The following is a 111838-nucleotide window of genomic DNA, read 5'->3' as shown; positions in this document are numbered from 1 at the left end:
ACGATGAGGAGCACGACGAGCAGCAGCGCGAGTCGCCGGCGACGGTAGACCGCGGGCGAATGACGGCGTCGGGGCGGCGTGTCGGTCATGAAGCCAGGGTAGGGCGCGGGCCGGATGCCGCCGGGGCGGCACGCCTAGAGGTGCTTCAGCATCCGGGTGTTGCCCAGGGTGTTGGGCTTGACGTGCGCGAGGTCGAGGAACTCGGCGATGCCCTCGTCGGGGCTTCGCAGCAGCTGCGAGTAGACGTCGGCGTCGACGACCTGCTCGCCGATCGCCTCGAACCCGCGGCGCGCGAAGAAGTCGACCTCGAAGGTGAGGCAGAACAGCCGCGAGAGGCCGAGCTCCCGGGCGTTCTGCTCGAGCCGGTCGACGATCGCGCCGCCCACTCCGCGGTGGAGCCACTCGTCGACGACGATGAGGGTGCGCACCTCTCCGAGGTCCTCCCACATGACGTGGAGGGCGCCGCATCCGACCAGCCGGCCGTCGGCCTCGGCGACGACGAACTCCTGGACCGACTCGAAGAGCACGACGAGGTCTTTGCCGAGCAGGATTCGTCGCTGCACCCAGGGGTCGAGCATCTCGCGGATGCCGCGGACATCGCTCGCCCTCGCGGGGCGGACGACGAAGGCCGGGTCGTCGGAGCTCACACCTCAACGATAGTCCGCGCCGGTAAGGTTGCCTCAGCCCGAGATCCCTCCCGCTTTGGAGTGCCGACGTGAGCGTGCTCCGTGACTACGCAGCCGCAGTGTCCCAGCCGACACTGCCTCTGTCGTCGCTCCCCCACGGCCCCGCCGACCTTTCGCGCTACGACGAGGTGGTCGATGCCGACGGCAGCCTCCGCCCCGCCTGGCAGTCACTCGCCGGCCTCGCGCTGGCCTTGACCCCGCCCGAGCTGGCCCGCGTCGAGGGCGAGATCACCCGCTTCCTCGCTGACGACGGTGTGACCTACGTCCGCCCCGACAGCGGCGCCCAGCCGTGGCAGCTCGACCCGGTCCCTTTGGTCGTCGACGCGGCCGCCTGGGCGCGGCTCGAGACGGGCCTCGCGCAGCGCGCCGAGCTGCTGAACGCTGTCCTCACCGACCTCTACGGACGGCAGAGCCTGCTCTCATCGGGAACCATCCCGGCCGCGGCCGTGCTGGGCCACTCGGGATTCCTCCGCCCTCTCGCGCGGTCGACGGCGGCCGACCGGCATCCGCTGCTGCTGTCGGGAACCGACCTCGGACGCGACGCCGACGGCGAATGGCGGGTGCTCGCCGACCGCGTGCAGGCGCCGTCGGGCCTGGGGTTCGCGATGGAGAACCGGCGCGTCATCTCGCAGGTGCTGCCCGACCTGTACCAGCAGAGCGACCCGCACCGCATGGAGCCGTACTTCTCGGCCCTGCACGCGACGCTCGCCGCGTCAGCGCCCGAGGGTGTCGCCGAGCCGCGCGTGGTCGTCCTGACCCCCGGCCCGCACTCCGAGACGGCGTTCGATCAGGCTTTCCTCGCGCGAGGCCTGGGCCTGTCGCTCGTGCAGGGCAGCGACCTCGTCGTGCGTGGCGGCCGGGTGTGGATGAAGCCCACCGGATGGCCGCGCAGAGAACCGACCGAGCAGGTCGACGTCATCCTGCGCCGCGTCGACGCGGAGTGGTGCGATCCGCTCGAGCTGCGCTCCGACTCGCGTCTGGGCGTCGCCGGCCTCACCGAGGCGGTGCGCCGCGGGACGGTGCGGCTCGTGAACGGACTCGGCGCCGGCGTCTTGGAGAACCCCGCCCTGCTGCCCTATCTGCCCGCGGCTTGCGAAGCCCTGCTCGGCGAGCAGCTGCGCCTGCCAGCCGTGCCGACGTGGTGGTGCGGCGACGACGAGGCGCGCGCGGTCGTTCTCGATCGCGTCCGGTCGGAGGATCCCTCCCTCTTCGTGCGGACCCTCGACGGATCACGCCGCGATCTGACAGGACTGGATGCCGCGGCCGTCGCCGCTCGCATCGAGGCCGCACCGCACCGCTACGTCGGGCAGGAGCTGCTGCCCCTCTCGCAGGCCCCCGTGTGGGCCGGCGACGGTGCACGCGCGCGCGCTCTGATCTTCCGGGCCTTCACGCTGCGTCACGGCTCGGCGTACCGCCCCCTCCTCGGCGGACTCGCCACCGTGCGCGAGAGCCCCGATGCGGCGCCGACCACGAAGGACGTCTGGGTGCTGAAGGCCGCTGAGGGCGACGCCGATCAGGGCCTCAACGAGATCGGTCCGCTCCCCGGTGGCCGCAGCGCCCCGAGCATCGCGCCGCGCGCCCTCGACGACATGTTCTGGTCGGGGCGGTACGCCGAGCGGGCGGAGGACCTGCTGCGGCTGGTGCTCACGGCGCAGCAGCAGCTCGACCTGGCCGGCGCCGGTCGCGCCAGCCACACGAGCGCCCGCGTGCTGCGCGACGCCATCAAGCGGCTCGCCGGTCCGGGGCCGGATGCCGCCGACGCCGACTTCCGGTCGCTGCTGCTCGACGCCGCACGGGTGGGCTCGACCGCCCACGCGCTCAGCCGGCTGCGCGACGCGCTCGACGGCGTGCGCGACCAGCTGTCGGGCGACACGTGGCGCGTCTTCGCCGGCATCGAACGGGCCTCCCGCGCCCTGCGGGCATCGCCGCACGCGCACCGCACGGCCGAGTCGGCGGGGCGCATGCTCACCGTCGTCCTGTCGCTGCAGGGCGTGTCGGCCAACATGATGCGCGACACCGGATGGCACTTCATCGAGGCGGGGCGTTTCCTCGAGCGCGCGCTGCAGGTCTGCCACATCCTGCGCGTCGTCGTCGACCGCCGCGACGCGCGGACCGAACGGGCCGTGCTCGAGGCGCTTCTCACCGCATCGGAGAGCATCGTCACCCACCGACGGCGGTTCCGTGGCGCGGTGCGCCTGGGCGACGTGCTCGACCTGCTGCTACGCGACCCCGACAACCCCCGGTCGCTGGCGTTCTGCCTCGCCGAGCTGCGGACCCATCTCGCGTCGGCGCCCGCATCGACGGGGTCGACACGGCCCGAGCGTCTGGTCGACGACCTCGAGACCCTCGTCAGCGCGATCGACACCGATGCGCTGGGGGATGCCGTCGACGGCATCCGCTCTCCGCTCGCCGCCCTGCTCGACGACCTCACGGCCCAGCTCGAGCAGCTCGGCGACGCGATCGACGAGCTGCACTTCGAGAGCGGCCCGCCCCCGGTCGCGCTGTCGTCGCTGGCCCTCATCGAGGAACTGATGGAGGCCCGCGCGTGAAGCAGTACCGCGTCTGGCATCGCACCGCGTACACCTACAGCGCTCCCGTCGAAGACAGCGTCGGGCAGTTCCACCTGATACCGCGCGAACTGCCCGGGCAGCGGGTGCGCGAGGCGGATGTCGTCGTCTCGCCCGCCCCGGGCGACATGCGGCGCGACTCCGACTACTTCGGCAATTGGTCGACGTACTTCCATGTCACCGCCGCGCACGAGGCGCTGTCGATCGAGGCCTCCAGCCAGGTCATCGTCACCGCTCCAGAGTACGACCCGGCGGCACTCGCCCTGCCCTGGGAGGCGGCCCGGCCGCTGCGGCATCCCGACCAGGAGGGGGCGTGGCGCGCCGCCGAGTTCGCTCTCCCCTCGCCGCGCGTCGCGCAGTCCGAGGCCACCGCCGCCTACGGCGCGGTCTCGCTCACCCCGGGACGCCCGATCGGCGAAGCCGCGAGCGACTTGATGCACCGGATCTACACCGACTTCGACTACGACAGCACGGCGACGACGGTCACGAGCACCGTCGCCGACGCGCTGGAGAAGCGGGCCGGCGTCTGCCAGGATTTCGCCCACGTCGCCCTCGCGTGCCTGCGCTCGCACGGTGTCGCGGCGCGCTACGTGTCGGGGTACCTCGCGACGCAGCCGCCGCCCGGCAAGGAGCGCGTCTTCGGCGCCGACGCCTCGCACGCCTGGCTCGCGGTGTGGCTGCCGGGCACCGACCAATGGCTCGCGATCGATCCGACGAACGACCAGTGGGCGAACGACCGGTACGTCACCGTCGCATGGGGCAGGGACTACGGCGACGTCTCGCCCGTGAAGGGCATCATCTTCACCGAGGCGAAGACCTCGACCCTGCGCGTCTCGGTCGACGTCGCCCCTCTCGAACCCTGACCCCGACGGCATCCGGCATGCCTCTGCGAGCGCGGATGCAAGAGATCCGAGTCGACACCCCGGGCCGAGGCATCCGGGGTCGGGGTGTCGGCCACGAACGCTTGCATTCGCGCACGGCCAGCGCAACAAGGACGAGCCAGTGATGCCGGGGGGGGTCAGCGACCCGCGGCGTACTCTGTCGCCGCGGCGACCAGGCCGAGGAACAGCCGGCGGTCGGCGGCGTCCTCCTCGGGGTGCCACTGCACCGCGACGAGGAAGTCGGAGCCGGGCGACTCGATCGCCTGCGGCAGACCTTCGCCGCTGCGGGCCGACACGACGAGGTCCTCGCCGAGCCGGTCGATGCCCTGGTGGTGGTAGCTGCTCACGGTGAGCGAGCCTGTCCCCACGAGCTCCGACAACATCGTCCCGGCTGAGACCGCGACATCGTTCCGCGCGAAGACGCCGCTCCCGAGCTGGTATCGGTCGGTGCCCAGCACGTCCGGAAGGTGCTGGTGGAGGGTGCCGCCCGCATCGACGTTGATGAGCTGCAGACCGCGGCAGATGCCCAGAACCGGGATGCCACGCTCACGGGCACCGCGCAGCAGGGCGAGCTCCCAGTCGTCGCGATCCGGCCGGGCCGGATCCGTCAGCGGATGCCGCTCGGCCCCGTACAGCTCGGGCTGCACATCGAGGCCGCCCGTGAGCACGAGCCCGTCGATCCGGTCGAGCACGACATCGGCGGCAGGCACGGGTGCCGGCTGCGGCGGAAGCAGGATGGCGGCACCGCCCGAGGCCGTCACGCCGTCGAAGTACTGCTGCGGCAGGAAGCTCGCCCGCACGTCCCACACCCCCTGACGGGCGCGCTCGAGGTAGGTCGTCAAGCCGATGACGGGCCGGGGCGCCGTCGTGGCGTTTTCGCTGCTCACGCGCCGATCGTAGAGCCGCTGTGTTTCGCGCCGGTCACACACCGACGCCGCGCTCGGCGCAGCCTTGCGCAGCCGGGCGCCGCCGGGCGCCGCCGGGCGCGGGGATCTCGGCACGACGCGTCCCGTCGACAGGCTGGGCCCGCCCGAAGCGACGATCGCGGCGGTGCCGGCCATGCTCAGCCTGTTGGCGGCACGCCGCACCCGCGATCGGTAGACGTCCCCACGCAGAACCGTGCCCCAGTAGGCCCAGAACCGGGCCTGGGCCAAGGTTCACGCCCCCGGGCACAGCCACAGCCCCAGCCCCAGTCCCAGCCACAGCCACAGCCACAGCCACAGCCACAGCCACAGCCACAGCCACAGTCACAGCCACAGCCCGAGTCCGAGTCCGAGTCCGAGTCCGAGTCCGAGTCCGAGTCCGAGTCCGAGTCCGACTCTGGCCCCGAGTCCGTCCCCGGTCAGTCGCGTTGAACCCGCGCGACGCGTCCCGTCCGCAGGCTGAGCACATACACATCGGCTGGAAGAGCGACCCCTACCGCGCTCAGCCTGTCGACGGCACGCAGACCGGGCACGAAGGCAAGGAGGGGTTGACGCACCGACGCGGAAAGATCAGTCCAGGGCTCGGCGCAGGCAGACCAGCCGCTCGCGCGATTCCCACGAAGGCTCGACGGTGAACCCCCGCGACCGATAGAGGGCGAGCGCGTCGGAGCGCCAGTCCCAGACCGACAGCCGCAGCCCGTCGGCTTCCGCTCGCTCGGCATGCTCACTCGCGTATGTCACGAGAGCCGCCGCGACTCCCCGTCGACGTCCGGCGGGCGCGACCCACAGCCGCTTCAGCTCTACGTCGCGGCCCGAGGGCTGAAGCACCACCACGCCGACCGCCCCGACGTCGTCCTCGGCGACGGCGACAGCAGCCCCCGCGAACGCCTCGGCAGGGTCGTCGACCTCGACCCGATACCTCGCGGGCAGCGCGGCACCCGCCACCCCACCCGCTGTCACTCCACCCGCCGTGACCCCACCCGCCGTGACCCCGTGCAGTGCCTTCTCGTGTTCCGTCTGCAGGTGGTAGTCGCGAAGCAGCCCGGAGACGGCCACCCAAACGGGATCCATCCTGTCGACGGCACGGACAGCGACGGCAAACGGCTGCATCCCACCATTCTCCGCCGCCAGCCGGGGCAGCTCCCGCCCCGAAAACGCCGGAGGGGCGGATGCCGCAGCATCCGCCCCTCCGTGCGATTCGTCGCTCGCGCGACCTCGGTCAGTCGCCGCTGGCGGCGATGTCGGGAGTCGCAGCGATCTCGCCGGCAGCGCCGACGCCGATCGCCACCTTGTCCTCACGCGGAGCTGTCTCGAAGACGAACTTCGTGCCCTCGGTGTCGACCTTCACGTGGTCGCCAGGGTTGAGCTCGCCGTGCAGGATCTTCTCGCTGAGCTGGTCCTCGACCTCGCGCTGCATCGCACGACGCAGCGGACGAGCACCGAGCGTCGGGTCGAAACCGATCTCGATGAGGCGGTCCTTCGCGGCGTCGGAGAGCTCCACCGTCATGTCGCGGTCGAGCAGGCGCTCGCTCAGACGCTTGGTGAACAGGCCGACGATCTGGCGCAGCTCGGCCTTGTTCAGCTGCGGGAAGACGATGACATCGTCGACGCGGTTGAGGAACTCGGGCTTGAAGTGCCGCTTGAGCTCTTCGTCGACCTTGCCCTTCATCCGCTCGTAGCTGGTCTGCGCGTTGCCCTCGACCTGGAACCCGACCGGTCCACCGGCGATCGCCGACGAGCCGAGGTTCGTCGTCATGATGATCACGGTGTTCTTGAAGTCGACCACGCGACCCTGACCGTCCGTCAGGCGACCCTCTTCGAGGATCTGCAGCAGCGAGTTGAAGATGTCGGGGTGGGCCTTCTCGATCTCGTCGAACAGCACGACGGAGAACGGCTTGCGACGAACCTTCTCGGTGAGCTGACCGCCCTCTTCGAATCCGACGAATCCGGGAGGGGCACCGAACAGACGCGAGACGGTGTGCTTCTCGCCGTACTCCGACATGTCGAGCGAGATCAGCGCGCCCTCGTCATCGAACAAGAACTCGGCGAGCGCCTTGGCGAGCTCCGTCTTTCCGACGCCGGTGGGGCCGGCGAAGATGAACGAGCCCGAGGGGCGCTTCGGGTCCTTCAGGCCGGCACGCTGACGACGGATCGTGCGGGAGAGGGCCGCGATGGCCTCTTCCTGCCCGACGACGCGCTGGTGCAGCGCCTTCTCCATGAAGACGAGACGGCTGGTCTCCTCCTCGGTGAGCTTGAACACCGGGATGCCGGTGGCCTGGGCGAGCACTTCGGCGATGAGCCCCTCGTCGACGACGGCGTGGCTGGCCACGTCGCCCGAGCGCCACTGCTTCTCGAGGCGCAGGCGCTCGGCGAGCAGCGACTTCTCCTCGTCACGCAGCGATGCGGCCTTCTCGAAGTCCTGCTCCTCGCTCGCGCGCTCCTTGTCCTCGCGGACCTTGGCGATCTTCTCGTCGAATTCGCGCAGCTCGGGCGGCGACGACAGGATCGACAGGCGCAGGCGGGCGCCGGCCTCGTCGATCAGGTCGATGGCCTTGTCGGGCAGGAAGCGGTCGCTGACGTACCGGTCGGCCAGGTTCGCCGCGGCGACGAGCGCGCCATCGGTGATCTGCACCTTGTGGTGCGCCTCGTAGCGGTCGCGCAGCCCCTTCAGGATGTTGATCGCGTGAGGGATGCTGGGCTCGCCGACCTGGATCGGCTGGAACCGGCGCTCGAGCGCGGCATCCTTCTCGAAGTGCTTGCGGTACTCGTCGAGCGTCGTGGCACCGATCGTCTGGAGCTCGCCGCGGGCGAGCAGCGGCTTGAGGATCGACGCGGCGTCGATCGCGCCCTCTGCCGCACCGGCACCGACGAGCGAGTGGATCTCGTCGATGAAGACGATGATGTCGCCGCGGGTGCGGATCTCCTTGGTGACCTTCTTCAGACGTTCCTCGAAGTCACCGCGGTAGCGGGAACCGGCGATGAGCGAGCCGAGGTCGAGCGAGTAGACCTGCTTGTCCTTGAGCGTCTCGGGCACATCGCCCTTGACGATGGCCTGCGCCAGGCCTTCCACGACGGCGGTCTTGCCGACGCCGGGCTCGCCGATCAGCACCGGGTTGTTCTTGGAGCGACGCGAGAGGATCTGCATGACCCGCTCGATCTCCTTCTCGCGACCGATCACGGGGTCGAGCTTGTTGTCGCGCGCGGCCTGGGTGAGGTTGCGCCCGAACTGGTCGAGCACAGCCGAGCCGCCCTGCGGCGCCTGGGTCTGCTCGCCCGCGCCGACGGTCGCGCCGGCGGGCTCCTTGCCCTGGTAGCCGCTGAGCAGCTGGATGACCTGCTGACGCACCTTGTTCAGGTCGGCGCCGAGCTTGACGAGCACCTGAGCGGCCACTCCCTCGCCCTCACGGATGAGGCCGAGGAGGATGTGCTCGGTGCCGATGTAGTTGTGTCCGAGCTGCAGCGCTTCGCGCAGCGACAGCTCGAGGACCTTCTTGGCACGCGGCGTGAACGGGATGTGACCGGTCGGCTGCTGCTGGCCCTGACCGATGATGTCCTGTACCTGCTCGCGCACGGCGTCGAGGGAGATGCCCAGGCTCTCGAGGGCCTTGGCCGCGACGCCTTCACCCTCGTGGATCAGACCCAGGAGGATGTGCTCGGTCCCGATGTAGTTGTGGTTGAGCATCTTCGCCTCTTCTTGGGCGAGCACGACCACGCGACGGGCACGATCCGTGAATCTCTCGAACATCGTCAGCCTCCTCTGAGCGCCGGGACTCCGGGCGCTTACGAAAGAGATTAACCAGGCAGGGATACGGGTATGCCCGTGTTCGCCGTCGGCATAGCGTTACGCGGGGTTGCGCTCGGTCGCCTCGGACCATATCGTTTCTCGATAACAACGACTATCGATATGGAGCGTCGAGAGCATGCTGGTCTTGTGGAACATCGGCCCGATCGTGGCGATCGCGGTGGTGATCGTCGTGGCAGCCACCGTGTTCGGTGTCGCCGCGGCCCGCGCCCGTCGCCGTGGCGACCCTTCTCCCGTCGTGAGCCTTGCGCTCACCCTGTCTGCCGCCTGGGCGGCATTCGGTCTACTCGGGGCGGTCATCTCGGTGATTCAGAACCTCGCGGCAGACGCGCCTCGCATGAGCGTCCCGGTGGCGCAGTTCTGGCCCGACCTGCTCCCGGGCGTCGTGATCGACGCGGGCCCAACGGCCGAGGTCGCCGGCGGCGGCTTCATGGTCGCCGAGGTCGACGTCGCGGGGATCAGCCCGCTCGCACGCGGGCTCTGGACCGCTGGGCAGGCGTTGTGGACGCTCATCCCCACCGCGATCGCGGCACTCATCGCCGTCGCGTGCTTCCAGCTGCTCGCCGGGCGCGCCTTCGATCGCATCATCGTGCGCGTGACCATGGCGACCGCCGTCATCGTCGCCGCCGGCGGGACGGCCGCGCAGCTGCTCTCCGACATCGCCGGCAGCATGGCGTCGCAGGAACTGTTCGCCCGGGGAAGCGCGCAGTGGACCGAGATCCCCGGAATCGATGATCCGTTCGCGTGGTGGCCGGAAGCGACACTCAACGTCACCCTCCCGTTCTGGCCCATCGCCGCAGGCCTCGGCCTCGCCGCCCTCGCGGCAGTGTTCCGGTACGGCTCACGACTCCAACGCGACACGGAAGGACTGGTGTGATGACCCTCACCCGCGGACCCCGCTCGGATGCCGCCGACGCGATCACGGTCCTCCTGCTCGGCATCGGCGCCGCGATCACCGTCGTCCTCTCGGTCGTCGCACGGTTCCTCGACGTCTTCCGCGACGCGGGCGTCGCATGGCGGATCGACATCGACGACGAGCCGTTCTCCGCCTCCGTCGGGTCGGGCACGGGGTACGTCGACGGCGTCGTGCAGAACGCACTCGTCATCGCGCCCGAGGTCGACGGCGGCACGGCGGCCGCGCTCGCGGGCTCGATCGTGGTGTGGGGCATCACGTGCCTCGCCGTGATCCTCGCGGTGATGTACGTCGCACGCAGCTTCCTGCGCGGCCGGTTCTTCGTCCCGGCGACCGCTCGGGCCTTCGACGTCATCGGGTGGGCGCTCGTCGGAGGAGGATTCGTCGTGCTCATCCTCGAGAACATCGGGCGTAACGGCGTCCTCAGCGCTCTGGGCGTCGGCGAGGGCGAGCCGCTGCACTTCCTCGACTTCTGGGGATGGGCACCGGTGTGGGCGGTCGGCGTGACGGTCGGCCTCATCGCGGTCGCATTCCGACGCGGCGTGCGTCTGCAGCGCGACACGGACGGCCTGGTGTGAGCCCCGCAGACGAGGAAGGTCCGAGCGGCGTCCATTGCCGCCTCGACGAGCTGCTCGCCGAGCGCGGGATGACCCTCACGCGCCTGTCCGAGATCGTCGGCGTCTCCGTGGTGAATCTCTCGGTACTCAAGAACGACCGAGCCCGCGCCATCCGCTATTCGACGCTCTCTGCGATCTGCCGGGCGCTGGATTGCGAGATCGGCGACCTGCTCGTGCGGGCCGACTGACGACGGAAGGGTCGGGGTGCGGCGAACGACACCCCGACCCGAACGCGCCCCGGACTACTACCGCGCGCCGCTGAGGTCGTGGATGAGCTCCCGCTCGTCCTTCTCCGAGAGCGAAGTCTGCACGACGGTGCCGTTGTACCCGGCGAGGGCGGACGCGAACTTGTCCGTCGTGATCTTGGTCGCGTAGAGCACGACGGCCGATTTTCCGGCGGAGACCGCCGATTTCACACGGTCGCGGAATTCGGCATCCAGATTCGTCTTGTCGAGGCCGGCGAAGAGGGCCCCGAACAATCCTCCGAAGACGAGCCCGGCGATCGGCACGAAGAAGAGGATGCCGATCAGGGCGCCGAACAGCGCCCCGCCCGCGGCACCCGCACCGACCTTGCCGACGACGCCCGGATACTCGACCTTCGTCTTGCCCTCGTCGTCGACCTTGACCAGTGCCAGCCCGGCGAGCTCGACCACGAGGTCGTTCTGGAGGACTTGGATTTCGTTGTACGCGGCCTCGGCGTCCGCTTCGCTGTCGAATGCAATCACGATCAAATCGGCCATGAAACCCCTCATTTCGTGTCGTATGTCTCGTCGAGGCCGACGGTATCCCGGCATGTGATGAGCGACAAGGGGGGCCGACGACGCCCGCCTCCCGCTGGACCGCCGGTCAGCTGAGGCTGAAACCGCCGTCGCTCGTGAGCACCTGACCGACGAGCCACGACCCCGACGGGCTACAGAGCCATCCGATCAGCTCAGCGGGGTCCTGGGGCCGCCCGACCCGACCGAACGCCGTCGTCGCCAACCAGTCGTCGAGATCGTCGAGCGAGCGGTCGGTCGTGTCGGGGTCGAGGTAGCCGGTGTTCACCGGTCCGGGATTCACGGTGTTGAGGATGACGCCGAGCTCGAGCAGCTCCGCGGCCACCGTTCTCGTGACACCGGCGAGCGCGGCCTTGCTCGTCGCGTAGGCCACTTCGCCGACCATGGGTCCGTGGATCTGCCCGGACGTCATCCACACGACGTGCCCCTGCGGCGCGTCGTAGGGCTTCGCGCCGGCGATCCGGTCGCCCGGCCGGCGAGGCGTCTCGGAAGCAGGAGGCTCGGCGAAGCGCCGGGCGAATGCCGCGGTGAGAAGGAGCGTCGCCCGGGTGTTGACGTCCCAGAACGCGTCGAGGCGCTCGGGCGTCATATCGAGGATGCTGCCGTCGTCGCCGCTCTTGGCGTGGTTGCAGACGAGGATGTCGAGCCCGCCGGTGAGCGCCGCGGCCTCGTCGATCAGGTCGTCCGCCGCCATCGCCGCGCTCAGATCCCGGGCGATGTCGGCGAAGCCCGCATCGCCCACGAGGTGGGAGCGGATGCCGGCTCGCACGGCGTCGAGGTCGTCGCCGCCCCACGGCAGGTCGAGATCATGGGGCCGGTGGTGGTGGACGACGACGCTCGCGCCGAGTCCGGCGAGTGTCGTCGCGACGGCGAAGCCGATGCCGCGGCGGCGCGAGACGCCCGTGACGAGGGCGGTCTTACCGCTCAGCGGAAGGGCAGAGGGAGAGGAAGCGTGCATGGGTGCGCCTTTCGATCGCGTCGTCGTCGACGCGCGGATGGGGATCGGAGGCGGTTCACCGGCATTGCATGCGACACAGCCTAACGAGCGGTCGCTCCGCCGTCACCCCGCCCCGTCACCCGGCACGGAGCAACGGCACGCCGCGGCGTTCGAGGGCGTCCAGGCTGTTGGCCGGAGCCGCGGGGTCGACGATGACCCCCGTGACCGCGTCGAACGGCAGCACCGCGAAGGGCGAGACGGCGCCGATCTTCTCCTCGCTGCCCAAGACGTAGGTCTCGGCAGACCGCTCGGCGAGCGCGCGCTTCATCGCCGCCTCGTCGGCATCGCCGGTGGTCAAACCCGCGTCGGCGTGGATGCCGGTGACCCCGAGGAGGAACCGGTCGGCTCGCACCATGCGGGCGGCCTCGACCGCGGCCGCACCGCTCGCGACCGCCGAGTGCTTGAAGAGCCGGCCGCCGATAATGATGACGTCGGCGGCGTGATCGAGAAGAGCTGCCGCCACGGTCGGGCTGTGGGTCACGATCGTGCAGTCCAGCGTGGGATCGAGCGCCCGCACCGTCGCGAGGGCGGTCGTCCCGCCGTCGATGATGACGGTGCTGCCCGGTTCGATGAGGCTCGCGGCGAATCGCGCGATGCGCTGCTTGCTCTCGGTGGCGACCGTCTGGCGAGACGCGTAGTCGGCGATGGCGGGCGAGGCGGGAACCGCTCCCCCGTAGACGCGCACCGCGAGGCCGGCGGCATCCAGCTCGCGCAGATCGCGGCGGATGCTGTCTTCGGAGACGCCCAGCTCAGCGGCCAGCTCCTTGGCGACGATGCGGCCGTCGGCGCGAAGCCGGGCGAGCAGCAGATCTTTCCTCGATGCGGCGAGCATTCCGACTCCTTCACGTTCTTGCACGTTTATGCATATTATTCGACCCATGACCGAATCCGCCACCGCGGCACCCCTCATGATCCTCATCGCCGGACCCTATGCCTCGGGCACCGGCGGCGACCCCGCGCTGATGCGGCGCAATCTGGACCGCTTGGAGGAGGCTGCCTGGCCCCTCTTCGCTGCGGGACATATCCCGATGATCGGGGAATGGGTCGCCCTCCCCGTACTCGTGAGCGCGGGAGCCGCCGGCCCCTCCGACCCGCTCGCCGAGAAGGTGATGTATCCGGTTGCGCACCGCTTGCTGCAGCGTTGCGATGCCGTCCTGCGCTTACCGGGAGAGTCGCGTGGCGCGGATCAGGACGTCGCGATCGCACGAGAGCGGGGCATCCCCGTCTACACCGCGCTCGATGAGGTTCCGGGCGTCGCGTGAAGCGTTTCAGGCGGCGGGGCGATGAACACTCAGCAAAATCATCAGCATTTCCCAGAATCTGCCGAATTTGGCTAGAGTCGTTCGACGTGAACACTGCTCGTCGACTCCTCGCCCTGCCCGCCGCCGCACTGACCGTCGCCCTGCTCGCGACCGGTTGCTCCGCACTCAACGCCTTCACCGGTGGCGGAGCCGCCGCCCCCGTCCGCGACGAGTCCGGCGCGATCGCCGAGTCGAACGAGAGCACCGACGTCTTCGCGATCCGCGTGGGCGACTGCATGCTCGACTCGGGCACCGCCGACACCGAGGTCACCGAGGCCCCGACCGTGCCCTGCAGCGACCCGCACGACCTCGAGGCCTTCCACGCCCAGAACATCGAGGGTGACGAGTTCCCCGGTGTCGAGGCGGCCCAGGCCGAGGCCGAGCAGGTCTGCTACGACGCGTTCACCCCCTTCGTCGGCATCTCGTACGAAGAGTCGGTGCTCGGTTTCAACTACTACGTCCCGACCGCGGGCAGCTGGGACGCGGGCGACCGCGAGATCCTCTGCCTGATCGGCGACCCGCAGGGTCAGGTCACCGGCACCCTCGCCGGCGCCGCGCGCTGACGCTTCCCGGCACCGCCCTCCGGCGGCCGATGCGACTGCCCGTGGTGGACATCCGTCCGCTGCGGGCAGTCGTCGTCTCGGCGACGCCGGCGACAGCGGCGCGGCACGGTCAGACCAGCTCGTCGACCAGTTGCTGGATGCGCTCGCGGATGTCGTCTCGAATCGGGCGCACCGCGTCGATGCCCTGCCCGGCCGGGTCGTCGAGCTTCCAGTCCTCGTAGCGCTTGCCGGGGAAGAACGGGCAGGCGTCGCCGCATCCCATCGTGATGACGACGTCGGATGCCTGCACGGCTTCGGTCGCGAGGACCTTCGGCTGCTCGCCGGTGATGTCGATGCCCACCTCGGCCATCGCCGCGACCGCGACCGGATTGATCTGGTCGGCGGGCATCGAACCGGCGGAGCGGACCTCGACACGGTCACCGGCGATGTCGCGGAGGAAGCCGGCGGCCATCTGCGACCGGCCGGCGTTGTGCACGCAGACGAAGAGGACGGAGGGCTTGTTGTCGGTCATGATGCCTACTCTCGCGCATCATCGGGGCGATGAGCGCTTTGCGAGGATGGGGTCATGGACGACGCCATCCCCATCGACCTCGACACCTGGCCCCGACGGCGGCACTTCGAGCACTATCTCCGCACCGTTCGCTGCACGTACGCGATGACGGTCGAGATCGACGTGACCGCGTTCGTCGCGGCGATTCGCGCCTCCGGACGACGCACCTACATCGCCCAGATCTGGGCGATCGCGTCGGTCGTCAACCGCCACACCGAGTTCCGCATGGCCCTGACCGGCGACGACGCTCCGGCGGTGTGGCCGGTGGTGCACCCGTCCTTCACGGTGTTCCATCCCGACACCGAGACGTTCTCGAGCGTCTCGGTGGGGTTCGACCCCGACTTCGCGTCTTTCCATGACGCCGCAGCCCGGGTGATCGCCGACCACGCCGGCAGCGCCGAGCTCTTCCCGCAGGGTCCGCCGCCTCCGAACAGCTTCGACGTCTCGAGCCTGCCGTGGACCGATTTCACGGGATTCAATCTGAACGTCGACGGCGGCGGCGGCCACCTCGCACCGATCTTCACGCTCGGGCGCTACCGCGAGCGAGATGGACGGATGCTGCTGCCCGTCGCCGTGCAGGTGCATCACGCCGCCGCCGACGGCTTCCACACCGCTCGACTCGTCAATGAGCTGCGCGACCTCTTCGCCGACACCAGCTGGCTCGCGGCATGAGTGCGCTGCGCGACTGGCTTCGCTCGCCACCCTCGCTGACCGGCACGCCTCCGGCCCTCGACACCGAGCGGCTCCCCGCGTCGCCGGTGACGCTGTTCGAGGAATGGATCCATCAGGCAGCCGCCGCGGGCGTCGCCGAACCGCACGCAGCGACCCTGGCGACGGTCGACTCCGACGGCGTCCCCGACGCGCGCACGCTGATCGTCAAGAACGTCGACGACCGCGGCTGGGCGTTCGCGAGCACACGTTCGTCCGCCAAAGGCGGGCAGCTCGCCGTCCACCCCGTGGCCGCGCTGGCGTTCTGGTGGCAGCCGGTCATGCGAGCCGTTCGCGTGCGCGGGTCGGTGCACGCGGCCAGCGCTGACGACACCGCGGCAGACCTCGCGGCGCGGTCGGAGGCGGCACGCCGGGACGTCGCAGACGGCGACTGGGCGCTCTGGCGCATCGAGGCGACCCGCGTGGAGTTCTGGCAGGGCTCGATCGACCGTCGTCACACGCGCGTCGTCTACGAGCGCGAGGGCGGTCCCTTCGCCGCCCCGTCGTACCGAATCGACCGCATGCGTGCATGACGTCCGGGGCCCTCGCACGCGGCATCCCGACTGGCCATACTGACGGGCATGGACGCCGTAAACGACTGGCTGCTCACGTGGGGTGACCATCTGTGGACCTGGATCATCCTCCCGGTGGTCGTCGCCCTGGGGCTCTACTTCACGGTCCGCTCCGGCGTCGTGCAGTTCCGCCTCATCCCCGAGATGTTCCGGACGCTGACCGACAAGACCCCGCAGACCGCCGACGGGAAGCCGCAGTCGGTCTCGGCGTTCCAGGCCTTCACCATCTCGGCGGCCTCGCGGGTGGGGGTCGGCAACATCGCGGGTGTCGGCACCGCCATCGCGGTCGGCGGCCCCGGCGCGGTCTTCTGGATGTGGGTGATGGGCTTCGTAGGCGGCGCGTCGAGCTTCATCGAGTCGTCGCTGGCTCAGCTGTTCAAGACCCGCGACCGCGGGAGCTTCCGCGGCGGACCGGCGTACTACATGCAGCGTGGGCTGGGCGCCCGCTGGCTCGGCATCCTGTTCGCCGTCATCCTGATCGCCTGCTTCCCATTCGCCTTCAGCTCGTTGCAGGCCAACACGATCGTGGCCACGATCAGCGCCACGGTCGGCTCGAGCGCCGGCGACCTGCCCTGGCTGACATGGGTCATCGGCGTCGGCCTCGCCGGGCTGACGGGTCTCGTCGTGTTCGGCGGGGTCCGGCGCATCGCATCGGTGACGCAGCTGCTCGTGCCGATCATGGCCGTCGGGTACCTCGTGATCGGCGTGATCGTCGTGGTGCTGCACCTCGATCGCATCGGCCCGGTGTTCGCCGAGATCTTCACCTCGGCCTGGGGTTTCAACGAGGTCGTCGGTGCGACGTTCGGCTACATCGTGCTCACCGGCGTGAAGCGCGGCATGTTCTCGAATGAAGCGGGGCTCGGCTCAGCCCCCAACGCGGGCGCGAGCGCCGCTGTCACCCATCCGGTCAAGCAGGGCCTCGTGCAGACCCTCGGTGTCTACTTCGACACCTTCCTCGTCTGCACGGTGACGGCGTTCATCATCCTGGTGTCCGTCCCCGACCTGGCCGGGGCCTCACGCGGCATCGACCTGACGCAAGGAGCGCTCGTCGACACGCTCGGCGGCTGGTCGAGCATCGCCCTGAGCGTCATCATCTTCCTGCTCGCGTTCTCGTCGATCCTCGGCAACTACTACTACGGCGAGTCGAACATCGAGTTCATCTCCGCCGACCGCGGCCTGCTGACGGCGTACCGGGCGCTCGTCGTCGTCGCGGTGCTGGCGGGATCCGTCTCCAGCGCCGATGTCGTGTGGAACTTCGCCGATGGGGTTATGGGCGTGATGGCGCTGACGAACCTCGTCGCGATCGCGCTGCTGTCGGGCATCGCGTTCCGCCTGCTCCGGGATTACACCGAGCAGAGGCGGGCGGGCCTCGACCCCGTGTTCACGCGGGGACGACTGCCCGACATCCGCGGCATCGAATGCTGGGAGGACGAGCTCACCGTGACGGGACCCGTCGCGGTGCGGGTGCGCGCACGGCAGGCGGCCAAGCACCGCGACCACCTGCGCGAAGGCCGATGACAGGTCGCTGCGACCTTTCGCGCCCCACCGATCGCGACCGACACGCTTCGCATTTCCGCGCGAGCCCCCGCGCGACGGGGCGGTTACCGACAGGATGAGGGGATGCCGCGCGTGACCCAGACGCCCCGAACCGCCACCGCCCGAGGCCCGTACGCCAAGAGCGCGCGCACCCGCACGCTGATCCTCGATGCGGCGTTCGCCGTGTTCGCGAGCGCGGGCTACCGCAAGGGGTCGCTCCGTGAGATCGCCGAACGCGTCGACATGAGCGAGGCCGGTCTCCTGCACCACTTCCGCAACAAGGCCGAGCTGCTCCTCGCCGTGCTCGACCACCGTGACGAGCTCGCGCGCAGCAGGTTCGCGTTCGAGCAGCACGCGGGGCGCGGTGCGCTCGACGACCTCATCGCCCTCGCCGACTACAACTCCACGATCCCGGGCGTCATCGAGCTGTTCTGCACCCTGTCGGCCGAAGCGACCTCGCCCGACCACCCGGCTCATGACTTCTTCCGCAAGCGCTACGAGAACAGCCGACAGATCGTGGTCGATGCGCTCAGCGTCATCCGGGCCGAGGGCGGTCTGCGCGACGGCGTCGACATCCCCAGTGCCGCGGCCCGGTCGATCGCGGTGTGGGACGGGCTCCAGATCCAATGGCTGCTCGACCGCACCGCGCTCGACATGGCCGATGAGCTGCGCGCCTGCTTCGACGAGTTCCTGATCGAGGACCTGGCCCCGCCGCGGCGCGCCCTGCCGGGCCCTGTCGAGTCGCCAGGAACGGCGGACGCGGGGGGCACCGCACCCGCGGATTCTGGCGAGTCGACGAGCGAGCTCAGGATGCCGGAGAGAACCCGATCAGCCAGGTGAGACCGTAGCGGTCTCTGACCTGGCCGTCGTGGTCGCCCCATGCCCGGCGCTGCAGGGGATCGATCACCGCTCCGCCGTCAGCCAATGCGTCGAACCATCGACGCGACGCCCCCTCGTCGCCGGCTCCGAGGAGCGCGAGCATGACCCCCGCCATCGTCGGCGGTGCGGCATCCGTCGGATCATCGGCACCGAAGAGGTCGACCGGTCCGCGCAGCTCGCCGTGCGCGATGAGTTCGGGCGCACCGTCATCCCGACCGAAGTCGGCGTACGTGTGGAGCTGGAGCTCGCCCCCGAACGCCGACCGGTAGAAGCGGAGCGCGTCGGCGGCGTCGCCGGCGAAATGGATGTACGGCACCGGAGCGGGCATGCCCGAACGGTACGCCCCAACCGCGGTCCGCGCCACCGTCGACTCGCCAGAAAACGTGGATGCCGGGCACGCCCGACCCGCAGAACCTGGCGACTCGACGTCAGGAGGACGGGGCGGGAGCCGCGGTCGATTCGCGCCAGACCACATGCTGCAGCGGATCGGTGGCGGCCGGCGGGTCCTCACCCCGCATGAGAGCGATGAGGCGGTCGGCGGTCCGGCGCCCGAGCTCGACGTAGTCCATCGAGACGCTCGTGAGGGAGGGCATCTGGAAGGCGCTGGTCGGCGAGTCGTCCCACCCCGTCACACTGACGTCGCCCGGGACCGCCCACCCTCGTTCGAGCGCTCCGCGGATGACGCCGGTGGCGATGAAGTCGTTCGCGGCGATGACGGCGAGCGGAAGCGAGGCCTCGCCGAGCGAACGGATCGCGTCGAGCCCCGACTGCGCACTCCAATCACCCTCGACGACGCCGACGGACTCCACTCCCAGCCGGGCGACCGTCGCTTCGTAGGCCCGACGCCGCGCGTCCGCCGAGGGGTAACTCCGCGCACCCGTGATGTGCAGGAACCGCTGGTGCCCGAGCTCGGCGAGCCGCTCCACCATGCTCTCGAGCGGGTGGACGTCGAGCATCTCCCCCGAGACGCGCATGTCGTCGTCGAACTCCTCGAGCGTCAGCACCGGCACGTTCGGGTCGACACGCGCCAGATCGTCACCGGGGACGGGCGCATAGCAGAGGATGCCCTCGAACTGACGGGAGTCGATCATCTCCAGCAGTCGCGGTCGACGCTGATCCGGCGCGTTGGGGATGCTCTGAACCTCCACCTCGTACCCGGCGGCTCGAGCGCGTTCGATCGTGCCGGCGATGAGCGGGGCCGAGTGGAACGCGGTGATCGGCAGCACCGCTGCGAGCCGGCCCGTCCGCGTCGTGCGCATCGAGCGAGCGGCGAGGTTCGGCCGGTAGTCGATCTCGCGAGCCGCCTCGAGCACGCGTTCACGTGTGGCGGCAGAGATGCCCGCGCGTCCCGTGAACACCTGCGAGACCGTGGACTGCGAGACTCCCGCGCGGGCGGCGACGTCGCGGCTCGTGGGCCGTTTCCCCATGACTGCCTTTCTTGGCATGGACTCTATCGACGTTCGTCGGCATCATCCTACTACCGACAACTACTACGTATTAGTCAATATGGCAGGACCTACCGGCGCGACCAGAGCGACGACGATCCTGCGCACCGCCATCAGAGAGGATGCGTGGCCGATGAGCATCGCCGAACTGCGACGCATAGCCCGAACGACCGGCAGCGCTGACAGAGAGCGACGGCGGATCCCACTCCCCGACAACAAAGCGGCTGTGCTGTTCCTCGCACCATTCGCCATTGGCGCGGTTGCATTGACGCTCGGGCCGATCATCATGTCGCTCTACCTGTCGTTCACCGACTACAACCTGCTGCAAGACCCCGGATGGGTCGGGCTCGCCAACTACGAGCGCATGCTGACGGACACGCGGCTGCACACCTCCCTCGCCGTCACCTTCACGTACGTCGTCGTGGGGGTGCCCCTGCAACTGGCGATCGCGCTCCTCCTCGCGGTGGTGCTCGACAAGGGGATGCGGGCGCTTCCGTTCTACCGCTCCGCGTTCTACCTCCCGAGCCTGCTGGGGACGTCCGTCGCGATCGCCATGCTCTGGCGATTGATCTTCGGCGCAGACGGACTCTTCAACTCCCTGCTCGGCTTCGTGGGAATCGAGTCGCACACCAGTTGGATCGGCAGCCCCGACACCTCCCTGAGCACCATCATCCTGTTGCACGTCTGGACGTTCGGCTCACCGATGGTGATCTTCCTCGCGGGCCTGCGGCAGATCCCGGGCGAGCTCTACGAAGCCGCTGCCGTCGATGGCGCCCATGCCTGGTCGCGGTTCCGCGCGATCACGCTTCCGCTCCTGACTCCGATCATCTTCTTCAACCTCGTCCTCGCCGTCATCAACTCCTTCTCGGCGTTCACGCAGGCCTTCGTCGTGTCGGGCGGGTCAGGCGGACCCGCGGACTCGCTGCTGTTCTACACGCTCTACCTCTACCAGGAAGGATTCGGGGCCTTCCGCATGGGCTACGCCTCGGCTCTCGCCTGGCTTCTCCTGCTCATCATCGGCGCCGTCACGGCGATCAACTTCTGGCTCTCGAAGTACTGGGTGCACTATGACGACTGAAACCCTCATCACCGGCCGACCGGCCCGCACGCGGGGAGAGCGAGCTGCCCGCCCCGGCGGCGCCTCGCGCGCACGGCTGCGCGGCATCCTGCGCCACGCTCTCATGCTCGCGGTGGTCGTGGTCTCGCTCTACCCCGTCCTCTGGATGGTGGTGAGCTCGCTACGGCCCGACGGCAGCATCTTCGGCAACCCCTCGCCCATCCCGACCGACTTCGTCTGGGAGAACTACGCCTACGGCTGGACCGCTCTCGGCGCTCCGTTCGGACAGTACATCGCCAATTCGCTCCTGGTCGTCGTGGGCTCGATCATCGGCAACCTGTTCAGCTGCTCGCTCGCCGCGTACGCCTTCGCCCGATTGCGGTTCCGTTTCCAGCGGACGGCCTTCGTGTACATGCTGGCAACGCTGATGCTCCCGATCCACGTCGTGATCGTGCCGCAGTACATCCTGTGGGCGCAGGTCGGTCTCACGGACTCGTTCTGGCCGCTGATCGTGCCGAAGTTCCTCGCAACCGACGCGTTCTTCATCTTCCTCATGGTGCAGTTCATCCGCGGACTGCCGCGCAAACTGGATGAAGCGGCGCGGATCGACGGCGCCGGGCATGCCCGCATCTTCTTCCAGATCATCCTGCCGCTCATGGTTCCGGCGCTGGCGACGACGACGATCTTCACGTTCATCTGGGTGTGGAACGACTTCTTCTCGCAGCTGATCTTCCTCACGAGCCCCGACAACTACACGGTGCCGATCGCGCTGCGGTCGTTCATCGACGCGCAATCGTCATCGTCGTTCGGCGCGATGTTCGCGATGAGCGTCGTCTCGATCGTCCCGCTGATCATCGTCTTCGCCTTCGGCCAGCGGTTCCTCATCCGCGGCATCGCCACAAGCGGGCTGAAGTGACCCGCGCATCCCGCAGAACAACCCGAAACAGGAGTGTCATCATGCACGTACCGAAGCGTCTGATCGCCGGCATCGCCGCCGGCGCCGCTGCCCTGGTGGCCCTCTCCGGATGCGGCGTCGGCAACCGAGCCGCCTCGACCGAGCTCAGCGACGGCCCGGTCACCCTACGCATGGCGTGGTGGGGCGGCGACAGTCGCCATGAGCGCACGCAGCAGGTCATCGATCTCTTCGAGGCGAAATACCCGAACATCACCATCGTCCCCGAGTTCTCCGACTGGAGCGGCTACTGGGAGAAGCTCGCAACCGCAACGGCGGGCAAGAACGCCGCGGACGTCATCCAGATGGACGAGCTCTATCTCTCGTCCTACGCCGCGCGAGGAGCGCTCAGCGATCTCGACGCTCTGCGCATCGACACCGCCGGCCTCGACGACTCGGTCCTCCGGATGGGGCGCTACGACGAGCGCCTGTACGCGATCCCGATCTCGACATCGAGCACGGCGCTCCTGGTCAACACGGATCTGCTCGACAGCATCGGCGTGCCTCTGCCCGACCACACGCAGTCGTGGACGTGGGACGAGTTCGATACCTGGGCCCAGACCGTCACGGATGCCGCACCGGCCGGGGTCTACGGCACGAGCGTCCTCTCCGGCAGCTGGCAGCTGCAGCTGTTCGCGCGTCAGGTCGGCGAGCGGCTGTACGACGGTGACGAGGTCGCGGTCTCGGCCGAGACGGTCGCCGACTTCTTCCGGACGAGCCTCGACCTGACACGAAGCGGGGCGTCGGCTCCGGCGTCGGTGTGGTCGGAGACCAGCTCGCTTCCGCTCGACCAGTTGCCGTTCTCGGTCGGGACGGCAGCGTCGTTCTTCGCGCCGGCGACCCTGATCTCGGCCTACGCGAAGGCATCGGGCGCGAACATCGAGCTCGTACCGATGCCGAACCACGACGACGGCGAACCCACGTTCGACTACTTCAAGCCGGGAATGTACTGGTCGATCTCGTCGCAGTCGCGGCATCCCGCCGAGGCCGCCGCGCTGGTGGACTTCCTGCTGAACGACCCCGAGGCGACGAAGATCATCGGCAGCGAGCGAGGCCTGCCCGCGAGCACGAGGAACCTCGATCTGATCAAGCCCGGCCTCACCTCCGAAGAGGCTGAAGCCGTGGCCTACTCGGAGTCGCGGGTTCCCGTGCTCGGCGCCGCCCCCGCGCCGCCGCCACTGGGCACATCCGATGTCGACGCGATCTTCTTGCGATATCTCCAGGAGGTGATGTTCGAGCGCACGACACCGGAGACCGCCGCGACGGGGTTCATCGCCGACGTCCAGGCGTCGATCGACGCCGCGAACTGAAACTCCCGGCGCGCGCTCGTCGACTCGCCAGGATGCGCGGATGCGGCGGGCAGGAGTCGGGGGTCATCGGGTCAGGGCGCGGGTCCAGGTCGGGCGGTGGCGGTCGACGAAGTCGCGGACGGCGGCCCAGTGCTCGCCGTGCCCCTCGACGTACATCGTGGCCCACGGTTCGCGGCCCGACCGGTGCGAGCTCTCGAGAAGGGCGTGCATCGCCGCGACGCGCGCGCTCATCGTCTCGGGCAGCTGCGCGCGGAGCGCGGCCGGGGCCTCGTAGCCGTCGACGAACGAGCGCAGCCGCTCGGCGGCCACCGCGGGATCCTCCCCGGGGTCGCCGAGGGCGAAGGACTGGGCCGCGTAGGCGAGATCCCACGAGCGTGTGCTGGGGGCCGCGGCATCCCAGTCGATGAAGACCCAGCGCTCGCCCAGCACCAGATTCCACGGCGCGAGGTCGTTGTGACAGATGAGTTCGTCACCCGGAGCGGTGATCGCCGTCTCCCAGATCGCGTCGGCGGGAGCGACGAACACCGCCGCGGCGTCGTGGATGCGGCGCACGAGCGCGCCCACGCGATGCAGCTGAGCGAGGCCCATCGGGCCGGCGTCGATCGCGAGCACGCCGTCGACGAACTCGGTCACCTGCCGACCGGCCTCGTCGCGCCCGCGGGGCTCGGGAGCGTCGACGCCCTGCGCGCGGAGCGCCTCGACGAAGGCGATGACGCTGGGGGTCGACGCCGTCCATGTCTTGCGCACGGTGTCGCCGACCCGCACCACGCTGCCGCTCGCATTGCCGCCTTCCAGCGGCTCTTCGCCATCCCCGTTCAGCACGCCCCCGAGCGTATGTCTCCGCCCAGAGAACCGTCGAGTCGCCGGAGAGTGCGGATGCGGGCACCCCGGGATCCACAGTTCGTGGCGAGTCGATGGGAGGAGGGCCGGGTCAGGCGGCGAAAGGGATCAGGCGGACGGTCTGGCCGGGACGCAGGTCGTCGACGATCCCGCGGTACGGCGCGGCGACCTCGCCGATGCGCGCCTGGCCCGCGTCGAGCGGACGATCGGTGCGCATGAGATGGACCTCGCCCCGGTACCGCCCATAGGCGTCGAGGTCGACCTGCAGGCTGCCGCGCTCACGCGAGTCCGCGTTGCGGGTGCGGGACGGACGTATGCCGCCGCGTGTCTCGTCCAGCCGGAACGCCGCCGCCGCATCCTCGACCCGCAACCGCCAGGGCCGCTCCAGCAGGACGGATGCCGCGGCGTCCAGCCCCACGACCGGGAGCGTCACCGTGCCCGTCGCCTCGAACTGCGCGATCCAGTCCGCGTGGTCATCGGCGACCACGCCCTCGGCGCAGACGACGACCGCCTCGGGAACGAGCCGCCGCAGCTGCACGTACGAACGCCACGCGTTGCGGTGCCGCTGCTCCTCGAGCGTCGGCAGCCCGAGGTGCAACGGCGCCCGCAGCTCGCCCTCGCCGGGGATGAACGCGAGAACCGGCATCCCCCGGTCGAGGAACAGCCGCGACTGCGTCACGAGGAACGACGCGGTCAGCCCGGTCTCGGGTCGCGGATAGAAGTTGTGCCATCCCCAGACGGGCAGTCCCGCCAACTCGTCGAGGAAGGCCGCGTCGACCGTGCTCGCGTTGACGGCGATCCGGCATCCCGACGCCTCGGCGACCCGACGGATCTCGTCGGCTCCGAAGCCGTAGTCGAGCCGCAGCGCCGTGATGCCCCGGCGTGACAGCCACCCCCATCCCTCGTCACCGGCGACGACGTGCTCGAGCGCGACGGGCGAGACGTCGGCGCAGAAGGTCACGCCATCGTCGTCGTGCGCCGCACGCAGCACCTCGCCGAAGGCGGCGAGTTCACCCGTGTCGACCATGTGCAGCGAGGTGAACAGCATCCGCTCGTCGCCGGAGCCGGCCGGCGCCGGGCGCGGTGCCGTCGCGAGCACCTGGTCGATGACGGCCCGCCGAGTGGCGGCGGCATCCGTGGGGTAGATCGAGAACAGCATGCGGACGCTCCTGTCTCAGCCGAGCCGCTCGACCATGTGCTCTTTGAACCCGAAGAACCAGGTCAAGACGAAGCCCATGATGTACGAGATCACGAGGCCGCCGACGTACCAGAGCCACGCGCCGTTGGTGATGACCGCAGTCATGAGCACGCCCGAGAGGCCCAGCGCCCCGGCACCGAATCCGCCGGAGGCCTGGATGCCGAAGGCGACGAAGGCGCCACCGAAGCCACCGCCGAGGCACGCGGTGATGAGCGGGTAGAACAGCGGCAGCGAGACGCCGTAGATGAGGGGTTCGCCGACGCCGAGCACACCGATCGGCAGGGCGGCGCGGATGATGTTCTTCAACCGGGTGCTCTTGGTCTTGAGGAAGATCGCGATCGCCATGCCGACCTCGCCGGCGCCGGCCATCGCGAGCACCGGAAGCAGCTCGGTGAAGCCGTGGTCGGTGATGAGCTGCGCGTGGATCGGCGTCAGGCCCTGATGGATGCCGAGCATGACGAGCGGCAGGAACAGCGACGACAGCAGGTATCCGCCGATGACGCCGCCGCGCTCGAGCGCGAAGTCGATGAGCAGCCAGTTGATGCCCTGCATGAGCAGACCCGAGATCGGCATGATCACGAAGATGCAGATGACGGCTCCGACGAGGAGCGTGACGACCGGGACGACGAAGAGGTCGGCCCAGGCCGGGACGCGCTTGCGGATCCACTTCTCGATCACGGTGAACAGCCACGCCGTCACCATGACGCCGATGATGCCACCGAGCGCCGGCTTCAGCTCGCCGAACAGCGGGAGCACGAGCGGCTGGGCAGGAGTGACCGTGCCGTCGGCGGCGGTCGTCGCGGCGATGCCGGCGAGCGCCGGGAGGTACGAGATGGCGCCGGCGATGAGGCCGAGCACCGGAGTGCCGCCGAACTCCTTCGCCGTGTTCAGTCCCACGATCAGGTTGAGCGAGGCGACGACGATCGTGCCGAGCGCAGCGAACACCAGGAACCACGGGTTGGCGGCGACGCCGGGGTCGATGAGCTTCCAGATGTTGCCGATCGCCACGACGAGTCCGCACGCGATGAACCCGGGGATGATGGGCACGAAGATGTTCGCGATGTGACGGAAGAGCCCGTGCACCCGCGAGGTATGCCGCGACTTCACCTTCTGCGTGTTCTCCTGCTGGAGCGTGCGCAGGTCGGTCACCGCGTCGACGGGCTCACCGCCGCCGGATGCCCGCGCGCCTGTGGCCCGGCTCCCCGCCGCGGCCGCCGCGATGTCGGCCACCTCGTCGTCGGGATCGTCGACGGGGGCCTCGGCGGGGGCATCGACGACCTCGGCGAAAGCGTCGCGCAGACGCTGCGCGTGACCGGGACCGACGACGACCTGCAGCTGCGGGCCGTCGACGACGCCCATCACGCCGGTCAGACGCCGGAGCGCCGCGACATCCGCCTTCGAGGGGTCGTGCAGGTTCAGCCGCAGGCGCGTCATGCAGTTGGTGTACGAGGCGATGTTTCGCGAGCCGCCGACGAGCGGCAGGATCTCCTCGCTGAGTTCGGGGTAATCCACGGTGATTCCTTCCGGCGGACGGGGTTCGGGTGTCGGGTGCTGGGGTATGTGCTGGTGGGGGCGCTGGGGTCAGTCTCGGCTGCGCACGGCCTCGCGCACGAAGCCCGCGCCCGCGCTGAGCCTCTCGCGCGCGGTCGCCGCGTCGACGTCGCAGAGGATGGCGACGATCGCCGTCTTGGCGTGGCCGTCGGCCTCGTCGAGGGCGCGGCGAGCAGTCGCTGCGTCGCATTCGGTCGCGGCCTGGACGATGCGGACGGCGCGGGCGACGAGCTTCTCGTTGCTCGGGCGCACGTCGACCATGAGGTTGCCGTAGACCTTGCCGAGACGCACCATCGTCGCCGTCGAGATCATGTTGAGCACGAGCTTCTGACTCGTGCCCGCCTTGAGCCGCGTCGAGCCCGTGAGCACCTCGGGGCCGTTGTCGATCTCGATCGCGACGTCGGCGTGGGCGCTGATCTCGGCGCTCGGGCTGCACGAGATCGCGACCGTCGCGGCGCCGACGCGGCGGGCCTCGTCGAGTCCGCCGAGCACGTACGGCGTGCGACCGGATGCCGCGATGCCGACGACGACGTCGCGCTCGGTGAGCCCGATGCCGGCCAGGTCGTCTGCGCCGAGCTCGCGGGAGTCCTCGGCGCCCTCGATCGCGCGGAACATCGCCTCGTGACCACCGGCGAGGAGGCCCACCACCTGCGCGGGGTCGGTACCGAACGTCGGCGGGCACTCGGCGGCATCCAGCACCCCGAGGCGGCCGCTCGTGCCGGCCCCCTGGTAGACGAGGCGTCCGCCGGACGAGAGCGCGGCGACCGCGAGGTCGACGGCTCGGGCGATCTCGGGAATGGCCGCCGAGACCGCGCCGGCCACGCCGGCATCCTCGTCGTTCATCACACGGAGGATCTCGTCGACGGACATCGCGTCGAGCTCGCCGGTGAGCGGGTTGGGCGTCTCGGTGGCGGGGGTGGGGTGCGCGGTGGTCACGGATGCTCCTCGTCGATGCGCGGCGGCGTGCGCGAGCGTGGCACGTTGTTTCACACAGAGTGCTCTTGGCGGCATCTTTTGTCAACATCTGTGGAAGACTGAACCGACTTCCCGAGGAGGCACATGGACGGCGACGTCCTCGAAGCGACCCGCGCGATCATCCCCCGTCTGCGCCCGGCCGAGGTGCAGGTGGCTCGCGCGGTTCTCGACGACCCCTCGTTCGCCGTGTCGGCGACCGTCACGACCCTCGCCGAACGCGCGTCGGTGTCACAGGCATCGGTCGTGCGCTTCGCGAAGAGCCTCGGCTTCGCCGGGTACCCCTCGTTCCGGGTCGAGCTCGCGCAAGAGGTGTCGCGCCGCGCGATGGAGCTCGAGCGCTCGAACATCGCCGAGGGCGAGCTGAACCCGTCGGACTCACCCGCCGAGATGGTCGCGAAGGTCGCATTCCACGAGGCGCGCACGATCGAGCAGACCGGGCGGATGCTCGACCTCGACGCCCTCGAGCGCATCGCCCACGCCATCGCCGGCAGCGAGCGGGTCGTCACCTTCGGCGTCGGCGCATCGGGCCTCGCCGCCGCCGACCTCGCCCAGAAGCTGCAGCGCATCGGCATCATGTGCCTGAGCTCCCACGACACGCACGTCCAGCTCGTGCACGCCGCCCTCGCAGACGCGCGCACCACGGCGATCGCGTTCTCGTTCAGCGGCGGCACGATCGACGTGCTGCGAGCCGTCGAGATCGCCTCCGACGCCGGAGCCTTCACGGTCGCGATCACCAACGACACCGAGTCGCCGCTCGCCGCCGCGGCATCCGCCACCCTGCGCACCCCGGCACGCGAGGCGACGCTGCGCGCCGCGGCACTCGCGAGCCGGATGGCGCAGCTCGCGGTCGCCGACTTCGTCTTCATCCGCGTCGCCCAGCTGCGCTACCCCGACCTCGATGCGGCGCTCAGCGCGACCCGCGCCGCCGTCGGCGCCCAGCACCTGAGGTGACCCACCCCGGTCGACTCGCCAGAAGGCGTGGGTCCAGGGGCACCGGCATCCACATCTTCTGGCGACTCGACGTATGAGCTGAGCAGGGACCGGGGTCAGGGGTGGAGGACGCCGTCGACGCGGCGGGGGATGTCGAGCGGGTTGGCCTCCTGAAGCGCGGCGGGCAGCAGCGCATCGGGCACGTTCTGGTACGCCACCGGCCGCAGGAACCGGGTGATCGCGGCGGTCCCGACCGACGTCGTCCCGACCGCGGTCGTCGCGGGGTACGGGCCTCCGTGCTGCTGCGCCCACGTCACCGAGACACCGGTCGGCCACTGGTTCCACAGCACCCGGCCGGCCTTCGTCGCGAGCACCGGAAGCAGCTCGCGGGCCACCGCATCGCCCTCTTCGGCGACGATCGTCGCCGTCAGCTGCCCCTCGAGCAGCTTCGCGACGGCCACGAGCTGGGCGTCGTCGTCGTACTCGGCGACGAGCGCCGCCGGGCCGAACATCTCCGACACCAGGGCATCGGGGTCTGCGATGACGGCCGCCGCGGTCGTCCGCAGCAGCGCCGGCGCCGGAGCGAGGTCGGCGTCGTCGCCCGATGCGGGCGTTCGGGTGAGCACCTCGACCCCGTCGTGCCCCGCGGCGGCATCCAGTGCCCGGCGGAAACCCGCGGCGATCGAGTCGTTCAGCAGCGGCGCGGGCTCGGGCAGCACGACCGAGGCGAGCGCGTCGATCACCCCTGAACCCGCGGGCACGAGCAGCAGCCCGGGCTTCGTGCACAGCTGCCCCGCGCTGCCGACGACGGAGGCGACGAACTGCTCGGCGATCTCCGCCGCCCGCGACTCGGCGGCTCCGCGCGAGACGAACGCGGGGTTCACGCTGCCGAGCTCGCCGTAGAACGGGATCGGCTCGGGCCGCGCCATCGCGATGTCGAACAGCGCACGCCCGCCGGCGATCGACCCGGTGAACGCGGCGGCGCGGACGTCGGGATGCCGCAGGGCATGCACCCCGGCATCCGTCCCGTGGATGACCGTGAAAACGCCCGCGGGCGCTCCCGCCGCCGCGAGGGCCGCGGTGACGATCTCGCCCGTCAGCTGCGACAGGTGCGGATGGCCCGGGTGGGCCTTCAGCACGACGGCGTTCCCCGCAGCGAGCGCGCTCGCGGTGTCGCCGCCGGCGACCGAGAACGCGAACGGGAAGTTGCTCGCGGCGAAGACGAGAACCGTGCCGATGCCCTCGAGCTGGCGACGGATGTCAGGGCGCGGCGCCCCCATCGGATAGTCGGCGACCGCGTGATCGATGCGCGCATCGAGCCAGGAACCCTCGGCGAGCACCTCGGCGAACAGGCGCAGCTGGAACGTCGTGCGCTTCAGCTCGCCCCGCAGCCGCGCCTCGGCGAGGTGCGTCTCGCGACCGGCGAGCAGCACCAGGTCGTCGGCGCGCGCGTCGAGCCTCTCGGCGACCGCCCGCAGCGCCTCGCCCCGGACGGCGATCGAGGCCGCACGCCAGGCCGATGACGCGTCGGCGGCGAGCCCGACGAACGCGTCGACCTCGGCGATCGGGGTATCGGCGACGGGCGTCGCGGTGGCGGGGGATGCTGCGGTGGTCATGAGCTTTCCTTCCGGGGAGACAGGTCTGCGGGGTCGGGGAGGTCTGCGAGCGCGGCGAGGTCTGCGACGCGGATGGGCGTGCCGATGGGCCGGCGGACGAGGGGCTCGACGTCGCCGGGCCGCCGGGGCCGGCCGGTCTCCTGCTCGACGAGGCACGAGAGCGCGAAGCCGCACACCCGCCCCTGGCACATGCCCATGCCCGGACGTGCGGTCACGCGCACATCCCGCGCGTCGTCGGCGGCGAGGTCGGTCACCGTGGCCCGCACGGCCGACAGCGGCACCTCCTCGCACCGGCAGACGAGGGTGTCGTCGCGCAGCCAGGTCGCCCACTCCTCGGGCACGGGGCTCGCCCGGTGCATCCCGACGGCGAAGCTCCGACCGCGCGCGATCCGGCGGCGCAGGCGTCGCGCCGTCGCGGTCGGCACCGCGAGCCCGGCGTCGACGGCGGCCGCGAGCCCGGCCAGCTCGCCCTCGGCGCACGACTGCACGGCGCCGCCGATGCCGGTCGCCTCGCCGGCGACGTACAAGCCGGGCACGCTCGTGCGCTGGTCGACGTCGACGACCGCGACGAGCGATCCGTCGACGTCGATGCGGGTCTCGGCCCCGGCGCCGACGACGAGCTCGATCTGCGGGGTGAAGCCCCAGCCGAAGGCGACGAGGTCGACGTCGAGGGTGCGCTGCGTGCCCGGTCGCACCCGCCCGGCGGCATCCACGCGCGCGATCGTCGCACCGGTCACGCGCCCCTCCCCCGTGACCTCCGTGACGACGGTGCGCGTGCGGAGCGGGATGCGTTCGCGCACGAAGGTCGTCGCGTAGCCGACGCCCTCGACGAGCTTGCCCGGTTCCTGCAGCGCTCGGAGCGGCGTGGCGGCCCAGCGCGAGAGCGCATTGGCCTCGCAGACGGCGACGACCTCGACTCCCGCCCGCGCGAGTCCCGCGGCGACGGAGAGCAGGAACGGCCCCGTGCCCGCGACGACGGCGCGGCGCCCGGCCGCCACCTGATTGGCCTTGAGCATCGCCTGCACGCCGCCCGCGGCCATGACGCCGGGCAGCGTCCACCCGGGCACCGGCAGCTGACGGTCGTAGGCGCCGGGTGCGAGGACCACCCGCTCGGCGCGGACCGTGCGGTCGGCCGCCGCCACCGCGTCCGCGCCGGCGACGGCCGTCGTCCGCAGCGAGAACCCGGAACCCGCCTCGCGGTCGATCCGCCACACCTGTCGCCCGGCCCGGTGGACGATGCCTCCGGAGCGGAGCTGACGGTGAAGCCGGTCGCGCAGTCCCCGGTAGTGCTCCCAATGATGGTGACCGGTGTGCTCGGGTTCGGTGAACGCGTCGAGGTGCCGTTCGTCGGGGTGGCGCCAGTACTGCCCGCCCGTCTGCATGCCCGCGTCGACGAGCACGACCCGCAGTCCGGTCTCGGCGGCGGCGACGGCGGCCGACAGCCCCGCCGGGCCGGCCCCGACGACGGCGAGGTCGACGTCGACAGCGCGGTTCTCGACGCTCACGACTCCGCCCCGTCCGGCGCGGGCAGCGGCAGGGGCGCGCCGGGGTCGTCGCTGCGGACCTCCTGCCCCGGCCGTGCGGGCGTGACGCAGGCACGCTGCGAGCGCTGCCCGTCGACGTTCAGCAGGCAGTCGTAGCAGACGCCGATGCCGCAGAAGAGCCCCCGAGGCTCGCCGCTTCCCCGTGTGGCCCGCCACGACACGACACCGGATGCCGCCAGCGCGCCGCCCACCGTCTGACCGGGGCGGAACGGTACCGAGACGCCGTCGAAGTCGAAGGCGTTCGCGCTCGTCATCTCCGCGCTCATGCCGCAACCCGCTCCGCGAAGCGCTCGGGCCGGAAGGCGTCGAGCGGAAGGTCCGTCGGTTCCCCGCAGAGCGCCTGCACGATGAGGGCCGCGGTGCCCACCGAGAGCCCGATGCCCGCGCCCTCGTGGCCGGCGGCATGCCAGAGCCCCGGGAGGCGCGCGTCGGGACCGATGACCGGCAGGTGGTCGGGGCAGTACGGCCGGAAGCCCGAGTACGTCCGCAGGATCTGCACGTCGGCGAGCACCGGGAACAGCTCGGCGCCTGCGCGCGCGACTCGCCCGACCGCCTCGGCCGAGAACGACGAGTCGAAGCCGACGCGTTCGCGGCTCGCACCCATGAGGATCGTGCCGCTCGGGGTGCCCTCCACGACGGACGAGACCTGGAGCCCCGCATCCGACGACGCGACGTTCTGCACGTACTCGGCGGCGTACACCTTGTGCCGCACCGTCACCGGGACCGGCTCGGTCACCAGCACGAAGCCCCGCCGCGGCAGGACGGGCAGCTCGAGGCCCGCGAGCGCGGCGATCTCGCCCGCCCAGGGACCGGCGCAGTTGACGACGACGCCCGCATCGATGACGCCGGCGCTCGAGTCGATGCCGATCGCGCGCCCGGCGCGGACGCGGATGCCGGTGACCGTCACGCCCGTCAGCAGCCGGGCTCCGCGGTCGCGGGCAAGCCGCAGCAGATGATGCGCGGCGAGCACGGGTTGCACCTGCGCGTCGTCCGGGTAGTAGACCCCGCCCGCCATAGCGGGGTTCAGGTAGGGCTCGATACCGTGCAGTGCCGCGATGTCGGGGACGTCGTCGGCTCGGATGCCGAGTGAGCGCTGGTGATCGGCGAGCGCGTCGAGGGCCGTCTTCCCTCCCTCGCTCGCCGCGACGACGAGTCCGCCCTTAGCCTCGAACTCCCACCGCGATGCGTGTTCGGCGAGCTCGCCGCGCCAGATGCGCTGCGAGTGGAGTGCGAGTTCGAGCTCGGGGCCGACCTCCTTGTCGGAGACCAGGAGGTTTCCCTCGCATCGGCTCGTCGTGCCGGCGGCGATCGTGCCCCGCTCGACGACCGTGACCGAGAACCCGGCTTCAGCCGCCGCGCGTGCGACGGCCGCGCCGACGATGCCCGCGCCGATGACCAGGACGTCGGGGTTCCCGACGCGATGCGTCACGTGCCGACACCGCCCCCCGCGACATCCGCGCGAGTCGGGGCCTCGCCCGACCAGTCGGTCAGGACGTGCTCGATGTGGCGGTGGACGAGGTCGCGCGCGCCCTCCGCGTCGCCCGCCTCGATCGCGTCGAGCATGAGATCGTGCTCGTGGGCGGAGGCGACGAGACGTCCCTGCTCGTGCAGGTTCGCCAGGCCGAACAGGCGCGTCTGCGAGCGGAGTCCCGCCACGAGATCGACGAGGCGGCCGTTGCCCGCGTACTGCAGCAGCGCCAGGTGGAAGTCGCTGTCGGCGGCGAGGTACTCGACGAGGTCGCCCGACTGCGCGCCGGCGACGATGTCGGCGGCCTTGCGGCGCAGCTCCGGCAGCGCCGAGGCCGGGATGAGCGGGGTCGCGCGCTCGACGGCGGGCGGCTCGAGCATGAGGCGCAGTTCGGTGACCTCGCGCAGGTCGCGTTCGGAGACCTCGGTGATCTGGAAGCCGCGGTTGGGGATCGTGATGACGAGCCCTTCGCGGGCGAGATCGAGCATCGCCTCGCGGATGGGCGTGGCCGAGACGCCGAACTGCTCACCGAGGCTGGGCGCGGAGTACACGCGCCCGGGCTGCAGCTCGCCGCTGATGACCGCGGCGCGGAGCGCGCGAGTGACGGTCGAGCGGATGCTGGGCTGCTTGTCCAGTCGTACCACGTTGCGGAACTCGGGCGTGCTCATGTCGTCTCCTCCGATGCGGACCCCCGCCGCATGACCTCCATGATCCCCTGCACGACGGCGAGGTCTTCCCAGGCCATGCCGACGCCCGTGTACACGGCGGGTGCTCCGGGCCGCCGCGACACGCGGCCCGCGACGAGCTCGACGAGGTTGGCGGGCTCGGCGAGGGATGCACCGCCGGCTGCCGCGCCCGCGAGGTTGCCGCTCTCGCGCGCGGCGGAGGCGCGGGCCTCGACGACGACGTCGGCGGCACGCATGAGGTCGGCTCCGACCTCTCGGTGGTCGAGTCCGTGTGCGCCGACGGCGGCGACGACGACACCCGGGGCGACGTCGTCCAGGTCGAGGACGGGCGTGCTCGACGACGTCGCGGTGACGACGACGTCCGCGTCGCGCGCATCCGCGAGCACCCCGGCCCGCGCGTCGATGCCTCGGCCCCGGAGGATCGCCACGGCGTCCTCGACCCGCTCGGGGGTGCGCCCGATGATCGCCACGTCGCCGACGGGCAGGACCGCGGCGAGCGTCGCGACGTGCTCGATCGCCTGCGGACCCGACCCGAGCACCGCGAGACGGTCGATCCGCCGCCGGGCGCCGCGCGGGTCGGCGGCGAGCAGACCGCGGACGGCGACAGCGGTGACGGCGGGCGTCCGCAGGGTCGTCAGGCGCGTGCCGTCGACGATCGCCGTGGGCTGGAGGGTCTCGCGGTCGAACAGCAGATACCAAGCGCTGATCTTCGGCAGCCCGAGCAGCGTGTTGGCCGGGGCGATCGTGGCGACCTTGATGCCGGCGGCATCCGGTGACTCCGACGGCATGAGCAGGAAGTCGCCCGCCGTCAGCGGCGCGAAGATCCGCTCGTGATCGGCCTCGACGTCGAGCCCCGATCGCAGGGCTGCGGCGACGGCATCGACCGCCGCCGCCGGGGTCATCGCGCGCTCGATGTCGGCCGCCGAGACGACGGGCACCCCGGCCGGCAGCGCGGTCACAGGACGAACCCCTCGGGGAACGGATCGCTCGGGTCGAGCATGTACTGGGCCGTGCCGGTGACCCACGCCCGGCCGGTGATCGTCGGGATGACCGCCGGGATGCCGGCGACCTCGGTCTGCTCGACGAGTCGACCCGTGAACGACGTGCCGATGTACGACTCGTTGACGAAGTCGGTGTGCAGCGCGAGCTCGCCGCGCGCGTGGAGCTGCGCCATGCGCGCGCTCGTGCCGGTGCCGCAGGGCGACCGGTCGAACCATCCCGGGTGGATCGCCATCGCGTGCCGCGAGTGCCGCGCGGTCGAGCCGGGCGCCTCGAGGTAGACGTGATGGCAGCCGCGGATGGTGGTGTCGATGGGATGCACGGGGTCGTCGGCCTCGTCGACGGCCGCCATGATCGCCAGTCCGGCTCGCAGCAGGTCGTCTTTGCGGGCACGGTCGAAGGGCAGGCCGAGGTCGTCGAGCCGGACGATCGCGTAGAAGTTCCCGCCGAAAGCGAGGTCGTAGGGCACCGGCCCGAAGCCCGGGACGTCGACCGTGCGCCCGAGGCCCACGACGAACGAGGGCACATTGCGGATGGTGACGCGCTCGGCGTGGCCGTCCACCACATCGACGTCGGCGACGACGAGTCCCGCGGGGGTGTCGAGCCGGATCGTCGTAACGGGCTCGACGACGGGAACCATGCCCGTCTCGACCAGCACCGTGGCGACCCCGATCGTGCCGTGGCCGCACATCGGCAGGCACCCCGACACCTCGATGTAGAGCACGCCGACGTCGGCGTCCGGCCGGGTGGGCGGCTGCAGGATCGCGCCGCTCATCGCGCTGTGCCCCCGCGGCTCGTTCATCAGCAGGCGTCGCAGACCGTCGTTCTCGGCCATGAACCGCTGCCGCCGCTCCTCCATCGTGGCGCCGGGCAGGGTGCCGACGCCGCCGACGATGACACGTGTCGGCATCCCCTCGGTGTGGGAGTCCACGGCGTGGAAGACGCGCTTCGTGCGCATGCGGAAGCCTTTCGATCGTCGGCGGCGGTGCTGTCAGCGGGACGGGGTGTCAGCGGGTCAGCGGTAGCCCTTGCTCAGCACGGCCTCGGTGTCGGCGATGATACGCGCGGCGGCCTCGTCGGGCAGCGCGAGTCGCGGCGGACGCGTCGTCGTGCTGGTCAGCACACCGGCGACCTGCTGCGACAGCTTGATCGCCTGCACGAACCAGGTCTTCGAGTCCCAGCGCAGCAGCGGGTGCAGGTCGCGGTAGATCTCGCGCGCCCGCACCCAGTCCTGCGGGTCGTCGGAGGTCGAGAGCGTGTAGAGCTCGACCGTCGCGGCGGGGATCGCATTGGGGTAGCCGGCCACCCAGCCCACCGCGCCGTTGAGTCCGAGCTCGAACACGACGTCGTCCGAGCCGATCGAGATGTCGAGGCCCGGAGCGAGCTCTCGGATCTCGTAGGCGTGGCGGACGTCGCCCGAGAACTCCTTGACCGAGACGATGAGCCCCTCGTCGAACAGGCGGGCGAGCAGGTCGGGACGCAAGTCGACCTTCGTGTCGATCGGGTTGTTGTACGCGAGGATCGGCAGGCCCACGGCTGCGACCCGACGGTAGTGGTCGACGACCTCGTCGTCGCTCGCACGGTAGGCGTTGGGGGGCAGCAGCATGACGGCGGGTGCGCCGTTCTCGGCGGCGTGCTCGGCGAACCGGACGCTCTCGAGAGCACCGTAGGCCCCGACGCCCGGAATGACAGCGGCATCGGGAGCCGCCTCGATCGCGGTGAGGAAGACGCGCTTGCGCTCATCCTCGGTGAGGGTCTGGTACTCGCCGAGGGAGCCGTTGGGGATGATGCCCGTCACGCCGTTCTGCGTCGTGAAGCGCACGAGCTCGGCATAGGCGTCGTAGTCGACGGACAGGTCGTCGTGGAAGGGCAGGGTGGTCGCGAGGTTGACGCCGTGCCAGGGCTTGCGGTCGGTCATGAGTCGTTCTCCGATCTGGCGATGTCAGGCGCCGATGTCAGTGCAATTGCAATGGTATCTATTTTCGGGGCGGGCGGAAGAGTGAGTCGGTGACGGGTCTCCTCATTGCCGGCGCGGTCGGTCGCGGCGAACTCGATCACCTGCTCGCGATCGGTGAGGGCACGGACGAAGGCCTCCTGGAACGTCGCCCAGAAGGTCCCCTCCCCTGACCACCGGATGCCGTCGACCCCCGACACGTCGTCGGTGGCGAGCAAGGTGATCTCGACGGCGGCGCCGAGCTCTTTCACCCGCGCCTCGCTGCGCGGCGCGGCGGTGTCGATGGCGAGCTCGCGCCGGACGATGCTCGACCGCCCGTCCGCGTCGATCGCGTGGGCCTCGACGAGGACCGTTCCCTCGCGCTCGATGACGACGGGGCCGTCGACAGCCCGCCACGGCCCGTCGCCCACACGCAGCTCGAGGCGCAGCTCGTGGCCGGGATCTCGCCCGGCGGCATCCGACACCCGCGCCTCGACGGTCGGTGGGGTGGTGAACCAGCCCGAGGCCGCCGGCGCGGGCGAGACCGCGATGTCGACGGTCGGCGGCATGACGGCATCCGGCGCCGCGGCGGTCGCGGCGAGGAACTCCCGCGCCCGACGCGCGGCGTCCGGCCGCCCCGTCGACCCGCCCTCGGCGTCGACGCCCGCATCGAGGCCGGCCTCGAGCGCGGCAGCGACGACGGTGCGAGCCTCCGACGCGCTCACGAGGGAATCCGTCATGCCGGTGCGGCACGTCGAGACGAGGCGGTCGAGCAGCGCGGCGTCGTGCTGCGGCGCCGGCTCGGCCCACAGGTCGTCGATCAGCGTCGTGCCGTCGGGTCGGCGCCGCGCCGGCACCCCCGTCTCGACGCCCGCGAAACCGACCGTCCGATCGACCGCACGCGTGTACAGGTGGTACCGCTCGTCCGAGCCGTTCCAGACCGGTTCGTGGCGAAGCCCCGCGATCAGCACCGCGCCGTCCGCGGCGAGCGCCCCGGGAACGTCGTCGACATCGGCGCGGATCGCGTTCGGCGGCATCCGGCGCGCATCCCACGGCCGCTCGATCGCCGTCGTCGACGCTTCGCGAGCGACGAGCACGTGCGGCCCGTACCTCAGGCTGCGCAGCCCCGGATCGTCGATCGTCGGCTCGGAACGGAGCGCCGCAGGCAGCGTCAGCTCGATGCGCTCGTCGCCCCGCCAGGTCCGGTCGACCGTGACGAAGCCGCCCGGCACCGCGTCGAGATCGACAGGATGACCGTCGACGGCGACACCGGGGACGCCGGCGACCCATGCCGGGATGCGCAGACGCAGCGCCAGCCGCACGGGACGGGCGGCCACCGTCTGCACCCGCAGAGTCACGTGTTGCGCGAAGGGGTGCTCCTGGTCGATGACGACCCGCACCCCCTGGTCGTCCCAGCGGAGCTCAGCGGGTGTGTACCGGGCGACCCACAGGCCCGGCTCGGCGTCGGTGCCGCGGAAGAAGATCCCGGCCTGATGGCTGACGTGGTTCTCGAGCCCGGTCCCGCCGCAGCACGTGCCCACGTTGTCGTACTCGGGCAGTGCTCCGGGGTGCACCGGGAACATGTACGTCACCTCGGGGCTGTCGTCGGATTCGGTCGCGCGCCGCGAGCCGAGGATCTGGTTCTGCCGCGCGCGCTCGGCGTAGTCGAGGAACCGCGGCTCGAGCGTGTGGGCGAACAGCGCCTCGGCGAGCTTGACGAGGTTGTAGGCCGCGCAGGTCTCGGCGTTGCGCCGGCCGATGTCGCCGGCGACGGTGCGCGGCGGGCCCCACAGCTCGTTCTCGCCCGTGCCGCCGTGCGCGTACATGCGCCCCGGGACGATCTGGTCGAACACCCCGATCGCGGCGGCGAGGTAGCGGCGCTCGCCCGTCAGTTCGTATTCGCGCACGTAGCCGACGAGCTGGGGCAGGTGCTGATTGGCGTGCATCCCGTCGAGGATGTCGCGCCCCGACGAACCCGCATCGAGCAGATCGCCCTGATCGAATGCTCGCGCCGCAGCGAGGAAGCGCGGCTCGTCGACGAGGGCGCTGAGGCGCGCGAGCGTCTCGTTCATGCCGCCGAACTCACCCGCGATGTAGAGCGACCACATGCGCTGACGATGCTCGTGATCGAGCTTCTCGAGCCGCGCCGAGATCCAGTGCCCCATGCCCGTGACGACCTCGAGGGCGCGGTCGCTCCCGGCCAGCTCGTACGCGTCGAGCAGACCCGCCATGATCTTGTGACACGTGTAGTAGGGCGCCCAGATCTCGCCGTACGGGGCGAAGTGCTCGAGGCGGGCGAACTGCCACTCTCCCGACGCGAAGAGAAGACCGGGGTGCGAGTATCGGCCGGTCGCGGCGAGCGCCTGCTGCACCTCCGCGAGGCCGCCCACCAGCTCGTCGACCCGCGAGCGCAGCTCGTCGTCGTCTTCCGCTGCGGCCGCCAGCGCGAGCATCGACAGGAAATGACCCGCGTAATGCCCGCGCAGCAGGTTCGCGGTCTGCGCCACCTCGCGCCCCGGGTAGTCGTGCTCACCCCACGGCTCCTCGGCCGGATGCCCCAGGCCCTCCCAGGCGCCGGGCGGCTCGGCGCCGCGGGTGTCGAGCCCCGCGGCGGCGCGGAAGACCGCGAGGAGCCGGTCGATCGGGTAGACCCGGGCGAGATGCAGCATCCGGTCGCGTGCCGGGGCGAACGCGCTCGCGTGCCCGAGGCGCACCGCACCGGGCGGGAACGGCACCGCGCGGGGTGCGGTCTCCGTCATCGTTCGCCCGTCCACTGTGCACGCGTCCACGCCTCGACCTCATCGGCCGAGATCGGCAGGGCCGCGGACAGCACTTCCGACCCTGCGTCGGTGACGAGCACGTCGTCTTCGAGGCGCACGCCGATGCCGCGCAGCTCGGGCGGGAGGGTCAGGTCGTGGGCGTGGAAGTAGAGCCCCGGTTCGACGGTCATGACGACGCCCGGCTCGAGCGCGGCGCCCATGTAGTCCTCGTAGTGCGCTTGGCTGCAGTCGTGCACGTCGAGCCCGAGGTGGTGGCCGATGCCGCACGCGAGGTATCGCCGATGCTGCTGCCCCTCGGGCGACAGCGCCTCGTCGACCGAGACCGGCAGCAGCCCCCAATCGTGCAGCCCCCGGGCGACGACCTCCATCGCCGCGAAGTGGAAGTCGAGGTACTCGACACCGGGCCGGATGCGATCGAGGCCGGCGCGGTGAGCCCTCTCGACGAGGTCGTGCACGTCGCGCTGAGCCTGTGAGAACGTGCCGCTGGCGGGAACCGTGCGGGTGACGTCGGCGGTGTAGAGCGAACGCGCCTCGACTCCCATGTCGAGCAGGAGCGCCGCATCCGGAACGATGTCGCCGTCGCACCGCACCCAGTGCAGGATCGGCGCGTGGGCGCCCGACCCGACGATCGTGGAATAGCCGGGTCCGTTGCCGTAGGTGCGCGCGTGCCGGTCGAACGTCCCCTGCAGCCACCGTTCGCCGAGGCCGTCGGCGATGGCTCGCGGCACCTCGGCCACGACCGCGCCGAACCCGGCGACCGTGGCGTCGACGGCCTCGCGGAGCTGCCCGATCTCCCAGGCGTCCTTCACCATGCGCAGGCGCGCGAGCGCGCGTTCCACCTCGGGCGACACCTCCGCGCCCACCTCGGCGGCGAGCGCTGCCGCGGAGCGTGCGGCGGCGGCGCCTCGCAGCTCGGGGTGACGCCGTTCGAGCGCGGCGAGCGGCTCGACGGTCATTCCCAACGCATCGGCCCACTCCGGCAGACCCGCCGACGGGCCGACCCAGAGCTCGCCGTGGTTGGCATCCGAGAAGAAGCCGGCGTCGCCCGGGCGGAACGGCGGGGGCAGGTACAGGACGGCGTCGTGCCCTCCGCTCGCGGGCCACAGGACGATGACGGCGCCCTCGACCTGGCACGCCGTCAGCCAGACGAACCCGCTGTCGGCGCGGAAGCCGTAGTGCGCGTCATCGTTGCGGACGGGAGCGTGCCCGGCAGCCGCGACGATCACCTGACCGGGAAGCGCGGCGCTGAGGCGATCGCGATGAGCGGATGCCGCGGCTGCGGCGCCCGCGGGCAGCTGCGGCCGGGTGGGGACGTCCGCCCAGTCGCGCGAGACGAACTCGGTGAACGCCGGCACCTGCGCCAGGCGCGGGTATCGCGTGCCGGCATAGGGCGGACGGGTGGTGTCTGGAGCGGTCATCGCTTCTCTCCTCCGCGGTCTCGGACCAGCTCGCGCAGTCGCGTGAAGGTGCGACCCGAGCCGATGCCGTCGTGCTCGAACTCGTTCGTCACCCACGACTGCGCGTTGCCGACGCGCGCGAGCGTCTCGAGCTGCAGCCCCGCGTCGACGTACATGTCGTCGAAGTACACCGCGGCGGCCAGCGGGACGTCGTTCGCGGCGAGCCGGTCGAGGTCGTAGAGCGGCGTCCAGTCGGCGCGTTCGGCGAGCGCGTGGACGGCGTCGCGGAAGCCGCGCAGCAGGCGCACCTCGTCGAACATCCAGGGGAAGGCCATCTCGCCCGTGAACATCAGGGGACGGCGGCTCTCGTCGAAGACGGGACGACGGTCGCGCTCGGTCTGCGCCGCCCATGCCGTCGGTCCGCTGGCGGGATCGCCGTAGATCGATTCCTGCAGAGTCCAGAACAGCGGGTTGCCGGCGCTCGAGCTGAGCGACTGCACGTCGGCCAGGAACGCCTCCGACAGCCGCCCCGGGCGGGCGAACGCCTTCTCGACGAGCCAGTGCAGGCGCTCGTGGCCGGGCTTCATCCCGAGGTCGATCCCGAGAGACTGGAACCGGCGGACGGTCAGCACGTCGCCGTCCGGAAGCGCGACGTCGCCCTCGGCGAGCCGGTCGGCGATGCGCGCGATCGCCTCGACGTCGGCGGGGAACCGCCGGTACATCTCCGCGGTCTTCGCCGCGACGCGGTCGAAGGTGCGGGCGTAGACCTCGGCGGCCCGCGGTGGGGTGCCGGGGATGCCGCCGCAGACATAACAGGCTGTCAGCGCCTCGGGCGCCATCGACAGGTAGGTGAGCGTCAGGAAGCCGCCGTAGCTCTGCCCGAGCGTGGCCCATCGCCGGCCCCCGTACAGCGTCTCGCGCACGTGCTCGAGATCGCGGACGATGGAGTCGGCCCGGTGGAGGGCCAGGAGGTCCGCGCCGGCGGCGGCGTCGAGACCCGCCACATCGACCCCCTCGAGAGGCGTGCTGCCCCCGGTGCCGCGCTGGTCGACGAGCACCACGCGATAGTCGCGCAGCGCCTCGTCGATCCACCCGTCGCGGCGCAGCGGCCGGGGGTTCGCCCCGCCGGGGCCGCCCTGCAGGAACGCGAGCAGCGGCAGCTCGTCGCGCGCCCGGTCGGGATCGACGAGCTCGCGCACGAGGAGCTCGATCGTTCCCGCGGCCGCCGTTCCGGCGCTCCAGTCCAGGGGAACCCCGATGCGACGCTCCGCGACGCGGATGCCGGGCAGGTGGTACTCGTTCGTCATGACGCCTCCGTCTGGGGATCAGCGGCCGCGCGGGCCCGGCGAGCCTTCTCGGCGGCGCGCCGTCGGCGGTCCCACTCGGGGTTGATGCGGGGCACCGCCGCGAGCAGCGTGCGGGTGTACTCGTGCTGAGGGCTCTCGAAGACGCGGTCGCGCTCGCCCGTCTCCACGATGGAGCCGCGGCTCATCACGGCGATGCGCGTGGCGATCTGCCGGACGACGGCGAGGTCGTGCGCGATGAACAGGTAGGCGAAGCCCTCGTCGCGTTGCAGGGCGGTCAGCAGATTGATGACCTGCGCCTGCACCGAGACGTCCAGAGCCGACACCGCCTCGTCGCAGATGACCATCTTCGGGCCGACGGCGAGCGCCCGGGCGATCCCGATGCGCTGCGCCTGACCTCCCGAGAACTGCGCCGGGTAACGGTCGGAGTGATCGGGGTTGAGCCCGACCCGCTCCATGAGCGAACGGGTGAACGCGCGCGCTCCCCCGGGGATCTTCCGGTTCTGATACCGCAGGGGGGCCGTCACGAGTCGCTCGACGGTGTGCTTCGGATTGAGCGACGAGTACGGGTCCTGGAAGATCACCTGCACGTCGCTGCGGAATGCGAGGAGGTCGCGCCCCTGCAACCGGGTGACATCCCGTCCCTCGAACTCGATCGTCCCCGCCGTGGTGTCCATGAGGCGCGCGATCAGTCGTGCGGCGGTCGACTTGCCCGACCCCGACTCGCCCACGAGGGCGAGGGTCTCACCCCGCCGGATGTCGAGGTCGACGCCGTCGACGGCGCGGAACCGACTGCTGCGCGAGAACATGGTCGCCCCCGGGCTCGCGAACTCCTTCACGAGGCCCGTCGCACGACACAGCGGTGCGGTCTGATCGGTCATGCCGTCTCCCCCTCGATCTCGCTCTCCGGCACGATCGCGATGTCGGTCGTGCGCAGCTCGCCGATCGCGTCGTCGATGCGGGGCACCGCGTCGAGCAGCCGCCGCGTGTACTCCTCCTGGGGGTCGCTGAAGACCCCTTCGACGCTGCCCCGCTCGATCATGCGACCGGCTCGCATGACGACGATCTGCTCGGTCACTTCGCTCACGACCGCGAGATCGTGCGTGATGAGGATGAGCCCCGCGCCGGTGTCGCGGCGGATCTCGGCCAGCAGATCGAGGATCTGCGCCTGCACCGTGACGTCGAGGGCCGTGGTCGGCTCGTCGGCGATGATGAGCTCGGGCTCCATGCTCAGCGCCATCGCGATCATGATGCGCTGCCGCATCCCGCCCGAGAACTGGTGCGGGTAGTGGTCGACGCGCTTCGCGGCATCCCGGATGTGCACCCGCTCCATCGCCTCGATCGCGACCCGTCGCGCCTCGCGGCGCGAGACGCCCGACCGGTGCGACCGATACGCCTCGGCGATCTGCGTGCCGACGGTGTAGTACGGGTTGAGCGACGACAGGGGGTCCTGGAAGATCATCGCGATGCGATCGCCGCGGACCTGACGCATCTCCCGTGCGGGAAGGGTGAGCAGATCGCGGCCGTCGAAGTCGACCGTGCCGGTGGCCGTGCCGCCCTTGGGCAGCAGCCCCATGATCGCGAGGCTCGTCATCGACTTGCCCGACCCCGACTCGCCGACGATGCCGAGGGCACCGCCTCGCGGCACCGAGAAGCTCAGGCCGTCGACGACGCGGACGGCGCCGCCGGCGGTGCGGAACTGCACGGTCAGGTCGTCGACCCGCAGGAGGTCGTCCGTCATCGGCATCCTTTCGCCGCTCATGCTTTCGCCGCCGTCCGCACGCGCGGGTCGATCGCCGCGTAGAGCAGGTCGACGACGAGGTTTCCGACGATGACGAAGAAGGCCGACAGCAGCGTCACCGCCATGATGACCGGCTGGTCGTTCGACGAGATCGAGTCGGCGGTGAGCTTTCCCACCCCGTTGATGCCGAACACGGTCTCGGTGATCACGGCGCCTCCCAGGAGGCCCGCGACATCCATGCCGAAGATCGTCACGATCGGGGTCAGCGCCGGACGCAGCGCGTGGCGACGCCACACCAGGCTCGGCCGCAAGCCCTTCGCGTGCGCGGTGCGCACGAAGTTCTCCTGCAGGGTGTCGATGACGTTCGCCCGCGTCAGGCGCGTGTAGACGGCGGCGTACCCGACCGCCAGGACGATCCACGGCATGAGGAAGTTCAGGAACCACTGCACCGGGTCGTCGGCGAAGGGCACGGCCTGCGGGAACGGCAGCCACGCGAGCGAGACGACGAGGACGAACTGCAGCGCGAGGGCGAGCACGTAGTTCGGGATCGACATCGACCCGAGCGTCAGCCCGGCGATGAACCGATCGGTGAACCGCCCCTCCCGCACCGCGCTGAGGACACCGCCGACGACACCGCCCACGAGCCAGAGCACCGCGGCACCGATCGCGATCGTCGCCGAGATCGGCAGGCGCTGCACGATCATGTCTCCGACGAGCTGCCCCGTCTGGAAGGAGTAGCCGAGGCACGGGGCGCCGCACACGACGGTCGCCCCCGCGATCTCGTACTCGCGGCCGGCGAACAGACCCGACAGGTACGTGAAGAACTGCGTGAGGAAGGGCTGATCGAGGCCGAGGTTCGCGCGGATCTGGTCGATGCGCTCGGGCGTGCAGTTCTTGCCGCAGATCTGCACCGCAGGATCGGGCGAGAGCACGAAGAAGATCACGAACGTGAACAGCGTCACGAGGAACAGCACGACGACCATGCCGGTCGCGCGCGAGAGGACGAAACGGGTCACGCGCGCACCTCCGCGCTGCCGACGAGCGCGCGGATGCGGTCGCCGAGGGTCGTGAACGACAGCACGAGCAGGAACAGGAAGGCGCCCGGGATGAGGAAGTACATCGGGTCGACCGCGTACCAGGGGGCCGCGGAAGCGATCATCTGGCCCCAGCTGGGGGTGGGAGGCACGACGCCGACACCCAGGAACGACAGTCCCGCCTCGGTGCCGACGTAGCCGGGAACGGCGAGTGTCGCCATCACGATGATGGTCGATGAGAGGTTCGGCAGGATCTCGCGGAAGATGATCTGCACGCTCGAGGCCCCCGATGCGCGGGCGGACTCGACGAACTCCCGCTCCTTCAGCGAGAGCGTCTGCGACCGCACGATGCGCGCGAGGTAGGGCCAGCCGAACAACGAGATCACGACGACCAGCAGCAGCACGCGGTTGTCCGCCGGCAGCGCCGACAGGATCGCGATCATGAAGATGAGGGCGGGGAAAGCCATGAGGAACTCCATGACCCGCGAGATGACCGTGTCGATCCAGCCGCCGAGGTAGCCCGCGAGCATCCCGAGCACGACACCGAGCACGGTGGTCAGCAGCGTCGCCGAGAGGGCGACGGTCATCGACACCTGGGCGCCGTAGACGATGCGGGCGAAGATGTCGCGTCCGTTGCCGGGCTCGACGCCGAACCAGTGCTCGGCGCTGATGCCGCCGAGCGGACCGATCGGGATCGCACCCATGTTCGGGTCGATGGCGCTCTGGTCGAACTGGTACGGCGACCAGCCGCTGATCTGCACGATGAGCGGCGCGAACACCGCCATGAGCAGCACGAGCACGATGTAGGCCAGCGACAGCATCGCGGGCACATCGGCGAGGAAGCCTCTGAGGAGTTTCCGGCCGGACGCCGGACGGGATTCCACTGTCTCGTCGAGAGTGGAATCACCGCCCGGCGTGGCCTCGACCTCGAGGGGGGCCGAGCTGAAGGTCATGTCAGCCCTTCGAGGGGTCCTTCAGACCGACGATCGTGAGGTCGGTCATGTTGGTGTTGGGGATGTAGCCGGCGATGTTCGACCCCGGCAGGAAGATGCCGTTCTCGAAGACCATCGGCGCGATCGGCGCGAGTTCCATGATCTGCTTGTCGAGCTCACCCCATGCCTCGTTGGCCGCGTCGACGTCGGTCATCGCGCGGATCTCGGCGATCCGCTCGTTGACGGCGGGGTCGTCGAGCTGGGCGAGGTTCTGGTTGCCCTTCTCGGTGATGGCAGCACCGTCGAACAGCGGCGGGATGAAGGTGCTCGCGCTCGAGGCCCAGTCGGGGCACCAGCCGGTGATCGCGGCGTTGTTCTGCTGCGACGGGGTGGCGATGGTCTCGTAGTAGATCGAGGTGTCGATGACGTTGAGCTTCACGTCGGCCCCGATGCGCTCGAGACCCTGCTGCACGGCTTCGGCCTGCGCCTGGGCGACGGGGTTCGATCGGATGTCGAGGGTGAACTCGAACCCGTCGCCGAGTCCGGCATCCGCGAGCAGCGCCTGAGCCTCGTCGACATCGCCGGTGTTGCCGTCGGACGGGTAGAGGTCGTAGTCGAGGTGTCCGCTGACGGCCGGCGGGATGATCGTCGTGGCGACATCCGCCAGCTGGTTGCCGCCGGAGGCGTTCTGGATGCTGGCACGGTCGAGCGCCCAGTTGACGGCCTGACGCACGCGCACGTCGTCGAACGGCGGCTTCGACGTGTTCAGCGACATGTAGGTCGTGCAGTAGGCGGGGGCCGTGATGGCACGCTCCTGCAGCTGCGGTGTCTGGATCCGGGGCAGCGTGGCCCCCGCGATCTTTCCCGCGATCGCGTTCTGGTCGGCGCCCTGACCGGCGATCATGCGCTCATCGATCGTCGCGCCGTCGATGCCGATGTCGAACTGCCACTGATCGGGGTAGGCCTTGCGCACGTCGTCGGTCTCGGGCTCCCAGTGCTCGTTGCGCACGAGCTTGATGGTGCTGCCGGGGGTGTAGGCGTCGAGCGTGTACGGCCCCGACGCGATGACGTCGTTGATGAACTCGTCACCGCCGCCGGATCCGATCGGGAAGGGGACCGCGTTGGGCTGGGCGAGGACGTTGTCGAACTCGGGGAAGGGTGCCTTGAGGTGGAAGACGATCGTCTTCTCGTCGGGGGTCTCGATCGTGGGGAGGTCGCCCGAGACGTACGGGCCCTGGTAGTCGGCGGGCGCGTCGATGACGGACTTGAGGTAGGGCGAGCCGATGCCGATCTGCGGATCCCACGCGCGGGAGATGCCGAACTCCATCTCGGCGGAGGTGATGGGGTCGCCGTTGTCGAAGAAGAGGTCGTCTTTGAGCGTGTAGGTCCAAGTGAGTCCGTCATCGGAGACCTCGCCGAGACCCGTCGCGAGGTCGGGCACGATCGCGTTGGGGTCGGCGGAGTCGCCGGCCGCCTGCATGGTGAGCCCGCGGTAGAGCAGCCGGTAGAACGCGTTCACGCCGCCGTCCCACCCGCGGGCGGGGTCGAGGTACGAGAAGTCGGCGTTCTGGAGCATGTGAACGGTTCCGCCGGCCTGGGGTGTGCCGTCGCTGCCGGTCTGCTGCGGCGAGCCGCCGCCGGCGCACGCCGTGAGGGCGAGTGCCATGGCCGTTCCGGCGGCGAGGATGCCGGCGAATCTCCTGGTGGTGGTCATCGGTGGACCTTCCCTTTCTCTGCTCCATTGCGTCGAGTGCTGTCCATAAAACAACATCACGGTGCAATGTGCAATTGCACGATCACGCTGCATCCGTTCTACCGAGTGGAGCGGTGCCGTGCAGGCCCTGTGACACGATCGTCACGCGACGCGGCCGATTCTTCACATCCGCGAAACACAGCGAGCGGCGGCCTCGGCGCGCGAGACTCGGAGAATGACGGCTACATCGGATGCCTTCGCGTCATCGCTCCGATGTCGGCGACATCCTCCGACGTTCGTCGAGGCCGCGCGAGCGAGCGAGCGAGCGAGCGAGCGAGCGAGGTCAGGGAAGCGGGCAGATCGCGACCGACGCGAGATCGCCGTCCAGCTGCTCCGCCGTCCAGGGCAGGCCCGAGGGCGGGGCGGTCTCGCCCGAGGCGGCGGGAGCCTTCGAGGCGATCGCAGCCAGCTGCCACCCGAGCACCCGGATCGCCTCAGCGGAGGCGCGGGAGTTGTTCAGCACGGCGACGACGGTGAGACCCGTCTCGCGGTCGGCGAAGGCCACGGTCTGATACCCGGGGATCGATCCGTACTGGCCGATCAGGGTTCCCGCCTGGTAGGCGCCGCCGTCGACGGTGTACCAGGTCGGCACGCCCTCGGCCACCGGGATCGGAGCACCGAATCGCTGCTCGTCATCGAAGGGACGCAGCCCCGTGGCGAGCGCACGGGCGTAACGGCCGAGGTCGCCGGCCGTCGTCACGACACCCGACGACGTGAACCCCGCCGTCGGCGACAGCGCGGTGAGGTCGGCCGCCGTCGCGCAATCGGCCGCGCCCTCGGGCGTCAGCACGGATTGCGTGCCATGCAGGCCCACATCGGCGGTGCGGGAGGGCAGCGACGATGTCCGCATGCCGAGCGGCTCGAAGACGTAGCGCTGGAAGAGCTCGGCAGCAGTGCTGTTGGCGGCCCGTTCGAGAGCCATGCCGAGGAGGACATATCCGGCATCGGAGTTCACGAAAGACGTCCCGCCCGTCGGCCCCGAGGCCGCCAAGCCATAGGCGAGAAGCTCGTGCGGCGCCCACGGGCGCGCCGGGTTGGCCTCCCACCGGCCCTGAAGCTGCGGCTGGTACGACCCGAGCCCGGACGTGCTGTCGCACAGCTGCTCGAGCGTGACCACGGGGGTCGCGGGGAACCCGACGATCCACTCCGTCACGGGGTCGTCGAGCTCGACGGTGCCGTCTGCGGCCATGCCGTACAACACGTCGCACGTCATCGCTCGAGTGACCGGCCCCGCCTTGAAGGAGTCGTCGGCGCTGACCTCGGTTCCGTCGGGATTCGTGCCGAAGCCCTGTACCCACTCGCCCGACCAGGGCACCCATACGCCGGCGATCGCGCCCGCCGACCCGGTCATCGCCATCGCGCGTTCGACCGCCGCGACGAGCTGCGCCTGCGTGTCGCCGCCGAGGTCGCCCTCGACCTGCGGGGGCGCTGCGACGGTGTCGATGTTCGCGGGCGCGCACGCCGATAGACCGAGTGCGAGAGCGACCGCAACGGCGATCCCCGCGCTCCGACGGCGTCGAGTCGCACGCATTCCTGAGCCACCCCCCGAGATGTATGCCTCCAGTGAATCACACCGCTCCTGTGGATACCGCGAACCTAGGGTGGACGCATGACACACGCTTTCGACGCCGACGCCATCTCCGGCGTGCTCGGTCACATGAACGACGACCACCGCGACGACAACCTGCTCATCGCGCGCGCGTTCGGCGAACCGGATGCCGCGTCGGCGACGATGACGCACTTCGACGGCGACGGCGGCGATTGGCAGGCGACGCGCGCGGACGGCGGCATCCGCGACCTCCGCGTTGCCTGGCCCGGCGGCCCCATCACCGAGCGCCGCGAGGTCCGTCGCGAGATCGTCGCGCTCTACGACGCCGCATGCGAGCGGCTCGGCGTCGAGCCCCGCCCGCACGACTGAGCGTTACGGATTCGTTAAGAGGTCGCGAAAAAACCTTCAGGTTAGCTGTACCTAAGTGCTATCGTCGGGCCATGCTCGAACCGATCCCGTTCTCGACCGCTCTCCGTGAGCGCTCCAGCTCCGCGCACTCCGGCAGCGAAGGCGCCGGGTTCATGTCCGACCTCATGCGGGGCAAGGGCACGCGTGACGACTACGTCGCGCTGGTCGCGCAGCACTGGTTCATCTACGCGGCGCTCGAAACCGCAGCCTCGCGCATGGCCGCCGACCCGATCGCCGCGACCTTCATCAGCGACAAGCTCACCCGGTTGCCCGCACTCGAGGCCGACCTCGACTTCCTGATCGGCTCCGACTGGCGCGAGCGGATCACCCCCCTGCCGACGACGGAGCGCTACGTCGCCCGCATCAACGAGGTCGGGGCGACCTGGGCCGGCGGGTTCGTCGCGCACCACTACACCCGGTACCTCGGCGACCTCTCGGGCGGCCTGTTCATCGGCAAGCTCATGGCGCGCCAGTTCGGGTTCGAGACGAACGGCATCGGGTTCTACATCTTCGGTGACATCGCCGACCCGGCCGCATTCAAGGAGCGCTACCGGGAGCAGCTCGACGCCGCCCCCTGGGACGAGGCCGAGCAGCAGCGGGTGATCGACGAGGTGCTCGTCGCCTACCAGTTCAACACCGACCTGTTCACCGATCTCGCCGCGGCGAAGGCCGCGCGCGCGGCATCCGTCGTCGCCTGACCGCGTCACGCGGCCGGCCTCCGGTCACATGCCGGCGGCGCGGACGGCGGCCATGAAACGGCGCACGTCGTGGTCGACCAGGATGTCGCTGGGCCGGAGCGGCCGCGACAGATAGAGGCCCTCGAGCGAGGTCAGGCGCGAGAGAGCGACGTAGGTCTGTCCGGGCGCGAAGGCGCCCGACCCGAGGTCGACGACCGCCCGGTCGTACGTCTTGCCCTGCGACTTGTGGATCGTCACCGCCCACGCCAGCCGCAGCGGGAACTGCGTGAACTCCGCGACGATCTCGCGGGTCAGCTTGCGCGAGCCCGGGTCGTAGGCGTAGCGGAACCGCTCCCAGACCGCCGGCTCGACATCGTGCTCCTCGCCGTCGAGTTCGACACGCACCGACGACCCCGCGATGCGGGTGACGGTTCCGATCGAGCCGTTGACCCAGCGCGGGCCGTCACCGGCGTAGCCGGCGACGTCGTTGCGGAGGAACATCACCTGAGCGCCGACCTTGAGCTGCAGCTCGGGGTCGGCCGGATAGGACGTCTCGCCCCGCCCGAAGTCGCCGCTCACGTCGGCCTTCGCCGTCTGCACCGGTCCGGTGAGCGCATCGAGATGACGCTGATTGATGCGGTTGACGGCGTCGTTGCGGGTCGCGAGCGTGATCACGGGCGGCTCATCGCCGGTGGGAGGGGGCGGCGTGCGGGCGCCCGCGGCGTTGAGGGCCGCCGCGATGTCGGCCGTGACGACGCCGTAGCGGACGGCGTTGAGCATCTCCTTGAACCCCGGGTCTGCTTGACGGTGGATCTCGCCGAGCTCGGCGATGTGCAGCGGGGCCCCCACCCGTCCGAGATCGAGCAGCCCGTCCGAGCGGATCGCACCGGCATCCGCCTTCGGCCCCGCCCACACCTGCGCGTCGAAGAACCAGAACGAGCGGTAGTGATCGCGGATGTACTTGAGCTCATCACCGCGCGGCGGCACCGGCGAGAGCTGATACGGGTCGCCGAACATGACGATCTGCACGCCGCCGAACGCCTCCGAACGCCTCCGACGCGCCTGCCGCAGCGACCGGTCGATCGCATCCATCACGTCGGCGTTGACCATCGAGATCTCGTCGATGACGAGCGTGTCGATCGCATTGAGGATGCGGCGCGTCGGCTCGGACTGCTCGAGTTCGCTGTCGGCGACCAGACCGATCGGCAGGCGGAACAGCGAGTGGATCGTCTGCCCCTCGACGTTGAGGGCGGCGACTCCGGTCGGCGCGCAGATGGCGATCTGCTTGTCGGTGTTCCACGCCAGGTGCTGCAGCAGAGTCGACTTGCCGGTACCGGCCCGACCGGTGACGAAGACGTGGTCGCGGGTCGACTCGATGCGGCGGAACAGTGCCTCCTGCTCAGCGGAGAGAGGAGGCAAGGTCACCGATTCATGGTAGCCACAGGTGAGCCTTCCTAGACTTGTGCTGTGCACGAGGCGCAGACGACTCCGGACGCCGCGATCGGCGACGATGCGTCGAGCGCGCCCTCGAGCACCCGTCGCCCCGGCCGGGGCGGTCGACGTGGCGCGCGCAGCGGTCGCCGGCTCGCCTTCGACCTCACGGCGATCGGGCTGCTGTCGGTGCTCGCGCTCGGCGCGCTCGGCGTCGGCGGAGTCGCGGTGTACCGCACCCTCTACAGCCCCGCCGCCTTCGTCGAGCGCTACCTCTCGCTGCTGAGCAGCGGCAGCGCCGCCGACGCGCTTCGCCTGCCCGGCGTTGCGATGGACTCCGCCGAGCTCGCCGCGGCGGAACTGCCGTCGACGACATCCGAGGTGCTTCTGCGCCGCGCGGCCCTCGCACCGCTGTCGGATGTCTCGGTCATCGGCGAGCGTGTGCGCGGCGACGTCACCGAGATCACGGTGACCTACCTCGCGAACGGACACCGCGGCCGCACGCAGTTCGACGTCGAGCAGGACGGCTGGATCGGGGTCGCCCCCGCCTGGCGCTTCGCCCACAGTCCGCTCTCGGCGATCGACCTGACCGTGCGCGGTGCCACCCGGTTCTCGGTCAACGGCTTCGAGCTCGACACCCGGCAGGTCGCCCCCTAGGGTGTGAACGCCGACCCGCTCGTCCCCGTCTCGATGCTCGTCTTCTCTCCTGGCGCCTACTCGATCTCGGTCGACACCCCGACGGCGCGGACGCCGGGGGTGGCCGTGCTCTCCGACGCCCCGCAGAAGGCGGTGCCCGTCGATCTGCAGACGGAGCCGACCCAGGAGTTCGTCGACGTCGTGCAGGACCGCGTCGACGAGTTCCTCGCGTCGTGCGCGACCCAGCAGGTGCTGCAGCCCACCGGATGCCCGTTCGGGTACTTCGTGCGCAACCGCGTCGAAGGCGTGCCGCAGTGGTCGATCGCACAGAACCCCGAGATCGAGGTCGTGCCGGACGGGGCGCAGTGGGCTATCCCGAGCACCCGCGCCGTCGCCCACATCGACGTCGATATCCGCTCGATCTACGACGGACGCCTCAACGAGGTGTCGGAGGACGTCGAGTTCTTCCTGACCGGATCGATCACGATCCTCCCCGACGGTACGGCATCCATCCAGGTGTCGGCCGACCAGGGCTGACGCGACGCGGTCGGCGCCGAGGTCACCTGCTGCGCGCGGCGTCCCGGCGGGCCAGCTCGGCGAGACGTTCGTTGTACTCGTCGAGCTCGGAGTCGCCCGCACGATCGACCTGGCGGTCGCGGCGACGCTGCATCCGGTCGTCCGAACGGCTCCACTGGATCGCCACCGTGACCGCGAGGATCAAGGTGGGGATCTCACCGACCGACCAGGCCACGCCGCCGCCGATGTACTGGTCCTCGAGCGGCGTCGGACCCCATGTTCGGCCCATCGATCCGAACCACTCCGCGGCGAACATGCCCGACGACATCATGATCGCGATGCCGAAGAAGGCGTGCATCGCCATGACCGCGATGAGCGTGAGCAGACGGAACGGGTACGGCAGACGGTAGGGCACCGGGTCGATGCCGATCAGTGACAGCACGAACAGGTAGCCCGAGATGAGGAAGTGGACGACCATCCACTCGTGCCCGATGTGGTCGTACAGCGACCAGCGGAAGAGGTCGGTGTAGTAGAAGACCCACAGCGACCCGATGAACATGATCGACGCGAAAGCCGGGTGCGTCACGACTCTCGAGAAGGGCGTGTGGACGGCCCACAGGATCCACTCGCGGCCGCCCCGCGACCCGTCGTCGCGTTTGCGGATCGCGCGGGCCGCGAGGGTCACGGGCGCCCCGGCGACGAGACACAGCGGGATCGCCATCGACAGCAGCATGTGCCCGACCATGTGCAGGCTGAACAGGTAGTCCTGGTAGGCGTTGATGGGTCCGCTGGTGACCCAGAGCAGCAGGAGCAGACCGAACACCCACAGCGCCGTGCGATAGATCGGCCACCTGTCGCCGCGCTTGCGCAGCCGCCGCACGCCGGCGAGGTAGAAGAACAGGCCGAACCCGACGGCGAACACCCAGAGCAGGTCGACGTCCCAGGTCGTGAACCAGCGCTCGATCGTCAACTCCGGCGGCAGCACGGTGCCGGTCAGGATCTGGGCCGGGGTCTGCTGCTCGGGAAGGGTCGTATCGACGGGCGGAGGCGTGCGGGCGAGAGCCGCGGCGGCACCGCTCGCGATGCCCATGAAGACGATCTCGACGGTGACGAGCAGCCAGAACACCCGTGCGGCGCCCGAAGACGCCAGCTTCGCGATGAGGCGACCGCGGTACGAGGCGCCGAGCACCCCCATCGCGATGAGGGCGACGACCTTGACGAGCAGCAGCGCCCCGTAGGGCGAGAACAGGTTGACGGGAGAGAGGATCGCGACGGCGGCGCGGACCGTCCCCGACACCGCGACCACGATGAACGCGACGAGGGCGATGCTCGAGTACCGCGACACGACGGCGACCATGTCGGCGCGGTCGACGACGGGCCGGATGATCACGAGCAGCAGCAGGCCGCCGAGCCACACGGCCGCGGCGACGATGTGCAGCGCGAGGGCGGTGACCGCGATGTTGTGGTTCGCCTCCTCGCCGGAGTGCCCCTGCGTGGCCATCGGGATGAGGGATGCCGCAGCCAGGATGCCGACGATCAGGGTCGAGGTCCAGCCGCGCACGGCGAACGTCAGCACCGTCAGAACGGCACCGGCGATCGTCGTCAGCAGCCAGGCGCGCCCGGCCTCGGTGTCGACGAGGAACCGGCCGAGCTGCTGGCCGAACTCGGCGCTTGCGCTGGGCGCGGCACCCAGCAGGTTGAGGAAGGTGAAGAACGCCGTGCCCGCGCTGGCGACGGTGAAAACCGCCGCCGAGATCGACGCGGTGTCGAGGGCGGTGTCGAACGGGCGCTCCCCCGCACGCAGGGCGAACAGGGCCACGACGAGGGATCCGACCATGCCGGCCGCGGCGAGGTTGACCACGAGCTTGATGATCGGCAGGCCCCACCGCACGACGGGTCCGGGGTCGAGCAGCTGCAGCGGGGCCGCGCCGCCGCCGGCCGCGAGGCCGATGAGGACGACGATGAGAGCCGACACAGCGAGGATCGCCGGTCCGGCGAGACGCTGCGCTCGGGATTCCACCCCACAAGCCTACGGCGGTCGGCTGCCCCGGGAGGTCGGAGCCGCGAGGTCCCCCTTCGGCCGGGTATGCGGACCGGGTTCCCGGCCCAACTGGGACCTCGCGGGGCGGGAGGACGACGGAGGGGGATGCCGTGCGGCATCCCCCTCCGGTGAATCGTCGTCGATTACTTGACGGCGGCCTTCAGCTTCGAGCCGGCGGTCACCTTGACGCGCTTGCCCGCGGCGATCTTGATCTCTTCGCCGGTCTGCGGGTTGCGGCCGGTGCGAGCGGCGGTGTCGACCTGCTCGAAGGCGATCCAGCCCGGGATCGAGACCTTGCTGCCCTTGGCGACGGCCTCGGAGACGGTCGTGAAGAGCGAGTCGAGCACGCCCGAGACGGCGGCCTGGCTCTGACCGGTGGCGCTGGCGATGCTCGCGACGAGCTCGGTCTTGGTGATGGACTTGTCAGCCATAGGGTTGTCCTCCAGACGGCGGACGACGGACGCGCCGCCGACAGCGTGGGTGGTTCCCGGGGGACTCGCGTCCCACGGTTGGTCGTTCGACCGGTCCCGAATATACGCGGATTCCGCGGAATTTCGCGGATTTACCGGCATCCAAGGGCGCTTTCACCCGGCGTGTCGCCCGTTTTCGGGGCGTGTGGGGCGAATGTGACGTCTGATCGGCGTCGCGGCAGCTGCAGCGACGGTCAGATCCGGCGAAGTGCCGCGACGACCTCGGCCTCCCAGCGGCGCGCCGCGGGAAGCGCCCCGACGAAGATCGGGGTGTCGTGCGTGACACCGAGATACCGGGTTGCGCTGGCCTCTACTCCGGCGCGGCGGAGCCTCGCGGCGTAGGCCGCGCCGTCTCCGCGCAGCGGGTCGTACTCGGCGGTCAGGATCACCGCCGGCGGTAGGTCGGCGAGCGAATCGGCGCGCATCGGCGATGCGTACGACTCGTGCGCCCGCGCTCGATCGCCGAGATAGGTGCGGGCGACCGAAACGAGCTCACGCAGAGCGATGAAAGCCGGGATGCCGAGGGCGTACGTCGCACGCAGGTCGATGAAGCGCCCCGTGAGGTCGGTCACGGGCACCTCGAGGATCTGGACGGCGACAGGCAGCCGCGCGCGGTCGCGGTTCATCAGCGTCAGGACGGCGGCGATGTTGCCGCCCGCCGACGCCCCCGAGATCCCGATCCGGTCGGGATCGATCCCGAGGACCGCCGCCTGGTCGTGCACCCACTCCCACGCGGCGTACGCCTGCTCGATCTGAGTCGGATAGCGATGCTCGGGCGCGAGCGAGTAATCGACCGCGATCAGCACGACACCGGATGCCTCGGCACGGCGTCGGCACGCGGCATCCGCCGTCGGGTAGTCGATGCCGCCGATGCGGAAGGCTCCGCCGCCGAACACGAGGCACGCGGGCGCGGCCTCGCCCTCGACGAGGGCGGTGGGGCGGTAGACCCGGACGCGCACGTCGGGGTAGCCGGCGACCGGCACGATGTGCTCGGACGCCTCGATCGCGGGGCCGGGCGCGCCCACCGTGCGGAGCTCCTGGCGGTCCCAGGCGAGCGCGGCCCTGCGGTGACGCTCGCGCGGGGTGAGGGGGCGCTTGGCGCCGGACTTCGCCGGGGCGGGGGCCGGGGCCGGGGCGGGCACGGGAATCGCTGCGGAGGCGGCCGGCGCGGGGGTGGCCCTCGCGGGGGTGGCCGTCGCGGCGGGGGCCGTGCCCGGCACCCCGTCGGCGGCGGGAGATCGACGCGGTCGCGGCATCCGCTCTGCCACCGCTGATGTGACCGATCGCCATGCCTGCCGCAGGAGATAGCGGCGGTGGGTGCGCAGCCGTTCGGCGAAGAAGGGATCCAACGGCACGGTCAGTCTCCGTCCGGGCGCTCGGCGCGCTCGTCGAGTTCGCGCAGCCGCCGGAGCTTCGACCACGGCACGAAGACGATCCACATCACCGACGCGATCGCGCCGCCCATGATCATCGAGCTCATGTCCATCCTCCGACCGTAGTCGCAGTCGCAGTCGCGACGACCCGTCCCGAACACAGGCTCAGGGCCGACTCGGGGGTTCGGCCAGCAGCTCTCGCCGGCCTGGCCTGTCGACGGCACGGTCAACCCGGGTTGGTCCAACGCCCTGCGCGCCGAGCCAACGCCCGGACGGCCGAGCGAACCGACGCCGGGCGGTGTGCCGAACACAGGCTCAGCGGGGTCCATCCGCTGCAGCGGAGCGCCTGCGCGGGGCTGAGCCTGTGGACGGCACGATCGAGCCGGGCGATCCCGCTCGCCAGCCGGGGCCGAGCGCGGAAACGACGAAGCCCCCGGCCCGAGGAATCGGGACGGGGGCTTCGGTGCTGTGATGCAGGCGGCTTACCAGCTCGACTTGGTCACACCGGGCAGCTCGCCCTTGTGCGCCATGTCGCGGAAGCGGACGCGCGAGATGCCGAACTTCGAGAGGTGGCCACGGGGGCGACCGTCGATGGCGTCGCGCTTGCGGACGCGAACCGGCGACGCGTTGCGCGGCAGCTTCTGCAGACCGACGCGGGCGGCCTCGCGGGCCTCGTCGGTCGCGTTCGGGTCGACGAGGGTCTTCTTCAGCTCGGCACGCTTCTCGGCGTAGCGGGCGACGACCTCTTCACGCTGGTTGTTGCGCGCGATCTTGCTCTTCTTAGCCATGAGATCAGCGCTCCTCTCGGAATTCGACGTGCTTGCGGATCACCGGGTCGTACTTCTTCAGCACGATGCGGTCGGGGTTGTTGCGACGGTTCTTACGCGTCACGTAGGTGTACCCCGTACCAGCGGTCGAACGGAGCTTGATGATCGGACGTACGTCCTGAGCCTTCTTCGCCATTAGAGCTTCACACCCTTCGCGATGAGGTCCTTGACGACCGACTCGATGCCGCGGGCGTCGATGACCTTGATGCCCTTAGCCGACACGTTCAGCGTGATCTTGCGACCGAGCGAGGGAACGTAGTAGGTCTTCTTCTGCACGTTCGGGTCGAAGCGACGCTTCGTCCGGCGGTGCGAGTGCGAGATGTTGTGACCGAAGCCGGGAACTGCTCCGGTCACCTGGCACACTGCTGCCATAGTGATTCTCCTTAGTACCGTGACACCGGACGGTGCCACCCAAGATCCCTTGTCTGCACCCGCGCCTCATCCGGCCGTTTCGGGCCTGTGATGGGGAGTGGGTACGTACTGCGTGCTGGAGTGCGCGCAGACAAACAGTCAGTCTAGCACGCGACGGCGTGTCGCCTTGACCGCGCACGGGTTCCGCTGGCCGGGGATGCCGCTCCCTGCCGGTCTGACATACTGCCGCTATGTCGTCGGAGGTCGATGCTCCCCTCCGGCGGTGGCGGTTCGACGGGAGGCTGCGGCACTACCAGGCGGACGCGCTCGAACGCGTCGACGCGGACGCCCCGGGGCCGCTCCACATCGTGGCTCCCCCAGGCTCGGGCAAGACCCTGCTCGGCCTTCTGCTCGCGATGCGGCGGGGGCGGCGGACCCTCGTCCTCGCCCCGACGATCACCATCCGCGACCAGTGGGCGGTCGAGGCGCGGCGCCTCGCTCCCGCCGCCGACGACGTCTCGACCACGAGTGATGCGCCGTCCGCGCTGACGGCGCTGACCTACCAGTCGCTGAGCGTGCTCGACGGCGAGAACCCCCTCGCGGCCGTGGCTCACGACCGCTGGCTGGGTGAGCTCGAGACGGACGGACGGTCGACGGATGCGGCATCCGCCTGGCTCGACGCTCTGCGCTCGGGCAACCGTCGCGCCTATGCCGCGGGCATCGCCCGGCGCTCCCGCACCCTGCGGCGCCGCATCGCCCAGGAGGATCCGGATGCGCTGTCGCGAGCGCTGCATCCCAACGCCCGCGCGCTGATCGAGCGCCTCGTCGAGCACGGTGTCGACACGGTCGTGCTCGACGAATGCCACCACCTGCTCGACCACTGGGCGCTCGTGGTCGCGGCGCTCGTGACACGCCTTCGCGCTGCGGGGCGGGCTCCGTTCGTCATCGGCCTGACGGCGACGCTCCCCTCGCCCGACGACGGCAACGCCTACGACAACTACACGTCGCTGCTGGGCGGCGTGGACTACGAGGTGCCGATCCCCGCGGTCGTCCGCGAGGGGAACCTCGCTCCGCATCGTGAGCACGTGCGGTTCGTGGAGCCGTCGACGGACGAGCTCGCGTTCCTCTCGGGCGCGGCGACCGGCCTCGGTGTCCTCATCCGCTCGACCTTCACGCGCGGCGACGGGGCCGACCACCTGGTGAGGATGCTCCAGCCGGCACCGGATGCCGCGGCCGATCACGGCGACGCGGCTGCCGCCGGGACGGGCGCCGCCGTATCCGGCACGGCAGCCGGGTCGTCGGCCCGGGCCCTCGCTCCGCCGCCGGCCCCGCCGGCACGCCGCGCGACGGACGAGAGCGCGACGGACGAGAGCGGGACGGATGTCGACATCCGACTGTCGCGCGCGTTCGCCGACGACTTCGCGGCGGCCGAGGCGGCCGCCGCGATGCTCGCCACCGTCCATCCCGACCATCCGCTCGTCGCCCATCTCCCGCTCGCAACGCGGCGACCGCCGACGACGGAGGAGGCGCTGCGCCTGCTGGGACGCTTCGCGCTCGACCGCATCCTGCCCGACCCGTCGGCACGCGAGCGATGGGAGCGGATCCGGGCGGCCCTCGCCGACTTCGGGTTCTCGCTGACTGATCGGGGCCTGCGCCGCACGCGCGACCCGATCGACACGATGCTGGCCTCGTCGCTGTCGAAGGACCGTGCGGTCTGCGACATCCTCCGGCTCGAGCGCGATCGGATCGGGCCTCGCCTGCGCGCGCTCGTCGTGTCGGACTTCAGCGAGCACGGCAATCGACACGGCGGGCTGATCGGCCGGGCTGGCGCAGTGCGGACCTTCGACGTCGTCGCGACGGATGCCGCGACCGCCGATCTGCGCTGCGTGCTGGTGACCGGATCGACGACGCGCATGGCGACGCGCCACGCCGCGACGCTGTCAGCCGCCTGGTCGGCAGCGCTCGGCATCGAGGTGACGGCGGTCGCTGTCGCGGAGAGTCCGGCGGTGTCGGAGATCTCCGCGCCCGGCGTCGGTGCTGCAGGATTCGTCCGAGCCGCCTCGATCCTTCTGGCGCGGGGCGAGCTCGATGTCATCGTCGGAACGCGCGGACTGTTCGGCGAAGGGTGGGACTGCCCCGCCGTGAACACGCTCATCGATCTGTCGTCGGTGGCGACGGCTCCCGCGACGCAGCAGCTGCGGGGCCGCGCGCTGCGCCTGGATCCGGGCTGGCCGGAGAAGGTCGCGCACATCTGGACCGTGACGGCGATGCTCCCGCCCGAGTCGCCCATCTTCGCCGCGCCCGACCTGTCGCGGCTGCGCCGCAAGCACGAGCGGCTGTGGGGTGTGCACCGCGACGATCCGGAGCGCATCGTCCGCGGGCTCGCCGGGGTGTTGACGTCCGATCAGCGCCGCCTGATCGCGGCGGGCCCGCGGCCAGCGGCGCACGCGCTCGATGCACTGACGGTCGTCGATCCGCGGGAGCACACGCGCGCCCTCTGGCGTATCGGCGATGACTACCTCGATCGAGAGTCGACGGACGCGCTGGTCGTGCGGCGCGTGAACGCTCCGACGTTCCGGACGCGCCTCCGAGCGGATGCCGCGCTCGGTGTCGGCACAGCGGCAGCAGGCGTCGTCGCCGTCATCGGGCTCGCTCTCATGATCGTCGGCGGGGCCGGGGCGCTGGGACTCGCGGGCCCCGTCGCCGGCGCGGCGGCCCTGATCGGGGCCCTGACCGCGGGGGCTCCCGTCGCTCGGGCCTGGTGGCTCGCCCGGCGCGCACACGCGGACGCTCCGGAACTGTACCGGCGGATGGCCGGCGTGGTCGTGGCGGCATTGCAACGATCGGGACGCCTCCGCGACGCCGCGACGCCAGAGGTGGTCGTCGCGCGGCCGGCGGGTGCCAGCGGCATCCAACATCTGGAACTGCGACTGACGCACGCTTCCCTCGATGAGCAGCGCGTGTTCGCCGCCGCGATGGCGGAACTGCTCGGCCCGGTGAAGACACCGCGATTCCTCCTTCAGGTGGATGCCGGCGGGCGGACACCGATCGTGCGGTGGCTGCTGTGGCGCGCGGCCTGGACCGGGTCGTCGAGCGGTTCCGGCGGCTCGCAGTTCTTGCCGGTGCCTGCGGCGTTCGGCATGGCGGGGCCGCGGATCCGCGCGTTCGCCGACGACTGGCAGCGGGTCGTCGGCCCGTGCACACTGCACTTCGTCGACAGCCCGGATTCGCTCGCTCTCCTCGCGAGGTCTCGTCGCGCAGGGGCCGTCGCCGACGACCTCACGGTCGTCACCCGCTGGGACTGACAGCCCCCTCCCCCCTCCCCCTCCCCTGCCGCGCGAACCGACGCGAACGGCGCCTTATCCGGTGCTGACACGACCATTCGCGTCGGGTCGTCGCCGGGCGCGCGGCGACGGGCGCGCGTCAGCGGGCGCGCGAAGCGGCTTCTGCGGCGCCGCGGCCCCACCGGAACGGCGAGACCGTCGGGTCACCGGCGATCCAGAACCTCCAGGGGAACGCGTCCGTTCCCGCGACGCCGGCGACGCCCACACGCGGGCCGGCCACGACCTCCGGCTCCGCGACATCCGGAAGATAGAGGCGGGCCGTGGCGCCGGCGCGCTCGACGCCCGCGACCGCGTCGATGCCGTCGTGGGCGGGATATCGGAGGCCGATGGCCTGGCCGAGCCGTCCGGGGCCGCGGGCGAGGTCGCGCGGCGTGCGGGCCGCAGCGCGCCTCACCTGCGCGACATCCGCACCATCGACGATCTCCGCGGCGCGCAGCAGCACACCGCCGGCGACGCCCGCGGGGCCGCAGACGACGTTGACACACGAATGGATGCCGTGACTGAGGTACACGTACAGATGCCCCGGTTCGCCCCACATCGTGGCGTTGCGCGCGGTCCGCCCCATGCGCGCGTGCGATCCGGGATCGGGCAGATCACCCGTGTCGCGCCCGTGGTACGCCTCGACCTCGGTCAGCCGGGCCACGACCCGTGCACCGTCGACCGCGACCTCGAGCAGACCGCCGAGCAGCCGCGGCGCGACGTGCACCGGAAGTTCCGCGAGCTCCTCACGCGTCGCCAGGTGGAACCCGACGGGAACCCCACCCCCGCCGACGCTCACGGCCGTGGCGCGTTCTGGCACCACGAGATGTCGAATCCGCTGAGCACCGACGCCTCCTCGCCCGTGCCGAGGTCGACGATGTGGGTCTGCACTCGCTCGGGCAACGGCAGCGCGTAGGCGTCATACGGATTCGAGACCGCGTCGGGGGCGATGAGGAACGCCGCGTAGCGGCTGCTCGGTGAGACACACGTGTGCAGCAGCAGGTCGTCCGGCGCGACGGTGAACACGTCACGCGTGGCCCCGTCGGCGCCGACGACGGCAGCCGAGGTCGACAGCACCGTGAACCCGTCGAGGCGGGAGAGCACGCGCAGCGTCTGGTCGGCGTCACCCGGCAGCGCCGTGACCGACTGGGTCTCACCGGCAGCGGCATCCGCGGCGCTCAGCGGCCGCTCCTCCGCCGTCGCCAGATCGATCGCCACGAGCCCGGTCGCGCGCTGCACGATGGCCTCCGTCGACCCGCGGGCGATGCCGTCGATCGTGATCGCATTGCCGAGCGACACCGGTTCACCGCCCGCAGCGGACACGAGGGTCAACGCGCCGTCGAAGCCGAGCAGCAGCACGGCATCCGTCCCCGGCACGAACCGCCAGTCGTCGACGCGCGCGTCGCCGCCCGCGAACTGCAGCTGCGCCGGCTCGTCGTCAGCGCTGGCCTCCGTGAGCGACGCCGTGAACAGCGCGCTCTCGAGACCACCCGACGAGCCGATACCCGCGTCGGTGTACGTGTAGCCGATCAGATCGCCGCGATCGGCGGTCTGCAGGTTGGTGACGAACCCGCGTCCGGGCAGGGCGAGCTCGCGCGCCCCCTCGCCGTCGCGATCCGTGACGATCAGCGTCGAGACGCCCTCGTCGTCGGCCGTCACGATCGCGAGATGCGTCGACGTCGCCCGGAAGTCCTCGATGTGCGGATCCGCGAACACGGGCACCGCGTTCGCGCCGTCGAGTCCCGTGCGGAAGATGGTGTCTTCGGCACCACCGCGCTGCAGGATGTAGGTCTCCAGCGCCGGCGTCGAGAACGACTCCTCGAGCGTGGCCGCCGGTCCCCCGCCCAGCCCCTGGACCCCGTCGACCCGCACGGTGTAGTCGGTCGCATCGCGCAGCGGCAGGGTGAAGCGGATGCCGATCTGTCGCCCCGACGTGTCGACGGTGAAGTCCGCCGCCGGCTCGATGTGCACCTGCGCGGGATCGACCTCTTCGAGCGACTGCGTCGTGGTGATGATCAGGCGCGACCCCGCGGACTCGATGCCGGCCTGCGGATCGACGCTCGTCGACGTCGCACGCGGTCCCTGCACCGTCGTCAGGACGCCGCCGGCCGCACCCACGAGAGCGAGAGCGCCCACGACCGCCGCCATCGCGACGACGAAGCGCCGCGATCGCCGCTCGCGCGACCGTCCTCGCCGCGACATCCCGTCCGTATCCTCAGTACTCATACGGGTCCTCGGGCTCGCCGACGGTCTGCACCCCGGTGGCCTCGACGACGAGCGCACCGTCGCGGTCTCGGATGACGCCGGTGACCGTGACCCACTCCCCCGTCGCGGGGATGTCGGAGGCGTCGCCGATCGGGATGCTCGCGGGCTGCGCGTCGATGACGCAGTGGGTGATGACGAGCCGGGTCAGCCCGAAGCCCCCCGAGCTCGACGGCGTGACGAAGCCGGTCAGGCTGATCTCGTCACCCTCGAACGCCTCCGGGTTCGTCGCCGTCGCGAAGACGCTCGCCCACTCGCCGACACCGAACGACGACGTGTCACCCGTCGTCGCGAGGGCGACCGTGTCGGCGCCCTGGAAGAGCGGCGGCGTGCCGGTGTCGCGCGACATGGCGAGCTCGGCCGACAGCGTCGCGGGCGGCGTCACGAGCACCACGGCCACGATGCCGGTCGCGAGCAGCCCACCCGTTCCCGCAGCAGCGGAACCCAGCATGAGCCGCCAGTCAGGGCGAGGGCGCACGGGCGTGACGGCAGCACCCGGCGCGGCCGTGTCGCCGGCGAGGGCGGCGGCGTCGGGTCCTGCGAGGACCGCGGCGCGGGCTGCGCGACGGCTGGTCGGCGGTGCGTCCTGGTGCGCGGACTCGTGCGCGGACTCATGCGCGTGCTGGTGCTCGTGCTCGTGTGTGTGCCCGGCGCCGTGGCCGTGCAGGTCGCCGTGCCCGTGCAGCTCACCGTGGTCGTGCCCGTGGTCGGCCTCGGCCCCGAGCGGCAGCGCGAAGCTCACGACGGTGCCGATGAGGCCGAGCACCGACATCCCGACGGCGAACCACGCCGATTCGGGGTTGATGTAGAGCCCGATACGTCCCGTGAGGGCAAGGGTGACCGTGATGGCCGCGAGCGCGGCGGCGAGCCCGACGCCGAACAGCCGGGTCAGCAGAGCCGATGACTTAGGCAAGGAGATTCACCATCCCTCCCACGGCGATCGCGAAGAGCACGACGATCACGACGAGCGCGACCAGCACGCGCGAGCGGAACGTCGTGCGCATGAGCGCGAGCATCTTCACGTCGACGAGCGGACCGACGAGCAGGAACGCCACGATCGAGCCGGGCGTGAAGGTCGAGGCGAACGACAGCGCGAAGAACGAGTCGACGTTCGAGCAGATCGACACGATCATCGCGAGCAGGATCATCGCGAGGATCGACAGCGCCGGGTTCGAGCCGATCGCGAGCAAGGTATCGCGCGGCACCAGCACCTGCACGGCGCCGGCGATCGCCGAGCCGAGGATCAGCGCGGGCATCACCGCCCGCAGCTCGACCACGAACTGCGCGAGACTGCGGCGTCCCTTTCCGCCCGGGTCCTCGGCCGCGAGCTCGCAGGCCGCGAGGAACCGATCGGTCAGCAGGCCGTCGGGATCGGGATGACGCGAGTACAACCAGCCGATGAGGTTCGCGACCGCGTACCCGCCCAGCAGACGCGCGATCAGGATGCCGTCGTCGAAGCCGAACGCCTGGTGGGTCGTGATGATGACGATCGGGTTCACGATGGGCGCCGCGATGAGGAACGTCATCGTCTCGGGAACCGAGAAGCCGCGGATCATGAGCCCGCGCGCGAAGGGCAGGTTGCCGCACTCGCAGACGGGGATGAGCATGCCGAGCAGCGACAGCACGGCGCGACGGGCCCACGCGCGGCGCGGCATCCAGCGTTCGATGACGCCCGGCGGCACCCAGACCTGAACGATGATCGACAGCGCGACGCCGAGGAGGACGAACGGCAACGACTCGATGAGGACGCTCAGTCCGAGCGTGACGCCGTCCTGCGCGCGGGTCGGCAGCGACGGCCCCGGTGCGAGTGCGGCGATGGCGACGAGCACAGCGACGACGGCCGCACCGATCCCGAGCGCGACGGCCGAACGCGTCGCGGGAGATGGCGCGAGCCGTGCGGTCTTAGGCGCCGCCACGCTTCTCATCGGCTCGGGCTGCGGAGCACGCGGCGCAGACGCCGAAGATGTCGACGATGTGCTCGGCCTGCGTGAAGCCGTTGGCGGCGGCGGTGCGGTGAGCCCACTCCTCGACGTCGGACGCCTGGATCTCGACCGTGAGTCCGCACGAGCGGCAGATCAGGTGATGGTGGTGACCGTCGCTCGAGCAGGCCCGGTAGATGGCCTCGCCCTCGGGGCTCTGCAGCTGGTCGGCCTCGCCGGAGGCGGCCAGGGTCGCGAGGGCGCGGTAGACCGTTGCCAATCCGATGCCGGTGTTGTCGTCGCGCAGCGACGCGTGGAGGTCCTGGGCCGAGACGAAACCGCGGGCGTCGGACAGCGCCGTGCGCACGCGCTCGCGCTGCCAGGTGTTCCGCTGAGCCATGGCGGCGAGTCTACTCGGCGCGCCTCGGCGTCGGCTGGGTGCGGAGCACTCTGCCGCGGCGGGCGCCGACGATGCGGCACACCAGGTAGATCGTGAACGAGATGGTGGTGATGTAGGGGCTCACCGGAAGCGTTCCGGCGACCGCGAGCAGGATGCCGCCGACGGCCGACACCACGCCGAACAGGGCCGCCAGCAGCGGTACCGCGAGGGGACCCGTCGCCACACGCACCGCCGCGGCGGCGGGGGTCACGAGCAGCGCCATGACCAGCAGCGCACCGATGATGTGCACGGCGACGGCGACGATGAGGCCGAGCAGCAGCATGAACCCGAGCGACACGGCCACTGTGGGCACCCCGCGCGCCGCGGCCGACTGCGGATCGAGCGAATCGAAGCGCAGCGGGCGCCAGATCAGGAGCAGGGCGATGAGCACGAACGCGCCGATGCCGATGAGCCATCCGAGCTGCCCCGACTGCACCGAGACGATCTGCCCGGTCAGCAGGCTGAACCGGTTGGCGCTGCGGCCGTCGTAGAGCGAGAGGAAGAGGATGCCGAGGCCCAGGCCGAACGGCATGAGCACGCCGATGATCGAGTTGCGGTCGCGTGCCCGCGAGCCGAGCCACCCGATGAGGGCGGCGGCGATCATCGACCCGACGATCGACCCCGTGACGACATCGACGCCGATCAGCAGGGCCGCCGCCGCGCCCGCGAACGAGAGCTCGCTGATGCCGTGGACGGCGAAGGCCATGTCGCGCTGCAGCACGAACACTCCGATGAGGCCGCCGACGAGGCCGAGGACGGCCCCCGCCCAGACGGAGTTCTGCACGAGAGCGAGGATGTCGCCGTAGACGGGGAGCCCGCCGAACATCGCGTCGCCGATGTCGCCCCAGTTCATGCGTGGTCTCCGTGGTCGTGGTGGTGGTGCGAGGCGTCGGCGTCGGGGGCGCCGACGACGACCAGACGATCGCCCGCCCGCAGCACGAAGACCGGCGCGCCGTACAGGTCGGTGAGCACGGGCGAGGTCAGCACGTCCTTCGGGGTGCCGAGCGTGAACCGGCCGTTCGCGATGTAGAGGATGCGGTCGACCTTGCCGAGCACCGGGTTGATGTCGTGCGTCACCAGCAGCACGCCGGCGCCCGACCGTCGGTGCTGGTCGATGAGACCGACGACGGCTTGCTGGTTCGCCAGGTCGAGGCTCGTGAGCGGTTCGTCGCACAGCAGCAGCTGCGGGTCGTCGGCGAGAGCCTGACCGACGCGCAGGCGCTGCTGCTCGCCGCCCGAGAGCACACCCACGGGACGGTCGGCGAACGCCGTGGCGCCGACGCCGTCGAGCAGACGGTCGACGCGCTCACGGTCGCGCTTGCGCGGAAGCGGCAGACCGAACCGGTGCCCGTCGACGCCGAGGGCGATGAGGTCGCGGGCGCGCAACGCGGTGTCGCGCGGCAGCGGGCGGGCCTGCGGCAGGTAGCCGATCGACCGGTTGCCCTTGTGCTTGACCGGCCGGCCGAGCGCCGTGATCGACCCCTCGCTCAAGCGCTCGAGCCCGAGGATGGCGCGCAGCAGCGTCGTCTTGCCGGAGCCGCTCGGACCGAGGACCGCGATGAGCTCGCCCGGCTCGACCGTGAGGTCGAGTCCGCTCCACAGCTCGCGCCCGGAACGCCGCAGCGCGGCACCACGGATATCGAGCAGGCTCACCGGGTCAGCGTACCCGCCTAACCGATCCGCCGAGGTGGTCGATAGAGGCATCCAGGAGTCCACGGACGGACTCCGGGAGCCCAGGACGGGCTCCCGCTCATCCCAATCACGGAGGAATGAACCATGGGAATGCAGATCGCCACCAACGTGGGCGCGCTCAACGCGTACCGCAACCTGTCCAGCACGCAGAACGATGTGTCGAAGTCGCTCGAGAAGCTCTCGAGCGGTCTGCGCATCAACCGCGCCGCGGACGACGCCGCCGGCCTCGCGATCTCGGAGGGCCTGAAGTCTCAGGTCAACGGGCTCAACGTGGCTTCGCGCAACGCTCAGGACGGCATCTCGGTCATCCAGACCGCTGAAGGCGCCCTGACGGAGGTCCACTCGATCCTCCAGCGCATGCGCGACCTGGCTGTCCAGGGCGGCAACGGCTCCAACAACGCGGACTCCCGTGCCGCGATCACCAAGGAGGCCGGTGAGCTCAGCCTCGAGCTGCGCCGCATCGCCGAGTCGACCAACTTCAACGGCATCGACCTGCTCAAGGGCGGCGAGCTGACCTTCCAGGTCGGCGCCGGCGGTACCGACAACGACGCGATCACGATCAACCTGGCGAACGTCGCGACCGCGGTCGGCACGCTCGCCTCTGCCGACGGCACCGCCGTCGGTGCCGGTTTCGCGGTCACCGACAACGCGACCGCACGCACCACCATCGACACGATCGACACGGCGATCACCGCGATCTCGACCGCCCGGTCGAGCCTCGGTGCGTCGCAGAACCGCTTCGAGTCGGCCATCAACAGCCTGAACGTGTCGGCGGAGAACCTGTCGGCGGCCAACAGCCGCATCCGCGACACCGACATGGCGGCCGAGATGGTCAAGTACACCGCGGCGAACATCCTGTCGCAGGCGGGCACCGCCATGCTCGCGCAGGCGAACCAGGCCAACCAGGGCGTGCTCCAGCTGCTCCGGTAAGCCTCGCGACGGTGGGTCCTGCGCCGCCCGACGCAGGACCCATCGCCGTCGCGGGCGCACCGCGGGAACGCGCCTGAGAGAACTGACGAGGAACCCGATGACATCCCCCCGAACCCTCACGCCCGGCCTCCCCTTCCTGTGGGAACGGGCGCGACGCGTGAACCCGAGCAGCCTCGTCGCCCGCGCGCGGCGGGCCGGGCAGCGGCACGGCCGCAGCACGCTCGGCGTCGTCGTCGACATGCTCTGGCAGGCCGGGGTGCGCGGTGTCGGGTTCCAGGACTACATCGACTACGACTTCGCGATGCTCACCCGTGCCGAGCGCGCGACCTACATGACCAGCCCCGTCTCGCACCGCCTCGCGGTACGGTTCGACGATCCGGCATTCCGTCATCTCTTCCACGACAAGATCGCCTTCAACGACACCTTCGCGCCGCACCTGCAGCGCGAGTGGCTGGTCGTCACCGACGACAACGCCGACGATGTGCGCGCCTTCGCGCTGCGGCACGGCACGATCGTGACGAAGGAGCCGTTGGGCCGGGCGGGCCTCGGCGTGCACCGCTACCTCGCCCGCGACGTCACCGACTGGACCCGGTTCCACCGCGGACTGCTCGAGCGCGGCGAGACGCTCGTCGAAGAGGTCATCCGCCAGCACGACGAGCTCGCGGCCCTCTGCGCCGGCACCGTCAACACGACGCGCGTCACGACGTACTTCGATGGCGAGCGCACGCACGTGCTCGCCATGGCGCAGAAGTTCGGCCGCGGCGCCGTGAGCGACCAGAACGCCTTCGGCGGCTTCTACGCGATGCTCGACGAGACCGGCCGGGCGACGGGCGACGGCTACGACTCGAACGACCGCGTGTACCCGACGCATCCCGACAGCGGCATCCGCATCGCCGACTTCCGCCTGCCGATGTTCGACGAGGTGCTCGACTTCGTCGACCGGCTCGCGCGCGTCGTGCCGCAGGTGCGCTACGTCGGCTGGGACATCGCTGTCTCGCCGACCGGCCCCGTGCTCGTCGAGGGCAACTGGGCGGCGGGCGTCTATGAGAACAAGCCGAGCGCGACCGGCATCCGCACGGGCCACAAGCCGCGTTACCTCGCCGCGATCGACGCGGATGCGGACGTGTCGGCGACGCCGCTCGCGCGCGCCGTGGCCTGAGCGCGGCTCAGCTCAGCAGAGCCCGGACGGGCAGATCCTGGCCCTCGAGGATGACCTGGGCGGCGACGCCGGTACGGCGGTTGATCACGACGGGCGCGAGGAGATTGACCCCGATTCCCTCATCCGTCATCCGAGCCACCACGAGCACGCGGGCGTCGGCCGACTCGGCGAGTCCGAGGTCGGCGACGTGCGCGTCGGAGAGCGTGGGCGAATAATCGTCGACGACCGCTCCGGGATCGACGGCGAACAGCCGCACCCCGGGATCGTCGGCGGCCGTCAGCGTGAACAGCCCGCCGCCGCCCTCGACCTCGTCGAGGGAGAACGACGTGTGCGGTGACAGTCCCGGCGGGGGCGTCACGAACTCGAGAGCGCTCATCGGAGGAAGTCCATCAGCGTCGGCTGCATCACCCGGGCGGTGACGGCCAGGGCGGACTGGTAGACGAGCTCCTGCGACTTCAGGGCGACGAGCACCTCGACGGTGTCGATGTCTTCGATCGCCGCGCGCTGGGCTTCGAGGGACACCGTCGCGTCTGCCGCCGCGTCTTTGGCTCGCATGATCTGATTCTGCCTCGCCCCCACCGTGCCCTGCACCCCCAGCATCGCGTTCATGCGGTCATCGATCTGGTCGATGCGGCCGCGCACGTCCGCTCCGCCGCGCAGATCGGCGACGATCGATCCGATCAGCGCGAAGACCGAGTCCTCGCCCGAGCCGAACACCTCGGCGCCGCTCGCGTCGACCCGCACCGTCTCGCCGTCGGCGACACGTCGGCGCACCTCGCTGCCCGGCACCCCCGCAAAGGCGAAGTCGGGCCCGAAGGCGCTGCCTTCCGCGGTCCCGGCGAACACCGACCGTCCGAGCAGCGTGGTGTTCGCCTGAGCGAGCAGCTCGTCGGCGATGGTCTCGAGCTCGAGCGCGATCGCCTCGCGGGCGTTGGCGTCGAGCGCCCCGGAGTTGGCACCGCGCAGCGTCAGGTCTCGCGCTCGCCCGAGCAGCGACGTCGACGCCGAGATGGCGTTGTCGACGGTCGTCACCCACGTGAGACCGTCGCCGATGTTGCGCGCGTACTGGTCGTTCCGGCGCTGCGCGGCGTGGAGGTCGAGGGCGGCTGCCGCCGCGGCCGGATCGTCGGACGGAGCGGCGAACGCCCGCTGCGAGGTCGCCTGGTTCTGGAGGCGGGCGAGGTCGCTCAGACCCGATTGCAGATTGCGCAGGGCGGACTGGGCGAGCGTCTGCGACGTGACTCGGCTGATCATGGCGCTCCGGGTGTCAGCGGCCGACGAGGCCGGTGCGGTTGATGAGGATGTCGAGGGCTTCGTCGACGGCGGTGAGGACGCGGGCGGCCGCCTGGTACGCGGTCTGATACGTCAGCAGGCTCATGGTCTCCTCGTCGTTGTCGACTCCTGCGACCGACTGCTGGGCCGCCGCGGCGGCGACCGCCGTCGTCTCGGCGCGCGCCGCCCGTCCCGACTCGGCGGATGTCGCGACCGCGAGACGCGACACGACGTCGCTCCAGAGCGCATCGGGTCCGTCGGACCTCTTCCCGATGCCGGAGAGGGCGTCGGCGTTGCCGCCGTCGAGGGCTCCGGCGCCGGGAGCGGCGATCGCCAGTTCGTCGCGGCCCCGGGGCACGACGCTGAGTCCGAGCGCGGCGGGCGCACCGGCTGCGACGGCGAAGAAGTCGCCGCCCGGCGCTCCCGATGCGGTCGACCCGAGACGGTGCTGGGCATTCACGGTCGCCGCGAGAGAGCTCGCGAGCTCGTTGTACGAGGCCGCGAGCCCGGCCAGCACTCCCCCGGACTCCGCGGGCGCGAGCACGGACAGGGTGCCGGCCAGTTCCCCGCTCGAGACGCCGACCGGCGGGGCGCCGGGCTCACGCCAAGCGAGTACGACCGGCTCACCCGCACCGATCGATCGGGGTCCGGTGACGTCCAGCTCACGAGCGCGCGTGCCCGATACGAGGGCGTTCCCATCGACCCGCAGGGTGAGGGTGCCGTCGGATTCGACCGTGCCGACGGCACCGGAGAGCCGCGCGACCGTCTGCGCGAGCAGGTTCCGTCGGTCGATGAGCTCGTTCGCGGAACCGCCCGCGACGCCGACCTCGCGGATGCCGGCATTGAGCTCGGCGATCTCGGCCGCGGCGGCGTTGATCTGATCGACCGTCAACTCGGCGGCGTCGCGCGCCGACGACCACTGCTCGGCGACCGAGCGGTACCCGTCGGCGATGCGCGCCACGAGGGTCTCGCCGCGCGTCACGACCGCAGCCGCCGCCGCGGTGGAGTCCGGAGCATTCGACAGGTCTTGCCAGGCGGTCCACAGCTGCGAGAGCTGATCGGCCAGACCGTTCTTGCCCGGCTCGGCGAGCGACGCCTCGGCGCGCACCGCGGCCTGCGCCCGCGCGGACCAGTACCCGGATGCCGCGAGGGTGTCTCGCACTCGCGCGTCGAGCACGGCATCGCCCAGGCGCGCGATCCCGTCGACGGAGACGCCCTGGCCGGCGACCGGCCCGAAGCGCGTCGAGCCCGCCGGGAGCGCGACGGCGGAGGTCTCGAGGCGCTGCCGCGTGTAACCGGGTGTCAGCTGGTTGGCGACGTTCTGCCCCGCGAGATCCATGCCGCGGCGCGCGGCGGCGAGCGCGCTCGCCGCCGTTCCCAACCCGCTGAATGTCGACATCTGCGTCCTCACATCTCCCTGTCGACGATGCGCGCGGTGTCCTCGCGGACCCGCCCACCGCCGGTGGTGTACTCGCCCGTGCCGGATTCGAGCCCGGCGAGCGTCTCGTCGACTGCGCGGCTGGCTGCGCGCAGGTGCGTCTCGGTCGCCTCTTTCAGCTGCGAGACCTCGGCCATGCGCTCGGTGAGCGCGGCGCGATGCTCGGCGAAGACGTCGCGCCAGGTGCCCGTCGGCGCCGAGTCGAGCAGCTCCGCGAGTGTGGCGGCTTCGGGGACGCCCCACTCGCGTGCCACCGCGGCGACCTCGACGTCGCGGCCCAGGCCCGACTCGCGCAGTTCTTCGAGCACGCGCTCGATCTCGCGTGACGCGAGATGGATCCACCGGGTGTTCCCGGCTTCGAGCAGCAGACGCTGCTCCTCGAGTTTGAAGATCAGCATCTCGAGCAGTTCTCGCTCGCGCCACAGCTGCATCGACAGTTCGTTGGCTCCCACGGTTTCCCCCTTACCTGAGCAGCCCCCCATGGACCGCATCGAACGACTCGCTCTTCTGACGAACCGTTCTGAAGCGATCATCCTCGACTATCGGCGCATGAGTCGATCACGTTACTTCTGCTCAGGATTCCGTATGAGATCTTTCTCATTTTGCTTATGATGGCCTCAGCCGGCGTGACGGCTTCCGCGAATTCGGGCCGCGGGAGCGGGTGCACGCCACGAAAGAGGCCCCCTTTGCACATCCTCGGTCACGCGGAACGCAATCGACTCATCGAAGAGAACCTGCCCCTCGTGGGCTATCTGGCGCGCGATCTGCACTCGCGGGCCACGCACGTGCCGTTGGAAGAGCTCGCCTCGGTCGGAGCGCTGGCCCTCGTCACGGCCGCGGACGCGTTCGACCCCGCTCTGGGCGTCCCCTTCGGCGCCTACGCGCGGCGGCGCATCCTCGGCGCGTTCGCGGATGAGATGCGTTCGATGGACTGGGCGTCGCGCGGCATCCGCAAGCGCATCAAAGAGACGACGGCCGTACGCGATACCTTGACCGCACGCCTCGGCCGCGTCGCCGGCGTCGACGAGATCGCGGCCACCATGGGCCTGCCCCGCGCCGCAGTCGTCGAGGCCCTCGACGACGCCGCGCGCACGGTCACGAGCATCGACGACGCCACGGCGCTCGAGGTGCCGAGCGCGATGGTCCTGCCCGACGAGGCCGCCGTGCTCCGTGAGCGGCGCGAGGTGCTCGAACGCGCCGTCGCGGCCCTGCCCGAGCGCATGCGCGCCATCGTCCAGGCCGTCTACATCGACGAGCGCCCCGTCAAAGAGATCGCGGCCGAGCTCGGCGTCTCGCACTCCGCCGTCTCGCAGCAGCGCGCCGAGGCCATCCGGCTGCTCCGCGACGCGCTGGAACGATTCGTCGCCGAGGAACAGGCCGAACCCGTCTCGCGCGTGTCGGTCGAGACACGCGAGGCCTACTTCGCCCGGATCACCGCGATGCTGCCCCGCAGCGGCCGGGGCGTCGCGCCCGCGGCATCCGTCGCGCTCTGACATCCGTCCCGCTAACGCTCGCGCCCGCGCGGCCGATAGAGCGAACGGACGGCGCGCACGCGGCCGCACGGATGAACGACAGGACGGGCAGATGGCGATCTCGATCGACGGCCTCGCCTCGAAACTCGACACCAAGGCGATCATCGACGCGCTCATGAACGTCGAGCGCCTGCCGCGCACGATCCTCAGCGCCAAGTCCGACGACCGCAAGGCCGTCATCGCGCAGCTGCAGGCGCTGAACGCGTCGCTGCAGTCGCTGGCGACGAAGGCGAAGGATGCCGCCGGCCCGACGGCCCTGCTGCAGCGGAAGGCGACGAGTTCGGACGACAGCCTGACGGTGACGGCATCCGCGGGGGCGCCGGTCCTCCGGGCCGACGTCGTCGTCGACCGCGTCGCCACGGCCCACAGCATCGTCACGGGGCCGTTCGGCTCCGCCGCGGACGACCCGCTCGTCTTCACGGTGGTCGGCACCGACGGCAAGCCCGTCGAGGTCCGACCGACGTCGGGTGCGGCCGCGGACATCGCGCACGCGCTGAGCGCAGCCGGCACCGGCATCACGGCGTCCGCGGTGTCGGCGGGGGTCGACGCCGACGGCCAGGCGCTGTGGCGCCTGCACATCACCGCCACCGAGACGGGCGCGGAGAACGCGTTCCAGGTGTTCCGCGGCGACGCCGCCGCGGTCGCTGCCGGCACAGCGAGCGATCTCGCCTCGGAACCCGCATCGGCGATCGTGACGGTCGGCACGGACGCGCAGGTACGGCTGTGGGCCGGAACCGCCGCGGAGCAGACCGTGACCTCGGCGAGCAACACCTTCACGTCGCTGTTCGCCGGCGTCGACGTGTCGGTGACCCGCGCATCGGCCACCCCGGTGTCGGTGACCGTCGCCGCGGACGCCGACGGCAGCGCCGCGGCCGCGAAGGCCTTCGTCACCCAGATCGGCACGCTGCTCGCGGGGATCGCCCGCGGGTCGACCGCGACCACCGCCACGACGCCCGGCGAGCAGACCCGACTGGGCGTCTTCACCGGCGACAGCACCGTGCGCGCCCTCCACCAGGCTCTCACCGGTGCGGTGCAGCTGCCGCTCGACGGGGTCGCTCCCTCGACCATGGGGCTGAGCGTCGACCGCTGGGGCGCGTTGACCTTCGACGAGGAGGCGTTCACGAAGGCGCTGGCGGACGATCCGGCCGGGGTGCAGCAGGTCTTCGCCGGCGTCGCCGCGCGGGTGCAGGATGTCGCAGACCGCTACTCCGACAAGTACGACGGTCTGCTCACGGCACGCATCACCGGACAGGAGTCCGAGGTGAAGATGCTCGGCGAGCAGCTGACGCGCTGGGACCTCCGGCTCGAGCAGAGACGCGCGACCCTCGAGCGGACCTACGCCGCGATGGAGACCATGCTCTCGAGGCTGCAGACCCAATCGTCGTACCTCGAGTCGCAGCTGTCGGCGATGTCGGGAACGGGCAACAAATGAACGCCGCCCTGCGCGCCCAACAGCGCTACCGCGAAGAGACGATCCTCTCGGCCAGCCCGTCGCGCCTGGTCACGCTCCTGTTCGACCGGCTGCTGCTCGACGTCGAGCGCGGCGAGGCGGCGCAGCGCGCCGCGGACTGGCAGACCGCCAACGAGCAGCTGCAGCACGCCCAGCGGATCCTCGTCGAGCTGACCGGCTCGCTCGACGACAGCTGGAGCGGCTCGGCGGCACTCCGGACGGTGTACGACTACATCACCCGCACGCTCATCGGGGCGAACATCGGGCGCGACCCCGAGCGCACCCGCGAATGCCGCGACCTCATCGCGCCGCTGCGCGAAGCGTGGCACGGCGCGGCGGAGGCGATGCCCGCGTGACGTGGGCCGACCTGCTCGACGGGCTCGAGGCGGAGCTGATGGGCGACCCCGCCGGCGCCCTCCCGTGGCACCCGCCCCCCGGGCTCGGCCCGCTCCCCGCGCATCTCGAGGACCGGGCGCGGGCGGTCGTGCGCGCGCAGGCCGACCGGTCGCGGCAGCTGCGCGCCGAGCTCGACACCGTCCGCGGGCACCTCGACGCCATCGACCGCATCCCGCAGCGGCATCCCGACGCCGTCTACCTCGACCTCGACGGCTGACCGCGCTCGCGGCTTACGCCGTCGCTGCGGCGGCCGATAGGTGATGCTGAGCACGGATCGCTCATCCATCGGCCAGGGATCGGCCACATCGTTCGACGGAAGACGCCTTCGTGCTCGAATCTGTGACCACCACCGCGCTCACGAGCGCCCTCTCGGGCCTCGCGGAGCGCCAGCGCGCCATCGCGGACAACATCGCGAACGTCAACACCTCCGGCTACCGGGCCAAGGTCGTCAGCTTCGAGAACGCCCTGGCCCGCTCGGTCGAACGCGGCGACGGCGCCGTGACGGCGACCGTGCGCGAGTCGACCGCCGCCACACGCCTCAACGGCAACAACGTCAATCTCGACACCGAGACCCTCGCCAACATCGAGGCGGTGCTGCGGTACCAGTTCGCCGCGCAGGCCGTCGGCGGCACGTTCAGCTCGATGCAGACCGCGATGAGGACCTCATGACCTTCGACGCCATCGGCATCGCCGGGTCGGGCCTGACGGCCCACCGCACCTGGCTCGACGCCCTCAGCGACAACATCGCCAACATCAACACCGCGGTCGCGCCCGGCGACGACGCGTTCCGCCAGCGCTACATCGCGGTCGAGTCGGCCGGCGATCCGGGCGGCGTTCGCGTCGCCGGCGCCGTGTGGGGCGGCGCGGAGGGCCGGCTCGTGCACGAGCCGAACAACCCGCTCGCCGACGCCGACGGCTACGTCCGCTACCCCGACATCGACCTCGGCGAGCAGATGAGCCACCTGATCCTCGCGCAGCGCGGGTACCAGGCCAACGCGGCGGTCGTCGACCGCGCCAAGGCCACCTACGAGGCCGCCCTGCAGATCGGACGCCGCTGATGCCGCCGCTGTCGGGCATCGACGCGCTGGGCGCGGCTGCATCCGCCCTCACCTCGAGCACCCGCGCACCCCAGCAGACCGGCGGCGCCGACTTCGGCGCGAGCATCACCGGCGCGGTCGACGAGCTGCGCGCGATGCAGTCGACGTCGAACGAGCTGGCCGTCGCGGCCGTCACGGGTGACCTCGACGACATCCACTCCGCGATGATCGCGTCGTCGCGCGCCTCGGTGACCCTCGAGCTCATCGCCGCCGTACGCAACAAGGGCGTCGAGGCCTTCAACGACATCATGCGGATGCAGGCCTGATGCCCGCCGCCGTCACCTCGCTCTGGACCCGCCTGCGCGCGACGATCGCCGGGTTCACCCTCGCCCAGCGCACGATCGCGATCATCGGCATCGCGGTGCTCGCGATGGGTGTGTTCGCCCTGGCGAGCTGGATGTCGCGTCCGACCCTCACCCCGCTGTTCTCGGGGCTGTCGGCCTCCGACGCCAGCGCTGTCGTCGAGCAGCTGCGCTCCGGCTCGATCCCCTACGAGCTGACCGACGGGGGCTCGACCGTGCTCGTGCCCGAGACCGCCGTCTACGAGCAGCGCCTCGCGGCCGCGGCGGCCGGCCTGCCCAGCGCGGAGTCATCGGGGTACTCGCTGTTCGACAAGATGGGCGTGACGAGCTCGGAGTTCCAGCAGTCGGTCACGTACAAGCGTGCGATCGAAGGCGAGCTCGCCCGCACGATCGGCGCTCTCGAGAACGTGACGACGGCCTCGGTGCAGCTCGCCCTGCCCGAAGAGAGCGTGTTCGTCTCGCAGAAGATCGAGCCCACGGCGTCCGTGTTCATCGAGACGTCCCGCGGGGTCGCCTTGCCGCCCGAACAGGTCGAGGCCATCGTTCACCTGACCTCGGCGGCCGTGAGCGGGATGAAGCCCGAGAACGTCGCGGTCGTCGACGCCGCCGGCCGCACCCTCTCGGCGATCGGCGGCGATGCCACGCGCAACGCCGACCAGCAGGCCGGGGCATACGAGACCCGCATGGCCGCGAGCGTGCAGCAGATGCTCGACACCGTGCTCGGTACCGGCAACGCGACCGTCTCGGTCGCCGCCGAGATGCAGCAGGCCGCGACCGAGCGCGTCGACGAGACCTACACGCCGGTCGAGGGCGCCCTGCCGGCCACCGAGGAATCGAGCACCGAGAGCTACACGGGCACGGGTGGTCAGACCGGCGTCCTGGGCGCGGAGCTGCCCGCGGGCGTCGGCGGCGCCGGCACCTACGAGTCGACGCAGACGAACCGGTCGAACGTCGTGAACAAGACCGTCGAGAGCACCTCGACCCCGGCGGGGTCCGTCGCGCGGCAGACCGTCGCCGTCGCGGTCAACGCCGACGGCACCGACGTCGTCGACGTCGCTCAGCTCGAAGCCCTCGTGATGTCGGCCGCCGGAATCGACCGCGCCCGCGGCGACCAGGTGACCGTCGAGCTCGTCGCGTTCAGCGATCAGGGCGCCGCGGCCGCCCAGGCGGCTCTCGACGCCGCTCGCGAGGCCGAGGAGTCCGAACGCTCCGCCGAGACGCTCCGCACCGCGATCGTCGCCGCCGTCGTCGTGCTCGGGCTCATCGGAGCGACGATCGCCGGTATCGTCATCGTCCGCCGCCGTCGCGCGGCCGCCGAGGACGAGTCGGTGCTGACTCTGACCCCTGTCGACGAGCCGCTCGACCGATTCGACGCGCTCACCCGCGGCCTCGCGACCCCGCTCCTCGACGAGGCGCCCACGGTGCCGCTGCCCGCGATGGCGGTCGACCCGGAGCCCGAACCCGACCCGGAGCCCGTACAGGTCGCGCTCGACCGCCGTCGCGCCGAGATCGGCGACTTCGCCCGCCGCGACCCCGCCCGCACCGCCGACCTGCTGCGCCGGCTCGTCCGGGACTCGACCGACGCATGAGCGAACTCACCGGAACCCAGACGGCGGCCGTGGTCATCATGAACCTCGACCGGGCGCAGGCCGTCGAGGTGCTCAAGCACCTCTCCGACGACGAGGCCGAGGCGATCGCGGCGGAGATCATCCGGCTGCGCGACCTCGACCTCGAGACCACGCGCGATGCGCTCACCGATTTCCAACGGGTCGTTCGGGGACACCTGCCGCCCGTCCGCGGCGGACGCGACCTGGCCACGGGTCTGCTCGAGGCCTCGCTCGGTCCCGAACGCGCCGCGGGGGTGCTGACGAAGGTGTCGTCGTCGATGACGAGCTCGTCGTTCGAGTTCCTCACCGCCGTCGAACCGGCCCAGGTCGCGAGCATCCTCGACGGCGAGCTTCCCCAGACCGTCGCGCTCGTCATCGCGCATCTGCCCGTGGAGCGCGCGGCGGCCGTCCTGGCCGAGATCACCGACCCGGCCCGCACCGACGTCGCCCAGGCGATCGCGACGATGGGGACCGCGTCGCAGGATGCCGTCGCAGTCGTCGCAACCGCGCTGCGCGCGCGCTCGGGAGCGCTGACCACACGCGATGCCCGCGAGACCCTCGGCGGCGTGCAGCCCCTGGTCGACATCATCAACCGGTCGGATGCGACCGTCGAGAAGGCGCTGCTCGCGAGCATCGAGGCGCGCGACAGCGCTTTGGCCGAAGACATCCGCTCGCGCATGTTCACCTTCGCCGACATCGTCGTGCTCGACGACCGTGACGCGCAGCGCGTTCTGCGCGGCATCGACGTGCGCGTGCTCGCCCTCGCGCTGAAGGGCTCGTCGGGTCCCGTCGCAGACGTCATCCTCCGCAACATGACCGAACGCAACCGCGAGGCGCTGCAAGAGGAGTCGCGCCTGCTCGGCACCGTGCGCGTCTCGCAGGTCGAGGAGGCCCGCGCGGCGATCGTCCGGACCATCCGCGAGCTCGAGGCCGCCGGCGACATCCGGGTGCAGCGGGTCGAGGAGGAGTATGTCGTCTGACGCCTTCACCCGCCTCGAGATCCCTCGACTGTCGGGGCCGTCGCTCACCGACGAACGCGACCGGGCCCGCGCCCGCGGTCACGCTGCCGGGTACGCCGAGGGGATGCGGCTGGCCGCGGCTCACGCCGCGCGGGAAGCCGCCGAACGCGACGCGCGCGAGGCTGCCGCGACCGCGTCCGAGCGCGCACGCGTGGCCGCCGCCATCGCTGCGGTCGAGCGCGCATCCGACCGGTTCGACGCCCGCGCGGCGGAACTGACCGCCCCGGCGGTCGCGGACCTGCACGCGATGGCGATCGAGCTGGCGCAGGCGATCGTCGAGCGCGAACTCTCGGATTCCGTGCGCTCGGCGCTCACGACCGCGGCTCGGATCGAGAACGCTGTGGCTGACGTCGAGGCTCCGGAAGTGCGCGTGGTGCGACTCAACCCTGCCGACGCGGACGTCGTCACCTCTGCCCTCGCCGAGACGCTGCCGCGATCGGTGGCGTTCGAGGTCGACCCCGACCTGGCGCCCGGCGACGCGACGATCCGGCTCGCCGACGGTGCGATCGATCTGCGGATCGCAGCAGCGTTCGCGCGGGCCCGCCGTGCCCTCGAGGAGCGCGCGTGAGGGGGGGCTGGCCGGCGGTCATCGAGGCGGTGAGACCGATCCGGACCGGCGCGGTCTCGCGGATCGTCGGGCTCGGTGTCGACATCCGCGGCGTGCACGGGGCGGTGGGCGATCTCGTCGAGCTCGGCGGGCAGACCGGCGGTGGGGCCATCGGCGGTGGGACCCCCGGCATACCCGCGGAGGTCGTCGCCGCCGACCGCGGCGTCCTGCGCTGCATGCCGCTCGGAGTCACCGACGGGCTGCGGGTCGGCGACCCGGTCCGCGCCCTCGCCGGCCGTGCCCGAGTGCCGGTCGGACCCGCTGCGCTCGGGCGCGTGCTCGACGGCCTGGGTCGCCCCATCGACGGGCGCGGCCCCCTCGTCGCCCCGCGCGTCGACCTCGACCATGCGCCTCCCTCTGCGATGGGGCGCGAACGCATCACCGACCCGCTCATCACCGGGGTCCGCGCGATCGACACGCTCACCCCCCTCGGCCGCGGCCAGCGCGTGGGCCTGTTCGCCGGGTCGGGTGTCGGCAAATCGTCGCTGCTGTCGATGATCGCGCGCGGGTCGTCGGCCACAGCCAACGTCATCGCCCTCGTCGGCGAGCGCGGGCGAGAGGTGCGGGAGTTCCTCGAAGACGACCTCGGCCCCGACGGTCTCGCCCGCTCGGTCGTCGTCGTCTCGACATCCGATCAGCCGGCCATGGCGCGGCTGCGGGCCGCGTCCACCGCGACACGCATCGCCGAGTCGTTCCGCGACGAGGGGCAGCACGTGGTCCTCATGATGGACTCGCTCACCCGAGTCGCCATGGCCCAGCGCGAGATCGGACTCGCCGCCGGCGAACCGCCCGCGACGCGCGGCTACCCGCCCTCCACCTTTCCCGTGCTCGCGCGTCTGCTCGAACGCGCCGGCACCGATCGCCGCGGGTCGATCACGGGCATCTACACGGTGCTCGTCGAGGGAGACGACCACAACGAACCCGTCGCCGACACCGTGCGGTCGATCCTCGACGGGCACCTCGTGCTCGATCGGACGCTCGCCGTCACCGGCCATCACCCGGCGATCGACGTCCTGGGCTCGGTGTCGCGGCTCGCCGGCAAGGTCGCGACCGGTGAGCAGCGCCGCCTCGCGACGACGCTGCGGTCGGTGCTCGCCGCGCGCCAAGAGGCGCAAGACCTCATCGGTGTCGGCGCGTACCAGTCGGGAGCGAACCCGCGGGTCGATGCCGCCGTGGCGTCCGCGCGCGCGATCGACGCCTTCCTCCGCCAGGATCTCGACGACCGCTCCCCCGCGGGCGAGTCGTGGCGCCGGCTCGGCGAACTCGTCGCATCGTTCGGAGACGTCTCATGAAGCGCGGCTTCCCCCTGGCCGGACTGCTGCGCATCCGCGGCATCCAGCAGCGCGCCGCCGCAGCGCACCTCTCGCGCGCGGCGATGGAGCAGCAGCGCACCGAGGCACGTGACCGGCAGCTGCGTGCAGCGCTGACGACGTCGGCCGACACCCCGGGCGACGTCCGCACCCTCGCGGCCCTCGCCGCCAGTCGTGTGGCCGCCCGCAGCCTGCTGACCGACCTCGACACGCTCCGCAGCGCGCAGCGCGACGAGGTCGACGCGGCGCGCGCCCGGTTCACCGACGCCCGCCGCGCGGAGCAGGGCATCGAACGGCTGGCCGACGCATTCCACGATCGAGAGCGCGCGAGACGGGATGCCGCCGAGCAGGCCGTGCTCGACGAGATCGCGCTGCGCTCGACGGCTGACGACTATCCGGCACCGGACGCACCGGAGGAGACGCCGTGAATCTGTGGGGAATCACCCCCGGGGCGACGGTCGCGGTCGCGCGTCCTCGCGGCGGGCCGAACGATGGCGGCGACGACGGTGCGGTGGCCGCGGATGTCTTCGCGCTCGTACTCGCCGGACAGACCGCGACGGCGCCGATGGGCGGCGAGGACGCCTCCGGGGTCGGTCGGGATGTCGCCGGGGTCGGATCCGAGGTCGGGTCCGGGGTCGAGGCGGCGACCGGGGAACTCGCGGCGATGGCCGCGCCCGCGGCGCCTCGGGCGGGTTCGAATGCAGCCGGCGTCGGGGATGCCGGTGCCTCCGGCGATCCGGTGGTCGGGAGTGCGATCAGCGGGAACCCCGTCGTCGGAGACGCCGTCAGCGGGAACACCGTCAGCGGGAGTCCCGTCAGCGGAGACGTGATCGCGGAAGAAGCAGGGGCGACGGCCACCGTCGCCCGGGTCGTGGCGGCGACGGCCACCGCTGAGGATGCTTCCAGGGTCGCTGCCGACCCGCGCCGGATCCTGACTTCCGACGTCTCGCAGCTCGAGGCCGACCGGGCGGGAGCGGCGACGGGAGAGACCGCCGTCGCGGCGACGGGCAGCACTGCGGCGACGGCAGGAACAGGAGGATCGGCTGCAGCGGGATCGGGGCCGACAGTCGGCGTCGATGCGGAGATGCGCCTGGCGCCCGCGGGACCCGCCCCCTCGTCAGGGTCTGCGGCGACACCGAGGCCGTTCGTCACTCCCGAGGCCACGGACGCGTTCGCCTCCGACAGGGTGGCCGTTCAGCCCGGCGCGTCCGAGGCCCCGCAGACCACGCGAATCGACGTGGCCTCGCCGTCGACGGTTGCGGCTCCTGCGGGCGCAGCCGCGGCATCCGCTGCTCCGATACCGACGACGGCGCCGCTCGGACCCGCACCATCCTCCGCGTCCGCGCCCGCACCGACCGCACCTCCCGCGCCGACGGCCGCGCCGCCTCTCGCACCGCAGCTGCGCGCGCCCGTGCTGTCACTCGTCACCGCCGAGCCCGGACGTCACACCATGGTGCTGCGCGTCTCACCCGAGAGCCTCGGACCGATCACCGTCACGGCGCACATCTCCGGATCTGCCGTCACCGTCGAGCTCGCCACCGGCACGCCGGCGGCGCACGATGCGATCCGCGCGCTCCTGGGCGAGCTGCGGCGCGATCTCGCCGCGCTCGCACCCTTCTCGTCCGTCAGCCTCGCCGCGGGCGACGATCCGTCGCGGACGCCGTCGTCGGCGCCGGCCGTCGGCCACCAGGCGACGCCGAGCGGTCCGGGCGGTTTCGGCGCGCAGACATCCGGAGGCGGCTCGTCCGGCGGAGCATCCCCGCAGACCCCCGGCGTGCACGGCAACGAGCACACCGGTCGTGCGTCCGACCCCGACGACACCGGCATCGCCGGGCCCCACCGCCCCGCGCCTCTCGAGGCCGGCCGCATCGACCTCTACGCCTGAATCGGAGAATCCCATGAGCAGCATTCCGCCCGTCGGCGTCGTGGGCGCCACGCCCACGGCATCCCCTCCCCCCGCCGCCCCGAAGCAGACGCTCGACTCGGAGGTCTTCCTGCAACTGCTCGTCGCGCAGATGAAGAACCAGGACCCGAGCTCGCCGCTCGACACCAACGAGATGATGGCGCAGACGACGCAGCTCGCGATGATGGAGCAGCTCGTCGCGCTCACCACCACCTCGTCAGAGCACTTCGCCCTCACCATGCGCCAGACCGCCGCCGCGCTCGTCGGTCAGCAGGCCTCGTACGTCGACGCGGACGGCACGACCCGCAGCGGTCGCGTGACCCAGGTGTCGTTCGAGAAAGGCGTCCCGCTCGTCACGATCGGCGGCACCGCCGTGCCCCTCGACGTCGTGTCGGGGATCTCCGTGTCGGATGCCGCGGCGCCCGCGGCATCCGCATCCTGAATCACCCCCGCGACGCCTCGCCCGCGCGCATCCGCGCACCCCGCCAGCCCCACCGAACACGTCAGCCCCCTCACCGAAGGACACACCATGCTCCGCTCGCTCTACGCCGGCATCTCCGGCCTCCGCTCGCACCAGACCATGCTCGATGTGACGGGCAACAACATCGCCAACGTCAACACCGTCGGGTTCAAGGCGGGGTCGGTGCAATTCCAAGACACGCTCTCGCAGATCGTGCAGAACTCCCGCGCGGCGCAGGCCGGCGCCGGCGGCACGAACGCCGCCCAGGTGGGCCTGGGCACCCAGGTCGCGGCCGTCCGCACGAACTTCACGCAGGGATCGCAGCAGGCCACCGGCGTGCCCACCGACCTCATGATCGCCGGCGACGGCTTCTTCGTCGTGCGCAACGGTGCCGAGACGCTCTACACGCGCAACGGCTCGTTCGGCTTCGACTCCGCCGGTCGCCTGACCACCAAGGACGGCGCGCTGGTCCAGGGCTGGACCGCCGTCGACGGCGTCGTGCCGACGGGCGGGCCGGTCGGCAACATCGCCCTCCCCGTCGGCGCGACCTCGCCCGGGCGGCGCACCGAGAACGCCAGCGTCACCGGCAACCTGCCCTCCGGCGCCGCCGTCGGCGAGAAGCTCGTGCGCGATGTGACCGTGTACGACGCGCAGGGCGAATCGCGGCAGCTCGCGCTGACCTTCACGCGCACCGCGGGCGGCTGGGATGTCACCGACGGCGCCGCGACGACGCAGCTCGCCTTCACCGACGGACGCCTGACCACGACGCCCGCCACCATCACCTCGGGGGGTGTCGCCGTAGACCTCTCGGCCATCACCGGTTACGCCGACCTCAGCACCGTCAAGCTCGGCGGGCAGGACGGTCGCGCGCCCGGCAGCCTCGTCTCGTACACCCTGTCGGCCGACGGCAGCCTCGTCGGCGCGTTCAGCAACGGGGCGACCTCGGTGCTCGCGCAGATCGCGCTCGCATCGTTCGACAACCCCGAGGGGCTCGAGAAGGCCGGCTCGTCGCAGTATCGCGCCGGAGCGAACTCGGGCGCGGCCGCGGTCGGCACCGCGGGCACCGATGATCGCGGCGGGCTCGTCAGCGGGGCGCTGGAGATGTCGAACGTCGACCTCTCGCAGGAGTTCACGAACCTGATCGTCGCGCAGCGCGGATTCCAGGCGAACGCCCGCATCATCACCACGAGCGACGAGGTGCTGCAGGAGCTGACCAACCTCAAGCGCTGATCGCCGCGGAACGCAACTCCTCAGAATCCCCGCTGGTTCGCCCGCATGACCCGCAGGCGGCGCCGGCTGCGACGGTCTCTGAGGAGTTGCGCGCGCGGCCGGTCAAAGCCACAGCGGGCGCGCTCGCGCTGATGCCGCGTCGAGCGCCTCCGCATCGAGCTCGGTGACCGTCTCGGGTATACCCCGGGCGGTCCACTCGACTCCGACCTCGAACGTCGCGCCGGGGGGCGTCGGCCAGACCCAGAACTCGCGCTCCCAGCTGTCGGCGTAGCCCTGCGGGCGGGCGAGTCCCTCGAGCACCGGCCCCTCGACCTGCGTATCGGTCACGTCGCCCCGCGCCCACGGCGAATCGTCCTGCGTCGTGACGGTGCGCCCGTCGGCGAAGCGGACTCCCCAGCGCAGGCCCGTCGGATCGAACCGCTCGTCGAGCTGACCCCGGCCGTGGGCGCGGTCGAGGTATCCCCAGATCCGCTGCCGCGCGAGCCGACCGGTCTCGGCGACACGCACCGCCATGCCCTCTCGGTACACCCGCGCGAGGACGAGCGACACCACCGTGTCGGACGAGCGACCCACCTCCCGGTCGAGCGCCACGATCGCGGGCGCGACGTGCCACGGCGGGCCCATCCATGGCGGCATGTCGAGCGCCGGATGATCGTCGTCGGGGATGTCCCGCGGTGCGACGGGTCGGAAGAACGAGGGCTGCGGTGACGACGCTGACACGAGCGCAACGCTAACCGACCGCCGCGTCCTGCCGACAGTCCTCTCGGAGCCGCCGTACCCGCGACGACCCCGATCCCCCACGCGCCGACCGACGAGAAGGGCGACATGATCGTTCTGACACGACTGAACCGCCACCGGTTCGCCGTGAACCCCGACCTCGTCGAACGCATCCAGGCGAGCCCGGATACGACGCTGACACTGGTCGACGGGGCGACGTTCGTCGTCGCCGAGACGATGGATGCCGTCATCCAGAGCATCGTCGATTTCCGCGCCCGCGTGCTCGCGACGGCGCTCGGCCATGCCGCGGCCTCCGGGTCGGCATCCGGTTCGGCCTCCGGGTCGGCCTCCCCGGTCACGGGGGGCGAGCGCTGATGGATCCGTCACTGCTCATCGGCATCCTGCTGGCCTTCGGCGGCCTGTGGGCGATGATCCAGCTCGAGGGGGCGAGCCTCAACGCCCTGCTGCTGCCGGCGCCGATGGTGCTGGTGTTCGGAGCGACGATCGCGATCGGGATCGCCGGAGGCACGCTGCGCGATGCCGCGGGCGCCGTGCGCGCGCTGCCGCGAGCGTTCGTCGGCATCAAGGGCTCCACCGAGGCGCTCATCGACACCGTCGTCGGTTATGCCGAGAAGGCGCGCGCCGAGGGCCTGCTCGCGCTCGAGAGCGCGGTGGCGGACGAGAAGGACCCGCTGCTGCGCCACGCCCTCCAGAGCATCGCGGACGGCACGGATGCCGAAGACCTCCGCGTCGTCCTCGAAGACCGCGTCGCCACCGTCGCCGCGGAGCGCCGCACGGCCTCGCGGTTCTACTCCGCTCTGGGCGGGTACGCCCCGACGGTCGGCATCGTGGGAACGGTCGTCTCGCTCACCCACGTGCTCGAGTACCTCGACAAGCCCGACCAGCTCGGCCCCCTCATCGCGGCGGCCTTCGTCGCCACCCTGTGGGGCCTGCTGTCAGCGAACTTCATCTGGCTGCCGATCGGCACCCGCCTGCAGCGCCTCGCCGAGATCGAGGTCGACCGCATGACGCTCGTGACCGAGGGCATGCTCGCCGTCCAAGCGGGCAATCCCCCGATGCTCGTCGCCGAGCGCTTGCGCGCCCTCGCCCCCGAGACCAAGCCGGGCCGCGGTCGCGCGAAGGCGACGGCCGACGAGCCCGCGGACGCCGGGGTATGAGCGCGCCGCGTCGCCGCCGCGTCATGGAGTCCTCGCACGAGGGCCCCGACGAGCGCTGGATGGCGTCGTACCTCGACATGATCACCGTGATGATGTGCATGTTCATCGTCATGTTCGCGATGTCCAACGTCGACCAGGAGAAGTTCGAGCAGCTGCGCGCCTCGCTCGCGACGGGGTTCGGTTCGGAGATCTCCGAGACCCGTGACGTCTCGGAGGGTGTCGTCGTGCCGCCCGAGCTCATCGACGAAGAGGGCGAGGGGTTCGTCGAGACGCCGACCGGGCCGACGCCGGCCGAGCAGGAGTACAGCTCGCTCGACGACCTGCGCTCACGACTCGAGGGTGCTCTCGCCGAGCAGGGCCTGGGCGACGCCGCGACCTTCACGATCGACGACCGGGGTCTCACGATCGGTCTCGTGAGCGCCGAGACGTTCTTCGACACCAACAGCACCGACCTGAGCGATCGCGCCCGGGCCGTGCTCGACGCCGCGGGAGCCGTTCTCGCCGCCGACACGCACCTCATCTCGGTCGAGGGTCACGCCGACGCCCGACCCGCCATCGCGCCCTTCGTAGACAACTGGGAGCTCTCGACCGCGCGGGCCAACGGCGTGCTCGGCTACCTCGTCGACGCGCGCGGCGTGGCCCGCGAGCGCATCAGCTCGGTGGGCTTCGGGTCGTCACGGCCCCTCGCGGAGGGGTCGAGCGCGGAGGCCCTCGCCCAGAACCGCCGCGTCGACCTCGTCGTGCTCTCGGATGCCGACGCCCAGGTGCGCGGCGAGCTCGCCGGCCTCGCCGCCGCCGACGGCTGACCCCGCGCCGCGCCGCCGCGCTGGCCAGCGCTCACCTGGCAGCTCCCACCTCATCCCGGGCCCCGAGCGGGCAGCAACTGCCAACCCAAAGCCGACGCGCGCCCACACCCAGCATCCAGATGGCAACTCCCGCCCCAAACCGGGCTCTGAGTGGGCAGCCACTGCCAACCCTGGTCCAGCCCGCGCCCGAACCAGAGCCCTAGCCAGCATCTGCCCGCCAGCTCCCGCCCCAACCGGGCACTGAGTGCAGCACATGCCAACTCAACCCTGGCGCGCGCCCGCGGCCAGCACTCACCTGGCAGCCCCCACCCCAACCCGAGCCCCGAGCGGGCGCGAACTGCCACCCCAACCCGAGCCCACACCACCCCCAGCACCCAGCTGGCACCTCCCGCCCCAACCCGGGCCCCGAACGGGCGCGAACTGCCACCCCAACCCGAGCCCACACCACCCCCAGCACCCACCTGGCAGCTCCCGCCCCAACCCGAGCCCCGAGCGGGCGCGAACTGCCACCCCAACCCGAGCCCGCGACGCCGAGCGGGCGCGGCCCGCGCCTAACGGAGCCACACGCGTGACCGATAGTCCCCGCCGTGCAGACCGTGCCGATCGCCCCGAGCGCGCGAACCGAGGATGCCGCGACCGCGGCCCCGGAACGCTACGACTTCGGCCGACCCGCGGCACTGTCGCGTGAGCACACGCGCGCTCTCGCCGGGGCTTTCGACGCCTTCGCGCGTCAGTGGGCGATGCTCCTCGCTGCGAAAGCCCGCGTGCGCGCGCACATCGCCCTCGAGCGGGTGAGCCTGGAGACCTACGACGAGTACGTCGCGACGGTCCCGCCCACGACGACGCTCGTGCTGTGCTCGGATGCCGCTTCCGACGACCGCGCCGTCATCGAGTTCCCCCTGCCGTCGGCCCTGTCGTGGATCGTGAAGATGCTCGGTGGCGACGGCTCGCAGCGCCCGGAGGCCCGCGCTCTCACGGCGATCGAGCAGGCGCTGATCCGGTCGCTCATGGACGAGACCCTCGGGCATCTCCGCACGGCCCTCGGCTCGCTGCTGCCCCGCGAGCTGAGCGTCGGCGCGGTGCAGTACAACGCCGCCTTCGCCCAGGTCGTCGGCGGTCAGGACCTCGTGGTCGTCGCCCGGTTCTCGATGCGCCTGGCCGACCGCACCGAGACCGCGACGATCGCCCTCCCCGCCGCGACGTTGCTCGAACGCCTGTCCGACAGCGCTTCGGCGCCGCGTGCGACGAACGACCCCGGCCTCGTCCGCCGGCACATCGAGCAGACCCCCGTCGAGGTGACGCTGCGGCTCGCGCCGCGCGCCGTGCGGCCCGCCGAGGTCCTCGACCTCGCGGTCGGCGACGTCATCTCGCTCGCACACGCGGCCGAGCGTCCCCTCGATCTCGCCGTCGACGAACACGTCGTCGCATCCGCTGCCATCGGGTCGCACGGCGCGCGCCTCGCGTGCGTCGTGACGGCATCCGATCTCTCCCCCGCGCTGTCCGAGGAGTCGTCATGACCAGCACCACCACCCACGAGGCCGCGGCCGCGGCCGCATTCGCCGACCGGCTGCCCACGGCGTCGCGCATCACGGCCCGACCCGGCACGAACGCGGGCGAGACCGGCGATGCGGTCATCGTCTCGTCGGTCGGCGACACGAGCGCGGCGCTCGCGGTCGTCGTGTTCGACGAGTCTGCCCTCGTCGGCGCCGACGCCGGACTGCCGTTGCACGAGCGGCTGCGCGACGCCCTCGACGCCGCCGCGACGGCGTTCGGGCCGAGCGTGCTCGGCGAGGCCACCATCGGCGACGCCTCATCGCTCTTCGCGCACCCGGCCGCGCAGGTGTTCGACCTCGTCGACGAGGATGCCCGCGTGATCGGGCGCCTCGCGGTTCGCGTATCGCACCCCGCCGCGGCCTCGCCTCGTCGCCTGCAGCGCATCGCAGGCGTCGAGATGGAGCTGACGGTCGAGGTCGGCCGCACGCGCATGACCGTGCGCGACGTGCTCGACCTCGAGCCCGGCCGCATCATCGAGCTCGACCGTTCGGCCGGCGCCCCCGCCGACGTCAAGCTCAACGGCCGCCTCATCGCGCACGGCGAGATCGTCGTCGTCGACCAGGACTACGCGGTGCGCATCACGCGGATCATCGAGAACGCGGAGGCCTGACATCGACGATCTGCTGCTTGCGCTGCGCGTCGTCGTCTCGCTCGGCGTCGTGCTCGCGATCGTGTGGGTGCTGCAGCGCCGCTTCTCGCGCGGCGGCGCGGGCGGGGCACGCGCGGGCCTCCCGAGAAGCCGGAGGTCGGCACGCTCGGATGCCGTCACCGACATCACCGTCGTCGCCAAGCGCGGCATCGGGCCGAAGGCGCAGGTCGCCGTGGTCGAGATCGACGGCGCCCGCTACGTGCTCGGCATCACCGAGGGCGGCGTGTCGATGCTCGATCGGATCGACCCTGCCTCCGATGCCCCGTCACGGGATGCCGAGCACGACGAGCTCGGCACGAGCCGTCCGGCTCTGCGGGATGTCGCGGGCGGCGCGCCCCTGAGCCCGCCGGTGCCCCTCCTGCGATCGCAGGCCCGCGCCGAACGCACCGCCCGCCCGGCGATCATGACCGCGCGTGATGCCGCACAGGTGCTGCGCCGCGCCCTGGGCGCGTGACCTTCGGCGGCGCGCTCGGCGCGCTCGTGCTCGTCGCCGCCTCGACGCCGTCGCCGAACGGCGGCATCTCCGTCGACATCAACGGCATCGACGGTACGCCCTCATCGTCGGTGCTGACGCTGATCGGCATCACGCTGCTGTCGGTCGCCCCGGCGCTGCTGCTCATGATGTCGTCGTTCACGAAGATCTTCGTGGTGCTGGCGATGACCCGGAACGCGCTGTCGCTGCCCACGATCCCGCCCAACCAGGTGCTCGCGGGCCTCGCCCTGTTCCTGACCCTCTTCGTCATGTGGCCCGTGCTGACCGAGATCAACACGGTCGCCGTGCAGCCCTACGTCGACGGCTCGCTGACGTTCACCGATGCGGTGGGCGTCGGCACCGACCCGCTGCGCACCTGGATGCTGTCGTTCACGCGCGAGGAGGACCTCGCCCTGATGACGCGGTTCGCGGGGGCCGAGAACCCCGAGGATCCGGCGAGCGTCCCGATGATAACCCTCATCCCGGCGTTCATGATCTCCGAGCTGCGTGCGGCCTTCATCATCGGCTTCGTCATCTTCGTGCCGTTCCTCGTCATCGACCTCGTCGTGGCCGCGGCGCTGATGTCGATGGGCATGATGATGCTCCCGCCGGTGATGATCTCGCTGCCCTTCAAGATCCTGCTGTTCGTCCTCGTCGACGGGTGGGGACTCATCCTCCGCACCCTCATGGAGAGTTACGGAGCGGGCGGATGACCGGGGGCACGCGTGAACCCTGAGGCCGTCCTCGACATCGGCATGGAGGGCGTCGTGCTCGCCGCGAAGCTGGCCGCGCCCCTGCTGATCACGGCGCTCGTGGTCGGCTTCGCCATCTCGCTCCTGCAGTCGATCACGCAGATCCAGGAGGTCACGCTCTCGTTCGTGCCGAAGGCCGTCGCCGTCGCGATCGCGCTGGTCGTCTGCGGGCATTGGATGATCGCCGAGGCGATCGCCTTCACCCACACCATGTTCGACCGCATCCCGCACCTGCTCTCGGGCGGTTGAGATGCAGCTGCTGCTCGACTTCGCCTGGATCGAGGCCACCGGTCTCGCCGCGGTCCGCACGACCGCGTTCATCTTCATAGCACCGCCCTTCTCATACGGTGCCTTTCCGGCCCGCATCAAGGCGATGGTCGCGATCGGGGTCGCCCTCGCCCTCAGCGGCACGGTCGCGCCGGGATACGAGAGCCTCGACACCGGCGCGTTCTTCCTCGCGTTGACCGCACAGGTCGTCACCGGCGCACTGCTCGGCTTCCTCGTGATGACCTGCTTCGCCGTCGTGCAGTCGGCCGGGGGCCTGATCGACGTCTTCGGCGGGTTCCAGCTCGCGCAGGGCTTCGATCCGCAGATGAACGTCAACGGCGCCCAGTTCACGCGGCTCTTCCAGATGATCGCCCTCGCCCTGCTGTTCGCGAGCAACGGCTACCAGCTGATCCTCGCAGGGCTCGCGCGCAGTTTCGCGGCGATTCCCGTCGACGGCGTGCTCGACCTCGCTCGCCCGGTCGAGCTGCTCGTCGACACGGCGTCACAGCTGCTCGTCGCCGCGCTCCAGATCGCCGGCCCTCTGCTGCTCGTGCTCTTCCTCGCCGACATCGCGCTCGGGCTCGTCAGCCGCGTCGCCCCGGCGCTCAACGCGTTCGCTCTCGGCTTCCCGCTGAAGATCATCCTGACGTTCCTCCTCGCCGGCAGCGTCATCCTCGCCCTGCCGGCTGTCGTCGGGGCGCTCACCGACCAGGCAACCGGGCTGCTGATCGGCGGCACCCGATGAACGGCGGCGTCTCATGAGCAGCGACAGCGGCGAACGCACCGAGCACGCCAGCCGGCGTCAGCTGCGCGAGGCCTATCGCAAGGGCAAGCTCTCGCGCAGCCAGGACCTGTCCGCCTGGCTCGCCATCGGCACCGTCGCGCTTGTCCTCCCCGCCATGATCGGGGCGGGCGCGGATGCCGGTGCCGCGCAGTTCGTCGAGATCGCCGCGGTCATCCGCAACCCCGACCCCGAGCACGCCGTCGCCGTCCTGTCGTCGGCCCTCGGCAGCATCCCGGCCGTCCTCGGCACGGCGCTGCTGGCCGTCGCGCTCGTCGCGATCCTCGGGTCGGTCGCGCAGGGCGGCATCCACTTGCGCGGCGTGCCGACGCGGTTCGAGCAGTTCAACGTGCTGAACGGCGTCAAACGGCTCTTCGGCGTGCAGGCGCTGTGGGAGGGTGCGAAGGCACTGCTGAAGACCACCGCGATCGGTCTCGCGCTGTGGTTCGTCGTCGCCGGGCTCATGCCCGTGCTGACGATGAGTGGCGCGCACCCGATCACGCGGTTGCTCGAGATCGCCTCGAACGTCGTGACCGCACTGCTCATCACCGCGGTCGCGGTCGGCGTGCTGCTGGCCGCGATCGACGTCCTCGTGGTCATGCGTCGCAACCGCAAGCACACGCGCGTCACCAAGAAGGAAGCGCGCGACGAGCACAAGAACTCCGAGGGCGACCCGCTCATCCGCGGCCAGCGCCGCGCCCGCCAGATGGCGATGAGCCGCAACCGCATGATCGCCGCCGTCGGCGACGCGGATGTCGTGCTCGTGAACCCCACGCACATCGCGGTCGCCCTTCGCTACGAGCCGGGCAAATCGGCACCGCGGGTCGTGGCGAAGGGCCAGGGCCTCATCGCCGAACGCATCCGCGAGCGAGCCCATGAGGCCGGCGTCCCCCTCGTCCGCGACATCCCGCTCGCCCGCGCCCTGCACGGGGCGTGCGAGCTCGGACAAGAGATCCCGGGTGATCTCTACACCGCCGTCGCCCGCGTGCTCGTCTTCGTCGACGGGCTCAAGCGCCGCGGCGCTGCGCGCGGCGTTCACACCGTTCCCGAGAGGAAGGCACCCCGATGAACATCCTGAGAAGGTCGCTGGTGCCGATGGGGGTCGTCGGCATCATCATGCTGCTGATCGTGCCGGTGCCTCCGCCGATCCTCGACGTCCTCATCATCACGAACATCCTGTTCGCGCTGCTCATCCTGCTGACCGCCATGTTCGTGAAGCGGCCGCTCGATTTCGCGGTCTTCCCCTCTTTGCTGCTGGTGGCGACGCTGTTCCGGCTCGGGCTGAACGTCGCGTCGACGAAGCTCGTGCTGGGCGAGGCGCACGCGGGGCAGGTCATCGACGCGTTCGCCGCGATCGCCGTGGGCGGATCGCTCGTCATCGGCATCGTGGTGTTCCTGATCCTCATCGTCATCCAGTTCGTCGTCGTGACGAAGGGCGCCGAGCGCGTCGCCGAGGTCGGCGCCCGGTTCACCCTCGACGCCATGCCGGGCAAGCAGATGGCGATCGACGCCGACCTCAACGCCGGCCTCATCAGCGACACCGAAGCCCGGCGCCGGCGCGCCGAGATCGCCGCCGAGGCCGACTTCTACGGCGCGATGGACGGTGCCTCGAAGTTCGTCAAGGGCGACGCGATCGCCGGGCTCGTCATCATCATCATCAATCTCGTCGGCGGCGTCGCGATCGGCATGCTCTCGAAGGGCATGGAGGCGGGCGAAGCCCTCAACACATACGCTCTGCTCACGATCGGCGATGGCCTCGTCACGCAGATCCCCGCGCTGCTCATGGCGGTCGCGACGGGCATGATCGTCACGCGCTCGGGGGCGGAGTCCGACATGGGCTCGGCCGCGGCGGCGCAGCTGACGCAGTCGCGCAACGCGCTGTCGATCGCCGGCGGCGCGGCGATCGTGATGTCGTTCATCCCCGGAATGCCGATGCTGCCGTTCCTCGTCATCGGAGCCACCCTGCTGCTCATCGCGCAGCGGGTCGGGCGTCGCGAGCAGACTCAGGCGGCCGAGGACGCCCCCGCCGTCGACCCGCGCGGCGCCGTCGACACCCCCGAGGAACTGGCCGAGCGGATGCGGGTGCACGCGCTCGAGATCCTGCTCGCACCCGACATCGTCGATCTCGTCACCGGGGGCCCCGACGACCTGCTCGGGCGCGTGCGCTCGCTGCGACGCAAGACCGCGCTCGAGCTCGGGCTCATCGTTCCGCCCGTGCGCACCCGCGACAGCATCGAACTGCCGCCGTCGACCTACGTCATCCGGGTCGCCGGGATCGAGGCGGGTCGCGGCGTCGCGCCTCGGGCCTCGCTCCTCGCCCTCGGCTCGGGGCTCGAGACCCTGCCCGGCCGGTCGTCGCCCGACCCGGTCTTCGGGATCGACGGCAAGTGGGTGCCCCTCGAGATGCGGCACAGCGCCGAGCTCGCGGGCGCGACGGTCGTCGACCGCGCGAGCGTCATCATCACGCACCTCTCGTCCGTCATCCAGGCCCACGCCGCCCGACTGCTCAGCCGCGAAGACGTCCGCCAGCTCACCGAGACGCTGCGTCAGTCCAGCCCCGCGGCCGTCGAAGAGCTCACGCCGGCGCTGCTGTCGCTCGCCGAGGTGCAGCGCGTGCTGCAGGGCCTTCTCGCCGAGCGCATCCCGATCAACGACCTGACCCGGATCTACGAGGCACTCGCGCTGCGCGCCAAGACGACGACGGACCCCGACGCCCTGATCGAGACCGCGCGCCTCGCCCTCGGTCCCGCCGTTGCGACGCGGTTCGCCGAGCAGGGGCGGCTGCGCATCGTCATGATCGACCCGCTGCTCGAGCAGTCGATGCTCGAGGCCATGCGGCCGAGCGAGGACGGCCCGCACATCGCGCTCGACCCGCATCGGCTCGAGGCGGTCGTGGCCTCGACACGCGCCGCTCTGGAGGCGGCCGGCCCGGGGCCGGAGCCTGTGCTCGTGTGCGCCCCGTCGCTGCGTTCCGCCGTCCGGCGCCTCATCTCGTCGCAGACGGACGGTCTGCCTGTGCTGTCGTACACCGAGGCGACGGCGGGTGGCCTGGCGATCGACACCGTGGGCGTGGTCCGAGACACCGTCGGCGACGCGCAGGCCATCACGACCGCATGAGACTCGCGTCGGCCGCGGAGCGCGCGCAGCGCGTACGGAAAGTAGGGTGATCGAGTGCTGGTGTTGACGAGACGAGTCGGTGAGAAGGTGCTCATCGGCGACGACATCGAGCTCACGGTGCTCGAGGTCAAGGGCGACAGCATCCGGCTCGGCATCGAAGCCCCGCGGTCGACCCGTATCCAGCGCGCCGAGATCGTCGCTGCCGTCGAGACCGAGAACGTCTCGGCCGCCCGCTCGTCCGCGGACGAGCAGCAGGCCCTCCTGAACGCACTCGTCCGCCGCCAGGGCGCGGCCCCGACGGCGGACTGAGAGAGCTTCGGGCGGCGGGTCAGCCCGCGAGCGCCCCGGAGATCTCGTCGATGTTCTGCTGCATCCAGCCCACGTAGTCGACGCCGTCGGGCATGAGCTCGGTGAACTCCAGCACGGGGATGTTCAGCTCGCCGGCGAGCTTGGTGATCTCCGTCGTCTCGGCGCCGCCCGTCTGGGCGTTCACGATCACGATCCGCACGTCGCCGGAGCGCAGGATCTGCTGCGCCTCGAGGAGCGTCGCGGGAGGCACGTCCTGCCCCTCCTCGACGGCCTCGCTGAACGCGGCCGGAGTCGCGTTGTCGAGGCCCGCCGCGGCGGCCAGGTACAGCGGCACCGGCTCCGTCACGAAGATCTTCTCGCCCTGATGGGCCGCCGAGATGGTGTCGAGCGACGTCTCGAGACCGTCGATCCGCTCGATGAGCGCCTGGGCGTTCGCCTCGAAGGTGTCGGCGTTCGCCGCGTCGAGCTCGCCGAGCTCGTGCGCGATGTCTTCGACGAGGTGGGCGATCGTGTGCGGGTCGTACCAGACGTGCTCGTTGAAGCCCTCGATGTGGTCGTGACCTTCGTGGTCGTGACCGTGGTCGTGGTCGTCGGACGCGTGGTCGTCGGCTGCGTGCTCGTCGGCGTGGTCCGCGTGCCCCTCGGCCCCGGGGAAATCGTGCGAGAACTCGACCGCCGTGAGCACCGGAGCGGTGCTGCCGCTCGACTCGACGAGCCCGTCGAGGAACGAGTCGTAGCCCCCGCCGTTCTCGATGACGAGGTCGGCCTGCGACACCGTCAGCTGGTCGCGCGCCGACGCTTCGTACGAGTGCGGGTCCTGCGCGAGCGAGGTCACGATCGAGGTCACCTCGACGGCGTCGCCGCCCACCTCGGCAGCCAGCGAGCCGTACACGTTCGTCGAGGCGACGACGCTGATCTTTCCGTCGTCCGAGCCGCTCGCGGCCGGCGAGGAGGTACCGGCGCAGCCGGCGAGTGCGAGGGATGCCGCGGCCACGAGCACGGCCGCGGGGAGGAGTCGACGGGTCATACCCTCGATTGTACGTTACTGATAATCGTTCTCTTGACCGCAGGAGCCCGACATCAGCGGATTCCCACGTAGAAACGCGACTCGTCGCTCCGGTGGAGCGCCAGATATCGCTCGAAGGGCCGCCCGTCGGCATCCCACGCGATCGACTCGATCGAGAGCACAGGCTGGCCCGGCGCCAGCTCGAGGAGCTCGGCGTCGGGCGGCTCGGGGACGACAGCACTGAGCCAGCGGTCGGCTCCGCTGGGCTGCACTCCGAAGTTGCGCCGGAGGTGCTCGTACAGCGACCGGTTCTCGAGGTTGGCGCGTGCGAGGGTGGGAAAACGGTCGTGCGGCAGCACCGTGTCGACCAGCAGCCAGGGCGTCTCGTCGACACGCCGCAGACGACGCAGCCGCACCACGGAAGCACCCACGGGGATGCGCAGCGCCTCGGCGTCGGCGGCATCCGCGGTCCCGACCGCGAAGTCGAGCACGCGGGTCGTGACCACCCGCCCCGTTCCGGCGAGATCGTCCGACGAGCCCGCCATCGAACCGACGAAGCGGAGGTCGGGTCGCGCCGGCGAGACGAATGAGCCACGGGCCCGCACCTTGTAGATCAGCCCGGCGCGCACCATGTCGGCCAGCGCCTCTCGGACGACGGTGCGCGAGACCCCGAAACGATCGATGAGCTCCGACTCGGAGGGCAGCGCCTGGTCGGGCCGCAGGCGCCCCGACTCGATCTCGCCACGCAAGGCGAGCGACAGCTGCTGCCACAGCGGGAGATCGGACGAGCGGTCGAGCGTCGTCGCTGCGGTCATGGGAGCCTCCTCGATCGGGCCGTCACGGCGAGCGTATCCGGCGCCGTGTTGACACCCGGCGGCCCGCTCCCTATCTTAGTCATCACCAACTTGTCATGACAGGTTGGTTGTTACGAGTTAGGCAGCCCGCACGCCCTCGTGACATCGGCACCTCGCAACGATGCGACACCAGGAGGCACAACGATGACGTTCCCGACCACCCGCCGCATGCTCGCCGCAGCGGCCGCGACAGCGATCTCCGCTCTCGTCCTCGCCGGCTGCGCCGGCAGCCCGACCGACACCACCGCCGGCGGTGAACCCCAGGGCCTGAAGGTGGCCCTGTCGAACGGGTTCGTCAACGGCTGGCGCCTGACCCTCATCGACAAGTTCGAGACGGAGGCCGCGAAGCTCAAGGAGAGCGGCGTCGTCTCCGACTACAGCGTCGTCAATGCCCCGGGCGAGAACAGCGCGACCGAGCAGGCGTCCCAGATTCGCAGCCTCATGCTTCAGAACCCCGACGTGCTCATGGTCATCCCGGCATCCTCGACCGCCCTCGTCCCCGTCATCGAGGAGGCGTGCGCCGCCGGCATCACCGTCGTGATCGTCGACGCCGACATGGACACCAGTTGCGGCGTCGTCGTGCGCAACGACTACGGGCAGTGGGGCGCCGACTCGCTCCAGCCCGCCCTCGACGCCATCGATGGCAAGGGCGACATCATCCTCAACCGGGGCGTCATCGGCTCGCAGCCCGACGAGGCGTTCTACGCCCGCCAGCAGGAGATCCTCGCCGGCTACCCCGACGTGAAGGTCGCCGCCGAAGTGAACGGCTTCTGCGACGCCGCGACGGCGCAGAAGGAGATCGTCGCGATCCTCGGCTCGATGCCGACGATCGCCGCGGTTCCCGGATGCATCGGCGGCATGGGCGTCGTCCAGGCCTTCCAGTCGGCCGGGCGCGACATCCCGGTCGTCGTCTTCGACACCGACGGCAAGTCGCTGTCGTTCTGGAAGGAAAGCGGCATCGACAACGGGTCGTTCGCGGCGCTGACCGATCCCGGACAGATCGTCGCCGCCCTCTACGCCGCCATCGCCAAGCTGCGCGGCGACGAGGTGCCCGACGACGTGGTCCTCCCGCTCGTGCAGGTCACGCAGGAGAACCTCGACTACTGGGTCGAGACCCTCGGCACCGACGAGTACGCCGCCAACGCCTGGGACGAGGCGACCACCGACGCCGCCATCGCGGCTCTGCTGGCCGGCGACGACGTCGCCACGCCCGCACTGCCCTGACACCCGGTGATGCCGTGGCCGACCAGCTCGAACCAGGAGACCCGATGACAACCCTGTCGCACACCCCCGCGACCGCACCCTCGGACGTGGCGCTCGTCACGGCCGAGGCCGTCGCCAAACGGTATGGAAACACGACGGCCCTGGCCGGGATCGACATCTCGGTGTCGGCCGGCGAGATCCTCGGCCTGGTCGGCCACAACGGCGCCGGCAAGAGCACCCTCATGCGGGTGCTCGCCGGGCGCGAGCAGCCCGACGCCGGCAGCATCCGCTGGCAGACCGGCGCCGCGACCGCGAAGCCCGGCACCGAGCAGCCCGGTGTGCGGATGATCTACCAGGAGCTCGCCCTCTGCCCCGACCTCACGGTCGCCGAGAACATCGCGCTCTCGGATGCCGGCACCCGAGGTGCGGGCTGGAACCGCCGCGCCGAGCGGCGGGTGTCGCGCAAGCTCGACGAGGTCTTCCCCGGACACGGCGTCTCGGCGCTGCGCCGGGCCGGCGACCTCACGATGGCGCAGCGGCAGATGGTCGAGATCGTGCGCGCACTGTGCACGCCGTCGCTGTCGCTGCTCATCCTCGACGAGCCGACCGAATCGCTCAGCATCAACGCGACCCGCCAGCTCTACGACGCCCTCCGCGGCCTCGCGGCCGAGGGCGTCGGCATGGCCCTCATCTCCCACCGGATGCAGGAGGTGCTGGCCCATGCCGACCGGATCGCCGTCATGAAAGACGGACGCGTGGTCGACGTGGTCTCGGCGCGAGAGACCGACGAGGACGCACTGCTGGCGGCCATGGGCGGCGAGGTGCACGCCGACACCGCCACGGTGCGCCGGGTGAGCGCGGCGAGCGCTCGGCCCGAGATCGACGCGACGGGCACCGTCGCCCGGATCGACGGAGGCGAGGTGCCGTTCTCGGTCTCACCGGGCGAGATCGTGGGCCTCGCCGGCCTCGCCGGCCACGGTCAGGACGAGCTGCTGCACCGGCTCTGGGCCAACGCGCGCGGCGTCCGTGTCGTACGCGGGCGCGCCTACGTTCCCGGCGACCGCCAGACCAGCGGGATCTTCTCGCTCTGGAACGTCGCCGACAACCTCACCGTCTCGGCCACGCGTCATCTCGCGAGGGCCGGTATCGTCCCGCCCGCCCGGCGCCGGCGGCTCGCGGAGGAATGGGTGCAACGCCTGAACGTGAAAGGCGGCGCACGCGCACCGATCACGTCACTGTCGGGCGGGAACCAGCAGAAGGTCATCGTGGCGCGGGCGTTCGCGACCGATGCTCCCCTGGTGCTGCTCGACGACCCCTTCCGCGGCGTCGACGTCACCACGAAGAACGAGCTCTACGCCCTCATGCGCGTCGAGGCCGCACGCGGCCGCTCGATCGTCTGGTACTCCACCGAGAACGGCGAGATGGCGCACTGCGACCGTGTCTACGTCTTCCGTGCCGGGCGCGTCGTCAGCGAGCTCGCGGGCGACGACATCACCGACGAGCGCATCATCGCGGACTCGTTCGGAATCGACGCCGAGACAGTCCAGGAGGACCGATGACCACCGACGTGCTCTCCCCGCCCACCGCGCCGCAGCGCCTGCGCGCCTCCGCCGTCAACGGATCGCCCGCTCTCCTCGCACTCGTCGCGCTCATCGCGATCTTCGCCGTGACCGCCGTCCTGCAGCCCGGGATCCTCAGCGTGCCCGGCCTGACCCTGATGCTGATGTCGTCGGTGCCGCTCGTGCTCGCCGCCCAAGCGCAGATGATCATGATGGCCGTCGGCGACATCGACCTGAGCGTCGGCTATCTCGTCGGTCTCATCACGGTCATCGCGGCGACGCTTCTGCGGGAGACCCCCACCCTCGCGATCGCCATGATCGCCGGCATCCTCGTCGTGTACGCACTGCTCGCCTGGGTGGTGCAGCGCCGCGGGGTGCCCTCGATCATCCTGACGCTGGGCATGTCGTTCGTGTGGCTGGGGATCGGACTGCAGATCCGGCCGACGCCCGGCGGTCAGACCCCCGACTGGCTCTCGGCGCTGTCGACCTGGCGGCCGACCTGGTTCCCGGCACCGCTCATCTTCATCGCCGCGGCCACGGTCCTGGGATGGTGGATCACGCGACGCTCCCTCGCCGGGGCACGCATGCGTGCGCTCGGCTCGCAGGCCGCGACGCTCGAGAAGACGGGCACCTCGCTCGTCGCGACCCGCGCGACGGCGTACGTCGCCGCGGCCGCGCTCCTCGTTGTCTCGGGCCTGCTCCTCGCCTCGCAGACCTGGTCGGGCGACATCAACGCCGCCGGCGAGTACACCCTCATGACGATCGCCGCGGTGATCCTCGGCGGGGGCACCTTCTCGGGCGGCCGTGCCCTGCCGATCGGCACGACGCTCGGCGCGATCACCCTCGGCCTCATCACCGTGCTGCTCAGCCTCATCAACCTCCCGTCCGCCCTGCAGTCGGCCGCACAAGGCGTCATCGTCATCGCCGTGCTCGCGGGCCGCATGATCACCGAGAGGATCGCGCGATGACCTCCGCCTCCATCCCGCTCCCGGCGCCCCGCCGCGGCCCCGTCTGGCCCGCCTGGGGGTGGTCGCTCCTCGGTGTGCTCGCCGTGTGGACAGTGATCATCGCCGTACGCCCCGGGTCGCCCCTCGACCCCATGGCCCAAGCCCTCTCGCTTGCGCCGTTCCTCGTGCTCGTCGCCCTCGGACAGATGCTGGTGATCACCCTCGGCCCGGGCAACATCGACGTCTCCGTCGGCACCGTCATCTCGATGGCCTCCTACGTCTCGGTCGGCGTGGGCGCCACGGCGGGGCCGGCGATCGGGCTCGCCGCCGGGGTCGGCTCCGGGCTCGCCGCCGGTGCGGTCAGCGCCGCCGCGATCCTGCTCCTGCGGGTGCCGCCGATCATCGCGACCCTCGCGACGAGCCTCGTCGTCACCTCTGCGACGCTCCTCCTGGCGGATGCCGCACGCGCCGGCGCTGACGCGAGCCTGCGGGCCTTCGTCACCGCGAAGGCCTTCGGCATCCCGGTCATCGCGCTCGTCGTCGCGGCAATGACGGTGATCGTCTGGCTCGCCCTCACCCGGACCCGTGTCGGTGTCGCCGTCATCGCCGTCGGCCAGAGCGTTCGCGCTGCCGAACGCGCCGGTCTGCCGGTGGCGGGGGTGACGGTCACCGCCTACCTCGTCTCGGCGGGCCTCGCGGGACTGGTCGGCGGCCTGCTCGCCGCGTTCATCTCCCCCAGCACGGTGCTCGGCAGCTCGTACATGCTCGACTCGATCGCGGTCGTGGTGATCGGCGGCACCCTCATCTCCGGCGGTCGCCCCGTACCGGCCGGCGCCTGGACCGGCGCTCTCTTCTTCGTGCTGCTGTCGGGGCTGCTCAACCTCGTGGGGTGGTCGATCGGCGCTCAGAACGTGCTCAAGGGCGTGCTCGTCGTCCTCGTCGTCGTGATCGCCTCGGCCGCCACCGGAACCGGCCGCAGCTCTCTGCACCGGCTGCGGGTGAGCCTGCGTCGCCCCGCCTCCGTTCCCTCGGCCCGACGCGCCGACACCGACCCCATCCCGAAGAACAAGGAGAACATCCATGGCTGACCTCGACGACCTGCGTGAGGGAACCGACTACTCCGGCCCCGCCGTGGCCGGAACCGGCTACCCCATCAAGGGCCAAGCGGGCCAGGACTGGGGGCTGCGCGCGCGGATGTCGCGCGTGTTCGACCCCCGCGACGGCAAGACCGTGATGCTCGCGTTCGATCACGGCTACTTCCAGGGCCCGACCTCCGGCCTCGAGCGGCTCGACCGCTCGATCCTGCCGCTGGTTCCCCAGGCGGACGCTCTGATGTGCACGCGCGGAGCCCTGCGCACGACCATCCCGCCGCACTCGTCGAAGGGCATCGTGCTGCGCGCCTCCGGCGGTCCCAGCGTGCTCAAGGAGCTCTCCGACGAAGAGATCGCCGTCTCGATCGACGACGCCGTGCGACTGGATGCCGCGGCCCTGGCCGTGCAGGTCTTCATCGGCGGCGACAACGAGACGAAGTCGGTGCGCAACATGACCACCCTCGTCGACGCGGGCCAGGCCACCGGCATCCCGGTGCTGGCCGTCACCGCGGTCGGTCGCGACATGGTGCGCGATGCCCGCTACTTCCGCCTCGCCACCCGCATCAGCGCCGAGCTCGGCGCGGCGTTCGTGAAGACCTACTACGTCGAGGAGGGCTTCGAGACGATCACCAGCGCGTGCCCCGTCCCGATCGTCATCGCCGGCGGCAAGAAGGTCGAGGAGCGTGAGGCCCTGCGTGTGGCGTCGCGGGCGATGGCGGAAGGCGCGGCGGGCGTCGACATGGGACGCAACGTCTTCCAGTCGGCGCACCCGGCCGCCATGCTCGCGGCCGTCCGCGGGGTCGTCCACGACGGCCTCAGCGCCGACGACGCCTTCGACCTGTTCCAGACCCTCTCCCACTGAACCGTCTCGGGGCGCCCGCGGGCGCCCCGAGACCCGAAGGATGCAGCATGCCCTCGCTTCGTACCCATGCCGAGCCCACCTCGGCCGACGTCGTCGTCATCGGCGCCGGGATCAACGGCCTCGCCATCGCCCGTGAGGCCGCGAGCCGTGGCCTCCACGTCGTCGTCATCGACCGCGACGACATCGCCGCCCGCACCTCGGCGATCTCGACCCGTCTCATCCACGGCGGCCTGAAGTACCTCGAGCGCGTGGAGATCCCGCTCGTGCTCGAATCGATCCGCGAGCGCAACATCCTGCTGCGCACCGCACCGCATCTCGTGCGCCCCTACCCCATGCTCATCCCGTTCTCGCGAGGCGCCTCGCGGCCGGGCTGGCTGCTCTCGTGCGGTCTGCTGCTGCACGACATCCTCTCGTTCGGCAAGAAGCTGCCGCGCAACCGCATCGTCTTCTCGCGGCGCCTGTCGCGCGAGTGGCCGTCGGTCGCTGCGGGCGGCGTGAAGTGGGGTGGCCTGTTCCAGGACGCGCACGTGCCGGTGACCGAGCGCTTCGGCATCGAGCTCGCGATCGATGCGGCCAACCACGGCGCCACGGTGCTCACCCACACCCCCGTCACCGACCTGATCCGCGAGAAGGGACGCATCGCGGGCGTGCGCTACCTCGACCGTGAGGACGGTCGCGAGCGGACGCTGCGCGCCCCGGTCGTCGTCAACTGCGCCGGCCCGTGGGTCGACGCGATCCTCGATCTGCAGGGCGAGCACCCGCGCCGCATCGGCCCGACGAAGGGAAGCCACCTCGTCGTCGACGCGTTCCCCGGCGCGCCCGACACCTGCATCTTCTTCGAGTCACCCGATGACAACAGGCCCATGTTCGTCCTGCCGTGGTGGGACGGAAAGTACATGATCGGCACGACCGATCTGCCCTACGACGGGTCGATCGACGAGATCGTCGTCGACGACGACGAGGTCGACTACCTGCTCCGCGCGGTAAACGACCTCATCCCGGGGGCCGGTCTGCGACGCGACGCCGTGCTGTGGTCGTTCTCGGGAGTGCGCCCGCTTCCTTACGTGGCAGACCTGAGCGACCCGGCCTCGGTCAGCCGCGACAGCGAGATCGTCGTGCACACCGGCGACGCCGCGGGACTGCTCACCGTCATCGGCGGCAAGTACACGACCCACCGGGCCCTGGGCGAGCAGGCGCTGCGGCGCATCGAGACGGCGCTGGGGCTCGGCCACCGCCGCTCCGCGACCCGCACCGCCCGGTTCCCCGGCGCGCCCGCGGGCGATCACGAGAGCTTCATCGCTGACAGCGTCGCCCGCAGCGCCCTGCCCGAGCGCAGCGCCCGTCGACTCGCCGACCTGTACGGAACCCTCAGCCGCCCGATCGAGATGCTGGCGGCATCCGACCCGTCTCTCGCCGAGGTCATCGACGACGAGAGCGGCGCGATCGCCGCGGAGGTCGTCTACGCCGTCCGCGAGGAAGGCGCCCACACGCTCGAAGACGTGCTCATCCGTCGCACCGCGATCGCGCTGAACAGCGACGTCGGCCTCGGCTGTGCGGCACGTGCCGCCGACGTCCTCGTCGCGCACGGCGACTGGAGTGCCGAGCGCGCGGAAGCCGAGCTGGCGCGATACCGTGAAGCCGCTCGGCGCTTCGCACCCCGAACCCTGCGCCCGGCATCCGCTCAGCCGACGGCCGCCTGAGCGAGAAACGAGGATCGATGAAGATCTGCGTCATCGGCATCGACGTGGGACTCACGTCTGCCAAAGCAGCGGCGTTCGACGACGCCGGGCGGGAGATCCGCACGGTCTCGGCGCCGAACCCCCGCGTCGCCGTCTCGCGCGAGCGGCAGGAGATCGCGATGGACACGCTGTGGGATGTCGTCGCCGACGTCCTCCGCGACCTGACGTCATGGCTCGCCGCCGACGGGTGGACGGTGTCGGCGGTCGGCGCGACCGGCCACGGCAACGGTCTCTACCTGGTCGACGAGCAGCTGCGGCCGGTGCGGCCCGCCATCGCCTCGACCGACAGCCGGGCCGAGCACGTCGTCGCGGCCCTCGACCCCGCGGCGGTCGAGCGGATGCGGCTGCTCACCGGGTCGCTTCCGTGGGCCGCGCAGCCCGGCGTGCTGCTGCGGTGGCTGCTCGACAATGAGCCCGAGTCGCTCGACCGGGCCCGCTGGGCCCTGACCTGCAAGGACTGGATCACGGCGTGCCTGACCGGCGTCGCGAGCGCCGACACGTCCGACTCGTCGGGATGCGGCCTGGTCAACCTCCGCGAGCGGGAGTACGAGCCCGAGGTCTTCGACATGCTCGGTCTGCCCCGCGAACTCCAGCGCATCCTGCCACCCCTGCACGCGAGCGACGAGGTCGTCGGGACGATCAGCGCCGACGCCGCCGCACGCTCGGGCCTGACCGCGGGTACGCCCGTCGTCGCCGGCTGCATGGACTGCGTCGCGAGCCCGCTCGGCGCAGGCTCCACCGATCTCGGCGACGTGACGGTGATCGTGGGCACCTGGGCGATCAACGCGGTCGTGGTGCCGACGGATGCCGTTCCCCCGCGCGTCACGATCAACGCGCTGCTCCCCGATCCCCGCCTCATGCTGGCCATGGAGGTCGCGCCCACGTCCGCCGCGAGCATCGAGTGGGCGTCCGGGCTGCTCGGCGCCCGCGCGACTCTCCCGTTGACTCCGCGCGACCTCCTCGAAGCCGCGCACGGCGCACCCCCGCTGGCGGACGGGCTGCTCTTCCTGCCCTTCATCCACGGCGCGCCCGAGCATCTCGGCGCCTCCGGCACCTTCGTCGGAATCAAGGGCAGCCACGGCTACCCGCACGTCGCCCGCGCCGTCGCCGAAGGCATCACGCAGTACCACCGCGTGCAGATCGAGAAGGTCGTCGCGACGGGGGCCGTCGTCACCGACGCCCCGTGGACCCTCGCCGGCGGCGGGGCGAAGAACCCCCAGTGGGCGCAGATGTTCGCTGATGTCATCGGTCACGCGATGCGCCGGCAGCTCGGCACCGAGCTGGGCGCGCGCGGCGTCGCCTCGCTCGCGGCACGGGGCGTCGGGGTCGACATGACGCCGTGGGGCGTCGAACCCGACCCCGCGCTCGTCGTGCAACCGGGCATCTGCCGCACCGCGTATCAGCAGCAGGCGGCCCGCTTCGACCGAGTCGTGTCGTCGATGACGAGCGTCTGGGAGGCCTACGCATGACGCCCTCGTCGGGCGTGTCCGACGCCCTCGACGAGATCGTGCGCGTCAGTCAGGCCCTCGGCGGCGATCCCTCGTTCGTCCTCCATGGGGGCGGGAACACGTCGATCACCGCGCGAGGCGAGGACGTCACGGGCGAGCCCGTCGACCTCGTCCTGGTCAAGGGGAGCGGATGGGATCTCGCCACGATCGAGCCGGCAGGATTCGCGCCACTGCGTCGCGACCGCCTCGAGCGCCTGCTGCGCCTGCCGCACCTCGACGACCCGACGATGGTGAACGAGCTGCGCCAGGCCTCGCTCGACGCATCGGCACCGACGGCCTCGATCGAGGCACTGCTGCACGCGTATCTCCCCGGCCGGGTCGCGCTGCACTCGCATGCCGACGCGATCGTCGCCGTGACCGATCGCGACGTGCCCGACGACGAGATCGCCACGGCGCTGGGCCCGCGGGTCGTCGTGCTGCCGTATGTGATGCCCGGATTCCCGCTGGCCCGTCTCGTGGCCGACACCGACCTCAGCGGGGTCGACGCGCTCGTCCTCCGCAACCACGGTCTGTTCACCTTCGGCGACGATCCCGACGCCGTCCTCGCCCGCCATCGCGAGATCGTCGCCCGCGCGACCGGGCTGTCGGCAATCATCGCACCCGGCGAGAGGGATGCCGGCCAGACGGATGCCGGTGATCACGGCATCCCACAGCGCGGCACGCTCGAGACCATCGCGGGCCTGCGCGCCGACATCGCACGCGCCGCCGGACGGCCGATGCTGCTGCGACAGAGCCGGTCGCACCGTGCCGCCGCGTTCGCGGGCCGCACCGATCTCGACGTGACCACGACCCGGGGAACCGCGACCCCCGAGCACGTCATCTACACCAAGCGGCATCCGCTCGTCGGGCGCGATGTCGCGGCGTACGCGAGCGCCTACCGGGCCTACGTCGAGCGCCACCGGCACCGCCAGCCGGGGCCGGTGACTCCTCTCGACCCCGCGCCACGCGTCGTGTTCGACCGGGAGCTCGGGATGCTGACCGCCGGCGACACCGTGCGGGATGTCGGTGTCGCGGCCGACATCGCCGAGCACACCATCGCCGTCATCGAGGCGGCCGATGCGCTGGGCGGCTACCGCTCGCTCGACGAAGCGCAGAGCTTCGACATCGAGTACTGGTCGCTCGAGCAGGCCAAGCTCGCGGGACGCCGACGCGCACCGCTCGCGGGCGAAGTCGCCATCGTGACCGGCGCCGCCTCCGGCATCGGGCGGGCCACCGCGGAGCGGCTGCTCGCCGATGGCGCCGCGGTGGTGGGGGTCGACCTCGATCCGAGCGTGCCGCACGCATTCTCGGGTGACGCGTGGCGCGGGGTGGTCGGTGACGTCGCCGACGCTGCCGTCGTCGAGCGCGCCCTCGACGAGGCGGTCCGCTCCTACGGCGGCGTCGACATGCTCGTCGTCGCTGCGGGGATCTTCCCCCGCAGTCAGCCGATCGCCGACCTCGACGATGCCGCGTGGGAGCGCGCCGTTCGCGTCAACGCCACCGCGCCCCTGCGCCTGATGCGGGCGGCGCACGCGCACCTCGCGCTGGCGCCCCGGGGCGGGCGCGTGGTGCTCGTGTCGACGAAGAACGTCGCGGCACCGGGCCCCGGCGTCGCGTCGTATTCGGCGAGCAAGACCGCAGCGGCTCAGCTCGCGCGGGTCGCAGCGATCGAGTGGGCCGCTGACGGCATCCGGGTGAACCAGGTCGAGCCCGACGCGGTCTTCGACACGGCGATCTGGACACCCGAGCTGCTCGCGGAGCGCGCGGCCAGCTACGGCCTCAGCGTCGAGGAGTACCGCACACGCAATCTGCTGCGCGTCGAGGTCACGAGCGCGATGGTCGCCGAGGCGGTCGCCGTCTTCTGTGAGCAGCTGCCGGCGACGACCGGCGCGCACCTCAGCGTCGACGGGGGCAACGACCGGGTGATCTGAGGCCGCGCCGTTTTTTCGGCCGACCGAACGATTCGCTCGCCCGAAATGCTGTCAATCAGGGCTTTTCGTCATTTTCGACGGCCCGCGACTGGCAAGCTCGAGAGCGGCCGATCTCCGTTCGACGGTGCCCGGGACGATCGCCGGCCATCCCGTCATCCCCGCTTCGAGGAGGAGCCATGTCGCCCTGGGCGCTCTTCATCCTGGCCGTCGGCGTCTCCGCCGATGCGTTCGCCGTAGCTCTCGGAAAGGGACTGCAGTTGCGCGCCCACGTGGTGCGGGGCGCCCTGCTCATCGCAGGCGCCTTCGGCCTCGCGCAGGCGGTGATGCCGCTGATCGGCTGGCTGCTGGGCAGCACGTTCGCCGAGGCGATCGCCCCGTTCGACCACTGGATCGCCTTCGGCCTCCTCGCCGCCATCGGCGCCAAGATGCTGTGGGAGGCGTTCCGTCCCGACGAGGACGACGCGGATGCCGCATCCGGCCTCTCCGCTCGCGAGATCGTGCTGCTCGCCCTCGCGACGAGCATCGACGCCCTCGCCGTCGGCCTGTCGTTCGCATTCCTCGACGTGCCGCTGTGGATCGCGGTCGTCTCGATCGGCCTCGTCACGTTCGCGCTGTCGTTCGTCGCGGTGCTGATCGGCCACCGCATCGGCACGCGCTGGCGCAAGCCCGCCGAGATCATCGGGGGCATCGTGCTCATCGGCATCGGCACTCAGATCCTCATCGAGCACCTGGTCGCCGGCTGACTCCGCGCGGGTCGCGGTCGCGAGCCTCGGAGAATCACGCGAACCTCGGATCTTTGCGCGCGAACAGTCCGAGGTTCGCGACGCCCTCCGAAGCACGGATGCCGGGGCGCGTGAGCGCCGGAGCGAGGCGGGTCAGCCCGCGAGCTTCGCCTTCACGTACGCGACCACGGCGTTCGCGTGACCGTGGCCGAGTCCGTGCTCGGTCTTGAGCGACTCGACCACCTGCATGTGCGACATCCCGGTCGAGAGCTGATCGGCTGCGATGTCGAGCCAGTGCTGGATCGGCAGCCCGTACGTCTTCTCGATGCTCGGGAAGTACGACGCCGGCCCCTTCGGCTTGTTCGCGGGATCGATGTCCGGAGCGGGGACGCGCGACGCACTCATGCGCCGAGGCTACCGCCGACCCGCGCTGCCGCGGGCGAGGAGTTTTTGCGAAGTCTCGTCACGAAACGGGTGGGCGGGCATCTCTTCGGTAGGTCGCGAGACCTGTCCGGCACTCCCCGTCGGGCCCCTGCCGGCCCCCAACCGGTGGGGAACCGTGTAGCGAGAGGGGGAGCGACTTCGGCCGCTCCCCCTCTCGTGACGTCACGCCGACGCGGAACGCGCTCGAGGCCTCGCGTCCGCCAGCGCGCGATGGGCCGCGTTGTAGCCGCACATCCCGTGCACACCCGGCCCCGGCGGAGTGGCCGCCGAGCACAGGTAGACGCCGGGAACCCGGACGTCGTAGGGCGATGCCGCCGCTGCCGGGCCGAGGAGCAGCTGGCCGAGCGTCTTCGCCCCGGTGAGGATGTCGCCGCCGACGAAATTCGCGTTGTCGCGTGCGAGATCGCCTGTCGAGTAGCTGCGTTGCGCCACGATTCGGGAACGGAAACCGGGGGCGTAACGCTCGATCTGGCGGATGATGGCCGCCGTCGCGTCACCCGTGTATCCCTGCGGGACATGGGCGTAGGCGTACACGGGCGCCAGGCGGCCGACGCGGCGTGTCGGGTCGGCGACATCCTGCTGTCCGACGAGCACGAATGGCCGCTCGGGCATGCGGCCGCGCGAGGTCTCGGCCTCGGCCCGTGCGATCTCGGCGGCCGTTCCGCCGACGTGCACCGTTCCGGCGCGCGACACGTCCGGGTTGGTCCAGGGCACCCCGTCTTCGACGACGAAGTCGACCTTGAACGCGCCAGGTCCGCTCGTGAACCGCCGAAGACGGGTTTTACTCCAGCGCGGAAGAGCATCGCCGACGATGCCCTCGACCTGCGTGGGATGTACATCGAGCATGAGGATGTCGTGGGGTGGAAGCTCCGCCCGGCTGCGAACCCGATGCCCGGTGACGAAGGTGACGCCGCGTTCACGCAGCGAGGCGACGATGGCATCGGTGAGCTTCGAGGTGCCCCCGACCACCACGGGCCACCCGACACCGTGAGCGGCGGTGAGAAGCGCGGCCGCCACCGCCCCCGCGAAGGGGCGTGAGAAGGGCTGGAACGAGTGAGCGGCGATCCCGGCGTACAGCGCTGCGGCGGGTTCAGAGGTCAGCAGCCGCGCGATCAGACTCGGCGGCGGAGCTGCGACCATTCCGAACCGGGCGAAGAGAAGGGGATGCCGCGGAATATGGAGCGGCGGTTCGAAGAGTTCCGGGGCGAGGGCATCGAAGCGGCGTGCCGGGGCGCCGAAGAGGCGACCCCACGCGGGTGCGCCGAGGCCGTGCACGGTCATCTCCACCGATCGGTGCAGCAGTGCGGTGCGGCCGCCCTCGAGCGGATGAGCGACCTCGATCGACGCTTTGCCCCACTGCACATCCGGCGCAAGCTCGGCGATGTAGGGCGAGATGAGCGCGAGCGGATGCACAGCGGCGCAGTGGTCTTGGACGATCCCCGGGATCAGCGGCTCGGCCGCGCGGGCGCCGCCGCCCAGCACATCGTTCGCCTCGTAGACCGTCACGGCGTAGCCGGCCCGGTTGAGGACGTGGGCGGCGGCGAGCCCGTTGGGGCCGCTGCCGACGACGACGGCGGTGCCTTGCGCGACAGCGGCCATGGCTGTGCACCTCTCTGGAAAGTAGGGAAGGTGGGGCGGGGCCCGAAGGCTCCCGCCCCACCCTTGGAATGGTACGAGGGGATTACTCCGCCTCGACCTCCCGGTTCTTGCGGCGTCCGAAGACGGCAGCGAGCACGCCCAGGAGAGTCAGCATCGTTGCACCGATGCCGATACCCATGGCAGCCGCCGTGTCGCCTCCAGTACGCGCGAGCGAGCCGTCGGACTTGCTCGACGCGCTGTTGCTCGACGCCTGAGCGCCGGGGTCGGTGCCGTTGTCGGCCGAGGCCGACGTCTCAGCGCCGGGGTCAACCGAAGCCGAGTTCTCAGCGCCCGGATCGACCGACGCAGACGCCGAAGCGTTCACGTTGGTGTTCGGGTCAGCCGAGGAGTCAGCATCAGCCTGGAACTGCACCGAAGCATCCGTCGACGAGTTCGACGTTGCCGCCGCCT

At 71.0% G+C, this 111838-nt stretch carries 115 protein-coding genes (1 of these 115 cut by a window edge); 58 read left to right on the top strand and 57 right to left on the bottom strand.

What is annotated here, in order from left to right; translation table 11 throughout:
• Both ACU6RU_RS14110 and ACU6RU_RS14105 read right to left on the bottom strand, forming a co-directional pair.
• Positions 1-89, bottom strand: the start of a protein-coding gene (locus ACU6RU_RS14110) for a hypothetical protein (protein ID WP_446726854.1). The gene continues 589 nt to the left of window position 1, outside the view; only the first 89 of its 678 coding nucleotides appear in the window; its start codon is at positions 87-89; its stop codon lies beyond the left edge, outside the window.
• A gap of 45 nt (positions 90-134) precedes the next feature.
• Entirely contained in the window at positions 135-647 is a 513-nt protein-coding gene (locus ACU6RU_RS14105; protein ID WP_120264113.1) for an amino-acid N-acetyltransferase, read from the bottom strand.
• Between the two features lie 68 nt (positions 648-715).
• On the opposite strand from ACU6RU_RS14105, the gene ACU6RU_RS14100 reads away from it, so the two are divergent.
• On the top strand, positions 716-3235 hold the full coding sequence (locus ACU6RU_RS14100; protein WP_446726853.1) for a circularly permuted type 2 ATP-grasp protein: 2520 nt from the start codon (positions 716-718) through the stop codon (positions 3233-3235).
• Entirely contained in the window at positions 3232-4116 is an 885-nt protein-coding gene (locus ACU6RU_RS14095) for a transglutaminase family protein (RefSeq protein ID WP_289330355.1), read from the top strand. The genes ACU6RU_RS14100 and ACU6RU_RS14095 overlap by 4 nt, the downstream gene beginning before the upstream one ends.
• Positions 4117-4271: 155 nt before the next feature.
• Here ACU6RU_RS14095 and ACU6RU_RS14090 read toward each other — a convergent pair whose 3' ends face one another.
• From ACU6RU_RS14090 to ACU6RU_RS14080, 3 genes are all read right to left on the bottom strand, one after another.
• Entirely contained in the window at positions 4272-5021 is a 750-nt protein-coding gene (locus ACU6RU_RS14090) for a gamma-glutamyl-gamma-aminobutyrate hydrolase family protein (RefSeq protein ID WP_120264110.1), read from the bottom strand.
• A 606-nt stretch (positions 5022-5627) separates the two neighbouring features.
• Complete coding sequence (locus ACU6RU_RS14085; protein ID WP_289330357.1) at positions 5628-6128, bottom strand: GNAT family N-acetyltransferase; 501 nt, start codon at positions 6126-6128, stop codon at positions 5628-5630.
• A gap of 148 nt (positions 6129-6276) precedes the next feature.
• Positions 6277-8802: an ATP-dependent Clp protease ATP-binding subunit gene (locus tag ACU6RU_RS14080; RefSeq protein ID WP_120264109.1), complete on the bottom strand. Its 2526-nt coding sequence runs from the start codon at positions 8800-8802 to the stop codon at positions 6277-6279.
• Between the two features lie 175 nt (positions 8803-8977).
• Between ACU6RU_RS14080 and ACU6RU_RS14075 the strand changes: the two genes are divergently transcribed.
• The 3 genes from ACU6RU_RS14075 to ACU6RU_RS14065 are packed head-to-tail and all read left to right on the top strand — an operon-like array spanning position 8978 to position 10577.
• Positions 8978-9736 (top strand): hypothetical protein, encoded by a 759-nt coding sequence (locus tag ACU6RU_RS14075; RefSeq protein WP_120264108.1) that lies wholly within the window; start codon positions 8978-8980, stop codon positions 9734-9736.
• Entirely contained in the window at positions 9736-10350 is a 615-nt protein-coding gene (locus tag ACU6RU_RS14070; RefSeq protein WP_446726852.1) for a hypothetical protein, read from the top strand. The genes ACU6RU_RS14075 and ACU6RU_RS14070 overlap by 1 nt, the downstream gene beginning before the upstream one ends.
• Entirely contained in the window at positions 10347-10577 is a 231-nt protein-coding gene (locus ACU6RU_RS14065) for a helix-turn-helix domain-containing protein (RefSeq protein ID WP_094260618.1), read from the top strand. The genes ACU6RU_RS14070 and ACU6RU_RS14065 overlap by 4 nt, the downstream gene beginning before the upstream one ends.
• Before the next feature lie 57 nt (positions 10578-10634).
• On the opposite strand, the gene ACU6RU_RS14060 is transcribed toward ACU6RU_RS14065, so the two are convergent.
• The 3 genes from ACU6RU_RS14060 to ACU6RU_RS14050 all read right to left on the bottom strand — a co-directional run bounded on the left by ACU6RU_RS14060 (position 10635) and on the right by ACU6RU_RS14050 (position 12994).
• Positions 10635-11129, bottom strand: a complete 495-nt coding sequence (locus ACU6RU_RS14060; RefSeq protein WP_120264105.1) for a DUF1269 domain-containing protein — start codon at positions 11127-11129, stop codon at positions 10635-10637.
• A 106-nt stretch (positions 11130-11235) separates the two neighbouring features.
• Positions 11236-12123: an SDR family oxidoreductase gene (locus ACU6RU_RS14055; RefSeq protein ID WP_446726851.1), complete on the bottom strand. Its 888-nt coding sequence runs from the start codon at positions 12121-12123 to the stop codon at positions 11236-11238.
• A 115-nt stretch (positions 12124-12238) separates the two neighbouring features.
• Complete coding sequence (locus tag ACU6RU_RS14050; RefSeq protein WP_289331530.1) at positions 12239-12994, bottom strand: DeoR/GlpR family DNA-binding transcription regulator; 756 nt, start codon at positions 12992-12994, stop codon at positions 12239-12241.
• A gap of 46 nt (positions 12995-13040) precedes the next feature.
• On the opposite strand from ACU6RU_RS14050, the gene ACU6RU_RS14045 reads away from it, so the two are divergent.
• Together ACU6RU_RS14045 and ACU6RU_RS14040 are read left to right on the top strand one after the other, a co-directional pair.
• On the top strand, positions 13041-13424 hold the full coding sequence (locus ACU6RU_RS14045) for a DUF4406 domain-containing protein (protein ID WP_446726850.1): 384 nt from the start codon (positions 13041-13043) through the stop codon (positions 13422-13424).
• A gap of 86 nt (positions 13425-13510) precedes the next feature.
• Positions 13511-14026 carry a septum formation family protein gene (locus ACU6RU_RS14040; RefSeq protein ID WP_446726849.1) on the top strand — a complete coding sequence of 172 codons (516 nt, stop codon included), beginning with the start codon at positions 13511-13513 and terminating at the stop codon, positions 14024-14026.
• Positions 14027-14135: 109 nt separating this feature from the next.
• Here ACU6RU_RS14040 and ACU6RU_RS14035 read toward each other — a convergent pair whose 3' ends face one another.
• Positions 14136-14537, bottom strand: coding sequence for an arsenate reductase ArsC (locus tag ACU6RU_RS14035; RefSeq protein WP_446726848.1), 402 nt, complete (start codon positions 14535-14537; stop codon positions 14136-14138).
• Between the two features lie 54 nt (positions 14538-14591).
• On the opposite strand from ACU6RU_RS14035, the gene catA reads away from it, so the two are divergent.
• The 4 genes from catA (at position 14592) to ACU6RU_RS14015 (ending at position 18232) form a co-directional block, all read left to right on the top strand.
• Entirely contained in the window at positions 14592-15248 is a 657-nt protein-coding gene (catA, locus tag ACU6RU_RS14030) for a type A chloramphenicol O-acetyltransferase (RefSeq protein ID WP_446726847.1), read from the top strand.
• Complete coding sequence (locus ACU6RU_RS14025) at positions 15245-15817, top strand: pyridoxine/pyridoxamine 5'-phosphate oxidase (RefSeq protein WP_446726846.1); 573 nt, start codon at positions 15245-15247, stop codon at positions 15815-15817. Before catA ends, ACU6RU_RS14025 begins: the two co-directional genes overlap by 4 nt.
• Before the next feature lie 48 nt (positions 15818-15865).
• Positions 15866-17374: an alanine/glycine:cation symporter family protein gene (locus ACU6RU_RS14020; RefSeq protein ID WP_289330380.1), complete on the top strand. Its 1509-nt coding sequence runs from the start codon at positions 15866-15868 to the stop codon at positions 17372-17374.
• Between the two features lie 102 nt (positions 17375-17476).
• Complete coding sequence (locus ACU6RU_RS14015) at positions 17477-18232, top strand: TetR/AcrR family transcriptional regulator (RefSeq protein WP_446726845.1); 756 nt, start codon at positions 17477-17479, stop codon at positions 18230-18232.
• Here the strand turns inward: ACU6RU_RS14015 and ACU6RU_RS14010 are convergent.
• Entirely contained in the window at positions 18198-18599 is a 402-nt protein-coding gene (locus ACU6RU_RS14010; RefSeq protein WP_446726844.1) for a VOC family protein, read from the bottom strand. The two genes, ACU6RU_RS14015 and ACU6RU_RS14010, sit on opposite strands and share 35 nt — an antisense overlap.
• Positions 18600-18699: 100 nt before the next feature.
• Positions 18700-19698, bottom strand: coding sequence for a LacI family DNA-binding transcriptional regulator (locus ACU6RU_RS14005; protein ID WP_120264095.1), 999 nt, complete (start codon positions 19696-19698; stop codon positions 18700-18702).
• Between the two features lie 151 nt (positions 19699-19849).
• On the opposite strand from ACU6RU_RS14005, the gene ACU6RU_RS14000 reads away from it, so the two are divergent.
• Genes ACU6RU_RS14000 through ACU6RU_RS13990 form a run of 3 tightly spaced genes read left to right on the top strand, consistent with a single transcriptional unit; the run spans position 19850 to position 23035 of the window.
• Entirely contained in the window at positions 19850-20794 is a 945-nt protein-coding gene (locus tag ACU6RU_RS14000; RefSeq protein ID WP_120264094.1) for a carbohydrate ABC transporter permease, read from the top strand.
• On the top strand, positions 20784-21689 hold the full coding sequence (locus ACU6RU_RS13995; RefSeq protein ID WP_446726843.1) for a carbohydrate ABC transporter permease: 906 nt from the start codon (positions 20784-20786) through the stop codon (positions 21687-21689). Before ACU6RU_RS14000 ends, ACU6RU_RS13995 begins: the two co-directional genes overlap by 11 nt.
• A gap of 41 nt (positions 21690-21730) precedes the next feature.
• Positions 21731-23035, top strand: a complete 1305-nt coding sequence (locus ACU6RU_RS13990) for an ABC transporter substrate-binding protein (RefSeq protein WP_446726842.1) — start codon at positions 21731-21733, stop codon at positions 23033-23035.
• Between the two features lie 63 nt (positions 23036-23098).
• Here the strand turns inward: ACU6RU_RS13990 and ACU6RU_RS13985 are convergent, their stop codons facing one another.
• The 4 genes from ACU6RU_RS13985 to murQ form a co-directional block, all read right to left on the bottom strand.
• Positions 23099-23857 carry a phosphotransferase gene (locus ACU6RU_RS13985; protein ID WP_446726841.1) on the bottom strand — a complete coding sequence of 253 codons (759 nt, stop codon included), beginning with the start codon at positions 23855-23857 and terminating at the stop codon, positions 23099-23101.
• 109 nt (positions 23858-23966) lie between these two features.
• Positions 23967-25034, bottom strand: coding sequence for a MupG family TIM beta-alpha barrel fold protein (locus tag ACU6RU_RS13980; RefSeq protein WP_289330385.1), 1068 nt, complete (start codon positions 25032-25034; stop codon positions 23967-23969).
• A 15-nt stretch (positions 25035-25049) separates the two neighbouring features.
• The gene (locus ACU6RU_RS13975) at positions 25050-26585 is read right to left on the bottom strand and encodes a PTS transporter subunit EIIC (RefSeq protein ID WP_289330386.1); all 1536 of its coding nucleotides are present in this window, start codon (positions 26583-26585) and stop codon (positions 25050-25052) included.
• A gap of 69 nt (positions 26586-26654) precedes the next feature.
• Entirely contained in the window at positions 26655-27560 is a 906-nt protein-coding gene (gene murQ, locus ACU6RU_RS13970) for an N-acetylmuramic acid 6-phosphate etherase (RefSeq protein WP_446726840.1), read from the bottom strand.
• 123 nt (positions 27561-27683) lie between these two features.
• Between murQ and ACU6RU_RS13965 the strand changes: the two genes are divergently transcribed.
• Entirely contained in the window at positions 27684-28550 is an 867-nt protein-coding gene (locus ACU6RU_RS13965) for a MurR/RpiR family transcriptional regulator (protein ID WP_289330388.1), read from the top strand.
• A gap of 95 nt (positions 28551-28645) precedes the next feature.
• Here ACU6RU_RS13965 and ACU6RU_RS13960 read toward each other — a convergent pair whose 3' ends face one another.
• From ACU6RU_RS13960 to ACU6RU_RS13880, 17 genes are all read right to left on the bottom strand, one after another.
• Positions 28646-30145 carry an aldehyde dehydrogenase (NADP(+)) gene (locus ACU6RU_RS13960; RefSeq protein ID WP_446726839.1) on the bottom strand — a complete coding sequence of 500 codons (1500 nt, stop codon included), beginning with the start codon at positions 30143-30145 and terminating at the stop codon, positions 28646-28648.
• On the bottom strand, positions 30142-31650 hold the full coding sequence (locus tag ACU6RU_RS13955) for an FAD-dependent oxidoreductase (RefSeq protein WP_289330390.1): 1509 nt from the start codon (positions 31648-31650) through the stop codon (positions 30142-30144). Before ACU6RU_RS13955 ends, ACU6RU_RS13960 begins: the two co-directional genes overlap by 4 nt.
• Positions 31647-31955 carry a (2Fe-2S)-binding protein gene (locus ACU6RU_RS13950; protein WP_289330391.1) on the bottom strand — a complete coding sequence of 103 codons (309 nt, stop codon included), beginning with the start codon at positions 31953-31955 and terminating at the stop codon, positions 31647-31649. Before ACU6RU_RS13950 ends, ACU6RU_RS13955 begins: the two co-directional genes overlap by 4 nt.
• A complete protein-coding gene (locus ACU6RU_RS13945; protein WP_446726838.1) occupies positions 31952-33118 on the bottom strand; it encodes an NAD(P)/FAD-dependent oxidoreductase in 1167 nt (388 codons plus the stop codon). Before ACU6RU_RS13945 ends, ACU6RU_RS13950 begins: the two co-directional genes overlap by 4 nt.
• Positions 33115-33825, bottom strand: coding sequence for a GntR family transcriptional regulator (locus tag ACU6RU_RS13940; protein ID WP_289330393.1), 711 nt, complete (start codon positions 33823-33825; stop codon positions 33115-33117). The genes ACU6RU_RS13945 and ACU6RU_RS13940 overlap by 4 nt, the downstream gene beginning before the upstream one ends.
• On the bottom strand, positions 33822-34802 hold the full coding sequence (locus ACU6RU_RS13935) for an ornithine cyclodeaminase family protein (RefSeq protein WP_446726837.1): 981 nt from the start codon (positions 34800-34802) through the stop codon (positions 33822-33824). The genes ACU6RU_RS13940 and ACU6RU_RS13935 overlap by 4 nt, the downstream gene beginning before the upstream one ends.
• On the bottom strand, positions 34799-35800 hold the full coding sequence (locus ACU6RU_RS13930; protein ID WP_446726836.1) for a proline racemase family protein: 1002 nt from the start codon (positions 35798-35800) through the stop codon (positions 34799-34801). Before ACU6RU_RS13930 ends, ACU6RU_RS13935 begins: the two co-directional genes overlap by 4 nt.
• Before the next feature lie 57 nt (positions 35801-35857).
• Positions 35858-36760, bottom strand: coding sequence for a dihydrodipicolinate synthase family protein (locus ACU6RU_RS13925; RefSeq protein ID WP_446726835.1), 903 nt, complete (start codon positions 36758-36760; stop codon positions 35858-35860).
• Positions 36757-39534 (bottom strand): beta-L-arabinofuranosidase domain-containing protein, encoded by a 2778-nt coding sequence (locus tag ACU6RU_RS13920; RefSeq protein WP_446726834.1) that lies wholly within the window; start codon positions 39532-39534, stop codon positions 36757-36759. The genes ACU6RU_RS13925 and ACU6RU_RS13920 overlap by 4 nt, the downstream gene beginning before the upstream one ends.
• On the bottom strand, positions 39531-40973 hold the full coding sequence (locus ACU6RU_RS13915; protein WP_446726833.1) for an aminopeptidase P family protein: 1443 nt from the start codon (positions 40971-40973) through the stop codon (positions 39531-39533). The genes ACU6RU_RS13920 and ACU6RU_RS13915 overlap by 4 nt, the downstream gene beginning before the upstream one ends.
• Entirely contained in the window at positions 40970-42259 is a 1290-nt protein-coding gene (locus tag ACU6RU_RS13910) for an alpha/beta fold hydrolase (protein WP_446726832.1), read from the bottom strand. Before ACU6RU_RS13910 ends, ACU6RU_RS13915 begins: the two co-directional genes overlap by 4 nt.
• A complete protein-coding gene (locus tag ACU6RU_RS13905) occupies positions 42256-43137 on the bottom strand; it encodes an ATP-binding cassette domain-containing protein (RefSeq protein WP_446726831.1) in 882 nt (293 codons plus the stop codon). The genes ACU6RU_RS13910 and ACU6RU_RS13905 overlap by 4 nt, the downstream gene beginning before the upstream one ends.
• Positions 43134-43997, bottom strand: a complete 864-nt coding sequence (locus ACU6RU_RS13900) for an ABC transporter ATP-binding protein (RefSeq protein WP_446726830.1) — start codon at positions 43995-43997, stop codon at positions 43134-43136. The genes ACU6RU_RS13905 and ACU6RU_RS13900 overlap by 4 nt, the downstream gene beginning before the upstream one ends.
• Before the next feature lie 17 nt (positions 43998-44014).
• Complete coding sequence (locus ACU6RU_RS13895; RefSeq protein WP_289330399.1) at positions 44015-45013, bottom strand: ABC transporter permease; 999 nt, start codon at positions 45011-45013, stop codon at positions 44015-44017.
• Positions 45010-45984, bottom strand: coding sequence for an ABC transporter permease (locus tag ACU6RU_RS13890; RefSeq protein WP_120264075.1), 975 nt, complete (start codon positions 45982-45984; stop codon positions 45010-45012). The genes ACU6RU_RS13895 and ACU6RU_RS13890 overlap by 4 nt, the downstream gene beginning before the upstream one ends.
• A gap of 1 nt (position 45985) precedes the next feature.
• Positions 45986-47677, bottom strand: coding sequence for an ABC transporter substrate-binding protein (locus tag ACU6RU_RS13885; protein ID WP_446726829.1), 1692 nt, complete (start codon positions 47675-47677; stop codon positions 45986-45988).
• 322 nt (positions 47678-47999) lie between these two features.
• Entirely contained in the window at positions 48000-49247 is a 1248-nt protein-coding gene (locus ACU6RU_RS13880; protein WP_120264073.1) for a serine hydrolase domain-containing protein, read from the bottom strand.
• Between the two features lie 78 nt (positions 49248-49325).
• Here ACU6RU_RS13880 and ACU6RU_RS13875 point away from each other — a divergent pair, with 78 nt between their 5' ends.
• Positions 49326-49634, top strand: coding sequence for a DUF2470 domain-containing protein (locus tag ACU6RU_RS13875; protein WP_120264072.1), 309 nt, complete (start codon positions 49326-49328; stop codon positions 49632-49634).
• A gap of 71 nt (positions 49635-49705) precedes the next feature.
• Positions 49706-50371, top strand: a complete 666-nt coding sequence (locus ACU6RU_RS13870; RefSeq protein WP_120264071.1) for a biliverdin-producing heme oxygenase — start codon at positions 49706-49708, stop codon at positions 50369-50371.
• A 24-nt stretch (positions 50372-50395) separates the two neighbouring features.
• Here the strand turns inward: ACU6RU_RS13870 and ACU6RU_RS13865 are convergent, their stop codons facing one another.
• On the bottom strand, positions 50396-51775 hold the full coding sequence (locus ACU6RU_RS13865) for an ATP-dependent DNA helicase (RefSeq protein WP_120264070.1): 1380 nt from the start codon (positions 51773-51775) through the stop codon (positions 50396-50398).
• 42 nt (positions 51776-51817) lie between these two features.
• Between ACU6RU_RS13865 and ACU6RU_RS13860 the strand changes: the two genes are divergently transcribed.
• Together ACU6RU_RS13860 and ACU6RU_RS13855 are read left to right on the top strand one after the other, a co-directional pair.
• A complete protein-coding gene (locus ACU6RU_RS13860) occupies positions 51818-52438 on the top strand; it encodes a hypothetical protein (RefSeq protein WP_446726828.1) in 621 nt (206 codons plus the stop codon).
• A gap of 3 nt (positions 52439-52441) precedes the next feature.
• A complete protein-coding gene (locus ACU6RU_RS13855; protein ID WP_446726827.1) occupies positions 52442-52954 on the top strand; it encodes a hypothetical protein in 513 nt (170 codons plus the stop codon).
• Positions 52955-52976: 22 nt separating this feature from the next.
• Here ACU6RU_RS13855 and ACU6RU_RS13850 read toward each other — a convergent pair whose 3' ends face one another.
• The 7 genes from ACU6RU_RS13850 to rpmB form a co-directional block, all read right to left on the bottom strand.
• Positions 52977-54953, bottom strand: a complete 1977-nt coding sequence (locus ACU6RU_RS13850; RefSeq protein WP_446726826.1) for a cytochrome c oxidase assembly protein — start codon at positions 54951-54953, stop codon at positions 52977-52979.
• A 164-nt stretch (positions 54954-55117) separates the two neighbouring features.
• On the bottom strand, positions 55118-55405 hold the full coding sequence (locus ACU6RU_RS13845; protein WP_036304753.1) for an HU family DNA-binding protein: 288 nt from the start codon (positions 55403-55405) through the stop codon (positions 55118-55120).
• Positions 55406-55638: 233 nt separating this feature from the next.
• Positions 55639-56799, bottom strand: a complete 1161-nt coding sequence (locus ACU6RU_RS13840) for an alpha/beta hydrolase (protein ID WP_446726825.1) — start codon at positions 56797-56799, stop codon at positions 55639-55641.
• 2 nt (positions 56800-56801) lie between these two features.
• Complete coding sequence (locus tag ACU6RU_RS13835; protein ID WP_259455303.1) at positions 56802-56924, bottom strand: hypothetical protein; 123 nt, start codon at positions 56922-56924, stop codon at positions 56802-56804.
• Between the two features lie 375 nt (positions 56925-57299).
• Positions 57300-57605 (bottom strand): 30S ribosomal protein S14, encoded by a 306-nt coding sequence (gene rpsN / locus ACU6RU_RS13830; RefSeq protein WP_023953697.1) that lies wholly within the window; start codon positions 57603-57605, stop codon positions 57300-57302.
• Between the two features lie 4 nt (positions 57606-57609).
• Positions 57610-57780: a 50S ribosomal protein L33 gene (rpmG, locus tag ACU6RU_RS13825; RefSeq protein ID WP_005051772.1), complete on the bottom strand. Its 171-nt coding sequence runs from the start codon at positions 57778-57780 to the stop codon at positions 57610-57612.
• Positions 57780-58016 (bottom strand): 50S ribosomal protein L28, encoded by a 237-nt coding sequence (gene rpmB / locus ACU6RU_RS13820; RefSeq protein WP_005051771.1) that lies wholly within the window; start codon positions 58014-58016, stop codon positions 57780-57782. The genes rpmG and rpmB overlap by 1 nt, the downstream gene beginning before the upstream one ends.
• Positions 58017-58246: 230 nt before the next feature.
• Between rpmB and ACU6RU_RS13815 the strand changes: the two genes are divergently transcribed.
• A complete protein-coding gene (locus ACU6RU_RS13815; protein ID WP_446726824.1) occupies positions 58247-61300 on the top strand; it encodes a DEAD/DEAH box helicase family protein in 3054 nt (1017 codons plus the stop codon).
• A 118-nt stretch (positions 61301-61418) separates the two neighbouring features.
• On the opposite strand, the gene ACU6RU_RS13810 is transcribed toward ACU6RU_RS13815, so the two are convergent.
• The 7 genes from ACU6RU_RS13810 to ACU6RU_RS13780 are packed head-to-tail and all read right to left on the bottom strand — an operon-like array spanning position 61419 to position 67642.
• Positions 61419-62078 (bottom strand): DNA-3-methyladenine glycosylase, encoded by a 660-nt coding sequence (locus ACU6RU_RS13810; protein WP_289331532.1) that lies wholly within the window; start codon positions 62076-62078, stop codon positions 61419-61421.
• A 35-nt stretch (positions 62079-62113) separates the two neighbouring features.
• Complete coding sequence (locus ACU6RU_RS13805; RefSeq protein WP_446726823.1) at positions 62114-63520, bottom strand: hypothetical protein; 1407 nt, start codon at positions 63518-63520, stop codon at positions 62114-62116.
• A 13-nt stretch (positions 63521-63533) separates the two neighbouring features.
• Positions 63534-64493 (bottom strand): TIGR03943 family putative permease subunit, encoded by a 960-nt coding sequence (locus tag ACU6RU_RS13800; protein ID WP_289330407.1) that lies wholly within the window; start codon positions 64491-64493, stop codon positions 63534-63536.
• Entirely contained in the window at positions 64486-65505 is a 1020-nt protein-coding gene (locus ACU6RU_RS13795) for a permease (protein WP_120264064.1), read from the bottom strand. Before ACU6RU_RS13795 ends, ACU6RU_RS13800 begins: the two co-directional genes overlap by 8 nt.
• A complete protein-coding gene (locus tag ACU6RU_RS13790) occupies positions 65483-65899 on the bottom strand; it encodes a Fur family transcriptional regulator (RefSeq protein ID WP_120264063.1) in 417 nt (138 codons plus the stop codon). Before ACU6RU_RS13790 ends, ACU6RU_RS13795 begins: the two co-directional genes overlap by 23 nt.
• Positions 65900-65909: 10 nt before the next feature.
• Positions 65910-66791, bottom strand: coding sequence for a metal ABC transporter permease (locus tag ACU6RU_RS13785; RefSeq protein ID WP_120264062.1), 882 nt, complete (start codon positions 66789-66791; stop codon positions 65910-65912).
• Positions 66788-67642, bottom strand: a complete 855-nt coding sequence (locus ACU6RU_RS13780; RefSeq protein ID WP_289330409.1) for a metal ABC transporter ATP-binding protein — start codon at positions 67640-67642, stop codon at positions 66788-66790. The genes ACU6RU_RS13785 and ACU6RU_RS13780 overlap by 4 nt, the downstream gene beginning before the upstream one ends.
• Positions 67643-67714: 72 nt before the next feature.
• Between ACU6RU_RS13780 and ACU6RU_RS13775 the strand changes: the two genes are divergently transcribed.
• Together ACU6RU_RS13775 and ACU6RU_RS13770 are read left to right on the top strand one after the other, a co-directional pair.
• Entirely contained in the window at positions 67715-68560 is an 846-nt protein-coding gene (locus ACU6RU_RS13775; protein ID WP_289330410.1) for a flagellin N-terminal helical domain-containing protein, read from the top strand.
• A 97-nt stretch (positions 68561-68657) separates the two neighbouring features.
• On the top strand, positions 68658-69719 hold the full coding sequence (locus tag ACU6RU_RS13770; RefSeq protein ID WP_446726822.1) for a sugar-transfer associated ATP-grasp domain-containing protein: 1062 nt from the start codon (positions 68658-68660) through the stop codon (positions 69717-69719).
• Positions 69720-69726: 7 nt separating this feature from the next.
• Here the strand turns inward: ACU6RU_RS13770 and ACU6RU_RS13765 are convergent, their stop codons facing one another.
• The 4 genes from ACU6RU_RS13765 to flgN are packed head-to-tail and all read right to left on the bottom strand — an operon-like array spanning position 69727 to position 72881.
• The gene (locus tag ACU6RU_RS13765; RefSeq protein WP_289330411.1) at positions 69727-70095 is read right to left on the bottom strand and encodes a flagellar assembly protein FliW; all 369 of its coding nucleotides are present in this window, start codon (positions 70093-70095) and stop codon (positions 69727-69729) included.
• The gene (gene flgL / locus ACU6RU_RS13760) at positions 70092-70973 is read right to left on the bottom strand and encodes a flagellar hook-associated protein FlgL (protein ID WP_120264058.1); all 882 of its coding nucleotides are present in this window, start codon (positions 70971-70973) and stop codon (positions 70092-70094) included. The genes ACU6RU_RS13765 and flgL overlap by 4 nt, the downstream gene beginning before the upstream one ends.
• A 13-nt stretch (positions 70974-70986) precedes the next feature.
• Positions 70987-72390 (bottom strand): flagellar hook-associated protein FlgK, encoded by a 1404-nt coding sequence (gene flgK, locus ACU6RU_RS13755; RefSeq protein WP_446726821.1) that lies wholly within the window; start codon positions 72388-72390, stop codon positions 70987-70989.
• A gap of 8 nt (positions 72391-72398) precedes the next feature.
• Complete coding sequence (flgN, locus tag ACU6RU_RS13750; RefSeq protein WP_446726820.1) at positions 72399-72881, bottom strand: flagellar export chaperone FlgN; 483 nt, start codon at positions 72879-72881, stop codon at positions 72399-72401.
• Positions 72882-73115: 234 nt separating this feature from the next.
• Here flgN and ACU6RU_RS13745 point away from each other — a divergent pair, with 234 nt between their 5' ends.
• The 15 genes from ACU6RU_RS13745 (at position 73116) to ACU6RU_RS13675 (ending at position 85342) form a co-directional block, all read left to right on the top strand.
• Positions 73116-73922: a sigma-70 family RNA polymerase sigma factor gene (locus ACU6RU_RS13745; RefSeq protein WP_259455302.1), complete on the top strand. Its 807-nt coding sequence runs from the start codon at positions 73116-73118 to the stop codon at positions 73920-73922.
• A 91-nt stretch (positions 73923-74013) separates the two neighbouring features.
• Positions 74014-75393, top strand: coding sequence for a flagellar filament capping protein FliD (gene fliD / locus ACU6RU_RS13740; protein WP_446726819.1), 1380 nt, complete (start codon positions 74014-74016; stop codon positions 75391-75393).
• On the top strand, positions 75390-75767 hold the full coding sequence (gene fliS / locus ACU6RU_RS13735; RefSeq protein WP_446726818.1) for a flagellar export chaperone FliS: 378 nt from the start codon (positions 75390-75392) through the stop codon (positions 75765-75767). Before fliD ends, fliS begins: the two co-directional genes overlap by 4 nt.
• Positions 75764-76024, top strand: a complete 261-nt coding sequence (locus tag ACU6RU_RS13730) for a hypothetical protein (RefSeq protein WP_289330414.1) — start codon at positions 75764-75766, stop codon at positions 76022-76024. The genes fliS and ACU6RU_RS13730 overlap by 4 nt, the downstream gene beginning before the upstream one ends.
• Before the next feature lie 110 nt (positions 76025-76134).
• The gene (locus ACU6RU_RS13725; RefSeq protein ID WP_289330415.1) at positions 76135-76476 is read left to right on the top strand and encodes a flagellar basal body rod protein FlgB; all 342 of its coding nucleotides are present in this window, start codon (positions 76135-76137) and stop codon (positions 76474-76476) included.
• On the top strand, positions 76473-76865 hold the full coding sequence (locus ACU6RU_RS13720; RefSeq protein ID WP_289330416.1) for a flagellar basal body rod protein FlgC: 393 nt from the start codon (positions 76473-76475) through the stop codon (positions 76863-76865). Before ACU6RU_RS13725 ends, ACU6RU_RS13720 begins: the two co-directional genes overlap by 4 nt.
• On the top strand, positions 76865-77170 hold the full coding sequence (fliE, locus tag ACU6RU_RS13715) for a flagellar hook-basal body complex protein FliE (RefSeq protein ID WP_120264050.1): 306 nt from the start codon (positions 76865-76867) through the stop codon (positions 77168-77170). Before ACU6RU_RS13720 ends, fliE begins: the two co-directional genes overlap by 1 nt.
• A complete protein-coding gene (fliF, locus tag ACU6RU_RS13710; protein ID WP_289330417.1) occupies positions 77170-78795 on the top strand; it encodes a flagellar basal-body MS-ring/collar protein FliF in 1626 nt (541 codons plus the stop codon). Before fliE ends, fliF begins: the two co-directional genes overlap by 1 nt.
• Entirely contained in the window at positions 78792-79793 is a 1002-nt protein-coding gene (gene fliG / locus ACU6RU_RS13705; RefSeq protein ID WP_120264048.1) for a flagellar motor switch protein FliG, read from the top strand. The genes fliF and fliG overlap by 4 nt, the downstream gene beginning before the upstream one ends.
• Entirely contained in the window at positions 79783-80400 is a 618-nt protein-coding gene (locus tag ACU6RU_RS13700; RefSeq protein WP_289330418.1) for a FliH/SctL family protein, read from the top strand. Before fliG ends, ACU6RU_RS13700 begins: the two co-directional genes overlap by 11 nt.
• Positions 80397-81731, top strand: coding sequence for a FliI/YscN family ATPase (locus tag ACU6RU_RS13695; protein ID WP_446726817.1), 1335 nt, complete (start codon positions 80397-80399; stop codon positions 81729-81731). Before ACU6RU_RS13700 ends, ACU6RU_RS13695 begins: the two co-directional genes overlap by 4 nt.
• The gene (locus ACU6RU_RS13690; protein WP_446726816.1) at positions 81728-82177 is read left to right on the top strand and encodes a hypothetical protein; all 450 of its coding nucleotides are present in this window, start codon (positions 81728-81730) and stop codon (positions 82175-82177) included. Before ACU6RU_RS13695 ends, ACU6RU_RS13690 begins: the two co-directional genes overlap by 4 nt.
• Positions 82174-83634: a flagellar hook-length control protein FliK gene (locus ACU6RU_RS13685; RefSeq protein WP_446726815.1), complete on the top strand. Its 1461-nt coding sequence runs from the start codon at positions 82174-82176 to the stop codon at positions 83632-83634. The genes ACU6RU_RS13690 and ACU6RU_RS13685 overlap by 4 nt, the downstream gene beginning before the upstream one ends.
• A gap of 13 nt (positions 83635-83647) precedes the next feature.
• The gene (locus tag ACU6RU_RS13680; RefSeq protein ID WP_446726814.1) at positions 83648-84094 is read left to right on the top strand and encodes a flagellar hook assembly protein FlgD; all 447 of its coding nucleotides are present in this window, start codon (positions 83648-83650) and stop codon (positions 84092-84094) included.
• Between the two features lie 87 nt (positions 84095-84181).
• A complete protein-coding gene (locus ACU6RU_RS13675) occupies positions 84182-85342 on the top strand; it encodes a flagellar hook protein FlgE (RefSeq protein ID WP_120264042.1) in 1161 nt (386 codons plus the stop codon).
• Between the two features lie 102 nt (positions 85343-85444).
• Here the strand turns inward: ACU6RU_RS13675 and ACU6RU_RS13670 are convergent, their stop codons facing one another.
• Positions 85445-86062, bottom strand: a complete 618-nt coding sequence (locus ACU6RU_RS13670; RefSeq protein ID WP_446726813.1) for a hypothetical protein — start codon at positions 86060-86062, stop codon at positions 85445-85447.
• A gap of 105 nt (positions 86063-86167) precedes the next feature.
• Between ACU6RU_RS13670 and ACU6RU_RS13665 the strand changes: the two genes are divergently transcribed.
• From ACU6RU_RS13665 to csrA, 12 genes are all read left to right on the top strand, one after another.
• Positions 86168-86434, top strand: a complete 267-nt coding sequence (locus ACU6RU_RS13665) for a flagellar FlbD family protein (protein ID WP_120264040.1) — start codon at positions 86168-86170, stop codon at positions 86432-86434.
• Positions 86434-87237 carry a motility protein A gene (locus ACU6RU_RS13660; protein WP_120264039.1) on the top strand — a complete coding sequence of 268 codons (804 nt, stop codon included), beginning with the start codon at positions 86434-86436 and terminating at the stop codon, positions 87235-87237. Before ACU6RU_RS13665 ends, ACU6RU_RS13660 begins: the two co-directional genes overlap by 1 nt.
• Positions 87234-88043 (top strand): OmpA/MotB family protein, encoded by an 810-nt coding sequence (locus ACU6RU_RS13655; protein WP_289330425.1) that lies wholly within the window; start codon positions 87234-87236, stop codon positions 88041-88043. Before ACU6RU_RS13660 ends, ACU6RU_RS13655 begins: the two co-directional genes overlap by 4 nt.
• 587 nt (positions 88044-88630) lie before the next feature.
• Complete coding sequence (locus ACU6RU_RS13650) at positions 88631-89560, top strand: flagellar motor switch protein FliM (protein WP_120264037.1); 930 nt, start codon at positions 88631-88633, stop codon at positions 89558-89560.
• The gene (gene fliN, locus ACU6RU_RS13645; protein ID WP_289330426.1) at positions 89557-90207 is read left to right on the top strand and encodes a flagellar motor switch protein FliN; all 651 of its coding nucleotides are present in this window, start codon (positions 89557-89559) and stop codon (positions 90205-90207) included. Before ACU6RU_RS13650 ends, fliN begins: the two co-directional genes overlap by 4 nt.
• A 49-nt stretch (positions 90208-90256) precedes the next feature.
• Positions 90257-90700 carry a flagellar biosynthetic protein FliO gene (locus ACU6RU_RS13640; RefSeq protein WP_446726812.1) on the top strand — a complete coding sequence of 148 codons (444 nt, stop codon included), beginning with the start codon at positions 90257-90259 and terminating at the stop codon, positions 90698-90700.
• A gap of 26 nt (positions 90701-90726) precedes the next feature.
• On the top strand, positions 90727-91431 hold the full coding sequence (gene fliP, locus ACU6RU_RS13635; RefSeq protein ID WP_446726949.1) for a flagellar type III secretion system pore protein FliP: 705 nt from the start codon (positions 90727-90729) through the stop codon (positions 91429-91431).
• Between the two features lie 12 nt (positions 91432-91443).
• Positions 91444-91719, top strand: coding sequence for a flagellar biosynthesis protein FliQ (gene fliQ / locus ACU6RU_RS13630; protein WP_023953659.1), 276 nt, complete (start codon positions 91444-91446; stop codon positions 91717-91719).
• A 1-nt stretch (position 91720) separates the two neighbouring features.
• Complete coding sequence (locus ACU6RU_RS13625) at positions 91721-92482, top strand: flagellar biosynthetic protein FliR (protein ID WP_289330428.1); 762 nt, start codon at positions 91721-91723, stop codon at positions 92480-92482.
• Between the two features lie 13 nt (positions 92483-92495).
• Positions 92496-93587: an EscU/YscU/HrcU family type III secretion system export apparatus switch protein gene (locus ACU6RU_RS13620; RefSeq protein ID WP_446726811.1), complete on the top strand. Its 1092-nt coding sequence runs from the start codon at positions 92496-92498 to the stop codon at positions 93585-93587.
• On the top strand, positions 93584-95635 hold the full coding sequence (locus tag ACU6RU_RS13615; protein ID WP_446726810.1) for a flagellar biosynthesis protein FlhA: 2052 nt from the start codon (positions 93584-93586) through the stop codon (positions 95633-95635). Before ACU6RU_RS13620 ends, ACU6RU_RS13615 begins: the two co-directional genes overlap by 4 nt.
• Positions 95636-95695: 60 nt before the next feature.
• On the top strand, positions 95696-95944 hold the full coding sequence (gene csrA, locus ACU6RU_RS13610) for a carbon storage regulator CsrA (protein ID WP_396652159.1): 249 nt from the start codon (positions 95696-95698) through the stop codon (positions 95942-95944).
• A 19-nt stretch (positions 95945-95963) separates the two neighbouring features.
• On the opposite strand, the gene ACU6RU_RS13605 is transcribed toward csrA, so the two are convergent.
• Together ACU6RU_RS13605 and ACU6RU_RS13600 are read right to left on the bottom strand one after the other, a co-directional pair.
• The gene (locus ACU6RU_RS13605; RefSeq protein WP_446726809.1) at positions 95964-96971 is read right to left on the bottom strand and encodes a metal ABC transporter solute-binding protein, Zn/Mn family; all 1008 of its coding nucleotides are present in this window, start codon (positions 96969-96971) and stop codon (positions 95964-95966) included.
• 53 nt (positions 96972-97024) lie between these two features.
• Positions 97025-97765 (bottom strand): GntR family transcriptional regulator, encoded by a 741-nt coding sequence (locus ACU6RU_RS13600; RefSeq protein WP_120264028.1) that lies wholly within the window; start codon positions 97763-97765, stop codon positions 97025-97027.
• A gap of 183 nt (positions 97766-97948) precedes the next feature.
• Between ACU6RU_RS13600 and ACU6RU_RS13595 the strand changes: the two genes are divergently transcribed.
• The 9 genes from ACU6RU_RS13595 to ACU6RU_RS13555 all read left to right on the top strand — a co-directional run bounded on the left by ACU6RU_RS13595 (position 97949) and on the right by ACU6RU_RS13555 (position 109366).
• A complete protein-coding gene (locus ACU6RU_RS13595) occupies positions 97949-99028 on the top strand; it encodes a substrate-binding domain-containing protein (RefSeq protein WP_120264027.1) in 1080 nt (359 codons plus the stop codon).
• 44 nt (positions 99029-99072) lie between these two features.
• Complete coding sequence (locus ACU6RU_RS13590; protein ID WP_446726808.1) at positions 99073-100566, top strand: sugar ABC transporter ATP-binding protein; 1494 nt, start codon at positions 99073-99075, stop codon at positions 100564-100566.
• Positions 100563-101534 (top strand): ABC transporter permease, encoded by a 972-nt coding sequence (locus ACU6RU_RS13585; RefSeq protein ID WP_446726807.1) that lies wholly within the window; start codon positions 100563-100565, stop codon positions 101532-101534. Before ACU6RU_RS13590 ends, ACU6RU_RS13585 begins: the two co-directional genes overlap by 4 nt.
• Positions 101531-102601: an ABC transporter permease gene (locus ACU6RU_RS13580; RefSeq protein WP_446726806.1), complete on the top strand. Its 1071-nt coding sequence runs from the start codon at positions 101531-101533 to the stop codon at positions 102599-102601. Before ACU6RU_RS13585 ends, ACU6RU_RS13580 begins: the two co-directional genes overlap by 4 nt.
• The gene (gene lsrF, locus ACU6RU_RS13575) at positions 102594-103466 is read left to right on the top strand and encodes a 3-hydroxy-5-phosphonooxypentane-2,4-dione thiolase (RefSeq protein ID WP_120264023.1); all 873 of its coding nucleotides are present in this window, start codon (positions 102594-102596) and stop codon (positions 103464-103466) included. The genes ACU6RU_RS13580 and lsrF overlap by 8 nt, the downstream gene beginning before the upstream one ends.
• Before the next feature lie 47 nt (positions 103467-103513).
• Positions 103514-105166 (top strand): FAD-dependent oxidoreductase, encoded by a 1653-nt coding sequence (locus tag ACU6RU_RS13570; RefSeq protein ID WP_446726805.1) that lies wholly within the window; start codon positions 103514-103516, stop codon positions 105164-105166.
• Between the two features lie 17 nt (positions 105167-105183).
• Positions 105184-106674, top strand: coding sequence for an FGGY-family carbohydrate kinase (locus tag ACU6RU_RS13565; RefSeq protein WP_446726804.1), 1491 nt, complete (start codon positions 105184-105186; stop codon positions 106672-106674).
• Complete coding sequence (locus ACU6RU_RS13560) at positions 106671-108623, top strand: SDR family NAD(P)-dependent oxidoreductase (protein ID WP_446726803.1); 1953 nt, start codon at positions 106671-106673, stop codon at positions 108621-108623. The genes ACU6RU_RS13565 and ACU6RU_RS13560 overlap by 4 nt, the downstream gene beginning before the upstream one ends.
• 176 nt (positions 108624-108799) lie before the next feature.
• Entirely contained in the window at positions 108800-109366 is a 567-nt protein-coding gene (locus ACU6RU_RS13555; RefSeq protein ID WP_064955859.1) for a manganese efflux pump MntP, read from the top strand.
• A 132-nt stretch (positions 109367-109498) separates the two neighbouring features.
• Here ACU6RU_RS13555 and ACU6RU_RS13550 read toward each other — a convergent pair whose 3' ends face one another.
• The 3 genes from ACU6RU_RS13550 to ACU6RU_RS13540 all read right to left on the bottom strand — a co-directional run.
• Complete coding sequence (locus ACU6RU_RS13550) at positions 109499-109750, bottom strand: DUF4287 domain-containing protein (RefSeq protein ID WP_120264019.1); 252 nt, start codon at positions 109748-109750, stop codon at positions 109499-109501.
• Positions 109751-109951: 201 nt separating this feature from the next.
• Entirely contained in the window at positions 109952-111388 is a 1437-nt protein-coding gene (locus ACU6RU_RS13545) for a phytoene desaturase family protein (protein ID WP_120264018.1), read from the bottom strand.
• A gap of 82 nt (positions 111389-111470) precedes the next feature.
• Positions 111471-111838, bottom strand: a 368-nt coding sequence (locus ACU6RU_RS13540; RefSeq protein WP_446726802.1) for an LPXTG cell wall anchor domain-containing protein, incomplete at its 5' end; no start/stop codon positions are given.

The sequence above is a fragment of the Microbacterium sp. F1-18 genome (genome assembly GCF_052921305.1).
This window is presented reverse-complemented; position numbering and strand designations above follow the sequence as displayed.

Bases quoted from the DNA above. Each gene is read 5' to 3' on its own strand.
- ACU6RU_RS14085 (WP_289330357.1), bottom strand. From the start codon at position 6,128: ATGGATCCCGTTTGGGTGGCCGTCTCCGGGCTGCTTCGCGACTACCAC.
- ACU6RU_RS14080 (WP_120264109.1), bottom strand. From the start codon at position 8,802: ATGTTCGAGAGATTCACGGATCGTGCCCGTCGCGTGGTCGTGCTCGCC.
- ACU6RU_RS14075 (WP_120264108.1), top strand. From the start codon at position 8,978: ATGCTGGTCTTGTGGAACATCGGCCCGATCGTGGCGATCGCGGTGGTG.
- ACU6RU_RS14070 (WP_446726852.1), top strand. From the start codon at position 9,736: ATGACCCTCACCCGCGGACCCCGCTCGGATGCCGCCGACGCGATCACG.
- ACU6RU_RS14060 (WP_120264105.1), bottom strand. From the start codon at position 11,129: ATGGCCGATTTGATCGTGATTGCATTCGACAGCGAAGCGGACGCCGAG.
- ACU6RU_RS14055 (WP_446726851.1), bottom strand. From the start codon at position 12,123: ATGCACGCTTCCTCTCCCTCTGCCCTTCCGCTGAGCGGTAAGACCGCC.
- ACU6RU_RS14050 (WP_289331530.1), bottom strand. From the start codon at position 12,994: ATGCTCGCCGCATCGAGGAAAGATCTGCTGCTCGCCCGGCTTCGCGCC.
- ACU6RU_RS14045 (WP_446726850.1), top strand. From the start codon at position 13,041: ATGACCGAATCCGCCACCGCGGCACCCCTCATGATCCTCATCGCCGGA.
- ACU6RU_RS14035 (WP_446726848.1), bottom strand. From the start codon at position 14,537: ATGACCGACAACAAGCCCTCCGTCCTCTTCGTCTGCGTGCACAACGCC.
- catA (WP_446726847.1), top strand. From the start codon at position 14,592: ATGGACGACGCCATCCCCATCGACCTCGACACCTGGCCCCGACGGCGG.
- ACU6RU_RS14025 (WP_446726846.1), top strand. From the start codon at position 15,245: ATGAGTGCGCTGCGCGACTGGCTTCGCTCGCCACCCTCGCTGACCGGC.
- ACU6RU_RS14020 (WP_289330380.1), top strand. From the start codon at position 15,866: ATGGACGCCGTAAACGACTGGCTGCTCACGTGGGGTGACCATCTGTGG.
- ACU6RU_RS14015 (WP_446726845.1), top strand. From the start codon at position 17,477: ATGCCGCGCGTGACCCAGACGCCCCGAACCGCCACCGCCCGAGGCCCG.
- ACU6RU_RS14010 (WP_446726844.1), bottom strand. From the start codon at position 18,599: ATGCCCGCTCCGGTGCCGTACATCCATTTCGCCGGCGACGCCGCCGAC.
- ACU6RU_RS14005 (WP_120264095.1), bottom strand. From the start codon at position 19,698: ATGGGGAAACGGCCCACGAGCCGCGACGTCGCCGCCCGCGCGGGAGTC.
- ACU6RU_RS14000 (WP_120264094.1), top strand. From the start codon at position 19,850: ATGAGCATCGCCGAACTGCGACGCATAGCCCGAACGACCGGCAGCGCT.
- ACU6RU_RS13995 (WP_446726843.1), top strand. From the start codon at position 20,784: ATGACGACTGAAACCCTCATCACCGGCCGACCGGCCCGCACGCGGGGA.
- ACU6RU_RS13990 (WP_446726842.1), top strand. From the start codon at position 21,731: ATGCACGTACCGAAGCGTCTGATCGCCGGCATCGCCGCCGGCGCCGCT.
- ACU6RU_RS13980 (WP_289330385.1), bottom strand. From the start codon at position 25,034: ATGCTGTTCTCGATCTACCCCACGGATGCCGCCGCCACTCGGCGGGCC.
- ACU6RU_RS13965 (WP_289330388.1), top strand. From the start codon at position 27,684: ATGGACGGCGACGTCCTCGAAGCGACCCGCGCGATCATCCCCCGTCTG.
- ACU6RU_RS13960 (WP_446726839.1), bottom strand. From the start codon at position 30,145: ATGACCACCGCAGCATCCCCCGCCACCGCGACGCCCGTCGCCGATACC.
- ACU6RU_RS13950 (WP_289330391.1), bottom strand. From the start codon at position 31,955: ATGAGCGCGGAGATGACGAGCGCGAACGCCTTCGACTTCGACGGCGTC.
- ACU6RU_RS13940 (WP_289330393.1), bottom strand. From the start codon at position 33,825: ATGAGCACGCCCGAGTTCCGCAACGTGGTACGACTGGACAAGCAGCCC.
- ACU6RU_RS13930 (WP_446726836.1), bottom strand. From the start codon at position 35,800: ATGCGCACGAAGCGCGTCTTCCACGCCGTGGACTCCCACACCGAGGGG.
- ACU6RU_RS13925 (WP_446726835.1), bottom strand. From the start codon at position 36,760: ATGACCGACCGCAAGCCCTGGCACGGCGTCAACCTCGCGACCACCCTG.
- ACU6RU_RS13920 (WP_446726834.1), bottom strand. From the start codon at position 39,534: ATGACGGAGACCGCACCCCGCGCGGTGCCGTTCCCGCCCGGTGCGGTG.
- ACU6RU_RS13915 (WP_446726833.1), bottom strand. From the start codon at position 40,973: ATGACCGCTCCAGACACCACCCGTCCGCCCTATGCCGGCACGCGATAC.
- ACU6RU_RS13910 (WP_446726832.1), bottom strand. From the start codon at position 42,259: ATGACGAACGAGTACCACCTGCCCGGCATCCGCGTCGCGGAGCGTCGC.
- ACU6RU_RS13905 (WP_446726831.1), bottom strand. From the start codon at position 43,137: ATGACCGATCAGACCGCACCGCTGTGTCGTGCGACGGGCCTCGTGAAG.
- ACU6RU_RS13900 (WP_446726830.1), bottom strand. From the start codon at position 43,997: ATGACGGACGACCTCCTGCGGGTCGACGACCTGACCGTGCAGTTCCGC.
- ACU6RU_RS13890 (WP_120264075.1), bottom strand. From the start codon at position 45,984: ATGACCTTCAGCTCGGCCCCCCTCGAGGTCGAGGCCACGCCGGGCGGT.
- ACU6RU_RS13885 (WP_446726829.1), bottom strand. From the start codon at position 47,677: ATGACCACCACCAGGAGATTCGCCGGCATCCTCGCCGCCGGAACGGCC.
- ACU6RU_RS13880 (WP_120264073.1), bottom strand. From the start codon at position 49,247: ATGCGTGCGACTCGACGCCGTCGGAGCGCGGGGATCGCCGTTGCGGTC.
- ACU6RU_RS13875 (WP_120264072.1), top strand. From the start codon at position 49,326: ATGACACACGCTTTCGACGCCGACGCCATCTCCGGCGTGCTCGGTCAC.
- ACU6RU_RS13870 (WP_120264071.1), top strand. From the start codon at position 49,706: ATGCTCGAACCGATCCCGTTCTCGACCGCTCTCCGTGAGCGCTCCAGC.
- ACU6RU_RS13845 (WP_036304753.1), bottom strand. From the start codon at position 55,405: ATGGCTGACAAGTCCATCACCAAGACCGAGCTCGTCGCGAGCATCGCC.
- ACU6RU_RS13835 (WP_259455303.1), bottom strand. From the start codon at position 56,924: ATGAGCTCGATGATCATGGGCGGCGCGATCGCGTCGGTGATGTGGATC.
- rpsN (WP_023953697.1), bottom strand. From the start codon at position 57,605: ATGGCTAAGAAGAGCAAGATCGCGCGCAACAACCAGCGTGAAGAGGTC.
- rpmG (WP_005051772.1), bottom strand. From the start codon at position 57,780: ATGGCGAAGAAGGCTCAGGACGTACGTCCGATCATCAAGCTCCGTTCG.
- rpmB (WP_005051771.1), bottom strand. From the start codon at position 58,016: ATGGCAGCAGTGTGCCAGGTGACCGGAGCAGTTCCCGGCTTCGGTCAC.
- ACU6RU_RS13815 (WP_446726824.1), top strand. From the start codon at position 58,247: ATGTCGTCGGAGGTCGATGCTCCCCTCCGGCGGTGGCGGTTCGACGGG.
- ACU6RU_RS13805 (WP_446726823.1), bottom strand. From the start codon at position 63,520: ATGTCGCGGCGAGGACGGTCGCGCGAGCGGCGATCGCGGCGCTTCGTC.
- ACU6RU_RS13795 (WP_120264064.1), bottom strand. From the start codon at position 65,505: ATGAGAAGCGTGGCGGCGCCTAAGACCGCACGGCTCGCGCCATCTCCC.
- ACU6RU_RS13790 (WP_120264063.1), bottom strand. From the start codon at position 65,899: ATGGCTCAGCGGAACACCTGGCAGCGCGAGCGCGTGCGCACGGCGCTG.
- ACU6RU_RS13785 (WP_120264062.1), bottom strand. From the start codon at position 66,791: ATGAACTGGGGCGACATCGGCGACGCGATGTTCGGCGGGCTCCCCGTC.
- ACU6RU_RS13780 (WP_289330409.1), bottom strand. From the start codon at position 67,642: ATGCCTCTATCGACCACCTCGGCGGATCGGTTAGGCGGGTACGCTGAC.
- ACU6RU_RS13775 (WP_289330410.1), top strand. From the start codon at position 67,715: ATGGGAATGCAGATCGCCACCAACGTGGGCGCGCTCAACGCGTACCGC.
- ACU6RU_RS13770 (WP_446726822.1), top strand. From the start codon at position 68,658: ATGACATCCCCCCGAACCCTCACGCCCGGCCTCCCCTTCCTGTGGGAA.
- ACU6RU_RS13765 (WP_289330411.1), bottom strand. From the start codon at position 70,095: ATGAGCGCTCTCGAGTTCGTGACGCCCCCGCCGGGACTGTCACCGCAC.
- flgL (WP_120264058.1), bottom strand. From the start codon at position 70,973: ATGATCAGCCGAGTCACGTCGCAGACGCTCGCCCAGTCCGCCCTGCGC.
- flgK (WP_446726821.1), bottom strand. From the start codon at position 72,390: ATGTCGACATTCAGCGGGTTGGGAACGGCGGCGAGCGCGCTCGCCGCC.
- fliD (WP_446726819.1), top strand. From the start codon at position 74,014: ATGGCGATCTCGATCGACGGCCTCGCCTCGAAACTCGACACCAAGGCG.
- fliS (WP_446726818.1), top strand. From the start codon at position 75,390: ATGAACGCCGCCCTGCGCGCCCAACAGCGCTACCGCGAAGAGACGATC.
- ACU6RU_RS13720 (WP_289330416.1), top strand. From the start codon at position 76,473: ATGACCTTCGACGCCATCGGCATCGCCGGGTCGGGCCTGACGGCCCAC.
- fliE (WP_120264050.1), top strand. From the start codon at position 76,865: ATGCCGCCGCTGTCGGGCATCGACGCGCTGGGCGCGGCTGCATCCGCC.
- fliF (WP_289330417.1), top strand. From the start codon at position 77,170: ATGCCCGCCGCCGTCACCTCGCTCTGGACCCGCCTGCGCGCGACGATC.
- fliG (WP_120264048.1), top strand. From the start codon at position 78,792: ATGAGCGAACTCACCGGAACCCAGACGGCGGCCGTGGTCATCATGAAC.
- ACU6RU_RS13700 (WP_289330418.1), top strand. From the start codon at position 79,783: ATGTCGTCTGACGCCTTCACCCGCCTCGAGATCCCTCGACTGTCGGGG.
- ACU6RU_RS13690 (WP_446726816.1), top strand. From the start codon at position 81,728: ATGAAGCGCGGCTTCCCCCTGGCCGGACTGCTGCGCATCCGCGGCATC.
- ACU6RU_RS13680 (WP_446726814.1), top strand. From the start codon at position 83,648: ATGAGCAGCATTCCGCCCGTCGGCGTCGTGGGCGCCACGCCCACGGCA.
- ACU6RU_RS13675 (WP_120264042.1), top strand. From the start codon at position 84,182: ATGCTCCGCTCGCTCTACGCCGGCATCTCCGGCCTCCGCTCGCACCAG.
- ACU6RU_RS13665 (WP_120264040.1), top strand. From the start codon at position 86,168: ATGATCGTTCTGACACGACTGAACCGCCACCGGTTCGCCGTGAACCCC.
- ACU6RU_RS13660 (WP_120264039.1), top strand. From the start codon at position 86,434: ATGGATCCGTCACTGCTCATCGGCATCCTGCTGGCCTTCGGCGGCCTG.
- ACU6RU_RS13655 (WP_289330425.1), top strand. From the start codon at position 87,234: ATGAGCGCGCCGCGTCGCCGCCGCGTCATGGAGTCCTCGCACGAGGGC.
- fliN (WP_289330426.1), top strand. From the start codon at position 89,557: ATGACCAGCACCACCACCCACGAGGCCGCGGCCGCGGCCGCATTCGCC.
- ACU6RU_RS13625 (WP_289330428.1), top strand. From the start codon at position 91,721: ATGCAGCTGCTGCTCGACTTCGCCTGGATCGAGGCCACCGGTCTCGCC.
- ACU6RU_RS13620 (WP_446726811.1), top strand. From the start codon at position 92,496: ATGAGCAGCGACAGCGGCGAACGCACCGAGCACGCCAGCCGGCGTCAG.
- ACU6RU_RS13615 (WP_446726810.1), top strand. From the start codon at position 93,584: ATGAACATCCTGAGAAGGTCGCTGGTGCCGATGGGGGTCGTCGGCATC.
- ACU6RU_RS13605 (WP_446726809.1), bottom strand. From the start codon at position 96,971: ATGACCCGTCGACTCCTCCCCGCGGCCGTGCTCGTGGCCGCGGCATCC.
- ACU6RU_RS13600 (WP_120264028.1), bottom strand. From the start codon at position 97,765: ATGACCGCAGCGACGACGCTCGACCGCTCGTCCGATCTCCCGCTGTGG.
- ACU6RU_RS13595 (WP_120264027.1), top strand. From the start codon at position 97,949: ATGACGTTCCCGACCACCCGCCGCATGCTCGCCGCAGCGGCCGCGACA.
- ACU6RU_RS13590 (WP_446726808.1), top strand. From the start codon at position 99,073: ATGACAACCCTGTCGCACACCCCCGCGACCGCACCCTCGGACGTGGCG.
- ACU6RU_RS13585 (WP_446726807.1), top strand. From the start codon at position 100,563: ATGACCACCGACGTGCTCTCCCCGCCCACCGCGCCGCAGCGCCTGCGC.
- ACU6RU_RS13580 (WP_446726806.1), top strand. From the start codon at position 101,531: ATGACCTCCGCCTCCATCCCGCTCCCGGCGCCCCGCCGCGGCCCCGTC.
- lsrF (WP_120264023.1), top strand. From the start codon at position 102,594: ATGGCTGACCTCGACGACCTGCGTGAGGGAACCGACTACTCCGGCCCC.
- ACU6RU_RS13570 (WP_446726805.1), top strand. From the start codon at position 103,514: ATGCCCTCGCTTCGTACCCATGCCGAGCCCACCTCGGCCGACGTCGTC.
- ACU6RU_RS13565 (WP_446726804.1), top strand. From the start codon at position 105,184: ATGAAGATCTGCGTCATCGGCATCGACGTGGGACTCACGTCTGCCAAA.
- ACU6RU_RS13560 (WP_446726803.1), top strand. From the start codon at position 106,671: ATGACGCCCTCGTCGGGCGTGTCCGACGCCCTCGACGAGATCGTGCGC.
- ACU6RU_RS13555 (WP_064955859.1), top strand. From the start codon at position 108,800: ATGTCGCCCTGGGCGCTCTTCATCCTGGCCGTCGGCGTCTCCGCCGAT.
- ACU6RU_RS13550 (WP_120264019.1), bottom strand. From the start codon at position 109,750: ATGAGTGCGTCGCGCGTCCCCGCTCCGGACATCGATCCCGCGAACAAG.
- ACU6RU_RS13545 (WP_120264018.1), bottom strand. From the start codon at position 111,388: ATGGCCGCTGTCGCGCAAGGCACCGCCGTCGTCGTCGGCAGCGGCCCC.